Source organism: Stenotrophomonas sp. WED208 (genome assembly GCF_040984485.1).
GTDB lineage: Bacteria > Pseudomonadota > Gammaproteobacteria > Xanthomonadales > Xanthomonadaceae > Stenotrophomonas > Stenotrophomonas riyadhensis.
The window spans coordinates 3,890,077-4,003,360 of sequence record NZ_JAZARB010000001.1 but is presented as its reverse complement, the minus strand read 5'-3'; the positions used below and the strand labels follow the sequence as shown (position 1 = coordinate 4,003,360).

At 67.1% G+C, this 113,284-nt stretch carries 99 protein-coding genes, 1 other RNA gene, 1 pseudogene and 2 riboswitches (2 of these 103 running past the window's edge); of the genes and pseudogenes, 63 read left to right on the top strand and 38 right to left on the bottom strand.

Features of this window, described 5'->3' with window-relative positions; all coding sequences use genetic code 11:
* The 7 genes from VPH47_RS18305 to VPH47_RS18275 form a co-directional block, all read left to right on the top strand.
* A protein-coding gene (locus tag VPH47_RS18305) for a molecular chaperone (RefSeq protein WP_153856271.1) crosses the window boundary here: on the top strand, positions 1-604 show its 3' portion. Its footprint begins 125 nt before the window's first position; 604 of the gene's 729 nt are visible here — the last part of the coding sequence; its start codon lies off the left edge, out of view; the stop codon is at positions 602-604.
* 92 nt (positions 605-696) lie between these two features.
* Positions 697-3,261, top strand: a complete 2,565-nt coding sequence (locus VPH47_RS18300) for a fimbria/pilus outer membrane usher protein (RefSeq protein ID WP_164162128.1) — start codon at positions 697-699, stop codon at positions 3,259-3,261.
* Positions 3,252-4,289, top strand: a complete 1,038-nt coding sequence (locus VPH47_RS18295) for a fimbrial protein (protein WP_110711019.1) — start codon at positions 3,252-3,254, stop codon at positions 4,287-4,289. The genes VPH47_RS18300 and VPH47_RS18295 overlap by 10 nt, the downstream gene beginning before the upstream one ends.
* 266 nt (positions 4,290-4,555) lie before the next feature.
* Positions 4,556-5,740: a non-hydrolyzing UDP-N-acetylglucosamine 2-epimerase gene (gene wecB / locus VPH47_RS18290; RefSeq protein WP_368851425.1), complete on the top strand. Its 1,185-nt coding sequence runs from the start codon at positions 4,556-4,558 to the stop codon at positions 5,738-5,740.
* Positions 5,737-7,938, top strand: a complete 2,202-nt coding sequence (locus tag VPH47_RS18285; protein WP_368851424.1) for a hypothetical protein — start codon at positions 5,737-5,739, stop codon at positions 7,936-7,938. The genes wecB and VPH47_RS18285 overlap by 4 nt, the downstream gene beginning before the upstream one ends.
* Before the next feature lie 6 nt (positions 7,939-7,944).
* Positions 7,945-10,092 carry a glycosyl transferase family protein gene (locus VPH47_RS18280; protein ID WP_368851423.1) on the top strand — a complete coding sequence of 716 codons (2,148 nt, stop codon included), beginning with the start codon at positions 7,945-7,947 and terminating at the stop codon, positions 10,090-10,092.
* A complete protein-coding gene (locus tag VPH47_RS18275) occupies positions 10,089-12,923 on the top strand; it encodes a hypothetical protein (protein WP_368851422.1) in 2,835 nt (944 codons plus the stop codon). Before VPH47_RS18280 ends, VPH47_RS18275 begins: the two co-directional genes overlap by 4 nt.
* Here the strand turns inward: VPH47_RS18275 and VPH47_RS18270 are convergent.
* The 3 genes from VPH47_RS18270 to ettA all read right to left on the bottom strand — a co-directional run bounded on the left by VPH47_RS18270 (position 12,917) and on the right by ettA (position 17,085).
* The gene (locus tag VPH47_RS18270) at positions 12,917-13,921 is read right to left on the bottom strand and encodes a DUF4434 domain-containing protein (protein ID WP_368851421.1); all 1,005 of its coding nucleotides are present in this window, start codon (positions 13,919-13,921) and stop codon (positions 12,917-12,919) included. The two genes, VPH47_RS18275 and VPH47_RS18270, sit on opposite strands and share 7 nt — an antisense overlap.
* An 82-nt stretch (positions 13,922-14,003) precedes the next feature.
* Positions 14,004-15,320, bottom strand: a complete 1,317-nt coding sequence (locus tag VPH47_RS18265; protein WP_005408048.1) for an NCS2 family permease — start codon at positions 15,318-15,320, stop codon at positions 14,004-14,006.
* Between the two features lie 100 nt (positions 15,321-15,420).
* Entirely contained in the window at positions 15,421-17,085 is a 1,665-nt protein-coding gene (gene ettA / locus VPH47_RS18260; protein WP_014035954.1) for an energy-dependent translational throttle protein EttA, read from the bottom strand.
* 253 nt (positions 17,086-17,338) lie between these two features.
* Here ettA and VPH47_RS18255 point away from each other — a divergent pair, with 253 nt between their 5' ends.
* The 6 genes from VPH47_RS18255 to ribD all read left to right on the top strand — a co-directional run bounded on the left by VPH47_RS18255 (position 17,339) and on the right by ribD (position 22,163).
* Positions 17,339-17,812 (top strand): RcnB family protein, encoded by a 474-nt coding sequence (locus VPH47_RS18255; RefSeq protein WP_110711025.1) that lies wholly within the window; start codon positions 17,339-17,341, stop codon positions 17,810-17,812.
* A gap of 188 nt (positions 17,813-18,000) precedes the next feature.
* A complete protein-coding gene (gene glyA / locus VPH47_RS18250; RefSeq protein ID WP_010481990.1) occupies positions 18,001-19,254 on the top strand; it encodes a serine hydroxymethyltransferase in 1,254 nt (417 codons plus the stop codon).
* Between the two features lie 124 nt (positions 19,255-19,378).
* A complete protein-coding gene (locus VPH47_RS18245; RefSeq protein WP_153856276.1) occupies positions 19,379-19,798 on the top strand; it encodes a hypothetical protein in 420 nt (139 codons plus the stop codon).
* Positions 19,799-19,825: 27 nt separating this feature from the next.
* Positions 19,826-20,275: a hypothetical protein gene (locus VPH47_RS18240; RefSeq protein ID WP_180855250.1), complete on the top strand. Its 450-nt coding sequence runs from the start codon at positions 19,826-19,828 to the stop codon at positions 20,273-20,275.
* A 149-nt stretch (positions 20,276-20,424) separates the two neighbouring features.
* A complete protein-coding gene (gene nrdR, locus VPH47_RS18235; protein ID WP_004143350.1) occupies positions 20,425-20,946 on the top strand; it encodes a transcriptional regulator NrdR in 522 nt (173 codons plus the stop codon).
* 131 nt (positions 20,947-21,077) lie between these two features.
* Positions 21,078-22,163: a bifunctional diaminohydroxyphosphoribosylaminopyrimidine deaminase/5-amino-6-(5-phosphoribosylamino)uracil reductase RibD gene (ribD, locus tag VPH47_RS18230; protein WP_368851420.1), complete on the top strand. Its 1,086-nt coding sequence runs from the start codon at positions 21,078-21,080 to the stop codon at positions 22,161-22,163.
* Between the two features lie 35 nt (positions 22,164-22,198).
* Here the strand turns inward: ribD and VPH47_RS18225 are convergent, their stop codons facing one another.
* The 9 genes from VPH47_RS18225 to VPH47_RS18185 all read right to left on the bottom strand — a co-directional run bounded on the left by VPH47_RS18225 (position 22,199) and on the right by VPH47_RS18185 (position 28,479).
* On the bottom strand, positions 22,199-22,633 hold the full coding sequence (locus tag VPH47_RS18225; RefSeq protein ID WP_248859177.1) for a hypothetical protein: 435 nt from the start codon (positions 22,631-22,633) through the stop codon (positions 22,199-22,201).
* Between the two features lie 55 nt (positions 22,634-22,688).
* Entirely contained in the window at positions 22,689-23,600 is a 912-nt protein-coding gene (locus tag VPH47_RS18220) for a hypothetical protein (protein ID WP_368851419.1), read from the bottom strand.
* Positions 23,601-23,728: 128 nt separating this feature from the next.
* Complete coding sequence (locus VPH47_RS18215; protein ID WP_110711029.1) at positions 23,729-24,613, bottom strand: hypothetical protein; 885 nt, start codon at positions 24,611-24,613, stop codon at positions 23,729-23,731.
* 149 nt (positions 24,614-24,762) lie between these two features.
* A complete protein-coding gene (locus VPH47_RS18210) occupies positions 24,763-25,524 on the bottom strand; it encodes an Imm52 family immunity protein (protein WP_368851418.1) in 762 nt (253 codons plus the stop codon).
* Positions 25,521-26,276 carry a Tox-REase-5 domain-containing protein gene (locus VPH47_RS18205; RefSeq protein ID WP_368851417.1) on the bottom strand — a complete coding sequence of 252 codons (756 nt, stop codon included), beginning with the start codon at positions 26,274-26,276 and terminating at the stop codon, positions 25,521-25,523. The genes VPH47_RS18210 and VPH47_RS18205 overlap by 4 nt, the downstream gene beginning before the upstream one ends.
* A 12-nt stretch (positions 26,277-26,288) precedes the next feature.
* On the bottom strand, positions 26,289-26,606 hold the full coding sequence (locus VPH47_RS18200; protein ID WP_239506176.1) for a hypothetical protein: 318 nt from the start codon (positions 26,604-26,606) through the stop codon (positions 26,289-26,291).
* Positions 26,607-26,616: 10 nt separating this feature from the next.
* Positions 26,617-27,123 (bottom strand): DUF4123 domain-containing protein, encoded by a 507-nt coding sequence (locus VPH47_RS18195; RefSeq protein WP_368851416.1) that lies wholly within the window; start codon positions 27,121-27,123, stop codon positions 26,617-26,619.
* On the bottom strand, positions 27,120-27,512 hold the full coding sequence (locus VPH47_RS18190) for a PAAR domain-containing protein (protein WP_368851415.1): 393 nt from the start codon (positions 27,510-27,512) through the stop codon (positions 27,120-27,122). The genes VPH47_RS18195 and VPH47_RS18190 overlap by 4 nt, the downstream gene beginning before the upstream one ends.
* A gap of 346 nt (positions 27,513-27,858) precedes the next feature.
* A complete protein-coding gene (locus tag VPH47_RS18185) occupies positions 27,859-28,479 on the bottom strand; it encodes a hypothetical protein (RefSeq protein ID WP_368851414.1) in 621 nt (206 codons plus the stop codon).
* Between the two features lie 307 nt (positions 28,480-28,786).
* A riboswitch (FMN riboswitch) is annotated at positions 28,787-28,932 on the top strand.
* Between the two features lie 74 nt (positions 28,933-29,006).
* On the opposite strand from VPH47_RS18185, the gene VPH47_RS18180 reads away from it, so the two are divergent.
* The 5 genes from VPH47_RS18180 (at position 29,007) to thiL (ending at position 32,917) form a co-directional block, all read left to right on the top strand.
* Positions 29,007-29,609, top strand: coding sequence for a riboflavin synthase (locus VPH47_RS18180; protein ID WP_180855239.1), 603 nt, complete (start codon positions 29,007-29,009; stop codon positions 29,607-29,609).
* Positions 29,606-30,706: a 3,4-dihydroxy-2-butanone-4-phosphate synthase gene (gene ribB, locus VPH47_RS18175; RefSeq protein ID WP_368851413.1), complete on the top strand. Its 1,101-nt coding sequence runs from the start codon at positions 29,606-29,608 to the stop codon at positions 30,704-30,706. Before VPH47_RS18180 ends, ribB begins: the two co-directional genes overlap by 4 nt.
* 184 nt (positions 30,707-30,890) lie before the next feature.
* Positions 30,891-31,358: a 6,7-dimethyl-8-ribityllumazine synthase gene (gene ribH, locus VPH47_RS18170; RefSeq protein WP_005408061.1), complete on the top strand. Its 468-nt coding sequence runs from the start codon at positions 30,891-30,893 to the stop codon at positions 31,356-31,358.
* Positions 31,355-31,834, top strand: coding sequence for a transcription antitermination factor NusB (gene nusB / locus VPH47_RS18165; protein ID WP_005408062.1), 480 nt, complete (start codon positions 31,355-31,357; stop codon positions 31,832-31,834). The genes ribH and nusB overlap by 4 nt, the downstream gene beginning before the upstream one ends.
* A 120-nt stretch (positions 31,835-31,954) precedes the next feature.
* A complete protein-coding gene (gene thiL / locus VPH47_RS18160) occupies positions 31,955-32,917 on the top strand; it encodes a thiamine-phosphate kinase (protein WP_153856284.1) in 963 nt (320 codons plus the stop codon).
* Between the two features lie 575 nt (positions 32,918-33,492).
* Here the strand turns inward: thiL and VPH47_RS18155 are convergent.
* A complete protein-coding gene (locus VPH47_RS18155; RefSeq protein WP_164162121.1) occupies positions 33,493-33,903 on the bottom strand; it encodes a hypothetical protein in 411 nt (136 codons plus the stop codon).
* A gap of 779 nt (positions 33,904-34,682) precedes the next feature.
* Here VPH47_RS18155 and VPH47_RS18150 point away from each other — a divergent pair.
* The 3 genes from VPH47_RS18150 to VPH47_RS18140 all read left to right on the top strand — a co-directional run bounded on the left by VPH47_RS18150 (position 34,683) and on the right by VPH47_RS18140 (position 38,459).
* A complete protein-coding gene (locus tag VPH47_RS18150) occupies positions 34,683-35,483 on the top strand; it encodes a Tox-REase-5 domain-containing protein (RefSeq protein ID WP_164162122.1) in 801 nt (266 codons plus the stop codon).
* On the top strand, positions 35,480-36,229 hold the full coding sequence (locus VPH47_RS18145) for an Imm52 family immunity protein (protein WP_164162123.1): 750 nt from the start codon (positions 35,480-35,482) through the stop codon (positions 36,227-36,229). The genes VPH47_RS18150 and VPH47_RS18145 overlap by 4 nt, the downstream gene beginning before the upstream one ends.
* 262 nt (positions 36,230-36,491) lie before the next feature.
* Positions 36,492-38,459 (top strand): acyltransferase family protein, encoded by a 1,968-nt coding sequence (locus VPH47_RS18140; RefSeq protein WP_368851411.1) that lies wholly within the window; start codon positions 36,492-36,494, stop codon positions 38,457-38,459.
* A gap of 100 nt (positions 38,460-38,559) precedes the next feature.
* On the opposite strand, the gene VPH47_RS18135 is transcribed toward VPH47_RS18140, so the two are convergent.
* The 4 genes from VPH47_RS18135 to VPH47_RS18120 all read right to left on the bottom strand — a co-directional run bounded on the left by VPH47_RS18135 (position 38,560) and on the right by VPH47_RS18120 (position 42,776).
* A complete protein-coding gene (locus VPH47_RS18135) occupies positions 38,560-39,945 on the bottom strand; it encodes an FAD-binding oxidoreductase (RefSeq protein ID WP_368851410.1) in 1,386 nt (461 codons plus the stop codon).
* Positions 39,942-40,586 (bottom strand): metal-dependent hydrolase, encoded by a 645-nt coding sequence (locus VPH47_RS18130; protein WP_368851409.1) that lies wholly within the window; start codon positions 40,584-40,586, stop codon positions 39,942-39,944. The genes VPH47_RS18135 and VPH47_RS18130 overlap by 4 nt, the downstream gene beginning before the upstream one ends.
* A gap of 110 nt (positions 40,587-40,696) precedes the next feature.
* A complete protein-coding gene (locus tag VPH47_RS18125) occupies positions 40,697-41,065 on the bottom strand; it encodes a YraN family protein (RefSeq protein WP_324187340.1) in 369 nt (122 codons plus the stop codon).
* The gene (locus VPH47_RS18120) at positions 41,055-42,776 is read right to left on the bottom strand and encodes a penicillin-binding protein activator (protein WP_368851408.1); all 1,722 of its coding nucleotides are present in this window, start codon (positions 42,774-42,776) and stop codon (positions 41,055-41,057) included. Before VPH47_RS18120 ends, VPH47_RS18125 begins: the two co-directional genes overlap by 11 nt.
* An 81-nt stretch (positions 42,777-42,857) precedes the next feature.
* Between VPH47_RS18120 and rsmI the strand changes: the two genes are divergently transcribed.
* Complete coding sequence (gene rsmI / locus VPH47_RS18115; RefSeq protein WP_005408070.1) at positions 42,858-43,676, top strand: 16S rRNA (cytidine(1402)-2'-O)-methyltransferase; 819 nt, start codon at positions 42,858-42,860, stop codon at positions 43,674-43,676.
* Positions 43,677-43,831: 155 nt separating this feature from the next.
* Positions 43,832-44,183, top strand: an RNA gene (gene rnpB, locus VPH47_RS18110) — RNase P RNA component class A.
* Between the two features lie 114 nt (positions 44,184-44,297).
* On the opposite strand, the gene VPH47_RS18105 is transcribed toward rnpB, so the two are convergent.
* Positions 44,298-44,777 carry a DM13 domain-containing protein gene (locus tag VPH47_RS18105; protein WP_110711043.1) on the bottom strand — a complete coding sequence of 160 codons (480 nt, stop codon included), beginning with the start codon at positions 44,775-44,777 and terminating at the stop codon, positions 44,298-44,300.
* 360 nt (positions 44,778-45,137) lie between these two features.
* Positions 45,138-45,926: an NRDE family protein gene (locus VPH47_RS18100; RefSeq protein WP_180847579.1), complete on the bottom strand. Its 789-nt coding sequence runs from the start codon at positions 45,924-45,926 to the stop codon at positions 45,138-45,140.
* 323 nt (positions 45,927-46,249) lie between these two features.
* Between VPH47_RS18100 and mraZ the strand changes: the two genes are divergently transcribed.
* The 15 genes and pseudogenes from mraZ (at position 46,250) to lpxC (ending at position 63,095) form a co-directional block, all read left to right on the top strand.
* Positions 46,250-46,696: a division/cell wall cluster transcriptional repressor MraZ gene (gene mraZ / locus VPH47_RS18095; protein ID WP_004143635.1), complete on the top strand. Its 447-nt coding sequence runs from the start codon at positions 46,250-46,252 to the stop codon at positions 46,694-46,696.
* Between the two features lie 14 nt (positions 46,697-46,710).
* Positions 46,711-47,679, top strand: a complete 969-nt coding sequence (gene rsmH, locus VPH47_RS18090; RefSeq protein ID WP_049425020.1) for a 16S rRNA (cytosine(1402)-N(4))-methyltransferase RsmH — start codon at positions 46,711-46,713, stop codon at positions 47,677-47,679.
* Complete coding sequence (gene ftsL / locus VPH47_RS18085) at positions 47,676-47,939, top strand: cell division protein FtsL (RefSeq protein WP_005412242.1); 264 nt, start codon at positions 47,676-47,678, stop codon at positions 47,937-47,939. The genes rsmH and ftsL overlap by 4 nt, the downstream gene beginning before the upstream one ends.
* A complete protein-coding gene (locus VPH47_RS18080) occupies positions 47,936-49,780 on the top strand; it encodes a penicillin-binding protein 2 (RefSeq protein WP_110711046.1) in 1,845 nt (614 codons plus the stop codon). The genes ftsL and VPH47_RS18080 overlap by 4 nt, the downstream gene beginning before the upstream one ends.
* Positions 49,777-51,285, top strand: a complete 1,509-nt coding sequence (locus VPH47_RS18075; protein WP_053510459.1) for a UDP-N-acetylmuramoyl-L-alanyl-D-glutamate--2,6-diaminopimelate ligase — start codon at positions 49,777-49,779, stop codon at positions 51,283-51,285. Before VPH47_RS18080 ends, VPH47_RS18075 begins: the two co-directional genes overlap by 4 nt.
* Entirely contained in the window at positions 51,282-52,676 is a 1,395-nt protein-coding gene (gene murF, locus VPH47_RS18070; protein ID WP_368851407.1) for a UDP-N-acetylmuramoyl-tripeptide--D-alanyl-D-alanine ligase, read from the top strand. Before VPH47_RS18075 ends, murF begins: the two co-directional genes overlap by 4 nt.
* Positions 52,666-53,751: a phospho-N-acetylmuramoyl-pentapeptide-transferase gene (gene mraY / locus VPH47_RS18065; RefSeq protein WP_010481929.1), complete on the top strand. Its 1,086-nt coding sequence runs from the start codon at positions 52,666-52,668 to the stop codon at positions 53,749-53,751. Before murF ends, mraY begins: the two co-directional genes overlap by 11 nt.
* A gap of 1 nt (position 53,752) precedes the next feature.
* Complete coding sequence (gene ftsW / locus VPH47_RS18060) at positions 53,753-55,072, top strand: putative lipid II flippase FtsW (protein ID WP_110711049.1); 1,320 nt, start codon at positions 53,753-53,755, stop codon at positions 55,070-55,072.
* The gene (murG, locus tag VPH47_RS18055) at positions 55,069-56,157 is read left to right on the top strand and encodes an undecaprenyldiphospho-muramoylpentapeptide beta-N-acetylglucosaminyltransferase (protein ID WP_368851406.1); all 1,089 of its coding nucleotides are present in this window, start codon (positions 55,069-55,071) and stop codon (positions 56,155-56,157) included. The genes ftsW and murG overlap by 4 nt, the downstream gene beginning before the upstream one ends.
* 40 nt (positions 56,158-56,197) lie before the next feature.
* Positions 56,198-57,634, top strand: coding sequence for a UDP-N-acetylmuramate--L-alanine ligase (gene murC, locus VPH47_RS18050; protein ID WP_012510048.1), 1,437 nt, complete (start codon positions 56,198-56,200; stop codon positions 57,632-57,634).
* Complete coding sequence (locus VPH47_RS18045; RefSeq protein ID WP_368851405.1) at positions 57,631-58,593, top strand: D-alanine--D-alanine ligase; 963 nt, start codon at positions 57,631-57,633, stop codon at positions 58,591-58,593. Before murC ends, VPH47_RS18045 begins: the two co-directional genes overlap by 4 nt.
* Positions 58,590-59,264, top strand: a pseudogene (locus VPH47_RS18040) (cell division protein FtsQ/DivIB); the annotation flags it as partial. The gene VPH47_RS18045 and the pseudogene VPH47_RS18040, both read left to right, overlap by 4 nt.
* Positions 59,265-59,335: 71 nt before the next feature.
* On the top strand, positions 59,336-60,571 hold the full coding sequence (gene ftsA / locus VPH47_RS18035; protein WP_005408083.1) for a cell division protein FtsA: 1,236 nt from the start codon (positions 59,336-59,338) through the stop codon (positions 60,569-60,571).
* A 170-nt stretch (positions 60,572-60,741) separates the two neighbouring features.
* On the top strand, positions 60,742-61,977 hold the full coding sequence (gene ftsZ, locus VPH47_RS18030; protein ID WP_164161599.1) for a cell division protein FtsZ: 1,236 nt from the start codon (positions 60,742-60,744) through the stop codon (positions 61,975-61,977).
* Positions 61,978-62,183: 206 nt separating this feature from the next.
* Positions 62,184-63,095, top strand: coding sequence for a UDP-3-O-acyl-N-acetylglucosamine deacetylase (lpxC, locus tag VPH47_RS18025; protein ID WP_004143722.1), 912 nt, complete (start codon positions 62,184-62,186; stop codon positions 63,093-63,095).
* A 282-nt stretch (positions 63,096-63,377) separates the two neighbouring features.
* Here the strand turns inward: lpxC and VPH47_RS18020 are convergent, their stop codons facing one another.
* Positions 63,378-63,827 carry a DUF721 domain-containing protein gene (locus VPH47_RS18020; protein WP_005408086.1) on the bottom strand — a complete coding sequence of 150 codons (450 nt, stop codon included), beginning with the start codon at positions 63,825-63,827 and terminating at the stop codon, positions 63,378-63,380.
* Positions 63,828-63,839: 12 nt separating this feature from the next.
* On the opposite strand from VPH47_RS18020, the gene VPH47_RS18015 reads away from it, so the two are divergent.
* The 3 genes from VPH47_RS18015 to VPH47_RS18005 all read left to right on the top strand — a co-directional run bounded on the left by VPH47_RS18015 (position 63,840) and on the right by VPH47_RS18005 (position 68,862).
* Positions 63,840-64,796: a M23 family metallopeptidase gene (locus VPH47_RS18015; protein WP_033834438.1), complete on the top strand. Its 957-nt coding sequence runs from the start codon at positions 63,840-63,842 to the stop codon at positions 64,794-64,796.
* Between the two features lie 275 nt (positions 64,797-65,071).
* Positions 65,072-67,804 (top strand): preprotein translocase subunit SecA, encoded by a 2,733-nt coding sequence (secA, locus tag VPH47_RS18010; RefSeq protein WP_110711053.1) that lies wholly within the window; start codon positions 65,072-65,074, stop codon positions 67,802-67,804.
* Positions 67,805-67,905: 101 nt separating this feature from the next.
* Entirely contained in the window at positions 67,906-68,862 is a 957-nt protein-coding gene (locus VPH47_RS18005) for a Nudix family hydrolase (RefSeq protein ID WP_110711054.1), read from the top strand.
* Positions 68,863-68,962: 100 nt separating this feature from the next.
* Here VPH47_RS18005 and VPH47_RS18000 read toward each other — a convergent pair whose 3' ends face one another.
* Positions 68,963-69,547, bottom strand: a complete 585-nt coding sequence (locus VPH47_RS18000) for a DUF4124 domain-containing protein (RefSeq protein ID WP_368851404.1) — start codon at positions 69,545-69,547, stop codon at positions 68,963-68,965.
* A gap of 40 nt (positions 69,548-69,587) precedes the next feature.
* A complete protein-coding gene (metF, locus tag VPH47_RS17995; protein ID WP_049399801.1) occupies positions 69,588-70,415 on the bottom strand; it encodes a methylenetetrahydrofolate reductase [NAD(P)H] in 828 nt (275 codons plus the stop codon).
* 203 nt (positions 70,416-70,618) lie between these two features.
* On the opposite strand from metF, the gene VPH47_RS17990 reads away from it, so the two are divergent.
* Genes VPH47_RS17990 through VPH47_RS17980 form a run of 3 tightly spaced genes read left to right on the top strand, consistent with a single transcriptional unit; the run spans position 70,619 to position 73,365 of the window.
* The gene (locus tag VPH47_RS17990; RefSeq protein WP_368851403.1) at positions 70,619-71,551 is read left to right on the top strand and encodes an alpha/beta fold hydrolase; all 933 of its coding nucleotides are present in this window, start codon (positions 70,619-70,621) and stop codon (positions 71,549-71,551) included.
* 36 nt (positions 71,552-71,587) lie between these two features.
* Positions 71,588-72,637 (top strand): sensor histidine kinase, encoded by a 1,050-nt coding sequence (locus VPH47_RS17985; RefSeq protein WP_153856300.1) that lies wholly within the window; start codon positions 71,588-71,590, stop codon positions 72,635-72,637.
* On the top strand, positions 72,634-73,365 hold the full coding sequence (locus tag VPH47_RS17980; RefSeq protein WP_153856301.1) for a LytTR family DNA-binding domain-containing protein: 732 nt from the start codon (positions 72,634-72,636) through the stop codon (positions 73,363-73,365). Before VPH47_RS17985 ends, VPH47_RS17980 begins: the two co-directional genes overlap by 4 nt.
* A 6-nt stretch (positions 73,366-73,371) precedes the next feature.
* Here the strand turns inward: VPH47_RS17980 and VPH47_RS17975 are convergent, their stop codons facing one another.
* Positions 73,372-74,889 carry an amidohydrolase family protein gene (locus tag VPH47_RS17975; protein ID WP_368851401.1) on the bottom strand — a complete coding sequence of 506 codons (1,518 nt, stop codon included), beginning with the start codon at positions 74,887-74,889 and terminating at the stop codon, positions 73,372-73,374.
* A 136-nt stretch (positions 74,890-75,025) separates the two neighbouring features.
* Between VPH47_RS17975 and VPH47_RS17970 the strand changes: the two genes are divergently transcribed.
* Positions 75,026-75,583, top strand: a complete 558-nt coding sequence (locus VPH47_RS17970; protein ID WP_049425078.1) for a DUF3228 family protein — start codon at positions 75,026-75,028, stop codon at positions 75,581-75,583.
* A gap of 107 nt (positions 75,584-75,690) precedes the next feature.
* Complete coding sequence (locus VPH47_RS17965; RefSeq protein WP_180847586.1) at positions 75,691-76,326, top strand: energy transducer TonB; 636 nt, start codon at positions 75,691-75,693, stop codon at positions 76,324-76,326.
* Positions 76,327-76,354: 28 nt separating this feature from the next.
* Here VPH47_RS17965 and VPH47_RS17960 read toward each other — a convergent pair whose 3' ends face one another.
* The 3 genes from VPH47_RS17960 to ahcY form a co-directional block, all read right to left on the bottom strand.
* Positions 76,355-76,840: a hypothetical protein gene (locus VPH47_RS17960; protein WP_180854801.1), complete on the bottom strand. Its 486-nt coding sequence runs from the start codon at positions 76,838-76,840 to the stop codon at positions 76,355-76,357.
* Positions 76,840-77,313, bottom strand: coding sequence for a Cys-tRNA(Pro) deacylase (gene ybaK, locus VPH47_RS17955; RefSeq protein WP_110714254.1), 474 nt, complete (start codon positions 77,311-77,313; stop codon positions 76,840-76,842). The genes VPH47_RS17960 and ybaK overlap by 1 nt, the downstream gene beginning before the upstream one ends.
* A 164-nt stretch (positions 77,314-77,477) precedes the next feature.
* Positions 77,478-78,923, bottom strand: a complete 1,446-nt coding sequence (gene ahcY, locus VPH47_RS17950) for an adenosylhomocysteinase (RefSeq protein WP_004154241.1) — start codon at positions 78,921-78,923, stop codon at positions 77,478-77,480.
* A gap of 36 nt (positions 78,924-78,959) precedes the next feature.
* Positions 78,960-79,043: riboswitch (S-adenosyl-L-homocysteine riboswitch) on the bottom strand.
* Positions 79,044-79,163: 120 nt separating this feature from the next.
* On the opposite strand from ahcY, the gene VPH47_RS17945 reads away from it, so the two are divergent.
* The 3 genes from VPH47_RS17945 to VPH47_RS17935 all read left to right on the top strand — a co-directional run bounded on the left by VPH47_RS17945 (position 79,164) and on the right by VPH47_RS17935 (position 85,144).
* On the top strand, positions 79,164-81,680 hold the full coding sequence (locus VPH47_RS17945; RefSeq protein ID WP_368851400.1) for a prolyl oligopeptidase family serine peptidase: 2,517 nt from the start codon (positions 79,164-79,166) through the stop codon (positions 81,678-81,680).
* A 172-nt stretch (positions 81,681-81,852) separates the two neighbouring features.
* A complete protein-coding gene (gene ppc, locus VPH47_RS17940) occupies positions 81,853-84,564 on the top strand; it encodes a phosphoenolpyruvate carboxylase (protein ID WP_368851399.1) in 2,712 nt (903 codons plus the stop codon).
* Between the two features lie 118 nt (positions 84,565-84,682).
* Entirely contained in the window at positions 84,683-85,144 is a 462-nt protein-coding gene (locus VPH47_RS17935; RefSeq protein ID WP_368851398.1) for a hypothetical protein, read from the top strand.
* A 25-nt stretch (positions 85,145-85,169) separates the two neighbouring features.
* On the opposite strand, the gene VPH47_RS17930 is transcribed toward VPH47_RS17935, so the two are convergent.
* On the bottom strand, positions 85,170-85,676 hold the full coding sequence (locus VPH47_RS17930) for an acyl-CoA thioesterase (RefSeq protein ID WP_121504888.1): 507 nt from the start codon (positions 85,674-85,676) through the stop codon (positions 85,170-85,172).
* A gap of 139 nt (positions 85,677-85,815) precedes the next feature.
* On the bottom strand, positions 85,816-87,027 hold the full coding sequence (gene metK, locus VPH47_RS17925; protein ID WP_010481882.1) for a methionine adenosyltransferase: 1,212 nt from the start codon (positions 87,025-87,027) through the stop codon (positions 85,816-85,818).
* Between the two features lie 335 nt (positions 87,028-87,362).
* Between metK and VPH47_RS17920 the strand changes: the two genes are divergently transcribed.
* The 3 genes from VPH47_RS17920 (at position 87,363) to VPH47_RS17910 (ending at position 91,062) form a co-directional block, all read left to right on the top strand.
* A complete protein-coding gene (locus tag VPH47_RS17920; RefSeq protein WP_110711064.1) occupies positions 87,363-89,078 on the top strand; it encodes a lysophospholipid acyltransferase family protein in 1,716 nt (571 codons plus the stop codon).
* Positions 89,075-89,875: a UDP-2,3-diacylglucosamine diphosphatase gene (locus VPH47_RS17915; RefSeq protein WP_368851397.1), complete on the top strand. Its 801-nt coding sequence runs from the start codon at positions 89,075-89,077 to the stop codon at positions 89,873-89,875. The genes VPH47_RS17920 and VPH47_RS17915 overlap by 4 nt, the downstream gene beginning before the upstream one ends.
* A 119-nt stretch (positions 89,876-89,994) precedes the next feature.
* Positions 89,995-91,062: a metal-dependent hydrolase gene (locus tag VPH47_RS17910; RefSeq protein WP_153856312.1), complete on the top strand. Its 1,068-nt coding sequence runs from the start codon at positions 89,995-89,997 to the stop codon at positions 91,060-91,062.
* Between the two features lie 75 nt (positions 91,063-91,137).
* Here VPH47_RS17910 and VPH47_RS17905 read toward each other — a convergent pair whose 3' ends face one another.
* From VPH47_RS17905 to VPH47_RS17890, 4 genes are all read right to left on the bottom strand, one after another.
* The gene (locus tag VPH47_RS17905; RefSeq protein WP_368851396.1) at positions 91,138-91,965 is read right to left on the bottom strand and encodes a class I SAM-dependent methyltransferase; all 828 of its coding nucleotides are present in this window, start codon (positions 91,963-91,965) and stop codon (positions 91,138-91,140) included.
* A 112-nt stretch (positions 91,966-92,077) separates the two neighbouring features.
* Positions 92,078-93,073 (bottom strand): tRNA dihydrouridine synthase DusB, encoded by a 996-nt coding sequence (dusB, locus tag VPH47_RS17900; RefSeq protein ID WP_368851395.1) that lies wholly within the window; start codon positions 93,071-93,073, stop codon positions 92,078-92,080.
* Between the two features lie 147 nt (positions 93,074-93,220).
* Entirely contained in the window at positions 93,221-93,652 is a 432-nt protein-coding gene (locus VPH47_RS17895) for a hypothetical protein (RefSeq protein WP_164161613.1), read from the bottom strand.
* 81 nt (positions 93,653-93,733) lie between these two features.
* On the bottom strand, positions 93,734-94,651 hold the full coding sequence (locus VPH47_RS17890) for a LysR family transcriptional regulator (protein ID WP_368851394.1): 918 nt from the start codon (positions 94,649-94,651) through the stop codon (positions 93,734-93,736).
* A gap of 93 nt (positions 94,652-94,744) precedes the next feature.
* Between VPH47_RS17890 and VPH47_RS17885 the strand changes: the two genes are divergently transcribed.
* Complete coding sequence (locus VPH47_RS17885; RefSeq protein ID WP_110711069.1) at positions 94,745-95,926, top strand: MFS transporter; 1,182 nt, start codon at positions 94,745-94,747, stop codon at positions 95,924-95,926.
* Between the two features lie 81 nt (positions 95,927-96,007).
* Here the strand turns inward: VPH47_RS17885 and VPH47_RS17880 are convergent, their stop codons facing one another.
* Both VPH47_RS17880 and VPH47_RS17875 read right to left on the bottom strand, forming a co-directional pair.
* Entirely contained in the window at positions 96,008-96,973 is a 966-nt protein-coding gene (locus VPH47_RS17880; RefSeq protein WP_180854791.1) for a ribokinase, read from the bottom strand.
* A 25-nt stretch (positions 96,974-96,998) separates the two neighbouring features.
* Complete coding sequence (locus tag VPH47_RS17875; protein WP_049399786.1) at positions 96,999-98,297, bottom strand: NupC/NupG family nucleoside CNT transporter; 1,299 nt, start codon at positions 98,295-98,297, stop codon at positions 96,999-97,001.
* A gap of 193 nt (positions 98,298-98,490) precedes the next feature.
* Between VPH47_RS17875 and VPH47_RS17870 the strand changes: the two genes are divergently transcribed.
* The 5 genes from VPH47_RS17870 to VPH47_RS17850 all read left to right on the top strand — a co-directional run bounded on the left by VPH47_RS17870 (position 98,491) and on the right by VPH47_RS17850 (position 103,957).
* On the top strand, positions 98,491-99,462 hold the full coding sequence (locus VPH47_RS17870; RefSeq protein ID WP_197611186.1) for an aldo/keto reductase: 972 nt from the start codon (positions 98,491-98,493) through the stop codon (positions 99,460-99,462).
* Between the two features lie 299 nt (positions 99,463-99,761).
* A complete protein-coding gene (gene hemP / locus VPH47_RS17865) occupies positions 99,762-99,956 on the top strand; it encodes a hemin uptake protein HemP (protein ID WP_005412278.1) in 195 nt (64 codons plus the stop codon).
* Between the two features lie 153 nt (positions 99,957-100,109).
* On the top strand, positions 100,110-102,353 hold the full coding sequence (locus VPH47_RS17860; RefSeq protein WP_368851393.1) for a TonB-dependent hemoglobin/transferrin/lactoferrin family receptor: 2,244 nt from the start codon (positions 100,110-100,112) through the stop codon (positions 102,351-102,353).
* A 4-nt stretch (positions 102,354-102,357) separates the two neighbouring features.
* The gene (locus VPH47_RS17855; RefSeq protein ID WP_049399785.1) at positions 102,358-102,957 is read left to right on the top strand and encodes a hypothetical protein; all 600 of its coding nucleotides are present in this window, start codon (positions 102,358-102,360) and stop codon (positions 102,955-102,957) included.
* A 73-nt stretch (positions 102,958-103,030) separates the two neighbouring features.
* Complete coding sequence (locus tag VPH47_RS17850) at positions 103,031-103,957, top strand: DUF6607 family protein (protein ID WP_368851392.1); 927 nt, start codon at positions 103,031-103,033, stop codon at positions 103,955-103,957.
* A gap of 238 nt (positions 103,958-104,195) precedes the next feature.
* Here VPH47_RS17850 and VPH47_RS17845 read toward each other — a convergent pair whose 3' ends face one another.
* The 3 genes from VPH47_RS17845 to VPH47_RS17835 all read right to left on the bottom strand — a co-directional run bounded on the left by VPH47_RS17845 (position 104,196) and on the right by VPH47_RS17835 (position 107,949).
* Positions 104,196-104,681 (bottom strand): hypothetical protein, encoded by a 486-nt coding sequence (locus VPH47_RS17845; protein WP_368851391.1) that lies wholly within the window; start codon positions 104,679-104,681, stop codon positions 104,196-104,198.
* Between the two features lie 107 nt (positions 104,682-104,788).
* Positions 104,789-107,305, bottom strand: coding sequence for an ABC transporter permease (locus VPH47_RS17840; protein ID WP_368851390.1), 2,517 nt, complete (start codon positions 107,303-107,305; stop codon positions 104,789-104,791).
* Entirely contained in the window at positions 107,302-107,949 is a 648-nt protein-coding gene (locus VPH47_RS17835; RefSeq protein ID WP_110711076.1) for an ABC transporter ATP-binding protein, read from the bottom strand. Before VPH47_RS17835 ends, VPH47_RS17840 begins: the two co-directional genes overlap by 4 nt.
* A gap of 75 nt (positions 107,950-108,024) precedes the next feature.
* Between VPH47_RS17835 and VPH47_RS17830 the strand changes: the two genes are divergently transcribed.
* The 3 genes from VPH47_RS17830 (at position 108,025) to VPH47_RS17820 (ending at position 110,898) form a co-directional block, all read left to right on the top strand.
* On the top strand, positions 108,025-108,669 hold the full coding sequence (locus tag VPH47_RS17830) for an arylesterase (protein WP_368851389.1): 645 nt from the start codon (positions 108,025-108,027) through the stop codon (positions 108,667-108,669).
* A gap of 87 nt (positions 108,670-108,756) precedes the next feature.
* A complete protein-coding gene (locus tag VPH47_RS17825) occupies positions 108,757-109,470 on the top strand; it encodes a response regulator transcription factor (RefSeq protein WP_002811889.1) in 714 nt (237 codons plus the stop codon).
* Positions 109,471-109,626: 156 nt separating this feature from the next.
* Positions 109,627-110,898, top strand: a complete 1,272-nt coding sequence (locus VPH47_RS17820; protein WP_110711077.1) for a HAMP domain-containing sensor histidine kinase — start codon at positions 109,627-109,629, stop codon at positions 110,896-110,898.
* Between the two features lie 295 nt (positions 110,899-111,193).
* Here the strand turns inward: VPH47_RS17820 and VPH47_RS17815 are convergent, their stop codons facing one another.
* Positions 111,194-111,895 carry an SGNH/GDSL hydrolase family protein gene (locus VPH47_RS17815; RefSeq protein ID WP_368851388.1) on the bottom strand — a complete coding sequence of 234 codons (702 nt, stop codon included), beginning with the start codon at positions 111,893-111,895 and terminating at the stop codon, positions 111,194-111,196.
* 213 nt (positions 111,896-112,108) lie between these two features.
* Between VPH47_RS17815 and VPH47_RS17810 the strand changes: the two genes are divergently transcribed.
* Both VPH47_RS17810 and VPH47_RS17805 read left to right on the top strand, forming a co-directional pair.
* Positions 112,109-112,504 carry a diacylglycerol kinase gene (locus tag VPH47_RS17810; protein WP_094000391.1) on the top strand — a complete coding sequence of 132 codons (396 nt, stop codon included), beginning with the start codon at positions 112,109-112,111 and terminating at the stop codon, positions 112,502-112,504.
* Between the two features lie 33 nt (positions 112,505-112,537).
* Positions 112,538-113,284: the 5' portion of a TerC family protein gene (locus tag VPH47_RS17805; protein WP_005408127.1), read on the top strand. 3 nt of this gene lie beyond the right edge of the window; the window shows 747 of its 750 coding nt (coding positions 1-747); the start codon lies at positions 112,538-112,540; the stop codon falls past the right edge of the window.

Genomic DNA, 113,284 nt, shown 5'->3' with positions numbered 1-113,284 from the left:
CACCGTGCAGGTCGACAACGTGGGCGAATCGCCGGCGCTGGTGCAGGCCTGGATCGACAGCGGCGACGCCAACCAGACCGCTGATACCAGCGATGCCCCGTTCGTACTGACGCCGCCCATCGCGCGCGTCGAGCCGGGCCGCAGCCAGGCGTTGCGCCTGATCTTCTCCGGCGCGCAGCTGCCGACCGACCGCGAGTCGGTGTTCTGGCTGAACGTGCTGGACGTGCCGCCGTCGCCCGACAACGCCGACAGCGGTGACCAGAATTACCTGCAGGTCGCGTTCCGTTCGCGGCTGAAGCTTTTCTACCGGCCGCAGGGCCTGAAGGGCGTCGCCAACGACGCGCCGGCAGCGCTGCGCTGGACCCGCACTGGCGACCGCCTGCGGGTGGAAAACCCGAGCCCCTTCCACGTGACACTGGCTGAAGTGCATGCCGTGACCGGCAGCAGCGAGAAGACCGTCGAAGACAAGGGCGCGATGGTCGCGCCGAAGCAGAGCCTGGAGTTCACCGCACCGGCGGGCTCCGACCAGGTGCGCTTCATCACCATCAACGATTACGGCGGTCGGGTGGAACACAAGGTCCGCCTCGGCAGCACCGGGGGCTGAACGCGCCGCGCGGGACTTGAGCCTGCGCATCCCGCCACCGCCGCCGTGCGGCGAATTGAAGGAATGTCAGTGTGATCGGAAACAGATTGACATTGTCGATCCATCAGGCGATCTGCCTGCTGGTTGCTGGCGTGGCCTGCCCAGGATGGGCGCTGGCTGCCCCGGCCAATCTCGGCGAACAGGCGCTGATGGCGCAGAGCGGTGCGGCCAATGCGCGTGCACCCGAGTCGGCCCAGTTCAACTCCAGCTTCCTGTCCGGCCAGGCCAAGCAGGTCGATCTGGCGTCCTTCACCAATGGCAACCCGATGGTGGCCGGCACCTACCGCGTCGACGTCTACGTCAACGGTGGCTGGCAGGGCCGCCGCGACCTGCAGTTCAAGGCCGATGAGCAGGGCCGTGTCGACGCCTGCCTGCCGTTGCCGATGCTGGAAGAAATGGGCGTGGACAGCGAGGCCGTGCTGCTGCAGCAGGATCCGTCCGTGCCGACCGACAAGACCAGCTGCGTGCCGGTGCAGCGGCGCATGGCCAATGCCTACGGCATCTATGACAGCGGCAACCTGCGTTACGACCTCAGCATCCCGCAGGTGTTCCTGCGTCGTGAAGCGCGTGGCTACGTCAATCCTTCGCTGTGGGACCGCGGCATCAATGCCGGCTTCGTCGGCTACAGCTTCAACGCCATCGACAGCGACAGCCGCGTCGAGGGTGGCCAGCGCAACCGCAGTGCCTACCTCGGCCTCAACGCCGGCCTGAACCTGGGGGGCTGGCAGTTCCGCCACGATTCCAACCTGACCTGGTCCGAAGGCAACGGCCGCCACTGGCAGAGCATCGCCACTTACGCACAGCGCGGCATCCCGCAGGTGCGCGGCATGCTCACCATCGGTGAGGCCTACACCACCGGCGAACTGTTCGATTCGATCGGTTACCGCGGCGCCAGCCTGGCCAGCGATGACCGCATGCTGCCCGATTCGCTGCGCGGCTACGCGCCGGTCGTGCGCGGCATTGCCGAAACCAACGCACGCGTTGAAGTGCGCCAGAACCAGCAGCTGATCTATTCCTCCACCGTGTCGCCGGGCAGCTTCGTCATCGACGACCTGTACCCGACCGGCTACGGCGGCGACCTGGAAGTGAGCGTGATCGAGGCCGATGGCCGCCGCCGCGAATTCAAGGTGCCGTTCGGTTCGGTGCCGCAGATGCTGCGCGAAGGCGTGTCGCGCTACGCGCTGACCGCCGGCCAGGTGCGCAACAAGCTGCTGGCCGATGAGCCTTGGCTGGTGCAGGGCACCTACCAGCGCGGTATCGGCAACCAGCTGACCCTGTACGGCGGCACGGCGCTGAGCGATGGCTACCTGTCGCTGCTGTACGGTGTCGGCCTGTCCACGCCGGTCGGCGCCTTTGCCGCCGACGTCACTCATGCACGCACCTCGTTCGACCACTATGGCGACCACACCGGTGCCAGCGTGCGCTTGAGCTACAGCAACATGATCGGCGAGACCGGGACCAACCTGACCCTGGCCGCCTACCGTTATTCGACCGAGGGCTTCTACAGCCTGCAGGACGCGCTGTATGGCCGTGATTCGGACAAGCGCGGCATCGATCCGACCACCCGTGGCCGTCAGCGCAGCCAGTTCCAGGTAACGCTGAACCAGCCGCTGGGCCGTCGCGGCGGCGCGCTGTACGTGACCGGCTCGGTGCGTGACTTCTACGACCGTTCCGGCACCTCCAAGCAGTACCAGGTCGGCTACAACAATGCCTGGCGTTCGGTGAACTACGGCTTCTCGGCGCTGCGCACCGAAGAGGGCGTGCTTGGCCGCTCCGACACCCAGTACCTGCTGTCGATGAGCGTGCCGCTGGGCCGTGGCACCCACCCGGTGTCGTTCAGCGCCGATCTCGGCGTGCGCGACCGCGGTGGCTACGACAACAGCCGCGTCGGCATCACCGGTTCGACCGGCGTCGACAACAACTTCAGCTACGGCGTGGCCCTGTCCGATTCCCGCGAAGGTGGCACCACCGCGGTCGGCAATGCCGAGTACCGCAGCCGCTACTCCGCGTTGAACGCCACCTACAGCCACTCGCGTGATTTCCGCCAGGCCTCGGTCGGCGCCAACGGCAGCGTGGTCGTGCATCCGGGCGGCTTTACCTTCACCCCGCAGCGTGGCGACACCATGGTGCTGGTCGAAGCGCCGGGCGCACGCGATGCGATCGTCAGCAACGCCCCGGGCCTGCGCGTCGATGGCCGTGGCTACGCCGTGGTGCCGTATGTGTCGCCGTACCGGCTCAACACCGTCACCCTCGACCCGCAGGGCATGGCCCACGACGTCGAACTGGAAAGCACCAGCCAGTCGGTCGCGCCGTTCGCCGGTGCGATCAGCTACCTGCGCTTCGATACCCGCAAGGGCAACGCGCTGCTGATCCAGGTCCGCAACCCCGATGGCCGCACCATGCCGTTCGGTGCACAGGTCAAGGACGAGCAGGGCCAGCCGGTGGGCATGGTCAGCCAGGGTGGCCGCCTGTACGTGCGCAGTGACAAGAACCAGGGCAGCCTGCTGGTGGAGTGGGGCGCCGGCGCCGACCAGCGCTGCACCGTCGATTACCAGGTACCGGCAGGCGCCGATGCGTCCAAGACCGGCTTCATCCCGCTGGAGGCAGCATGCCGATGATTTCTTCCCGTGGCCGCAAGGCACTCGCCGGCCTCGCATTGTTGGGCGGTGTGTTGCTGGCACAGCAGGCCAGTGCGGCCTGCCGCATCCAGATCAACGGTTTCGTTGCGCAGGACGTCACCATGGACATGGGACAGATCGTGATCCTGCCCAGCACGCCGGTCGGTGGCGTGATCAAGGAAATCAGCGAATCGATCAACCAGCGTGACCGGGTTGCCAGCTGTGACTACTGGTCCGGAGGCCGTTCGATCGGTGAGTACGTCAACGCTGCGCAGAAGCGCCCGGTGCCGGGCTTCTCGGATACGTATGAAACCGATGTTCCTGGCGTGGGCATCAAACTGTTCCGTGATTCGGGTTCGATCCAGGTCTATTACCCGCATCAGCTCACTTTCGGCGGCAATTCGACGGTTACGTTGATCGGCGGTCGCTTCCGCATTCAGCTGATCAAGACTGCCGCTCAGACCGGTTCCGGCGTGATCGCGCCGAATGGCCGCTTCACCACGTATTACTTCGACGGTGATGGCCCCGGGCGTCCCGTGCTGACCTCGACCTTCAAGGGCTCGGGCACCACCGTGGTCAGCCCGACCTGCGAAGTGCAGGCCGGCAGCCGCAACATTGCCGTCGATTTCGGCAGCGTGGCCAACACCACCTTCACCGGTGTCGGCTCCAAGGCTGTCGATCGTGACTTCGAGATCCGCCTGAACTGCCAGGGCAGCAATGTCGCGGCCTACCAGAGCAAGATCGGCATCCGCCTCGATGCCGACCAGGACAGCTCGAACATGCCGGGCGTACTGAAGCTCAGTGCGGCCAGCAACAGCGCCACCCGCATCGGCATCCAGATGGTCCAGCGCGATGGCAGCACCGAGCGCGAAGTGCGCTTCGGCCAGACCATCAACGTCGGCACCACCGCGCCGGGTACCAGCGTGATGGCGCTGCCGCTGCGTGCACGCTATGTGCAGACCCAGGCCGGCACCGTCGGCGCCGGTGTCGCGAACGGCCAGGCCACGTTCACCATCCAGTACGAGTAAGGCGGCCGCAGGCCGCGCCACTGCTGCGTTCCACCGCAACGTCGTCCGTTCCACGGGCGGCGTTGACTGCGTCTTGATCCTGCAACGATGAAGATCGATGCCACGACGCGCATACAGTCGACTTAATGTGATGTATGTCGCGAATTTGGAGTTTCCTCATGAGATGACCGTCTCCTGCCTGCGGGTATTGGACGGGATCATCGAAAGGATCCAGACGTGGCTACAGCTGCCTGCCCCTCGCCACGCCGGTCTTCCGGAGCGCTGCCATGAAGGTCCTGTCGGTGTTCGGCACGCGGCCGGAAGCGATCAAGATGGGGCCGCTGGTACGGGCCCTGGCGGGGGCTGCGGACATCGAATCGGTGGTCTGCATCACCGGCCAGCACCGGGCGATGCTGGACCAGGTGATGTCGCTGTTCGAGATCAGCGCCGACCATGACCTGGATGTCATGGTGCCCAACCAGACCCTCAATGGGCTGTGCGCGAAGCTGTTCGAGCGGCTTGACGCGCTCTACACGCAGGTGCGCCCGGACCGGGTGCTGGTGCATGGCGATACCACCACGGCGATGACTGCGGCGCTGGCCGCGTTCCATCACCGCATCCCGATCGGCCACGTCGAGGCCGGCCTGCGCACCGGCGACATCAACCGGCCCTGGCCGGAGGAAATGAACCGGCGGGTGATCGATGTGGTCGGCCACCAGCTGTATGCGCCCACCCCCAGCTCGCGCGCCAACCTGGCCCGGGAGCATCTGGGCGGGCAGATCCTGGTCACCGGCAACACCGTCATCGATGCCCTGCAGCAGACCGTAGAGCGCTTGGATGCCGATCCGGCACTGCGAGCCCATGCCGATCAGCCCTTCCACATGCTTGACCCCGGCCGTCGGCTGCTGCTGGTCACCGGCCATCGCCGCGAGAGTTTCGGCCAGGGCTTCGAGGACATCTGCCGCGCGCTGGCCGAACTGGCGCGGCGGCCGGACCTGCAGGTGCTGTACCCGGTGCACCTCAACCCGAACGTGCAGGGCCCGGTCAACGCCCACCTCGGCCATCTCGACAACGTGCACCTGGTGCCACCGCTGGATTACCTGCGCTTCGTGCGCCTGATGCAGCGTGCGGACGTCATCCTCACCGACTCCGGGGGCGTGCAGGAAGAAGCGCCCGCGCTGGCCAGACCCGTTCTGGTGATGCGCGACGTCACCGAGCGCCCGGAGGCGGTCGAGGCCGGTGTGGTGACGCTGGTCGGTACCACGCCCTCGCGCATCGTCGAGGGGGTCAATGCGGCACTGGCCCAGCCACCGCAGCCGACTCGCTTCGATCCTGATGCCAGTCCCTACGGGGACGGCCGCGCCAGCGCCCGCATCGTCGCTGCCCTGCGCGGCACGCCTCTTCCCGAATTCTCGCCCGGTCTCCGCAGCGGCGGTGCCGCCCACCCCCATCCGCATGAAGTGACGCCATGACCCAGACCGGCCGCTCTCCCCTGTTTGTTTCCGCCGCCGCGTTCGTCCTGTCGGGCGTGGTCGGCACTGCCCATGCCGCCGACAACGTCGCCGGCCAGTTCGCCGAATGGAGCGGCGACAGCACGGTGAACCGGCAGATGACCCTGCGCGAACTTGGTTTCCGCCAACCGCTGGTGCTGAGCGGGCAGGAGAGCCAGCGCGAGGTCTACCTGCCGGTACCGGCCGGCGTCGCCACCCGCGATGCGCAGCTGCAGCTGGACGGGCGCTATGTGCGCGGCCACGCCGGGCGCACCTCGGGCCTGTGGTCGGTCGATGGCGATCCAATCGCCGCGCGCTCGATCACCGACGCGCAGGGCGACGCCAGCCAGCTGCTGGCCATCGATGGCGAACCCCGGCAGAACGGTTTCGTGCGGGTCGGCGTCGGCTGGTGGTCGATCGTGTCCGACTACCAGTGTGCCGACCAGAGCGCACCGGCCAACGTGCTGCGGCTGTCGCCGGACTCGCGCTTCAGCTACCGCTTCGATGGGCGTGCCGTGGATACCGTGGCCAAGGCCTGGGGCGCGCTGCCACCGCAGGTGCGGCTGCTGGTGGATGGCAAGGCGCTGCAGGCGCCGGCCTACGACGCCGCCTGGCGCATCGGTACCGCGTTGCAGGCCGGCGGCAAGCAGGTGCAGGTGGTGGCGCTGCCCAAGGTCGGTGACAGCGTCGACCTGACCGGCATCAGCATCCCGGCCAGCCTGCAGGGCGTGCCGGCCTATGCCGCGCTGGCTGCCGGCGAGCGTACGCATGCGATCAAGGACCTGGCCGAAGTGGGGGCGCTGCTGTCGTTGCGTGACAGTGGGCCCTTGGCCGCTGACGTGATGATCGGCAGCGAAGCGTTGCGGACCGGCGTACGCGCGGCACTGGACGCGCTGGCCGTACAGGTTGCCGCTACGGGTGCCGATGCGGGCACTGCCTTCGCCGCGTGGCGCGGTACCGATATGGGCGGCCTGGAAAAGCCCGCGGCCAACGCCTCGGTCAGCGTGGTCGCTGTTGCTGGCCGTCCGACGCTGGTGGTTGATCCGGCGGCGGCGGGCAAGGTCGCCGGGTTGTTCGCCGAACAGTGGCGCAGCTATGCGCTGGGCCGCAGCCTGCAGGTCAGCGCGGCGGGAACACCGAAGCTGGACGGAGACCAGGTGCTGCTGAGCCGGCTCGGCAACATCGCCGGTACGATGGATGTGGTCACCCGCGCCGACCGCAGCGCGAGTTTCGACCTCGGCGCGCTGTCGGCCGATGGGCGCCTGCCCGAGGAAGTGGTGATCGATGTCTCGGCGGCACCCAACGCGGCCGGACAGGGTGCGGTGGCTACGATCTACTTCAACGATTACCTGCTGGGTGGCAAGGTGCTGTCGGCCAACGGCCAGCCGCAACGGCTGGTGGCCAAGGTGCCGGCCTACGCCCTGTCGGCGCGCAACGAGATCCGCGTCAGCTTCCTGCGCCAACCGGCACGCCCCTATTGCCACGATCCGGCCACCGGCTACCCCGTCTCGATCCTGCCCAGCAGCCACCTGACCCTGGCCAAGCGTTCGCTGGGCAGTGACTTCGTCGGTGCCAGCAGCCGGCTGTCGCGCGGCAACCAGGTGTTCGTGCCCGGCACCTGGCTGCAGGACGCGCCGACCTCACTGGGCAAGGTCATCGCCGTGGCCAGTGCAGTGAGCGCGTCGCCGGAGGCATCGGAACTGAAGGTGGTCGATGCCGGTGCGGCGGTCAGCCCGGGTGCGCCGTGGCTGGCGTTCGGCGTGGCGCCGTCCGGTGTCGATGTGGCCGGCCTGAAGGACGGTCATCTGCAGATCGGTGGCACGCCGCAGCCACTGCTGGATGTCAGCGGGCTGGATCGTGCTGCCGTGGTGCAGGTGGGGTCGTCCGGCGGCCAGCTGGGCGTTCTCTACAGCGACCTCGGTGCGCAGGCACCGTCGTTCGGCGCGCCGTTCCGGCTGCTGCGCGGCGATCTCGCCGTGCTGGACGGCAGTGATGCCGTGCGCGAATTCGACCGCCAGGATCCCTATGGCACTCGTATCGCGCAGGACGGCAATCCGCAATCGAAGTGGGAACGGCACATGGTCTGGTTGCTGCTGCTGGTCGGCGTGATCGTGTTCGCGCTGCTGGCCGCCCGCGTCACCCAGGTGCGCCGCCGCAAGTCCGCCAACACAGGGCACTGATCCGCCGTGGACGGTCTGTTCTGGAACATCCAGCTGGCCAACTACTACGCCGCCCTGGAAACCACGGCGGCGGCGGTGGCCGTGCTGATCCTGATCTCCAGCCTCGATGACCTGTTCATCGATGTCTGGTACTGGGTGCGTGAGAGCTGGCGCGCACTCACGATCAAGCGCCGCGAGGCCTACCGGCCACTGACCCAGGACGACCTGCTGCAGCGGCCGGAACAGCCGCTGGCGATCATGGTGCCGGCGTGGATGGAGTACGACGTCATCGCGCAGATGGTGGAGAACATGATCAACGTGCTCGACTACCGTGAGTACGTGGTGTTCGTCGGCACCTATCCCAACGACCAGCAGACCATCGACGAAGTGGAGCGCATGCGCCGCCGCTACAAGCGCCTGCGCCGCGTGGAAGTGCCGCATGATGGGCCTACCAGCAAGGCCGACTGCCTGAACTGGCTGATCCTGGCCATCTTCGATTACGAGAAGCGCCACGACATCGAGTTCGCCGGGGTGATCCTGCACGACAGCGAAGACGTGCTGCACCCGATGGAACTGCGCTTCTACAACTACCTGCTGCCGCGCAAGGACATGATCCAGCTGCCGGTCACCTCGCTGGACCGCGAGTGGTACGAGCTGGTGGCCGGCGTCTACATGGACGAGTTCGCCGAATGGCACGCCAAGGATCTGGTGGTGCGTGAAAGTGTTTCCGGCATGGTGCCGTCGGCGGGCGTCGGTACCTGCTTCTCGCGGCGCGCGCTGCTGGCGCTGAGCGCGCAGACCGACAACCAGCCCTTCAACACCGACAGCCTCACCGAGGATTACGACGTTGGTGCGCGGCTTGCGGCGATGGGCATGCAGTCGATCTTCGCGCGCTTCCCGGTGCAGTTCCGCGTGCGTCGCCCGTCATGGTTCGGCTGGGGCCCGGTACGCGAGCGCACCCAGCAGATGGCGCTGTGCGTGCGCGAGTACTTCCCCGACAACTTCCGCGCGTCGTACCGGCAGAAGGCGCGCTGGGTGCTGGGCATCGGCCTGCAGAGCTGGGAGTCGCTGGGCTGGCGTGGCTCGCTGGCCACCAAGTACCTGCTGGCGCGTGACCGCAAGGGCATCATCACCTCGTTCGTCAGCATCATCGCCTACCTCATCTTCCTGCAGCTGCTGCTGTTCTGGCTGCTGAAGATGACCGGGCTGTGGACGATGCAGTTCCCCAGCGTGTTCCAGGCCGGTACCTGGCAGATGAACGTCGCGCTGCTGACCACGGCGGCGCTGGCGACCCGGGTCGTGCAGCGCTTCTACTTCGTCAACCGGCTGTATGGCTGGGAGCATGCGCTGATGTCGATCCCGCGCATGGTGGTTGGCAACATGATCAATTTCATGGCCACCGCACGCGCATGGAAGGTGTTCCTGGCCTACCTGCTGTTCGGCAAGCGCATGGTCTGGGACAAGACCATGCACGACTTCCCGGATGCCGCGCAGCTGGTGCAGACCCGCAAGCAGCTCGGTGAGCTGTTGACCACCTGGCAGGCAGTGGAGCCCGAGCGGCTCCAGCAGGCGCTGGACCAGCAGCATGCCGGCCGGCAGCAGCCACTGGGCCGCATCCTGCTCACCCAGGGCTGGCTGGATGATGAAACGCTGGCCGAGGCGATTGCCTTCCAGGGCGACCTGCAACGCGCGGTAATCGATGTGGACTACCTGCGCGCGTGCCAGTTCCCGGTCAGTGCCGATGCCTGCGTGCAATGGCGCATGTTGCCGCTGCCACCGCGCGAGCAAGGCACCCTGCGGCTGGCGGTGGCCAGCCCATTGCCCGAAGAAGCGTTGGCACTGCTGAAGCAGGAAACCCGCAGCGAGCACATCGAACAGAGCATTGCCCGCGAAAGCGAGATCAACGCGGGTCTGCGTCTGATCGGTGGCGACCGGCAGTGGCACCTGGACAACGTGCCCTTGCTGGGTGACCTGCTGGTGGAGATGCGCCTGATCGACCACGCGCGGTTCGAGATCGCACTGGACGACTACATGCCGCAGCGCGACGGCCGCATCGGCGACTACCTGGTGAAGCAGGGCATCACCACCGGAGAGGCTGTGGCCCAGGCCATGCAGGAGCAGCGCCGGCGTGCGGCCGCGCTGCAGTCACCGCCTCCCGGAGCCTTGCCGGCATGAAGACCACGCTGCTGTCCACCGTCATTGCCGTCGCGTTGGCCACGGCCAGCGTATCGGTACAGGCCCAGGCCGATGCGCAGCTGCCATTGTCTGGAGCTGCCTACCGTATCGCCGAACAGGCGTTTGCCGCCTATGAACGTGGCGACTACTCCGCGGCCTACCAGCAGTCCACTGAAGCGATCCGGCTGCGCCCGGACGTGGTGCGGCTGCGCCTGCTGCAGATCTATGCGCTGCAGAAGCTCGGGCGTGGTGCAGAAGCGCAGCAGCAGGCGCGTCGTGCACTGGATGCGGGGTTGAAGGATCCGGCGTTGCCGGCGCTGGCGGCTGCCACCGCTGCACGTGGCGCGGCGACTGGCGGCAAAGGTGCGCGCATGACATCCCCGTCGCGTCCGGTCGGCAGTGCCGCAGACCGCAGCAGGCGGCAGGCCTACGCGCTGGCCACCGAGGCATACGCGGCCTATGACGCCGGGCGGATGGGAGAGGCGGCCGGCAAGGCCGAACAGGCCTTCCGGCAGCAGCCGACGCAGGGTGCCTGGGCGTTGCTGTGGGTGGCGGCGCTGGAGGCACAACAGCAGCCCGAACAGGCCGACGCCGCCATCAGCACCGCGCTGCGGTTGGGCGCACCGAATGTTGAGGCGCTACGCGCGCGGCGCGTGGCACTGGACCGCCAACGCGCCCTGCGGCAGGCCCAGCAGGCCTATCAATCGCTGTCCGCAGGTGAGGATGCCACCGCCATTGAGCAGGCGCACGCTGCCGTGGAACTGGCCCCCGACGTGGCTTCATACCGGTTGCTGCTGATTACCGCACAGCTGCAGGGCGATCAGCTGGCCGACGCTGAGCACAGTGCTGATCAGGCATTGCAGGTGGATGCCAACGACCTCAATGCACGGGTCATGCGCGGTTACCTGCACCAGCGCCAGGGCAATACCGCGCTCGCCAATGAGGACTTCGACACCGCACTCGCTGCGTCGGGGTCAACAACGCAGCAACGCAACGTGCGCCTGCTGGCGGTGGATGCGGCGCTGGCCAGTGCCGACCGCACGCGCGCCGCGGCGCTGCTGGCACCCTTGCAGTCGGCATTGCCGACGGATGCGGGCGATGCACGCGCGCAGCAGCTGCTGCAGCAGGGCATCGAGCAACGCGCCCGGGCGATCCGTTCCAGTCGCGCGCTTCCCCGCATCAGCGCCCAGACCTACCCGGCACCGTTCCAGCACTGCCAGTCTGGCGACACAGGCAATGTCTGCGAGCTGATGCCGGGCGACCTGCAGGGGGATGGCGGTGCCGCACAGCGCGCCTACGCTGCCTATGCGCGGCGGGACTACGCTGACGCCATCGATGAGGCACGGCAGGCCGTGCAGCACGCACCGGACGACGCGAACCTGCAAGGCCTGCTGACCACCACGCTGGCAGCGGGCAACCGTGCCCAGCAGGACGAAGCGCGGCGGCGGCTGGATACGGCGCTGGCAAAGCACCCTGATGACGCAGGAGCACTGATGCAGCGCGGCTACCTCAACCAGAAGGCAAGGGACCCGGCACAGGCACTGGCCGACTTCCGTGCCGCCGAGGCCACCGGCAAGGCGCCGAAGAGCGTGGTGCTGGACCAGGCGTACGCGAGTGCGGCCAACGGCGATCATCCACAGGCGGTGACGCTGCTGCGTAGCGCCATTGATCGCGCCGATGCCGGTGAGCTGGCACTGGATGGGCACCAGCGCTACAACGTGCGCAATGCCATCGCCAATTACTCGCGCGAGTGGGGCGTGATCGCCTCGGCGGGTTTCCGTGGCGCGCGCCAGGCCGCAACCAATGTCGGCGGTGCGGCGATCAGCACGCCGGGCGATTCGGTGTTCAGCACGCTGGAGGCGTTCTGGCGGCCACCAGCGTTCAATGACCAGCATGGCACGCTGGAGCTCTACGCACGCCTGCTCAATACGCTGTACGACGAAGGCGGCACCTACGAATCGATCCGTGCGGTGGATCCGTGCACCGGCGAATCAACGCCGGATGCGCGTGCACGCGCCGAGCGCCTCAGTCATTCGCGCTCCACCACCGGCTGGCCATCCACCATCGCCTCGTTCGGCCTGCGCTACGCGTTTGGCCAGACCGGTCTGAGCGCCGGCATCGAGCGCCGCCAGTTCCTGGGCAGCGCAACCCGCCAGGGTGAGGTCTACCCCGCATCGGCGGCCGTGCAGTGCCGCCTGCAGCTGGCACTGAACCGGCCACTGGAAGCCAGCACGCTGGCGCGCTACCGCTTGGCCAGCGGTTCCGGCGGCTGGATGTCCTACCTGACCTACGGCTATTACCACGGCACCGATCTGCGCACCGATGTGAACCAGTGGTGGATGGTCAGTGGCTATGCGCAGGGGGGATATACCTGGGACGACAACGGTGCCACCTTCACCCTCGACGCGCTCGATGCCAACGGCACGCCGGTGCGGCGGATCGGCGATGCCAACGGGCGCCTGCATCGCGAACAGTGGTTCGCTGCCGGTGAACTGCGTGCCGGGCGAAGCTTCCGCTTCGGTGCAGGGCAGACCCACTGGGTGGTCACGCCGTATGTGGTGGTGGGGGCGGACTGGCTCGACCAGCGCTCGCGCGTGCGCGATATCCGTTACCCGCTGTTCCCGGCACAGTCGTTCGCGCTCAACGATACGCAGCGCAGCTGGTCACTTGGCGCAGGACCGGGCGTGGGCGTGCGCTACTGGTTCCGCGAGGACCACTACAACACGCCGCGCTCCTACCTGGACCTGACCGTGCAGTACCGCATCGCCATCGGCGGCGGTGATACGCAGCGCGCCAAGGGCCTGTTCGCCACCGCCATCCTCTACTACTGAGGCAGGCCCCAACGTCGTCGCAGCGCCGCGGCCTGCGGCGTGTCCTGGGTCAGCCACGGCTCCAGCGCATAGATCAGCACGTGCTGCGCACCGCTGTCGCGTGCCCACGCCAGCTGCCGCTGGATGCGCGCGGCATCGGCGGTTTCGCCCTTGAACGCGCTGCCGTCGGCGGCGCTGCCGGGCAGCTCGCGGAACAGTTCGACGATCGCATCGAAGCCGATGCCGTGTGCATGGAAATGATCGAGCAGCGGTTGCAGCTGCTGCACGTTGCCAGCGCCGGCCACCCCCACGCCGTCCTGCACCATGGGCCGCACGGCCGCGTGCGCGAGTACCGCCTGCCACAGCGTGACCAGGTTGCCATCGGTCTGCAAGCGGCTGAAGTAGCAGGACATCGCGCAGTCGCCACCGCGTGCGCTGGCGGCCTGCACCAGCCCGTGCAGCCACTGCGCCAGCCATTGTTGGCGAGCCGGATCGGCCCAGTGGTACTGCTCCAGTTCGTAGGGCAGGTACCAGCCCCCGAAGGCCGGCTGCTGCGCCCAGGGCACCTGTGCCAACCAGCGGCGTGCATGCGCCAGGCTGTCGGTCAGGAACGCCTGCAGCGTGGCATCATCGGCGCCGATGGCCTGCCACCAGCGTTGCTGGAAGGGCAGGCCGACACGGATGCGGATATCGTTCTCGCTGGCGGCGGTGAACAGTTGCTGCAGGCTGCCGTCGGGCAGTGACCAGTCGCCGTCGCTGCCACCGACGATGCCGGTCCATTGCAGCACCAGCTGCCGGCAGCCCAGCGTATGGGCAAGCTTCAAGGATCGCTGCCAGTCGGCCAGGCCCCACTGCAGGTGGCTGCGCCATGGTTGCAGGAAGGTGCCATCCACCTGCACCGGCAACGAACAGCCGGGCAGGGTGGCGAGCGTACCGGCCAACGGCGCCAGAACCGCCGCGCGCAGCAGGCGGCGGCGCAACGGCGAGGACGGATCAGAAGGAAGGACTGGCGGTGGCATGCCCGCATCATCCCAAAGCACCGTGCGCGGCAGGTGAACCACCGCCCGGTAGTGCCGGCCGCTGGCCGGCATCACCTACCGCTTATTCCAGCGCGTAGCGCAGGGTGAACAGCACCGCCACCAGCCACACCGCCGGATGCACTTCGCGCCAGCGGCCGGTACCAGCCTTCAGCGCGGCGTAGGCGATGAAGCCAAACGCCAGGCCATTGGCGATGGAGTAGGTGAACGGCATCGCCAGCGCGCACAGTGCCGCCGGCACCGATTCGGTCAGGTCGCTCCAGTCCACTTCCACCAGTTCGCGCAGCATCAGGCCAGCCACGAACAGCAAGGCGGGTGCGGTGGCATAGCTGGGCACCATCGCCGCCAATGGCGAGAACAGCAGCGCGGCCAGGAACAGCGCCGACACCACCAGCGCGGTCAGGCCGGTACGGCCGCCCACCTGCACGCCCGAGGCGCTTTCAGCGAAGGCCGTGGTGCTGCTGGTGCCCAGCATCGAACCCGCCACGATGGCGGTGCTGTCGGCCAGCAGGGCGCGGCCGAAACGCTTCTGCGCGCCCGGCAGCTTCAGCAGGCCGGCGCGACCGACCACGCCGTACAGGGTGCCGGTGGCATCGAACACTTCCACCAGCACGAACACCAGCACCACCTGCAGCAGCACCGCGATCGGCGCACCGCCGTCGTGGTGCAGCAGGCCCGGCAGGTCCAGCTGCAGGAAGGTCGGTGCCAGGCTCGGCGGCAGCGAGACCAGGCCCTGGTACTGCACGTCGCCCAGTGCCCAGCCGGCGCCGGTTACCGCCAGGATGCCGATCAGGATCGCACCGCGGATGCGGCGCGCTTCCAGCACCGCGATCAGCAGGAAACCCGCCAGCGCCAGCAGCGGCGGCGCGGTGTTCAACGGGCCCAGCGCCACCAGCGTGTCTTCATTGCCGACGATCACGCCGGACTTCTGCAGCGCGATGATCGCCAGGAACAGGCCGATGCCGGCCACGATGGCCGAGCGCAGCGACGAAGGAATGCCCGACACCAGCCATGCACGCACGCCAGTCAGCGACAGCACCAGGAACACCAGGCCAGAGATGAACACCGCGCCCAGTGCCTGCTGCCACGGCAGGCCGGCAGCGCCGACCACGGTGAAGGCGAAGAACGCGTTCAGGCCCATGCCAGGCGCCATGCCGACCGGGAAGTTGGCGGCCAGCGCCATCACCGCCGAACCCAGTGCAGCAGCCAGGCAGGTGGCCACGAACACCGCGCCCGCATCCATGCCGGTGGTGCCGAGAATCTCGGGATTGACGAAGACGATGTAGGACATCGTCAGGAAGGTGGTGACACCGGCCAGCAGCTCGGTGCGCACGGTGGTGCCGTGCTGCTGCAGCTGGAACAGGCGCTCGAACAGGGACATGGGGTCGCTCATGGGTAGATGCCGGCCGCCGGCCGGCATGCATGGTCGGTACACATTGCAAAAGGAGAAAGGCCGCGCGAGCGCGGCCTTTCCTGTTGCCTTACTTCAGCGCCTTGAAGCGCAGGCGCTTCGGCGCAGCGTCATCGCCCATGCGGCGGCGCTTGTCTTCTTCGTACTCGCGGTAGTTGCCCTGGAAGAACTCCACGTGCGAGTCGCCTTCGAACGCCAGGATGTGGGTCGCGATGCGATCCAGGAACCAGCGGTCATGCGAAATGACGAAGGTGTTGCCCGGGAACTCCAGCAGCGCATCTTCCAGCGCACGCAGGGTTTCGATGTCCAGGTCGTTGGACGGTTCGTCGAGCAGCAGCACGTTGCCACCCTGCAGCAGGGTCTTGGCCATGTGCAGGCGGCCACGCTCACCACCGGACAGCGAACCGACCATCTTCTGCTGGTCCTGGCCCTTGAAGTTGAAGCGGCCGATGTAGGCGCGCGACTGGATCTCGATGCCGTTGATGTTGAGGATGTCCAGGCCGCCAGCGATTTCCTGGAAGACGTTGTGGTTGCCTTCCAGCGCGTCGCGGCTCTGGTCCACGTAGGACAGCTTCACGGTCGGGCCGACCACGATCTCGCCGGTGTCCGGCTTTTCCTGGCCGGTGATCATCTTGAACAGGGTCGACTTACCGGCACCGTTCGGGCCGATGATGCCGACGATGGCGCCGGCCGGCACCAGGAAGTTCAGGTTGTCGAACAGCAGGCGGTCGCCGAACTTCTTGGAGACGTTCTTGAACTCCATCACCGCGTTGCCCAGGCGCTCGCCCGGCGGGATGAAGATTTCATTGGTCTCGTTGCGCTTCTGGTAATCGACCGACTGCAGCTCTTCCAGGCGGGCCAGACGGGCCTTGCCCTTGGTGCGGCCGCCCTTGGCGTTCTGGCGCGACCACTCCAGTTCCTTCTGGATCGCCTTCTGGCGAGCCTTTTCCTGGTTGTCTTCCTGCTTCAGGCGCTCATCCTTCTGGGTCAGCCAGTCGGTGTAGTTGCCCTTCCACGGAATGCCGCGGCCGCGGTCCAGTTCCAGGATCCACTCGGCGGCGTTGTCCAGGAAGTAGCGATCATGGGTGACCGCCACCACGGTGCCGGTGTAGCGCGCCAGGAACTGTTCCAGCCATTCCACCGACTCGGCGTCGAGGTGGTTGGTCGGTTCGTCGAGCAGCAGCATGTCCGGCTTCTGCAGCAGCAGGCGGCACAGCGCCACGCGGCGCTTCTCACCACCGGACAGCTTGCCGACGATGGCATCCCACGGCGGCAGGCGCAGCGCATCGGCGGCCACGTCCAGCTGGTTTTCCAGGGTGTGCGCGTCGCCAGCGGCCAGGATCGCCTCCAGGCGTTCCTGCTCCTTGGCCAGCGCATCGAAGTCGGCGCCTTCCTCGGCGTAGGCCAGGTACACCGCGTCCAGCGCGGCCTGGGCCTGCAGCACTTCGCCCACGCCTTCCTCGACCGCTTCACGCACGGTCTTGGTCGGGTCCAGCTCCGGTTCCTGCGCCAGGTAGCCGACCTTGATGCCCGGCTGCGGGCGGGCTTCGCCCTCGAAATCGGTGTCCACGCCGGCCATGATCTTCAGCACGGTGGACTTGCCGGCGCCGTTCAGGCCCAGCAGGCCGATCTTCGCGCCCGGGAAGAAGGACAGCGAGATGTCCTTGATGATCTGCCGCTTGGGCGGGACCACCTTGGACACGCGGTTCATGGTGTAGATGTATTGCGAGGACATGCGGTCTCCGTAGGCGCGGCCCTGCACCCGACCCGTCACGGGAACATCCCGTTGCGGCAGCGGGCACAGACTGAAATGGAATACCGCCAATTATAGCCGGAACCGGTTCCGGGCCGCGCCTGGAAGGGGCTGCCGGGCTGGCCGCGGCCTGAATACCTCGTCACAGTCCTGCAGCGGGAAGCGTTTCCAGCCGGAAACGGTTCAGATCGGGTGCGCAATATGGGTTCACCACCCACCCATGCAGAGGTCTGACATGCGCATCAATCGAGTAATGGCCGGCGCCGTGGCCTCTGTGCTGGCGCTCGGCGCCGTGGCCCCGGCCTTCGCCGACAACGACCATCGCCGCGACCATGACCGCCGCGAGTGGCGCGAGGACCGCCGCGAGTGGCGCCAGGATCGCCGTGACTGGGAGCGCGACCGCCGCGAGGCCCGGCGCGACTACCGCCAGGATCGCCGCGAGTGGCACCGCGACCATGACCGCTATTACCGCCCGGCACCGCCGCGTGTGGTGTACCGCCCGGCCTATGGCCCGGGCTACGGCTGGAAGGTCGGCCATCGCTACCGCGACTACTACCGTGGCCCGGTCTACGTGGTGAACGACTACCCGCGCTACCACCTGCGCCGCCCGCCCTATGGCCACCAGTGGATCCGCGATGACCGCGGCAACATGCTGCTGGTGGCCATCGCCACCGGTGTGATCGCCCAGTACGTGCTCAGCAGCCGCTGAGGATCGCAGTCGGGGTCGGATCCCTTTGCAGCGCAAAGGGCTCTGCCCCCGCAACGCCACTCGAAACCATACGGGGCCGGATTCCTTCGGGGATGCCGGCCCCGTCCGTTTCGGCCCCGGCAGGCCCGGTGCGGGGCTACAATCGGGGGCTGAGCCGTACCCCTTTTCCCTGCCTGCTGGAGTACCCGATGTTCCCGCGTGACGTCCGCATCGAATCCTACGATCCCGAACTGGCCAAGGCCATCGCCGCTGAAACCCAGCGCCAGGAAGACCACGTCGAGCTGATCGCCAGCGAGAACTACACCAGCCCGGCGGTGATGGAAGCCCAGGGCAGCCAGCTGACCAACAAGTACGCCGAAGGCTACCCGGGCAAGCGCTACTACGGTGGCTGCGAATACGTGGACATCGCCGAGCAGCTGGCGATCGACCGCCTCAAGCAGCTGTTCGGCGCCGACTACGCCAACGTGCAGCCGCACAGCGGCTCGCAGGCCAACCAGGCCGTGTACTTCGCCCTGCTGCAGCCGGGTGACACCATCCTCGGCATGAGCCTGGCCCACGGCGGCCACCTCACCCACGGTGCCAAGGTCAATGCCTCGGGCAAGCTGTTCAACGCCGTGCAGTACGGTGTGAACGACCAGGGCCTGATCGATTACGACGAAGTCGAGCGCCTGGCCCTGGAGCACAAGCCGAAGATGGTCGTGGCCGGCTTCTCGGCCTACTCGCAGGTGATCGACTGGGCGCGCTTCCGCGCCATCGCCGACAAGGTCGGTGCCTACCTGTTCGTCGACATGGCCCACGTCGCCGGCCTGGTCGCCGCTGGCGTCTACCCGAGCCCGCTGGAACACGCGCACGTGGTCACCTCGACCACCCACAAGACCCTGCGCGGTCCGCGCGGCGGCATCATCGTCGCCAAGGGCGCCGACGAAGACCTGGTCAAGAAGCTGCAGTCGATCGTGTTCCCGGGCATCCAGGGCGGCCCGCTGATGCACGTCATCGCCGGCAAGGCCGTGGCCTTCAAGGAAGCGCTGGAACCGGGCTTCAAGGCCTACCAGCAGCAGGTGGTGAAGAACGCCCAGGCGATGGCCAACACGCTGATCGCGCGCGGCTACAAGATCGTCTCCGGTGGCACCCAGAACCACCTGATGCTGGTCGACATGATCGGCAAGGACGTGTCCGGCAAGGACGCGGAAGCCGCGCTGGGCAAGGCCCACATCACCGTCAACAAGAACTCGGTGCCGAACGATCCGCGTTCGCCGTTCGTGACCTCGGGCCTGCGCCTGGGCACCCCGGCGGTGACCACCCGCGGTTACGTCGAACAGGATTGCGTGGACCTGGCCAACTGGATCGCCGACGTGCTCGACGCACCGAACGATGACGCCGTCATCGCCCGCGTGCGTGATGCCGTCAGCGCGCAGTGCCGCAAGTACCCGGTCTACGGCTGATCGCAGCAGGGGTCAGAGCCCTTTCCTGACGGATAGGGATCCGACCCCGAAGCCCGGATCGAAGCAGGGGTCGGATCCCTTCCCGCAGGGAAGGGCTCTGACCCCGGTATCGGAGCAACCGCGCATGGATGAGCGCCACCTCAAGTACCTGTACACCGCGCTGGCGGTGCTGTTCGGCCTGCCCAGCCTGGCGATGGGCGGCGCGGCGGCGACGATGCTGCTGCTGATGGGGCTGGGCCAGTTCGGCCATGGCACCCTGGCCTCGGTGACGGTGATGCCGCTGTGGGGCCTGGCCGGCATTGCCGGCTGCCTGGCCTGGTTGTGGCTCAGCGCGGGTTTTCTGCTGCAGGGGCGTGCCGGGCTGCACGTGCACCGCCTCTGGTGGTGGATGCTGCTGGCGGGCGGTCTCGCCGCCTTGCCGCCGCTGGGGCTGGCGCTGTGGTGGGGCATCGCTGTGCACGGCGAAGGCATCGGCTTGTTGCTGTTGGGCCCGTCGATGCTGGTGCCGGCTGCGATGCTGGTGTGGATCAAACGCCGCGCATGATGCGGCCCAGGGAAGGAAACCGAACGCATGGATGAGCGTCTGCACAAACGCTGGATGGCCATTGCCGGCCTGTTGGTGGGCCTGCCCACGGTGGCCGCCGGAGGCACGGGTGCCGTGCTGGGTCTGATGGTCGTATGGGATGGCAAGTACCTGACGGGCGACGAGCACAGGATCCTGCTGTTGTGGTCGTCGGCCGGGATCATCGGCCTGCTGTCGTGGTTGTGGCTGAGCGGCCTGTTCCTGTGGCGCGGTGTTACCGGCCTGCGTCAATCGCCGGTTGTCGCCTGGATAGGCCTGGCGCTGGGAGGCCTGGCCGCGCTGGGCGTGGTCGCCGCCACGCTGTACTTCACCTTCAAGCGCGGGGAGATCTCGACCCTGGCCTTCCTCGGGTTCGGCCCGCCGCTGCTGGTGATGGCAGGGCATCTGGCGTGGCTGCGTTGGGCGCGCGCGGCCTCGGCGCCGCCGGCACCCGGTTGAACGCGCAGCGCTGACCGCGCTGGAGGCTCTGTTCGGCCGAAATGCAGGCACTTCCGCGCAGACAGCATTTGCTGCGGGGCCCTTTCTCAGGTACCTTTGCGACGCTGCCATGACCGTGGCAATAGGTACTTTCCTGAGCCAGGCGTTCCATGCACTGCCCCTTCTGCCAACATGCCGATACCCGGGTCATCGACTCGCGCGTCTCCGAAGACGGCGCGACGATCCGTCGTCGGCGTGAATGCGAAGCCTGTGGCGAGCGCTTCAGCACCATGGAAACGGTGGAGTTGAAACTGCCCGCCATCGTCAAGAGCGATGGCACACGTGAAGCATTCGACCAGCGCAAGGTCCGCGCTGGCTTCGACCGCGCGCTGCAGAAGCGTGCGGTGGCCGAAGACAAGATCGAAGCGGCGGTACGCGCCGTGGTCCATCAGCTGCGCATCAGCGGTGAGCGCGAAGTACCCTCGATCAAGGTCGGCGAGTTCGTCATGAACGAACTGCGCAAGCTCGACCATGTGGGCTACGTGCGCTTCGCGTCGGTCTACCGCAGCTTCGAGGACGTGGCCGATTTCCGCGAGGAGATCGAGAAGCTTGAACGCGATCTGCCGTCCAGTACCGAACAGCTGCAGCTGCTGGGCGACGTGATCGCCCTGACCAAGAAGAAGAAGGGCTGAAGCTCTGGTAGGTGCCAATCTTGGTTGGCACAGATATCTGCTCCGGTGGGTGCCCACCTTGGTTGGCACAGTGGCGCCCATCCACGCATGGCGTGGATCTACACCGCCACCAACGGCGCTACCATGGCCGCATGACCACCCCGTTCTCCGTTCTCGACCACCTGCACATGGCCAACGCACTGCGTCTGGCCGAGCGTGCCGCCTACACCACCCGCCCCAACCCGATGGTCGGCTGCGTGATCGCCCACGGCGAACGCGTGGTCGGGCAGGGCTGGCACCAGCGTGCCGGTGGACCGCACGCCGAAGTGTTCGCGCTGCGCGAGGCCGGAAGCGAGGCGCGCGGTGCCACCGCCTACGTCACCCTGGAGCCTTGTGCGCACTACGGGCGCACACCGCCGTGTGCGCTGGCCTTGATCGAAGCGGGTGTGTCGCGCGTCGTTGCCGCGATGCGCGATCCGTTCCCGAAGGTCGATGGTGGTGGCTTCGATCTGCTGCGCAATGCCGGCATCGAGGTTGCCGAAGGACTGATGGCGACGCAGGCACGTGAGCTCAACAAGGGCTTCCTGTCGCGTGTGGAGCGCAACCGGCCGTGGCTGCGGGTGAAGCTGGCGGCCAGCCTCGACGGTCGCACCGCGATGGCCGATGGTAGCTCCAAGTGGATCACCGGCCCGGCCGCGCGCGAAGACGTGCAGCACTGGCGCGCGTGCGCAGGTGCGATCCTGACCGGTGCCGATACCGTGCTGGCCGACGACCCGATGCTGACCGTGCGCCTGGCCGATACCGAGGTGATGCCGCCACTGCGCGTAGTGCTGGATTCGCGCCTGCGCTCACTGGAGTGCAGCCGTGTGCGCGAGGGTGGGGCACCGACGCTGTACCTGCACGAAGCTGCAGTGAGTGCACCGGATGCGGCCGACGCAGAATTTGCCAGCGTGCCCAGTGTTGACGGCCGTCTCGATCTTGGCGCGGTGCTGGCACTGCTGGCCGAGCGCGGCATCAACGAAGTGCATACCGAAGCCGGCGCGACGCTGGCCGGTGCCTTGCTGCGCGGCGGCTGGGTGGACGAACTGCTGCTGTATCAGGCGCCCACGCTGCTGGGCGACAACGGCCGCCCGCTGCTGGCCGGCCTCGGCATCGATGCCATGGACCAGCAGCATCGCCTGCGTGTGGTGGACCAGCGCCAGGTTGGTGAGGACATCAGGCTGCTGCTGCGCCCGTGAGGCAATGACGCGAAGCAGGGGCGACGCCCTTGTCGTCAGGCATCTTCGTCGTCTTCTTCACCGACCGGGCACTGGCCCTTCCACTGCTGCTTCCACAGGGCATGCAGGTTGCGGCAGTACGCGCCCAGTGCCTCGCCCGGCAGTTTCTTCGCCTTCAATCGCAGCTGGTGACGGGTAAAGCCGTCGTCGTACTCATGGGGCAACACCAACACGGCACACTGATCGTGATACATCAGGAACGCGTGGCAGTCGTCGTCTTCGCTCATCCACGCATCCAGCTGCCTGTCGCTCAGCAGGGTTGACTCGAAGGCAACCGCTGGGATGACCGAGAAGGTCGTAATCCTGGACTTGGGTACTTTGGCTTGCCCGCACGCCGTCAGCGCCAGCAGCGCCATCAGCATGACCGTGGTCGACGTCGTGCGGTGTTTCATGCGGTTGCCCCGATGGAAGAGGGCAACAGCATTGACCATGCGGGCCGCACAGGGCCATGCAACGGTTCTGAAAGTGCGTGCAGGTGGCCGCAGCCTACCGGCACTCAGGGGTCCAAAGTGCCTGCATTCTTGGGCGGAAGGCCACGCATTGCTGCAGCAGCTCCGCCTCGGGAATCTGCTGTCGTTGCTTGCTCAGGGTACTGGCCAGTTCACTCACCCCCTTGAGTTCCTGCGGCGCAATGCGCGCCATGCAGCGACGATGCCGCTGCACAAGATCGTCGCACTCCATGATGCCGGTCATCTGCGCAAGGGCATCATAGGTGCCGGTGCGATACAGGCCCCGCGGATGCGCGATGAGCGCTTCGATCAGGGCTTCATAGACGTCAGTTTCGACGCGGGCGTGTGAGAAATCATCGTTCGGATGTTTCGATTCTTCGCTGTGCCAATCGGGCTCCTGAGTGGTCGATACCACGCGCGTGGTGCCACCGATCTCGTGGAAGGGGCCGTCGCGCAACGTCGCGATGTAGGCTCCCCAGAAGCGCCGCTCGCTTTGCTCACCGCCATCGAAGACCGTGGCCTCGGACAGATACCGAAGACGCTCGACATCGCCCACGCGGCAGGTAAAGTGCACGTCGGCAACCTGCATGCCTCCGGTCAGGCTGTACCATTCCTCGCTTCGGTGCGGCTGGCACCGGGTGTTGGCCAGAACCTGCAGCGCCCAGGCAAGATGCGGTAAATCCACGCCATCGATCGGATCGACATGACGCTCGATGTTTCTCGTCCAGGTCGCCAGCAACACCGCCATTGGCGGAGCATCGACGGGCACATCGGTTGCACCCGTTTGGCCGGCCATGCGCTGCTGGACAAGCATCCGCAGTGCGAGGTCGTTGCGTTCCTGTATTGCCTGAAGATGGTGGGAAACGACGTCTTCCGGTGTCCTGGCGCGGGCAGTTACCGAAGGCAGGTGCATACCCAAGGCCAGCAGGTAGAAAAGAAGACGGTGCATGGTGATTCCATCCAGACGGGGCGGAGAGAATGCTCCCCGCCCCGTGGCCTGTCCATGCAACTAGTCCGAACGTGCGGTCTGGGTTCCGCCGGACATCGCTGATTCCGTAGCGTTCAGTTCCTACGTTCTCACGCGCACTCGTCGGTCCACATCATCTCCGCGATCGGGCGCAGTGCCTTGCACTCCTGCGTCATCTCATCGGCCGACTGCACCTGGGCTTTGGCCTTCAGTTCCTCGGCCATGGCGTCCACGCCGCTGATCTGGTCCGGTGCGATCTTCGCCACGCAGGCGCGATGCTGCTGCAGCAGCAGGTCGCAGCCCGGTACGCCGGTCACCTTCGGCGCGTTGGCCGCCTGCGCGTCCTGCATCCAGTCTTCGAACGGTGCCAGCGCGCCGGCCACGGTGCCCACCAGGTCATCGAAGTTGCCGCTGTACCAGTAGCCGTTGTCCTTGGCCGGGTACAGGGTGAAGGTGCCGCTGACCGGCGCGCGCGCGCCACTCTGCAGTGCCTGGGTATAGGCATCGGTGAACTGCTTGCGCGAGGCCGGGCTGGCATCGGCGGCCAGGCTGGCGGCGAACAGCGGGCGAACCTTGCCGAGGTCGGGCACCTGGCAGCTGAAGCTGATGCGCGCCAGCTTCTGGTCTTCAACGTATTCGTTGTCTTCGATCACGCTCTTGGTCGCGCGGCACTTCGAATCACGCAGCGCCTTGGCATACAGCGCTTCGGTGGTCGCAGCGTCGACCTTGGCGCCGGTGCTGGCCAGCACGGTCTGCCAGGGTTCGGCCAATGCCTTGGCCAGCGCACCCGGGTTCGGGGTCACAGCGTCCTGGCCTTCGAATGCCGGCTTCAGTGCGTCGTTGAGCGTGCGCGTGGCGGCCGCGTCGTCTTCCAGCAGCACGCGTGCGTACAGATCGAAGGCCTGCTCGGGCGTCAGTTGGGCTGGTGCAGCGCTGGTGAACAGCGGTGCGCACAGCAGGGCACTGCCCAGAAGGGTACGGAGGGGGGTCTTCATGACGTGGGTTCCTGGTCCAGAGGCGGGCAAGCCTAGCGCACTTTGCGTGCAGTCAGTACGCATCCATCCTGGCTTGGCAGAAGCGAATGGAGTCCGCTCATTCTTAAGGGGGATCGCCGGAAATGCCAGGCACCCCTACTGCCGCCGTCTCACTCAAGCAGCGACGTGTCGGTGACATCCAGCAGCCCCGCATTGGCCATGCGCAGTTCCACCTGATGCGCGCGCTTGATGTGGTCGGGATTGTGCAGGTCGAACGGTTCGTCCACGGCCACGATGATCGTACCTCTGCCGTTCACCACTTCCATCTTGGCCGCCTCCGGAATGAACCTGTGCGGCACCAGCACAGGGACGAAGCCCATCCAGCCCAGCCAGCGTCGGTGGGGGAAGAGCCTGTGGTTGAGGTAGTAGGTTTCATATCTCTTGCCGGTGGCCGCCGGGCAGACCACATCAGTGGCCATGAACGTGGTATCGATCGTTTCCGCGATGGCTGCTACACATCTGCAGATGGTCGGTGCCGCCTCTTCGGAACCGAACGCCTCAACGGGCCTGAGAACAGTCAAGGTCAGCTTGCCGCACCAAGGTGTGTAGTCGATCGACGTTCTGCCTGGCGTTTTCCATTCCCTGTTCGTCAGTGCGGTTGTAAGGCTGGTGCCCGCTCCGCTGGGTGCGGGACTACCTGGATACTCCTGCTGATCCTGTTCTGCATTGAAGGCAAGCATCTCAATGAAGCGCTCCTTATCCGCATAAGGAACCGGGCCGCTACCTCTGGAGTGCTCAACCCAGTCGCGAAGTCTCGGCTGAATCTCCTGTAGCCGTGCAATCAATGGTTGGATGCGTTGATAGGCGGCCATGGCATCAAGTGTCTCAGTTGGAATCTCGGCCTCTACTACGGCTCTGAACATTCGTGTCATGGCGAGTACCTGCAAATGGATGCGTTGGGTCTGAAGAGTTGGACTGCGGCCTCAAAGCACTCACGCTCAAGGAAATGCCATTCCAGCTTGGCGGGTGGACCCAGCCGCTCTACAAGAGCGTGTTGAGTTGTGAATTGCCTCAACCAGCTCTGCAGTATGTTTGGTCTGTTGCCCAGGTTTGCCCAGAGTTTCAGCTCCCCCTCCTCGTCGAAAAACTGCTTGTAGTGCCCCTTCGCTTCCACCACCGTGCATCGGCTCCGCCAGAAGCCATCAAAGCGGATGCCGCCGTGGTTCCACTCGGTAACGGTGATCTCGGTTTTGCCCTTGCCGGCCGTCAGTCTCAGGCGAGCGCGGTCCAGTCCGGTGCCGCCATAGGTGTAGGCGAACACTTCCGGGCCCGCCAGGTGATTGGCGATGCGCAGCTGGTAGTCGAAGTTGCGGTACTGTTTGAACGGAATCGTGTAGTTGGCGGGCACCAGGAAGCCCCGCGCCAGCTTGCAGGCATTGCAGTCGTTCTGGTTACTGGTCTGCGCGCAGTCTGTTTCGCTGGCTTCCACGCGCGGTTCAACCTTGGAATCGGCGCCGACGCCTGCGGCTTCCTTGATGCCGCGCCAGATCTGGCCAAGCGTAGGGCCACCGGCCGTGTCTCCCGGGATTCCGCCAGGCGCGTGCCCGGGAACATCCTGTGTAGGGTCCCAGCCACCCGGAATCGTCACCGGTGGCAGCGGTAGAGGTAGTGGAATGGCACCCATGGTCAGCTCCTTTCAGTCGGACAGAAAGCGCGAGGCGAGCAGTGCCAGCAGATCGGCGGCCGTTGCGTTGGCGTGGGTGGTCCGCCGGAACCACGCCACGGTCAGCGCGTGATCGCGCAGTCCAGGTGCCCAGGCCACGTCGGCCTTCACCCAGCGCACTATCGTGGGCAGATGGGTGATGTGCAGTGAGGTCACTGCATGGCGGTAGCTTGTACGCACTGCCTGCAGGAGCGCTGCATCGTTCAGATGCGCGGTTTCGCCGGGAAATCCGCTACGTGTCTCGTCAGCGAGCGGGCTGCAGAATGTAGCCGCGTCGGGCAGACGGAGCATCGCGTACTGCTCAGTGCTCAATGTCAGCATCGTTTACCTCCTGCTGCTCCAGTTCGCTGCGGGTCAGCCCCCATGTCTGACCGCCCACGGTGATCTGCCACAAGTTGATCGGCCCGAAGAGCTGCCGCAGTTGTTGCATCGTCAGTACGTCGCGGTAGCGCAGCCATGCGCGTGGATCGTAGTAGCGCATCAGCGCGAGTGATCCATCGGGAAGGGCGATGTCGAGCTGTGCATGCAGATGGAGGAACACCTCCTCGAACGGTACGTCCGAGAGCAGACAGGTGGTTCCCGCAGGCTGGTGGCCGAGCTGCCGCAACCAATGATGCATGGGCTGTTCAATGGCACCCCGCGGCAGTTCGAGCAGATACGGTGACGCGTGCAGGAGGTTTCCTTCGGGTTGTCCTGCGAACAGTGAGCGATGCATCAGTGCGCTGTGCGTCGCATGGTGATGCAGCGCTGCTTCGCGATCTTCATCCGGCGCACAGTCCAGCAGCGCATAGGCGTAGTGGCCGATCATGCGCGCGCCAGCAGTGGGGCGGCACTGGCGGCCGCAGCCCGCAAGCATTCCAGGCAGACCGGGGGTCTGGAAGCAGATGCCTGGGCAGGCTCCCTCTGGGGATGTTCATCATCGGCAGTGGCATCGGTGACAAACACCAATCGCTGCTGGGTCGAGATCAGCTGGCAGCCACAGGCGAGGTGGTGCCCGTGCAGTGCAACGGGATGTCCGTCGATGAGCAGGGTAGGTTCACCCTGCACGATCGGAAAGATGCCCTGGTGCAGTGGGCAGGTCGCCCGGTCGCCTTCGCGTGCGACCGCTTTGCCCTCGATATCGGTATACGGCGATCCTGTGATGACGCGCCCGTTGCTGTGGGTTGTGTCGCCTACGACGATCCAATGTCTTTTCATGACGCGATACGGGTTACCTTGCGCTGGCATCGAACATGACGCGCTGCAGGGTCATCAAACAAGGCCACGAAATCGCGATGCCGGCGCGTACGTCCTCAACTGGCTGCGGTAAATGATGCGGTAGCAGCGCCAACGTACCGGAATCATTGAATTTCCCCGCAATCGTTTGTCGCGGTGGAAGGGAATGCCTTTCGTACTGTTCCTAGGGACGCTGAGCGCAGTGACCGTGCAAGGCTGCGGATAGCGACACGCACTGCGTCCCGGGCCAAGGCGTTGTGGTTGAGAAGAAAAAAAACGGGCCCCTCGCGGGGCCCGTTCGATCGCACGACGAGGAGCGATCGTTGGATCAGAAGCTGGCGCGGACGCCGGCCGAGTATTGGGTGACGTCACGGTAGCCGGAGATCTCGCCTACCAGGCCCCAGGTCCGGGTGAAGTTGATCTGGCCGCCGACGGTGCCCACCCAGGTGCCCTTGAAGTGGTTGCCGCCATCCATGTAGCCGGCCTTGGCCCAGGCTTCGGTCATGGCCGACGGCTTGCCGCGGATGCCCATGGTGACGCGGCCCAGATTGGTGTGATCCTTCTGGCTGAAACGCAGGCCGTCGTAACGGACGGTGGCTTCGGCGTTCTGGCGCACCCACGCGGCATCGGCGGTGAAGTCCAGGCGGTCGGTCCACGGCATGTGGTAGCCGATGCCGAGCTCCGGCTGGTTCAGTTCCAGCTTCAGCGAATCATTGCCGTAGTGATTGGTCTTGCTGGTGCGCGACCAGCCACCGAACACATAGACCTGTTCGGCGATGGCCACCGAGCCACGCAGGTAGCCGCCGTCGACCTTGGGGTCGTCCAGTGCGTTGTCGTCAACCTTGACCTGCGTCCAGCCGCCTTCAACGTAGGTGTAGCTCAGGGCTTCAGCCGAAGCCGTGAACGGGGCGGCGGCCAGCAGGGCGGCCACGATCAGGATCTTGCGCATGGGAATTCCTGTGAATTTCAGTCCTTTGGCGGGCCTGCCCAGCGGGCTGCCCGTGGCGACCTCATGTCGTCCAGCGCAGGATTTTAATGAAAGTTTTACAAATTACGAGCGACGGCCGTCACAGGTTGGGGCAGGCCGGGGTTGGGGGTCGGATCCGTTTCCCATCGGGAAACGGCTCTGACCCCTGCGCTGCTGTGCCACCGGTCCATGGGGTCAGAGCCCTTTCCTGCGGAAAGGGATCCGACCCCGGTCACCCACCCCGTTCAGCCCGGGCTGGTACACTAACCACGCCGGTTCGCCGGTACACAAACGTCTTCAGGGCGGGGTGCAATTCCCCACCGGCGGTAGGTGCGCAAGCACGAGCCCGCGAGCGCCCCGGCCCATGGCCGGGGGTCAGCAGATCCGGTCCAATGCCGGAGCCGACGGTCATAGTCCGGATGAAAGAAGACGGTGCCACAGGGCTCATGCCCTGCGTGCGCCTGTTTGCCTTGCGGCGTTTTTCGCTCACTTTTCGCGGAGAACGTTACTTGTTTACTGGAATCATCGAAGGCGTCGGCCGTCTGGCCGCACGCGAATCCATCGGCGGCGATGTCCGCTTCACCTTTAATGTCGGGAATCTGCCGTTCGACAACGTGCAGATGGGCGAGAGCATTGCCATCAACGGCGTCTGCCTCACCGTCATCGCATTCGACGCCAGCAGCTTCCAGGCCGATGCCTCCACCGAGACCCTGGGCCTGACCACGCTGGGGCAGCTGGGCGAAGGTGCGGTCATCAACCTGGAGCGCGCCATGCGCCCGACCGACCGCCTTGGCGGCCATCTGGTCAGCGGCCACGTCGACGGCCTGGGCCAGGTGCTGTCCATCCACGAAGATGCGCGTGCCCAGCGCTGGCGATTCGCCGCGCCGGCCTCGCTGCGCCGCTACATCGCCAAGAAGGGCTCGATCTGCGTGGACGGCGTCAGCCTCACCGTCAACGAAGTGGACGGCGAAGGCTTTGAAGTCGCCCTGATCCCGCACACCGTGGCCAACACCGCCTTCTCCGCCTCGGGCGTGGGCAGTGCGGTCAATCTTGAAATCGACCTGGTCGCCCGTTATGTCGAACGCCTGCTGGGCGAAGGAGCACGCGCATGAATTTCGCCCCCATTCCGGAGATCCTGGAAGACATCCGCCTGGGTCGCATGGTCGTTATCGTCGATGACGAGGACCGCGAGAACGAAGGCGACCTGATCATGGCCGCCGAGCTGGTCAAGGCCAGCGACATCAACTTCATGGTCACCCATGGCCGTGGCCTGGTGTGCCTGCCGCTGAACCGCACCCGCGCCGCCGATCTCGGCCTGGCGCCGATGGTGCAGGCCAATACCGCGCAGTTCCAGACCAATTTCACGGTCAGCATCGAAGCAGCGGAAGGCGTCACCACCGGCATCTCGGCGCACGACCGCGCCCACACCATCCGCACCGCAGTGAAGCCCAATGCCAAGCCGTCGGACCTGCACCAGCCGGGCCACATCTTCCCGCTGATCGCCCAGCCGGGCGGTGTGCTGACCCGCGCCGGCCACACCGAGGCGGCCGTGGACCTGGCCATGCTGGCCGGGCTGGAACCGGCCGGCGTGCTGGTGGAGATCCTGAACCCGGATGGCAGCATGGCGCGCCGCCCGGAGCTGGAAGTGTTCGCCCGCGAGCACGGCCTGAAGATGGGCTCCATCGCCGACCTGATCGCCTACCGCCTGGCCACCGAAAAGACCGTCGAGCGCGTGGACGAGCGCGAGATCGACACCGAATTCGGCCCGTTCAAGCTGGTCACTTACCGCGATCGCATCGCCCACGACCTGCACTTCGCGCTGGTGCGTGGCACCCCGGACGCGGAAACGCCGACCCTGGTCCGCGTGCAGGTGGAAAACCCGCTGGCCGACCTGCTGCACTGGCGCCGTGACGACTTCGGCGTGGCCGCCACCGATGCCCTGCGTGCCATCGATGCCGAAGGCGCGGGCGTAATGGTGGTGCTGTCGGCCCCGCGCGATGGCGAAGCCCTGCTGGCCCGCCTGCGCCAGCAGCCGGCGCCGGTGGTGCCGGGCAAGGACAAGGACGTGGGCCAGTGGCGCCGCAACGGTGCCGGTGCGCAGATCCTGTCCGACCTGGGCCTGGGCAAGCTGCGCGTGCTGGGCACCCCGCGCCGCCAGATCGGCCTGGCCGGGTACGGCCTGGAAGTGGTGGAGACGGTGACCCTGTAATGGGTAGTGCCGGCCGCTGGCCGGCAACCGCATCCCCGGGATTGCCGGCCAGCGGCCGGCACTACCACATCTCCGCCAACGGTGGGTGCCGACCATGGGTCGGCACGCCCCCGGGGCCCCATCAGCCACGGCCGGGGCCCATCCACGCTAGAATTACCCCCTTATCGAGTCCCCCAAGCCGCATATGAGCCACTTCGAAGGCGATCTTCGCACTCCCGAATCGGCGCGCTTCGCCATCCTGGCCAGCCGCTGGAACGCCCGCATCACCGACACGCTGGTCGCTGGCGCCCGCCAGAGCCTGGCCGGCAACGGCATCACCGAAGCCAACATCGACGTGATCCGCGTGCCGGGTGCCTGGGAACTGCCGCTGGTGGCCGCGCGCCTGGCCGCCGCCCATGAACACGCCGCCATCCTCACCCTGGGCTGCGTGATCCGTGGCGATACCCGTCACTACGAACACGTGGCCGACCGCTGCGCCGAAGGCCTGATGCGCGTGCAGCTGGACTTCGGCGTGCCGGTGCTGAACGGCGTGCTGGCGGTGGAACGCGTTGAAGACGCCGAGGCCCGCGCAGGCGGGAGCCACGGCAACAAGGGCGAGGAAGTCGCACTCGCCGCATTGGAAATGGTCAATCTTCTGGAGCAGCTGCCATGAACAAGAACACCCAGGGCAAGCCCTCCGGTAAACCCGTCCGCCGCGATGGCGTCGATCCGGTGCTGCGCTCGCGCGCACGCCGTCGTGCCGTGCAGGCCATCTACGCCTGGCAGATCTCCGGCGGCAACGCCCAGTCGCTGATCGCCCAGTTCGCCCACGAGCAGGCCCGCGAAATCGCCGACCTGGCGTACTTCGAAGCACTGCTGCACGGCGTGCTCGACAACCGCCGCGACATCGATGAAGCGCTCGGCCCGTACCTGGACCGTGGCATCGAAGAAGTGGACGCGATCGAACGCGCGGTGCTGCGCCTGGCCGCCTACGAGCTGCGCTACCGCCTGGACGTGCCGTACCGTGTGGTGATCAACGAAGCCATCGAATCGGCCAAGCGCTTCGGCTCCGAGCACGGCCACACCTACGTCAACGGCGTGCTGGATCGTGCCGCCGTGGAATGGCGCAAGGTCGAATCGGGTCACTGACCCACCTGTGGTAGTGCCGGCCGCTGGCCGGCAGCTGCAGGGATCCTGAGGTTGCCGGCCAGCGGCCGGCACTACCGCCCACCGCGCCCTGCGCGGCACGTACAACAGCGGGAGCGCCCCATGTCCCTGGCCGAATTCGCCCTCATTGACCGCATCCGCGCCCGCACCCTCGAGCGCGACGACATCCTGCTCGGCATCGGCGACGACGCTGCGCTGCTGCAGCCGCGTGCCAATGAGCAACTGGTGGTCACCGCCGACACGCTCAACAGCGGCGTGCACTTCCCGGTGGAAACCCCGGCCTTCGACATCGGCTGGAAGACCCTGGCGGTCAACCTGTCGGACCTGGCTGCGATGGGCGCGCGCCCGGCGTGGTGCACGCTGGCGTTGTCGCTGCCGGAAGCCACTGAAGACTGGATCGATGCCTTCGCCGATGGCTTCTTCGCCCTGGCCGACCAGCACGACATCGCGCTGATCGGTGGCGACACCACGCGTGGCCCGCTGTCGCTGTCGGTCACAGCGATGGGCCAGGTTGGGCGTGGGCAGGCCCTGCGTCGCGACCGCGCGCAGGTGGGCGATGATATCTGGGTGAGCGGCACGCTCGGCGATGCCGCCGGTGCGCTGCGCCTGTGGCAACAAGCTGCGTTGAGCATCGCCACCGCCACGCTGCTGGCCGACTACGAAAGCCTGCGCCTGCGTCTGCTGCGGCCGACGCCGCGTGTGACCCTGGGCCTGCGCCTGCGTGCGTTCGCGCACGCGGCAGTGGATGTATCCGATGGCCTGCTGGCCGATCTGGGTCACATCGCCACGCGCAGCAACGTGGCCGCGCATGTGGATGCCGATTCGCTTCCGATCTCGCACGCGCTGCGTGAACTGCTCGGCCGCGATGGCGCGCGCGACTGCGCACTGCGCGGTGGTGACGACTACGAGCTGTGCTTCACCGCCGCCGCCGACCAGCGCGATGCGCTGCACTACCTGGCCGAATCGCTGGACGTGCCGCTCACCCGAATCGGCCGCATCGCCGAAGGGCGGGGCGTACACGTGGATGGCGAAGCCGCCGACGGCGGTTACCAGCACTTCGCGTAGCCGCAGCGGTACTGCCCTGGTGGGTGCCAACCTTCGGGGTGGGGTCAGATTGATGTTGCTCTGGTAGGTGCCAACCTTGGTTGGCGCGAATGTTTCAGCGGCCGGTGGCAACTCCGTGTCGACCAAGGTCGACACCTACCGAAGCAGGGGCGCATCGGCATTGCCCTGGTGGGTGCCAACCTTGGTTGGTGCGAATGTGTCGACCAAGGTCGACACCTACCAAAGCGGGGGCGCATCGGTATTGCCCTGGCAGGTGCCAACCTTGGTTGGCATGAATGTGTCGACCAAGGTCGACATCTACCGAAGCGGGGGCGCATCGGCATTGCCCTGGCAGGTGCCAACCTTGGTTGGTACGAATGTGTCGACCAAGGTCGACACCTACCAAAGCGGGGGCGCATCGGCATTGCCCTGGTGGGTGCCAACCTTGGTTGGCACGAGTGTGTCGACCAAGGTCGACACCTACCGAAGCAGGGGTGCATCGGTATTGCTCTGGTGGGTGCCAACCTTGGTTGGCGCGAATGTGTCGACCAAGGTCGACACCTACCCAGGTGGAGGTGCACCGGCATCGCCCGGCGCTACGCCGCGTGCAACTGCACATCCACATACTCGGCCAGGCCACGACAGGCCAGCAGCAATCCCTCGCGCACGTCGTCACCCACCTGCTGGTCATCATCGCCATCTACGCGCACGCGTTCGGTCGCGTGCAGGAGTTCCAGCAGCACGGTCAGCCCGGCATTGGCGCGGTTGGCACGCGCCATGGCCATGCGGTGTCCCGATGTACGGTCCTTCTCTGGCCAGGGCTGGCCGTCGGCGGCCTCGACCTGGCGGATGCGCTGCAGGCATGCCAACAGTGCGGTGCTGGAGGGCGCGCCGCTGCCGTGCGCAGCGCTGAGTGTGGTTTCCAGTGCGCGGGCGATGGCTTCGGGCAGATCGTTGGCAGCCTCGCCGAGGGTGGCGAACAGGTACGGGTAGTGTGTGGCAGTCATGGCGGCTTCCTTGTGCTGGCGACGAAGAAGCCACCCCGCTTAACAGCGAGGGTGGCGGACGGTGCGTGGTTGCAATACCGGTGGAATATCTGCAAGACGCCGGCGGGCACGAGGCCCCCACGTACCGCCCGCCATAGGTGCGCGGGCAGAATGCCTGCCGGCGCCACCCACAGGGGATGAGCGACGCCGGCAGACAAGCGTAACCAACAGATACTCCAAACGGGATTGCAAGCCCGTGCCACCCGTTGTCGGTGGCGCTACATGATTTGCATGAAGCGCCAATGCTGCCAATGAGAATTGTTGGAAAGCTGGAAAGTGTTGCAGACGCGTGGCGCGCGCCTCAGCGTGGCAATCGCGACATTCTTGTAGAGCCGAGCCCACGCTCGGCTACGCTTCGCGCGCAACTGCATGCCCCGCCAAGGCCCAGTAGGCAATCCCCTATCGCCCCTATCGGGCCAGGAAAGCGCCAGCGCTCGCAGCCGTCTGTCAGCGCGCGATCTGTCGCAATCTGCTTAGGTGGGTAATAGCGGTCGGCGTACCCTGGCCACACGTCGTGAAGAGGCCACGGCTTGCGCCACCTGCGCATGCGCGTGTCGCTGCAGAGCCAGGCGCACAGTGCATGCTGCATGAGAGTGCACGCGGCAGGGGGCGTTGATACGTTCGGCCATACCCGTCGCTTGCCGCCCAGACGCGATGTACCTGGTACGCCGAATGAAAGAACTCCAAGCGGCCAGCGGCGGATTTGCTTTTGAATCTGGCAGAACAGCAAGGAGCTGCACATGGGCACAAGAATCATCGGACCCCGGCCCTGGCTTGGGCCCGGCGTTGGAGGTGGCGCCGGTGGCGTGGATGAAGATGGCCATCCGGTGGATCCATACGGTGGGCCGACCACCGCTGACGTGATGGATGGCATTCGCGATGTGGTGGACGGCATCCATCAACGGGTGCGCGGCGAAGCCAAACCCGAGGCGCGTACCGAGCCGCAGAGCAAGGCTCGGGAAGTGGATTGTTCGGAAATGCCCGACGAGACCGCATGCAACGAGTGCCTGCTGAAGCAGGGCTTCATGGGTCCCCCCCTCACGCCGCGCTATGTCACCCAACGCAATCTGGTCAACTACGAGTACCAGCTCTATATCGCCAATCTGCGCTCGGCACCGCTGCGTTTTGGCTTCCTGGTTGCTGACAAGACGGATCCCGCGCGGCGGTTGTTCTCGGTGGATACCCTATTCGACTATCTCAACCGTGATGGGTTCTCACGCACCGTGCAGGAATGGCATTTCAACGCCTGCGAGTTTGATGGGTTCTGGTTGCGGGAATGCACGGTAGTGGAGGCGAAGGGGAGATATGACCATTTCATTGATGAAGATGGCGACGAAAAGTATGGGTTCGTCCGGCATGGTGTGTTTGGTGCATGGAGTGAACAGATGGCTAGGCAGCGCGCCGCGATTGCGATTGGTGGTGCGCCAGCCAAACTCCTATGGTGCTTCATGCAACCGCGGGCAATGGCCGCAGCGATAGCGATGAATTACCTCGACCCTCTTATCTGCAGATACGAGCCATTTCCTGGAGCAAATGCATGATCCTTGGCGCTCAAACCAATCTATGGACAAGGCCTGTTTCCCGCACGCCTGAAGAGGTGTTGAGCAAGGCAGTGGGGCTCACCCAAAGCTTGGCGCGGATGCACCCGTTGATGAAGCGTTGGTATGCGCTGCCCAGGGGGCCCAAGGACAGGTACGTATCGCTGGAAGATGCGGGTGCTTTGCTTGCCTCAATGAAGTTAGGCATTGAAAGGAGTCGAGAACGGTACGGCGACTATGAAGAACTTGGAGCTTCCCTGATGCTGGCCAACGTTGACAATGATCGGGATTGGCGCAGGCCGGGGGTGGTCGTGCTCGACTTGAACCCAACAACGGGGCGCAATAGCCTGAGCGTGAAAGGGATCGCCCCGTTTGGCGAGACAATTTCCCCGGTCATGCTCAACGCGATGATCGAGTCGGTGAAGGCAATCCAGCCCGACTTTGCCTGTACAGATGTCAAAGCTAGAACGCCTGGAAGTGAGTTGATTTATTACCAGATCAACCGGCGCCTATACCAACACCGGCAGTTCTTTGGCTGGATGGGCTTCGTCCCCGTGCAGATAACGCACCCGCAGTTGCGCGATGCGCACGCTGTGCACCCGGTCGATGGCTTGGGTACGGTGATCGTTTCGGTGCCGGGTGTTTTCGATCCTTGCGACGACGCGCAGGTAGACAAGGTTCACCGCGTTGAGATGGATCTGGCCAGTTATGACCTGTTGCCGGTGACGGACCCGAATCTCATGGGGTGAGGGATCAATTGCAGGCTCGGGAGAGCTCGAGCGAACCTGGAATCAGGCCCCAGACAACAGAGCACGGCCTGAAACGCGCGGAGCGCCGAGCCCACGCTCGGCTCATCGCGATCTGCACGAAGAGCAGCCGAGCATGGCTCGGCTCTACTCTGGCTCACAGGCTGGATCGAACCTAAACACATACCTGCTCTGTCGCGATCGTCCATTGAATGACTGCGGGGTGGCTGGTGATGCTGCCGGATCGCTCACTTCCGCATCCCACATGTCCGCGCCCGAACGTTCCCACAACGCCGCCATCGATGGCCTGCGTGCATTGGCGGTGCTGGCCGTCGTCGTCTTCCACACCAACGCAACGTGGCTGCCCGGTGGCTTCACCGGCGTTGACTTGTTCTTCGTGGTGTCCGGCTTCGTGATCAGCCAGTCGCTGGCCTCGCGCACCCATGCGTCGCTGGGCGCGATGCTGCTCGACTTCTACCGCCGCCGCGTGCTGCGCCTGTTGCCGGCATTGCTGGTGATGCTGATGGCCACCTTCGTGCTGTCGGCGTTGTTCATTCCCCGCGCGTGGCGCAACGAGCAGTTCGACCAGACCGGCTGGGCCGCGCTGGTCGGCTTCAGCAACATCGTGCTGGCTGGCCAGCAGGACGACTACTTCTCGCCCGGCGCGGAACTCAACCCGTTCCTGCACACGTGGACGCTGGGCGTGGAGGAGCAGTTCTATCTGCTCTTCCCGCTGCTGTTCTTCGTGTGGCTGCGTGGGCGTGAGCGCTGGCCGTGGTCGCGTTGGCTGTTGCCGGTGCTCACCGTGCTGTCGCTGGTGTGGGCCGGCTGGCAGGCGCAGGCAGCACCGGCGGCAGCGTTCTATCTGCTGCCGGCGCGGTTCTGGGAGCTGGCCGCGGGCGCGCTGCTCTACCAGTGGATGCGTACGCGTACGCCGCGCCAGAAAGGGGATGCGGTTGCCGTGGCCGGTCTGGCGCTGCTGGCCACGGGTGTGGTGATTGCCCCCCAGCTGGCGATGCCAGTTCCAGGCGTACTGGCCACCGTGGCCGGCACGTTGATGCTGCTGGCGAGTGTGTCGGTGCCGGGGACATCGCGCATCGGCCACGCATTGGGATGCGCGCCGCTGGCGTATCTGGGCCGGCTGTCCTATTCGCTGTACCTGTGGCACTGGCCGTTGCTGGTGCTGCTGCGCTGGACCTACGGCCTGCACGGCGCCGCGCTGTGGCTGTATCCGGTGCTGCTGCTGGCGATATCCGCCGGGTCTTATCACTTCATCGAGCGCCCGCTACGCAGTGCGGCGCCGCTGCTGCGCCTGGCGCCGGCCAAGGTGCTGGCGATGGCGTTGCCGCTGGTGGCGCTGTGCGGCGCAGGAGCGTGGGCTACGGTGGAATACCACGAGCAGATCTCGCTCAGCGTTACCCGCGATGGCTACGCATGGCAGGCGCGTCGCTATCCCGCATGGCGGCCGCTGGAGCCGGTGAGTGCACCGGCATTGGAGGGGCGGCGCCTGTTCGTGGTGGGCGATTCGCACGCGGCGGCCTACCGCACGATGACCAGCATGGTCGCGCGGCAGACCGGCATGGAGGTGCACCAGCAGGATCGCGGCGGCTGCAGCTTCGTCAACCTGCTGCGGGCCAGCCCGGCCGATTGCCGGGGCTTCATCGAAGACGCACTGTCGACCATCGAGAACGAGGCGCGCCCGGGTGACATCGTGCTGCTGGCGGCATTGCGCATGCCGGAGCTGCGTGGGTTCGATTGGCAGCAGCAGGACGCACAGCAGATCTATCAACAACTACTGGCCGAGCGCACGCCGGCCCATGCGCAGGCGGCGCGTGATGAGGCTGATCGTGTTCTTGGGCGTTTGCAGAAGCTGGGCGTGCACGTGGTTGTGGATGCACCGCTGCCGTTGTTCAAGGCCGGGGCCTATCGCTGCTCGGATTGGTTCAACCGCCGCAATCCTGCCTGTGCCGGTGGCCTGAGCGTGCCGCGTGCCGATCTGGAAAGGCTGCGTGCGCCGCAGATGGCGTTGCTGGCTGAGCTGGCGGCGCGCTATCCATCGCTCACGGTGTGGGATCCGCTGCCGTTGCTGTGCGGGCCAGACACCTGTTCGGCAGTGGAAGACGGTGAACCGCTGTTCTTCGACAATGATCATCTGAGCGGGCATGGCAACCGCGTGCTGCTGCCCAGCTTCCGTCAGACCCTGATCGATATCGCGAGCGACAGGCCGGTGTAGAGCCGAGCCCACGCTCGGCTGGTCTGCGTTCCGCAAGCGGGAAGTCCGCGCTTTGCGCGGTGAGCCGAGCATGGCTCGGCTCTACAGGCAGGTGCGCGGTCTATGCCGGCGGCAGCACCTTGCCCGGGTTGAGGATGCCATCCGGATCCAGCGCGGCTTTGATCGCACGCATCGTCGCCAAGGTAGCTGGAGTAAACGCCTGCGCCATGAAATCGCGCTTGGCCAGGCCAATCCCGTGTTCGCCGGACAGCGTGCCACCCAGCGCCAGCGTCAGCTCGAAGATCTTCGGCAGCGCGGCATGCGCGCGTGCGTTCTCGTCGGCATCGTCCGGGTGATAGAGGATGTTGACGTGCAGGTTGCCGTTGCCGGCATGGCCGAAGGTGACGATGGTCAGCGTGTAGTCACGCGCCAATGCCTGCACGCCGGCCACCAGTTCCGGAATGCGCGACACCGGTACCACCACATCCTCATTGATCTTGCCCGGTGCAACGCTGCGCAGCGCGGGCGACAGCGCCTTGCGTGCGGCCCACAGCTGGTCGCGTGCACGGCCTTCCATCGCCACGTCCAGTTCGATCATGCCGTCGCCTTCGGCAGCGCTGGCCAGTGCCTGCAGCAGGTAGGGCAGGGTGTCGTGGTCACCATCGGCTTCGACCAGCAGCATCGCGCCGGCCTCCGGCACGTCGGCACCATTCAGCCGCAGCAGCTCCAGGCTGCGCGCGTCCATGAACTCCAGGCGGGTCGGTACCACCGGTTGCGACATCAATCGCGATACGGCGGCCGCGGCGGCATCGGCATCGCGATACAGCACGCGCAGGCCGGCCTGGCTGACCGGCAACGGGGTCAGTTTGAGCGTGGCTTCCACGATCAATGCCAGCGTACCTTCGCTGCCCACCAGCAGATGCGTGAGGTCATAGCCGGTGGCGTCCTTGGTGTAGGCGCCACCACAGCGGATCACGTCACCGGTGCCGGTCACCGCCACCAGGCCCAGCACGTTGTCGCGGCTGGTGCCGTACTTCACTGCGCGCGGGCCACCGGCATTGCAGGCAAGATTGCCGCCGATGCTGCAGATCTCGGCGCTGGATGGATCCGGCGCCCAGAACAGGCCATGCGGGGCCAGTGCCTGCTGCAGGGTGCCGTTGAGCACGCCCGGCTGCACCACCGCGCAACGGTCACCGGCGCGGATCTCGACGATGCGATCCATGCGGGTGAACGACAGCACGATGCTGCCCGGCTGTGGGACGGCGGCACCCGTGGTGCCGGTGCCGGCACCGCGCGCGACCAGTGCCACGCCATGCGCGCGGCAGGCACGCACCAGCGCCTGCACCTGTTCGATGTCGGCTGGCAGCGCCACCGCCGCCGGTCGCTGGTGGCGCCATGAGTTGTCCTGGGCGTTCGCCTCCAGCGTGTTGTCATCCATGCGCCAGCCCTCCGCGCCCAGCAGGGCAGACAGTTCGGCAACCAGGGTGGCGGGCAGGGCAGTACTCATGACAGGTCTCGTGGGGCAGCAGGAGCGGGTTGGATCAGTTTCCAGGCAACAACGACGGTAGCCAGCGGCAGCCACACCCAGCGCAGTTCAGAGAGCAGGGTGGACACGCCGCGCGCGCTGAAGAACTGCGGCGCGAAGGGTGAAACGCGGATGGGTCGCCAGGGTGCGAAGAAGCGCTGCTCACTCCATGGCCAGGCCAAGGCGACACCGAGGCCGCCGGACGTCATCGCATCCAGCAACGGATGGCTGGCGGCGCAGACGAAGACGAACACCGCCGCTTGTAGGGTCGATGCCACCGTTGACCCTGCCTTGGTAGGTGCCAACCTTGGTTGGCACAGAACCGCCGACCAAGGTCGGCGACTACCGGAACTGCGGTGTGCCGACCAAGGTCGGCCGCTACCAAAGAACGCCAACACCGCGGCCACCGCCGCCAGCACGCAGGCAAACAGCAACGAATGACTGGCGCCGCGATGGCCGAACGCATCGGCGTAGGGGATTTGCAGCGCGAAGGCCAGCACGTCGGCATCGGGCAGCATCGCAGCGATCACACCGGCAGCAAGCAGGCGTGGTGGGATGCGGCCACGATCAGCGGCGCACCAGAGCGCCAACGGCACAGCGGCATGGGTGATGATCGACGGCATCAGTCACGCACCGTGGTCGTGCCGGCCAGGCTGCGCTCTGGTAGGTGCCAACCTTGGTTGGCACAGAAGCGCCGACCAAGGTCGGCCTCTACCAGAGCGGACGGTAACCATCAGCAGTCATCCAGCCGGAACGCATCACGCAGCCACCGCAGCTGCGGCGGCTCGCCCGTGGCCTCCACCACATCAAAACGGCAGGGTGCATTGGCCAGCGCCGGGTTGTCCTGCAGGAACAGCTGCGCGGCATGCGCCAGGCGCCGGCACTTGCGCGCATCCACCGAGGCGGCGCCGCCACCGAAATCGGAGCGCGCGCGATAGCGCACTTCCACGAACACCACGGTGCCGGCATCGTCCATCACCAGGTCCAGTTCACCGCCGCGGTAACGCACGTTGCGCGCATGCGGCTGCAGTCCGGCCTGTTGCAGGTGCTGCTCGGCGGCGGCTTCCACCGCCGAGCCACGTTGGCTGCGCTCAGCGACCACCGACGATCGGCATCGGCCGGCCGCCATTGAAGGTGGACCACGCCGGCTGGCGCAGGATGTTGCCGTTGCTGTCCAGGAACAGGGTGCCGGTGGCACCGTCCAGGCCGCCTTCGTTGGACAGCTTGTCCAGGTAGGCGGTGATCTTCCAGGCATCGGCGCCGAAGGCGAACAGGCGGCCGGCCGCACCGCGAGCGCTGGGCAGGGTGCTGGCCACCTGGCTGGCCGACGGCAGGCCGGACACGCTGCGCACGTTCCAGGCTTCGTTCGGGTAGACGATGCCGTCCAGGGCCACGTCCTCTTCCACCTTGCCGCTGCCGACGGTCAGCTGCGAGGTACCGACGCGGGTGGCACCACCGGCACCGGCCAGCGCCAGCTGCGGCGCCAGCAGTCGCGCCTGCGGGGCGCGCACGGCGAGGAACACGGCATCGACCTGGCCGGCATTGCGCACCTGCGCGCTGACATCGCCCACGGCATCGCTGACGTTGAAGGTGGCCGCGACCTGGCCGCCGCGCTGCGCGAAGCGCTGGGCGAAGGCGGCAGCGGAACGGCGGCCGGTGTCGTCATTGCTGCTGATCACCAGTGCGCGGTTGCGTTCGCGTCCACGCAGGTACTCGGCGGCGACGATGCCGTCGTCTTCCGGTGCCAGCGAGAAACCGGCGCTGCCGGCCGGCGGTGCATCCTTGCCGCGGTTCAGCGCCAGCACCGGTACCTGCAGCTGCTGGCGGCCGTACACGGCGTCCACTTCGTCGCGGCCCAGCGGGCCGACCACGAAGTCGGCACCGGAGGCGACGGCCTTGTCGTAGGCGGCGAGGGCACCGGCCGGGGTGCCGGCGGTGTCGATGAAGTTGATCTCCGGGCGACGGCGGGTCTCGCCGTAGTACGCGGCCAGCAGGCCGTCACGGACCGGCTGCGCGGCGGTGGCCAGGCGGCCGCTGAGTGGCAGCAGCACGGCCAGCTTGGCCGGCGGTCGGTAGCCGTCGCTCATCGCCGGCGGTCGCTTGCTGGTGTCGAACTGGGCTGCGCCATCGCGGTCGAACGGGCGCGGCAGCGGCAGGCCGCGGGCGATCAGCGCACGGCCGGCGAAGTTGTACAGCGGATCGTTGGCCGGCAATGCGGCGGCACGGCTGCGCAGGCTGGCATCGTCAAGGGTGCCGAGCAGGCCGGAGATTGCAGCCTGGTTTTCACTGCGCGCGCTGCCGGTCAGGCCGGCATGGGCGCGGGCCCGCTCGTTGGCGGCGCCGAAGGCATCGCCAGTGGCCTGCAGGGCCTGGGCGCGGGCCAGCAGCCAGCGTGTGCGCAGGCTGGCGGCAACACTGTCGGCATGGTCCTTCAGCAGTGCCAGTGCCTGCGCCGGCTGCTTGTCGGCCAGCGCCAGCTCGGCGCCGGTCAGCTGGTAGCGCTGCAGGCTGGCACCGGACAGCTGGCGGGCGGTGAGCTGGCCCAGCAGGCTGCGTGCGCGCGCACTGTCACCGGCCAGGTGCCAGGCCCAGGCGGCATCGGCCAGCGCATTGCTGCGGGCACCGCCGCGCAGGGTGGCGGCCAGGCCTTCCAGCTGCAGTGCGGCGTCGCGCGGCTTGCCCTGTTCGATCAGCGCCAGCGCCTGGCTCTGGGCCGGCGAATCGGGCGTGCTGGTCAGGCTGGTGGTGGCACAGCCGGCCAGCAGCATCAGCGACAACGACAGGGCGGAGATCCGTGCGGCGGGCTTGTTCATGATCGGGTCCATGCGATGAGGGCAGCGGCCTTGGCCGGGTACACGCTACGATTCTACCCTTGCCCCGTGAGTACCGCTGAAATGAGTGTGCCAACCCTGTACGTCGTCGCCACCCCGATCGGCAACCTGGCCGATCTGAGCCCGCGCGCGCAGGAGGTGCTGCGTTCGGTGGCGGCCATCTGTGCCGAAGACACCCGCCGCAGTGGCCAGCTGCTGTCCCATTTCGGCATCCAGCAGCCGCTGGTGGCCCTGCACGAACACAATGAGGAGGCGCTGTCACAGCGCCTGGTCTCGCGCCTGCAGGCTGGCGAATCGCTGGCGCTGGTCAGCGATGCCGGCACCCCGCTGGTCAGCGATCCTGGTTTCCGGCTGGTGCGTGCCGCGCGCGCGGCCGGCATCAAGGTCAGCCCGATTCCCGGTGCCTGTGCCGCCATCGCCGCGCTGAGCGTGGCCGGCCTGCCCAGCGACCGCTTCAGCTTCGAGGGCTTCCTGCCGGCCAAGGCCAGCGGCCGCCGCGACCGCTTGCAGGCGTTGGCCGGCGAAGTGCGCACGATGGTGTTCTATGAATCCTCGCACCGCATCGCCGAGTCGCTGGCCGACATGGCGGCAATCTTCGGCGGCGAACGACCGGCGGTGCTGGCCCGCGAGCTGACCAAGCTGTTCGAGACCGTGCTTGATGGTGACCTGGCCGGTCTGCTGGCGAAGGTGGAAGCCGACGAGAACCAGCGCAAGGGCGAGTTCGTGGTGATGGTGCAGGGCGCGGGTGATGACGAAGAAGCGCAACTGGCGCATGGCCGCCGCGTCTACGCCAAGCTGAGCGAGCATCTGCCGCCGTCGACTGCCGCCAAGCTGGCTGCCGAGCTGACTGGCGCACCGCGCAAGGCGTTGTACGGCAGTTGATGGATCGTGCGGACCGAGGTCCGCACCCACCAAAGCGGAATCCGCACCCACCAGGGCAGCGGAATCGGTAGATCCACGCCATGCGTGGATGGATGAACCCGACGCCGCGATCAGCACGGCAGGAAGGGCGTGCGTAGGCTAGAATATGCGCTGGCGGAGCCGGCCAGACAGTCGCGTCATCCCTTCGGGGGTGCCGAGGAAAGTCCGGGCTCCATAGGGCAAGGTGCCAGGTAACGCCTGGGCGGCGCAAGCCGACGGAAAGTGCAACAGAAAGATACCGCCTACGTCTTCTTCGGAAGGCCGGTAAGGGTGAAATGGTGCGGTAAGAGCGCACCGCGAGTCTGGCAACAGACCGGCACGGCAAACCCCACCTGGAGCAAGACCAAATAGGGATCCTTTGGCGCGGCCCGCGTTGGATCCGGGTAGGTTGCTTGAGCGTTGCGGTGACGTAACGCCTAGAGGAATGACTGTCCACGACAGAACCCGGCTTATCGGCCGGCTCCGCCTCCTTCTTCTATATGCGTGAACCGCGCATCGGTAGTGCCGGCCGCTGGCCGGCAGCTTCGTGATTGCGGGGTCGGATCCCTTTCCGGAGGAAAGGGATCCGACCCCATGCCTCGGTCAGCCCGGCGTACGGTACTGCCCTGCGGAAATGAACTGCGAGAAGCGCTCGCACCACACCACCACCGTGGTGTAGTCGTCGACGTCCACGGTGTCGGGCACATCCACCAGGAAACGGTTGAAGGTCTTTACTTCACCAATGCGCTGCGCCTGTGCCTTGATCTTCAGGAAATCGGCTTTGTTGTCGACGAAGTCGCGGACCAGATAGACCTTGTAGTCGGGGCCCGGGCCCATCTTGCCGTCGAAGGCGACCTGGCGCGGGCTGACGCTGACCTTGCCTTCGGCCCAGTGCACCGCATCGCTGCCCTTGAGGTCGCGACGGAAGGTGGTGCGGTAGGTGGCATCAGTCATGGCGGCCTGCACCTGCGCGACCGGCGGGTCATCGGGGGCGATCAGGATCGGCAGCAGATAGACGCCCAGGCCGAAGCCAAGGCCGAGGGTGAGCAGATGGGTGGCAAGCAGGATGAGGATGCGGCGCATGGGGCCTCCTTGTGGGTGTGGATCGCGCGGCATGGCGCCGGGCAAGACCACCCTGGAAGGTTGCGGGCGACATTTATAGACACAGTGCCAAGCGCAAAAAGGGCACAGTGGGGTGGCTGCGGCAACGCAGGCCCTGTGGCGCGGGTGGAAAGGCGCTGCGTCGGGAAGCTGAATGACGTTGGCAGCCTTGGATCGCAGTGACGGGTAGTGCCGGCCGCTGGCCGGCAGCGGCGTGGCCTGCCCGAAGATCCGGAGGTTGCCGGCCAGCGGCCGGCACTACCCTGCTGGAAAGAGGTTCTGGCCAACGGTAGGCACGACCCCGCTGGCAAGAGAATCCGGCCAGCGGCCGGCACGACCGGGTCAGAAAATGACGTGGCTCTGTCCGCTGGGTACACCCTGCGGGCCGAAGCGGCGCTCGTGGATCTCGCCGTGGCCATCGGCGTCGATCAGCAGCACGGTGCTGGCACGGGTGCCGTAGTCGTCGCCGCGGATGAAGGCCGGGCTCAGCCAGCGTTCGCGCTCCAGGCCGATGCCGGTGTCGGGCAGGTCGCTGTCGGCGGGACGGTGTTCGTCGGCCAGGGCGGCCCAGAGCGGGGTCAGGTCTGGGGTCAGATCCCTTTCGCCTTGCGAAAGGGATCTGACCCCGTCTTCCTGCAGCCAGTCTTCAAGGGCGGCCATCAACCTGCGGGTCTTTGGCCAGGGTGCGTCCAGTGCGCCGTTGGACATGCCATGTACCCCGGGTCCCAGGCTCTGGCGCTCGGCGGGATGGTTGCCCAGGTACTCAAGACTGTCGCTATCGGCCAGCAGGAGGTTGAACGGAGCGTAGGCGGCGGCCACGGTCGCCAACCGGTCGATATGCACGGCGGCGGGGTCGCGGCCACGCAGGAAGTCAGCCACCAGCGCGCCCCGTGAAGGGCCGGTCTGCGCGGCCAGCGGATCACGCACATTGGTGACCACCGCCATCCGGCCCGTGGCACCGACGCCGGCCCAGCCACCGCCGGAGCGCAGGTCGCGCCCCCCGATGACGGAGGTCTCATCTTGCCAGGGGGCCAGCGCCGCCGTCGGGCGGGCGTGGAACTCATCACGGTTGCCGGTCATCACCAGCCGCCAGCGCGGGTGGTGCATCCAGCCAAGAGCGAGCAGGCACATGGCCTCATTGTGCACGGTTTGCGCAGTCCGGCGCCGTTTCCGGCGCGTTCCGGATGAATGCGCGGCCGATGTTTCACACCCTCTCCACGCCCCTGAACTTCCGTTCAATCTCAAAAATTGAGACGGATCAGCAACTTGTGGATAAGCCTTGAACAATTCTCTAAAGGTTGTTGCAAGCCATTGATGCGGCTGGCGATTTCCCTGCGGAAAAGTTGTTGACAACCCTCGGGCCGCTGCTAAGGTGGGCATCAGAGGGAAATCCGGGTGTTTTGTGGGTTTTCGTGGTTCAATGTTTCACCGGGCGAAGGATAGGTGCACGCGTCGTGTTCCAGGGCGAGACGGCCATCACAGTTGACGATAAAGGGCGCATGGCGGTTCCCACCGCTTACCGCGACCTCGTCGCGCGCGCCAGCAACAACCGTCTCGTGCTGACCTACAACCCGTTCGAAGCCGGCTGCCTGTGGCTGTATGCAGAGTCGGAATGGGAGCGGGTCCGCGACGACGTGATGTCCAAGCCCAACACCCAGCGCGTCGTGCGCCTGTTGCAGCAGAAGCTGGTCGGCTCGGCCGCCCATCTGGAGCTGGACGGCAACGGTCGCATCAGCATCCCCGCCAGCCACCGCGGTGCGGTGGGCATTGAGAAGAAGGCGGTATTGCTCGGTATGGGCGACAAGTTCGAATTGTGGAGCGAGCAGGCGCATCGGGCCCTGATCCAGCAGACGTTGTCTGACGAGGATCTGGGTGATGGGTTGCTCGACCTGAAGTTGTGAGCCGGGGTGCCCGGATGCGCCCAGAAGCGCAGGCCGGTCACCTTCCGGTGTCGCAGTCGCCGGCGGTGCACCTGCCGGTCCTGTACACCCAGGTCCTTGAAGGCCTGAGGGTGATCGAAAACGGACGTTATCTGGATGGCACGTTCGGTCGTGGCGGTCATGCACGTGGCGTGCTCACCCAGCTCGGTCCCGAGGGGCGCCTGCTGGTCATGGACAAGGATCCGGAAGCCATCGCCGTAGCCGAGCGCGATTTCGCGCCGGACCCGCGCGTGTCCATCTTCCGTGGCAGTTTCGCCCAGCTGCTGCAGTGGGATGCGACGGCTGAAGGCCTGGACGGCGTCCTGTTCGACCTGGGCGTGTCGTCGCCGCAGCTGGACGTGGCCGAACGAGGCTTCAGCTTCGGCAAGGACGGCCCGCTGGACATGCGCATGGATCCGGACAACGGTGAAAGCGCCGCACAGTGGATCAACCGCGTTGAAGAGCGCGAAATTGCCGATGTGCTGTGGACCTATGGCGAAGAGCGCCAGAGCCGCCGTATCGCGCGCGCCATCGTGGCCCGCCGCGAGAAGCAGCCGTTCTCCCGTACCGCCGAGCTGGCCGAGCTGATCGCCTCGGTGATGCCGCGCGGCAAGGACAAGATCCATCCGGCCACGCGCAGCTTCCAGGCCATCCGCATCCACATCAACCGCGAGCTGGCCGATCTGGAAGCCGGCCTCGATGCGGCCGTGGAACGGCTCAAGCCCGGTGGCCGCCTGGCGATCATCAGCTTCCACTCGCTGGAAGACCGCATCGTCAAGCAGTACATGAACCGCCTGGCCAAGGCCCCGCCGGCCAACCGCCGCCTGCCCGAGGCGGAGGTGTTCGTGCCGACCCTGGATCTGATCGGCGGCGCCATCAAGGCCACCGACGAGGAACTGGCGGCCAACCCGCGTGCCCGCAGCGCCGTGCTGCGCGTGGCCCAGAAGCGGGAGGCCGATGCATGAGCCGGCTGCTGCTGATCATTCTGTTGGCCTCGACCGTGGCCTCGGCGATCGGCGTCGTGTTCGTGCGTCACCGTCACCGGCAGACGTTCATCGAGCTGTCGCGCGCTGAGCGCAAGCGCGATGACATCAATCTGGAATTCGGCCGCCTGCAGCTGGAACAGGCAACGCTGGCCGAAGCCAACCGTGTCGATCGCATCGCCCGCGAGAAGCTCGGCATGAAGTTCCCCGAGGCCGCCGACATCGTGGTGGTGCGCCCATGAGCAAGGCCGGCCGCAACCGCCCGCGCAACGCCTTCAACCTGCGCCAGCGCCTGCGCTGGGTGGCGTTGGCGCTCGGCCTGTGTTCGGTGTCGCTGGTCGGCCGCGCGGCCTACGTGCAGATCATCAACAGCGACTTCTACCAGCGCCAGGGCGAGGCCCGCTACCTGCGCGAGCTGCCGATCAAGACCTCGCGCGGCATGATCACCGACCGCAACGGCGAGCCACTGGCGGTGTCGACCCCGGTCGCCTCGATCTGGGTCAACCCGCAGGACCTGCTGCGTTCGCCCGAGCGGATTCCCGAGCTGGCCCAGGCGGTCGGCATGTCGGTGGATGAGCTGAGCAGCCGCCTGTCGCAGAAGTCGGACAAGGAATTCATGTACCTGCGCCGCCGGATCAATCCGGACGAGGCAGAGAAGGTGGTCGCGCTGAAGATTCCGGGCGTGGCCGCGCAGCGCGAGTTCCGCCGCTTCTATCCGCAGGGTGAAGCGATGGCGCACGTGCTGGGCTTCACCAACATCGATGACCGCGGCCAGGAAGGCCTGGAGCTGGCGTTCGACGAATGGCTGCGCGGCAAGGCCGGTGCGAAGCGGGTGATCCGCAACCGCAAGGGCGAGACCGTCGAGAGCGATCTGCTGCGCGCCGCCGAGCCGGGCAAGGACCTGACCCTCAGCATCGACCGCCGCATCCAGTACCTGGCGTTCAAGGAACTGCGCAACGCGCTGGTGGCCAACAAGGCGGCCGGCGGTTCGATGGTGATCATGGACGTGACCACCGGCGAGATCCTGGCCATGGTCAACCTGCCGACCTACAACCCGAATTCGCTGACCGGCGCGTTGCCCGATGCGCGCCGCAACCGTGCAGTGACCGACCTGGTCGAGCCGGGTTCGACGATGAAGCCGTTGACCATTGCCACCGCGCTGCAGGCCGGTGCGGTGACCAAGGACACCGTCATCGATACCAATCCGGGTTACATGACCCTGGGCCGCTTCACCATCCGCGACGTGCCGCGCAACAACGGCGTGCTGAACGTGACCGGCGTGATCACCCGCAGTTCGAACGTGGGCGCGGCCAAGGTCGCGGCGAAGATGCCGGACCAGGTGTTCTACGACGGCGTGCGCCGCTTCGGCTACGGCTCGGTGCCGCACAGCGGCTTCCCGGGTGAATCCGGCGGCGTCGTGCTGCGCCCGGCACGCTGGTCAGGCACCACCAAGACCACCATGTCCTACGGCTACGGCCTGAACGTCACTCCTCTGCAGATCGCTACTGCCTATTCGGCGTTGGCCAATGGCGGCAAGTTGATCGCGCCGACCTTCGTCAAGGGCCAGCGCAACGAAGGCCAGCAGATCATCGATGAGAACGTCGCCAAACAGGTGGTGGCGATGATGGAAACCGTGGTCACCCAGGGCGGCGCCAAGCAGGCGGCGGTGCTGGGTTACCGCGTGGCCGGCAAGACCGGTACCGCGCGCAAGGCCGGCCCGGGTGGTTACGAGCGTGGCCATTACAACGCGCTGTTCGCCGGCGTGGTGCCGGCCACCAATCCGCGCTTCGCCACCGTCATCGTCATCAACGACCCGCAGGCCGGCAAGTTCTACGGCGGCCTGGTGTCGGCGCCGGTCTACCACAACGTGATGGAAGGCACCCTGCGCCTGATGGACGTGCCGCTGGACGACCTGCAGTCGTGGCTGGCCGCACAGCAGTCCGGCAAGGTCGGCCATTCGGCCTCGATCCTGCCCGCGCCGCCGGCCGAAGCCGCGCTGCCGGTGGATGCCGCCGCTGAATTCGATGCTGCGCTGCCCAGCGCGCAAGCCCAGACGCCGCCCGCTACGGGAGGCACGCAATGAGTCCTTCGATGTTGCTTTCGCAGTTGCTTCCGGATGTGGCCCTGGCGGGCCACGATCCCGTTCTGACCGGCCTGGTGCTGGACAGCCGCGCCGTGCGCCCCGGCAATGCCTTCGTCGCCATCGCCGGTTTCGGCGCGCATGGCCTGGGCTTTGTCGAGCAGGCCCGCGCGGCCGGTGCCAGCGCCATCCTGTTCGAACCGCCGGCGCCTGCCGAGCTGCCGGCCCCGGCCGATGCGATCGCCGTGCCGGGCCTGCGCGCGCGCATGGGTGCGATGGCCGACCAGTTCCATGGCGCGCCGTCGCGGGCGATGGCGATGGTCGGCGTGACCGGCACCAACGGCAAGACCTCCACCGTGCAGCTGCTGGCCCAGGCCTGGCACCTGCTCGGAACGCCCAGTGGCAGTATCGGCACGTTGGGCGCCGGACTTTACGGTGCAGTTGAGCCGACCGGTTTCACTACGCCGCTGGTGCTGCAGATGCATGCGTTGCTGGCACAGCTGCGCGACGCCGGTGCGCGCGCGGTGGCGATGGAAGTCAGCTCGCATGCGCTGGACCAGGGCCGCGTGGATGCCGTGCACTATGACGTGGCGGTGTTCACCAATCTCACCCGTGACCATCTGGACTACCACGGCGACATGGCCAGCTACGGCGCGGCCAAGGCGCGACTGTTCCATCGCCCGGGCCTGAAGGCCGCAGTGGTCAACCTGGACGATGCGTTCGGTCGCCAGCTGTTTGCCGGCCTGCCGGCGGGCGTGCAGCCGATCGGCCTGAGCTCGCGCGGTGCCACCGACGCCAGCGTGCGCGCCGAAGCGCTGCAGCTGGACGGCCGTGGCATCGCCTTCGAACTGGTCATCGACGGCCAGCGTGCCGCCGTGCAGTCGCCGCTGCTGGGCCGCTTCAACGTGGACAACCTGCTGGCCGTGGCCGGCACCCTGCACGCGCAGGGCCAGCCGCTGCCGCGCATTGCCGAGGTGCTGTCGGCGCTGCAGCCGATCCGTGGCCGCATGAACCGCCTGGGCGGCGAAGACGGCCTGCCGACCGTGGTGGTCGACTACGCGCATACCCCGGATGCGCTGGAACAGGCGCTGGACAGCCTGCATGGCCACCTGCACGGTGCGCTGTTCTGCGTGTTCGGCTGCGGTGGCGAGCGCGATACCGGCAAGCGCCCGCAGATGGCGGCGATTGCCGAGCGCCTGGCCAACCAGGTCATCGTCACCGACGACAACCCGCGTGGCGAGGACGGCGACGTGATCGTGGCCGACATCCTGGCCGGCTTCCAGAATGCCGATGCCGTGACCGTGCAGCGCAGCCGCGCGCGTGCGATCGGCCTGGCGGTGAAGCGTGCCGGTGCCGGCGACATCATCCTGATCGCCGGCAAGGGCCACGAGCCGTACCAGGAGGTCAATGGCGTTCGCCATGACTTCGACGACACCGAAGTGGCTGCTGCTGCGTTGGCTGCCAAGGCTGGCGTGTTGGCCGCGCAGGCCGGGGAGGGCATCGCATGAAGCGCACCCTGCTTTCGCTGATCGCACACTGGGCCGGCGGCGAGATCCACGGCGACGACGTGGCCATCGATGCGGTCAGCAACGACACCCGCAGCCTCGGCCCGGGCAGCCTGTATGTGGCGCTGCGCGGCGAGCGTTTCGATGGCCATGACTTTGCCGCCGACGCGCAGGCGCGCGGTGCCAGCGCGCTGCTGGTCGAGCGCCTGCTGCCGATCGAACTGCCGCAGGTGCTGGTGGCCGACAGCGAACTGGCGCTGGCGAAGATCGCCACCGGCATGCAGCGCGACCGCGATACCGAGGTGTTCGCGATCACCGGCAGCAATGGCAAGACCAGCGTGAAGAGCCTGCTGCTGTCGATCCTGCAGCAGGTGGCCCAGCACGCGCACAAGGTGGTCTACGCCAACCCGGGCAACCGCAACAACGAGATCGGCCTGCCGCTGGCAGTGATCGATGCTCCCGAAGATGCCGACTACGCCGTCTACGAGATGGGCGCGGGCAAGCCGGGCGACATCGCCTACCTGACCGACATCGCCCGCCCGCGCTATGCGCTGGTCAACAACATCGCCCCGGCGCACCTGGAACGCATGGGCAGCCTGCTCGGCGTGGCAGTGACCAAGGGCGCGATCTATGCCGCGCTGCCGGCCGATGGCGTGGCGGTGATCAATGCCGACGATGCCTACGGCCGCTGGTTCGAACAGCATTTCGTCGGCACGCCGGCGCGCTGCCGTGTGCTGCGCTATGGCCTGGAACACTCGGCGGACGTGACCGCACGCGACATCCGCGCCGGCGCGCAGGGCAGCCAGTTCACTCTGGTCGCACCGACCGGCGAAGCCCGCGTGGTGCTGGGCCTGCCGGGTCGCCACAACGTCAGCAATGCGCTGGCCGCTGCCAGCCTGGCGCTGGCCGCCGGTGTCGATCTGGCGCTGATTGCCGCCGGCCTGGCCGAAGCGCAGCCGGTGCCGGGTCGCCAGATCGCCCATCAGCTGCGCAATGGCGCGGTGCTGGTGGATGACAGCTACAACGCCAACCCGGGTTCGCTGGCTGCGGCCATCGATGCCCTGGCCGCCGCGCCGGAAGAGGGCTGGCTGGTGCTGGGTGACATGCGCGAGCTGGGCCCGGACGCCGAAGCGCTGCATGCGCAGGCCGGCATCCGTGCACGCGCCGCCGGCCTGAAGCGCCTGTATGCGCTGGGTCCGCTCAGTGCCGCCGCTGCTGCCGCCTTCGGCGACGGCGGTCGTCATTTCGCCACCCATGACGCGCTGTCGCAGGCGCTGAAGGACGAGCTGCACGCTGGCGTGCGCTGCCTGGTCAAGGGTTCCCGTGGCAGCGCCATGGACACGATTGTCAAAGCGCTGCTGGCGCAAGGAGAGGAATCCCCGCATGTTGTATGAACTGGCTCGATGGTTGCAGCAGTTGGAGAGCCTGTTCGGGCTGTTCAACTACCAGACGTTCCGCGCCATCCTTGCCGCGCTGACGGCCCTGTTCCTGTCGCTGTGGCTCGGCCCGGCGATGATCCGCAAGCTTGCCCAGTTCAAGGGCGGCCAGCCGATCCGCAAGGACGGTCCGCAGACCCATTTCTCCAAGGCCGGTACGCCGACCATGGGCGGTTCGCTGATCCTGCTCACCATCACCCTGTCGGTGTTGATGTGGGCCGACCTGCGCAACCGCTACGTGTGGCTGGTGCTGGCAGTGATGCTGTGCTTCGGCGCCATCGGCTGGTATGACGACTGGATCAAGATCGTCCGCCGCGACCCGAATGGCCTGAAGTCGCGCTGGAAGTACCTGCTGCAGTCGATCTTCGGCCTGGCCGCGGGCCTGTTCCTGTTCTACACGGCCGACGTGCCGGCAGCGCTGACCTTCTACATCCCGATGTTCAAGTCGATCGCGCTGCCGCTGGCCGGCATCGGTTTCGTGGCCATCGCCTACTTCTGGATCGTCGGCTTCTCCAACGCGGTGAACCTCACCGACGGCCTGGACGGCCTGGCGATCATGCCGACCGTGCTGGTGGCCTGCGCACTGGGCGTGTTCGCCTATGCCTCGGGCAACGTGGTGTTCGCCAATTACCTGCAGATCCCGCAGATCCCGGGCGCCGGCGAGCTGGTCATCATCTGCGCGGCCATCGCCGGTGCGGGTCTCGGCTTCCTGTGGTTCAACACCTATCCGGCCATGGTGTTCATGGGCGACATCGGCGCGCTGGCGCTGGGCGCGGTGCTGGGCACGATCGCGGTGATCACCCGCCAGGAGCTGGTGCTGGTGATCATGGGCGGCGTGTTCGTCATCGAAACGCTGTCGGTGATGATCCAGGTCGCCTCGTTCAAGCTGACCGGCAAGCGCGTGTTCCGCATGGCGCCGATCCACCACCATTTCGAACTGAAGGGCTGGCCCGAGCCGCGCGTGATCGTGCGCTTCTGGATCATCTCCGTCGTGCTCGTGCTGATCGGCCTGGCCACGTTGAAGGTGCGCTGAGATGAACGACCTGTCCCGCCAGGCAACACGCCTTGAAGCCATCGAAGGCAGCTACGACAAGTGGCTGCTGGGCGCGATCATCGCGCTCACCGGTGTCGGCGTGGTGATGGTGGCGTCCAGCTCGATCGCACTGATGAGCAGCCCGTTCTACTACCTCAACCGCCACCTGATCTTCCTGGCGGTCGGTATCGTGCTGGCGGTCATCGCCGCCCGCACCGAGCTGAAGTCCATCGAGCAGTACAACCAGATGCTGCTGCTGGGCTGCTTCGTGCTGCTGCTGGCGGTGTTCACGCCGGGCCTGGGCAGCACCGTCAACGGCGCGCGCCGCTGGATCAACCTGGGCATCTCCAAGTTCCAGACGGTCGAAGCGGTGAAGGTGCTGTACATCGTGTGGCTGTCCAGCTACCTGGTGCGCTTCCGCGACGAGGTCAATGCGACCTGGCCGGCGATGCTCAAGCCGCTGGGCGTGGCCGGTGCGCTGGTGGTGCTGCTGCTGCTGCAGCCGGACTTCGGTTCCTCGACCCTGCTGCTGGCGATCACCGCCGGCATGCTGGTGCTGGGCGGGGTGAACATGCCGCGCATGTCGATGCCGGTGATCATCGGCCTGGTCGGGATGAGCGCGCTGGCGATCATCGAGCCGTACCGCATGCGCCGCATCACCTCCTTCCTGGACCCGTGGGCCGACCAGCAGGGCGACGGCTACCAGCTGTCCAACGCGCTGATGGCCGTGGGCCGTGGCGAGTGGACCGGCGTCGGCCTGGGCAACTCGGTGCAGAAGCTGTACTACCTGCCGGAAGCGCATACCGACTTCATCTTCTCGGTCACTGCCGAGGAATTCGGCTTCCTGGGTACCTGCGTGATCGTGGCGCTGTACGCGCTGCTGGTCGGCCGCACGTTCTGGCTGGGCATGCGCTGCGTGGAAATGAAGCGCCACTTCTCCGGCTACATCGCCTTCGGCATCGGCCTGTGGATCAGCATGCAGACCTTCGTCTCGATCGGCGTGAACCTGGGCATCCTGCCGACCAAGGGCCTGACCCTGCCGCTGATCTCCTCCGGCGGTTCGTCGGTGCTGATGACCTGCGTGGCGATGGGCCTGCTGCTGCGCGTGTCGTATGAACTCAAGCGCGCCGAGCGCCGCCAGGCCGTGCGCATCGGTGGCGCCGAAGACGCCGCTGCCGAGCCGATGGACGAGCCCGCCGCACCGGTGGCCGCCAGCGTGCCGATGAGTGCCGAGCCGACGGCTACCGCTGCGCCGAACGCTGCACGCGGCACCAGCCGCCTGCAGTCGCGCGTCGAACCGACCTTCGGGAGGCTGTCATGAACGCAGCCACCCACTCCGCTCGTCCAGTGATGATCCTCGCCGGTGGCACCGGCGGACACATCTTCCCCGGCCTCGCCGTGGCCCGCGTGCTGCGCGAGCGCGGCGTGCCGGTCACCTGGATGGGCGCCGACGGTGCGATGGAAACCCGCCTGGTGCCGCAGCACGACATTCCGATCGACACGCTGGCCATCACCGGCCTGCGCGGCAAGGGCAAGCTGGCTCTGCTGGGCGCGCCGTGGCGGCTGATGCGCGCGCTGCGCGCGGCCGGCATGATCATCCGCAAGCGCCAGCCGCGTGCGGTGGTGGCCTTCGGTGGATTCGCCTCCGGTCCCGGCGGCATGGCCACGCGCCTGCATGGCCTGCCGCTGATCGTGCATGAGCAGAACCGCGCACCGGGCCTGACCAATCGCATCCTGTCGCGCTATGCACGCCGTCTGCTGACCGGCTTCCCGGGCACCTTCGCCAAGGGCGAGGAGTTTGTCGGCAACCCGGTGCGTGCGGAGATCGCCGCCATCGCACCGCCGGAACAGCGCTTCGCCGACCGCCAGGGTCCGCTGCGCGTGCTGGTGGTGGGCGGCAGCCAGGGGGCACGCGCGCTCAATACCGGCGTGCCGCAGGCCATCGCTGCGCTGGGCGCTACAGTGCCGGTGCAGGTGCGCCACCAGAGCGGCGAGAAGATGCATGCCGAAGCGGTCGAGGCCTATGCCAAGGCCGGCGTGCAGGCAGAAATCACGCCGTTCATCGCCGACATGGCCGAGGCCTTTGCCTGGGCGGACCTGGTGGTGTGTCGCGCGGGCGCCTCGACATTGGCCGAGCTGTGTGCGGTGGGTGTCGGCAGCGTGCTGGTGCCTTTCCCCGCTGCCGTCGACGATCACCAGACCCGCAATGCGGAGTACCTGGTCGAGCGCGGCGCGGCGGTTTTGCTGAAGCAGGACGGAACGCTGGCCGACGGCATTGCCGCACTGCTGCGCGATCTGTCCGAAAATCCCGCCCGCCGCATGCAGATGGCGCAAGCCGCGCGTGCCCTGGCCAAGGTCGATGCCGCCGAGCGCATCGCCGATATCATTCTCGAGGAAGCTGTATGAAGAAGGCATGCCACCGCGCCTGCCCTGCGCGAGGCTGCGCATGATCCGTCGCCTGCACGACACCAACGACCTGGTGCGCGCGTTCCCGCGCGTGCATTTCGTCGGCATCGGCGGCACCGGCATGAGCGGCATCGCCGAAGTGATGCTGACGCTGGGCTATGAAGTGTCCGGCTCGGACAACGCCGACAACGTGGCGACCCGTCGCCTGGCCAGCCTGGGTGCGCGCATCATGCGCGGCCACTCCGCGGCCAACGTGCTGGGCACCGATTGCGTGGTGGTCTCCAGTGCCATCCGCGAAGACAACCCGGAACTGATGGAAGCGCGCAGCCAGCGCATTCCGATCATGCCGCGTGCGGCGATGCTGGCCGAGCTGATGCGCTTCCGCCGTGGCATCGCGGTGGCGGGTACCCATGGCAAGACCACCACCACCAGCCTCACCGCCGCGGTGCTGAGCGAAGGCGGCCTGGACCCGACCTTCGTGATCGGTGGCCAGCTGCTGGCTGCCGGTGCCAACGCCAAACTGGGTGGTGGGCAGTGGCTGGTGGCCGAGGCCGACGAAAGCGATGGCAGCTTCCTGCGCCTGAATCCGCTGATGTCGATCATCACCAACATCGATGCAGACCACCTGGAGAACTACGGCAACGACTTCGCCCGCGTGCAGGCGGCGTTCGCCGAGTTCCTGCAGCGCCTGCCGTTCTACGGCCTGGCGGTGCTGTGCATCGACGATCCGGAAGTGGCGGCTCTGGCTGCCAAGACCCCGCGCCACGTGATGAGCTACGGCATGAGCCCGCAGGCCGACGTGCGCGCCGAGAACGTGGTGCAGGAAGGCTCGCGCATGCGCTTCACCCTGCGCCTGCCGCAGGGCACCAGCCAGGAAGTGGTGCTGGCGCTGCCGGGCAAGCACAACGTGCTGAATGCACTGGCCGCCGCCGCAGTGGGCTGGCAGCTGGGCGTGGCCCCGGATGCGATCGCGCGCGCACTGGAAGGCTTTGCCGGTGTCGGTCGTCGCTTCAACGATCTGGGCGAAGTGACCACCGCCAGCGGCGCCAAGGTGCGCATCATCGACGACTACGGCCATCACCCGAGCGAGCTGGAGGCGGTGTTCGCCGCGGCCCGCGGCGGCTGGGCCGACAAGCGCCTGGTGGTGGCCTTCCAGCCGCACCGCTACAGCCGTACCCGCGACCAGTTCGACAAGTTCGCCGCGGTGCTGTCCAGCGTCGATGCACTGGTGCTGAGCGAGGTCTACCCGGCCGGCGAGGAACCCATTGCCGGTGCCGATTCGCATGCGCTGGCCCGCGCCATCCGCGCGCGCGGCCGCAGCGAACCGGTGGTGGTGGGCAAGGCCGCCGAGCTGGCCAGCGTGCTGCCGGACGTGCTGCAGGACGGTGACCTGCTGCTGATGATGGGCGCCGGCGACATCGGTGCCGTGGCCACCCATATCGCGGTGGAAGGCTTCAAGGGGGAGGGCGAGGCGTGAGCGCGCTGACCTTCCCGCCGCTGCGCGTGACCGACCCGGCCGTGTTCGGTCGCGTCGCCGTGCTGCTCGGCGGCAGTTCCAGCGAACGCGAGGTGTCGCTGGATTCCGGTCGCAACGTGCTCGAAGCCCTGCAGTCGCGTGGCGTCGATGCGTTCGCCGTGGACGGCATCCCGGCGCTGGCCAAGGCGCTCGCCGCCGGCGGCATCGACCGTGTGTTCAACATCCTGCACGGCCACAACGGTGGCGGTGAGGACGGCATCGTACAGGGCTTGATGGATGCCTTCGGCGTGCCGTACACCGGCTCGAACGTGCTGGGTTCGGCGCTGAGCATGGACAAGATCCGCACCAAGCAGGTGTGGCTGACGCTGGGCCTGCCGACGCCGCAGTACCGCAAGGTCACTGCCGAGGACGTGCACGCCAATGCCGCCGAACTCGGCCTGCCGGTGGTGGTGAAGCCGGCCAACGAAGGCTCCAGCGTGGGCATCAGCCGGGTCACCGATGACGCCGGCCTGGACGAGGCGGTGGCCCTGGCTGCGCGCTACGACGGCCAGCTGCTGATGGAGCAGATGGTGGTCGGCGACGAACTGACGGTGGCCATCCTCGGCGACGTTGCGCTGCCGTCGATCCGCATCGTGCCCAAGGGCCAGTGGTACGACTACAACGCCAAGTACATTGCCGAAGACACCCAGTACCTGTGCCCGGGCCTGGACGGTGACGCCGAAGAGGAAATCCGTCGCATCGCGCTGGCCGCATTCCGTGCCGCTGGCTGCCGTGGCTGGGGCCGCGTGGACGTGATGCGTGATCGCGACAGCGGCCGTTTCTTCCTGCTGGAAGTGAACACCGCGCCGGGCATGACCAGCCACTCGCTGGTGCCCAAGGCGGCCCGCCAGGCCGGCATCGGTTTCGAGGAGCTGGTGTGGCGTGTGCTGGAACAGACCCTGGAGGCCTCGCACGCATGAACGCGGTGCTGCGCATCTTCGTCTGGCTGTTGGCGCTGTCGGTGGTTGCACTGCCGGTGGTGGCCGTAGTCAATGGCTGGGTCGGCGCCGAGCGCTGGCCGCTGGCGAAGCTGCGCGTGCATGGTGAGTTCAAGCGGGTGCCGGCCGAGCAGCTGCAGCAGGTGCTGCTGCCGTACGCGCATGCGGGCTTCTTCGCGGTCAAGCTGCAGGACGCGCAGGACGCACTGGAACAGCTGCCCTGGGTGGAAAGCGCGCAGGTGCGCAAGCAGTGGCCGGACGTGCTGGAAGTGACCCTGGTCGAGCACAAGCCGTTCGCGCGCTGGGGCAATGACCGCCTGGTCTCCGAGCAGGGCAAGTTGTTCCCCACGCCGAAGAAGCTGGCCGATCTGGCGCTGCCCGAACTGGACGGCCCGGACAGCCAGACCGAAGAAGTGATGAAGCTGTACAGCGACTCGCGTGCATTGTTCGCACCGGCCGGCGTGGACGTGCGCCGGGTGACGATGGACGCGCGCGGCAGCTGGTCGCTGGTGCTGAGCAACGGCACCGAAGTGGTGGTCGGCCGTGACGACGCGCGCTCGCGCATGCAGCGCTTCGTCAAGGTGCTGCCGCAGCTCAACCGCCAGGACGCGCCGATCGAGCGCGCCGACCTTCGTTACACCAATGGTTTCACGCTGAGCTGGGGTACCCCGGCCACGCCGGCGAAAACGCCGGCGACCCCGGCCAGCAGGACGCAGGAAAGGACATGAATCGCAAGGGTGACAAATCGCTGATCGTTGGCCTGGACATCGGCACCTCCAAGGTGGTGGCGCTGGTGGGCGAGTACTCGCCGGGCAATCCGATCGAAGTGATCGGCATCGGCTCGCACGAGTCGCGCGGGCTCAAGCGTGGCGTGGTGGTGGACATCGAATCGACCGTGCAGTCGATCCAGCGCGCGGTGGAAGAAGCCGAGCTGATGGCCGGCTGCGAGATCCGCTCGGTGTATGCCTCGATTTCCGGTAACCACGTGCAGTGCAAGAACTCGCCGGGCATCGTGCCGATCCGCGACGGGGAGGTGACCTGGGGCGACCTGGATCGCGTGCTTGATGCGGCCAAGGCGGTGGCGATCCCGGCCGACCAGAAGATCCTGCATGCGATCCCGCGCGAGTATGTGCTGGACGATTCGCAGGAAGGCATCCGCAACCCGGTCGGCATGACCGGCGTGCGCCTGGAGGTGCACGCGCACCTGGTGGTGTGCGCGCAGTCCGCTGCGGCCAACATCAGCAAGTGCGTGCAGCGCTGTGGCCTGCAGGTGGACGACCTGGTGCTGTCCTCGCTGGCCTCCAGCGTGGCCGTGCTGACTGCCGACGAGCGCGAGCTGGGCGTGGTGCTGGTCGATATGGGCGCCGGTACCACCGATATCGCGGTGTTCGTGCAGGGCGCGATCTGCCACACGGCCTCGCTGCCGATCGCCGGCGACCACGTCACCAACGACATCGCGCACATGCTGCGCACGCCGACCCCGGAAGCCGAGCAGATCAAGGTGCGCTACGCCTGCGCCCTGGCCCAGCTGGCCACCGCCGAGGAGAGCATCCAGGTGCCGTCGGTGGGCGACCGCCCGCCGCGCCGCATGCCGCGCCATTCGCTGGCGCAGGCGGTGCAGGGCCGCTACGAGGAAATCTTCGAGATGGTGCAGGCCGAACTGCGCCGCTCCGGCTTCGAGGAACTGGTGCGCGCCGGCATGGTGCTGACCGGTGGCGCGTCGAAGATGGAAGGCGTGGTCGAACTGGCCGAGGAAATGCTGCAGATGCCGGTGCGCGTGGGCATCCCGCAGCACGTCACCGGCCTCGGCGAAGTGGTGGGCAACCCGGTGCACGCCACCGGCGTGGGCCTGCTGTTGATGGGCAGCCAGATCGAGCACCCGCGGCGGCCGTCGCTGCCGACCGGGCGCGCTGGAAGCATGTTCAAGAAACTCAAGACCTGGTTCCGCGGCGAGTTCTGACGCGGAACCCGAAACCCCCGGCATCGCCAGGGCGCAACACCCGCAGTACCCGCATCACAACGCAACACCGGCAACACACAACCCACACAGCCGCAACGTCGGCATGCAGCAGGACGGCAGGACGCCCGAATGCCCATGCCCGCCAAAGCGGATACAACGAGGACACGGACATGGCGCATTTTGAACTGATCGAAAAGATGGCACCCAATGCGGTGATCAAGGTGGTTGGCGTGGGCGGCGGCGGCGGCAATGCCGTGGCGCACATGGTCAACTCGGCGGTGGACGGCGTGGAATTCATCACTGCCAACACCGACTCGCAGGCCATCAAGAATTGTGGCGCCAAGCTGCAGCTGCAGCTGGGCACCAACGTGACCAAGGGCCTGGGCGCAGGCGCGAACCCGGAAGTCGGCCGCCAGGCCGCGCTGGAAGACCGTGAGCGCATCATGGACGCGCTGCAGGGTGCGGACATGGTGTTCATCACCGCCGGCATGGGCGGTGGCACCGGCACCGGCGCTGCGCCGGTGGTGGCACAGCTGGCCAAGGAAATGGGCATCCTGACCGTGGCCGTGGTCACCAAGCCGTTCCCGTTCGAAGGCCGTCGCCGCATGCAGGTGGCGCTGAAGGGCATCGAGGAACTGAGCCAGCACTGCGACTCGCTGATCACCATCCCGAACGAGAAGCTGATCACCGTGCTGGGTCGCAACGCGACCATGATCCAGGCCTTCCGTGCCGCCAACGACGTGCTGCAGGGCGCCGTGCAGGGCATCGCCGACCTGATCGTGCGTCCGGGCCTGATCAACGTCGACTTCGCCGACGTGCGCACCGTCATGTCCGAAATGGGCCTGGCGATGATGGGTACCGGCACCGCCCGTGGCGATGACCGCGCCCAGGCCGCTGCCGAGTCGGCGATCCAGAACCCGCTGCTGGACGACGTGAACCTGGCCGGTGCCAACGGCATCCTGGTCAACATCACCGCCGGCGCCGACTTCACCATGGCCGAGTTCGACGAGATCGGCCGCACCATCGATGGCTTCGCTTCCGAAGATGCCACCGTGGTGGTCGGTACGGTGCTGGATCCGGACATGCAGGACGAAGTGCGCGTGACCGTGGTCGCCACCGGCCTGAACCGCGTCTCGGCCAGCAAGACCCAGCGTCCGGGCGAGCGTGCGCCGATCAAGCTGGTCCGCAATGCCACCACCGGCCAGCCGGAGTTCGGCGAGTTCGACAATGGTGGCGACGCCGTGTCCAAGGCTGTCGGCGGCATGGGCCTGGGCCTGCGTCGTGCCAGCAGCGACACCGCGGCAGCGTCCACTGCGTCGGCCCCGGCGGCGTCGGCCCCGGCTGCAGCGGAACTGCCGAACGATTACCTGGACATCCCGGCCTTCCTGCGCCGCCAGGCGGACTGAGCGGGGCTGCCCGGGGCTTGTCCTCCCCGGGTTGCGCCACCATGTCCTGAAAACGCGGGCGCCGGGCCAGGATGGGCCCGGCCGCCCTGCTTCACGCGCGTCCCCGCGGCGTGCCGGTGCGTCCTGCCGGCGGCTTTCACTGGCGTTTCAGCCAGGGTAGGGGAGGGCGCGTGTTAATCTAATGTGTCACTTCCGGTCCATCCCCCATGATCCAGCAACGCACCCTCAAGAACACGATCCGCGCCACCGGCGTTGGCCTGCACAGCGGTGACAAGGTCTACATGACCCTGCGCCCGGCACCGGTCAACCATGGCATCGTGTTCCGCCGCGTGGACCTGGACCCGGTGGTGGAAGTGCCGGCCAAGGCCGAGCTGGTCACCGAAGTGACCCTGTGCACCGGCCTGACCTGCAACGACGCCAAGATCCAGACCGTCGAACACCTGATGTCGGCGCTGGCCGGCCTGGGTGTGGACAACATCATCGTTGAACTGTCCTCGGCCGAGCTGCCGATCATGGACGGTTCGGCTGGCCCGTTCGTGTTCCTGCTGCAGTCGGCGGGCATCGTGGAACAGGATGCGCCCAAGCGCTTCATCCGCGTGCTGAAGACCGTGGAAGTGACCGAGGGCGACAAGGTGGCCCGCTTCACCCCGTACGAGGGCTACAAGCTGGGCTTCACCATCCAGTTCGACCACCCGATGATCCCGGCCAAGCAGTCGCGCCAGGAAATCGAGTTCTCGACGCTGGCCTACACCAAGGAAATCTCCCGCGCGCGCACCTTCGGTTTCATGCGCGACCTGGAATACATGCGCGAGCGCAACCTGGGCCTGGGCGGTTCGATGGACAACGCCATCGTGCTGGACGAGTTCCGCGTGCTCAACGAAGACGGCCTGCGCTACGCCGACGAATTCGTGCGCCACAAGATCCTCGACGCGATCGGCGACCTCTATCTGGCCGGTGGCCAGGTGCTGGGCGCCTACGAAGGCTTCAAGTCCGGCCACGCGCTCAACAACAAGCTGGTGCGGGCGCTGATGGCCGACGCGACCGCCTGGGAATGGGTCAGCTTCGACTCGCCGGCCACCCCGGATCCGGTCGAATACGCTACCCCGGCCTACGCCTGATCATTCCAGGTCATTGAAACGAAAGACAAAAACGCCGCCTGAAAGGGCGGCGTTGTCGTTTCCGGCGCCGACGGCGCATTCAGCGTACTTTGAAAGTCTCAAGGCCGGTTCGAGGTCACGGTTTTGTGAACCTGTTGGATCGGAAGCCTGAATTTAACGTAGTTTTAACAACAATCTAACGACAGGCCCCCGGTTGGCAGCTAGGATGCGACCCGGCCCCCGAAATGTTTCACGCCGTGGTGACACGCGCGACGGGGAGCGGAGCTGGATGCTCCGTTGTCGTCAGGACCGCTTCTTCGGCTTCGAAGGAACGTCCTGCAGGCAAGCCAAGGCGTCGCGTAGCCCTTTGTGCGTGGCGGCTGAAACTGCGTGGGGTCCATTCCGGTTGTCGAGCGCTGGGGAGCGCGTGGGAGTGGGAGACGCAGTCTTGATGGTCACCCTGGTGGCCTTCAGCCCGATGGAACGGGCCGCGTCGAGCAACTGGGCTTCGGCAAGCCGCAACTTGGCATGCCAGACCGGGGACTCGACGAGAAAAACGAGGTGTTCCCCGTCCACATTGGCCAGCCGGCAACGGCTGCGCAGAGGTGGCGGCAACTGGGGGCGCAACTGACGGTCCAGCGCGTCGAGCCACAAGGCACGCCGCAGCGGGTTCCCGCTTTTGTCCGCCATCACCGCATCCAGCGCCGGCTTCGGCACTGACGCGGGGCGAACGCTGGATTTCGGCTCAGACATGAAAACTCACTGATGGCATTCAAAAAGATCGTAATCAAAACGCGTGAAGGACAGGCCAAGTCGTCGCCGATCGCGCGTTTGCGGTTCTATTTCGAGGACCGCCCCCGCGCCCTGCTGGGCAGCGTGCTCGGGGTAGGCTGCATTATCGGCCTTGCCGGCGGCATTGGCGCCAGCGCGCTGAATGATTCCCGGCTGCAGGCCAAGGTCGAGCGCCAGGATGCGGAGCTGGCCAAGGTCAAGCGCGATGCGCAGACCCAGGTCAACGCGCTGGCGGCCCGCCTCGGCGAGCTGCAGGCCCAGGCCACCCGCCTCAACGCCCTTGGCGAACGGCTGACCCAGATGGGCAAGCTGGAAGACGGCGAGTTCGACTTCAACGAGACCCCCGGTCTCGGTGACGGCGACGCCGGCGGCCCGACCAGCGACATCCCGGTCAAGGACGTCAACGCCGACTTACAGGTGCTGGAGCAGCGCTTCGCTGCTTCAGGCCGCCAGTTGTCGGTGATGGAATCGCTGATGTTCGACCACCAGCTGCAGCAGAACGCCGTGCCGTCGCGCATGCCGATCCGCAACAGCTACGTGACCTCCGGTTTCGGCACCCGTGCCGACCCGTTCGGCCGCGGTGCCGCCACCCACAAGGGCATGGACTTCCACGCCAAGGTCGGTGACCCGGTGATGGCCGTCGCCGAAGGCGTGGTCAGCTTTGCCGGCGTGAAGGGCGGCTACGGCAACGTGGTCGATGTCGACCACGGTAACGGCTACGTCACCCGCTACGCCCACAATTCGCGCCTGGTGGTGAAGGCCGGTGACCTGGTCCGTGCCGGCCAGGAAGTGGCCAAGGCCGGTTCCACCGGGCGTTCGACCGGTGCCCACGTGCACTTCGAAGTGTGGGAAAACGGCAACGTGGTCAACCCGCGCAAGTTCCTCGGCGACGGCGGCAACACGCCGGTCGGCCGCGTCAGCCGCGGCTGATGCCCGGGTCGGATCCCTTCCGCGCCGCGGGAGGGTTCTGACCCGATGCGGGTGATCTGGTAGTGCCGGCCGCTGGCCGGCAATTCCTTTGAGGGGGCCGAACGAGGTTGCCGGCCAGCGGCCGGCACTACCCCACGGGGTTGAAACCCCTTGCGGCCGTCCCAAGCTACAATGGGTGTTGCCATCGACAGGGCGCCAGGCGCCCTGTTTCGTTTGCGGCGGACGGATCCCAAGGGGGAGGCCGGGCGTCGTGTCCATCCAACCCGGTTCCTTCAATGATCAACAGCCTGCTTACCCGCGTATTTGGCAGTCGTAACGAACGACAGCTGCGCCAGCTCAACCGCATCGTCGCCAAGATCAATGCGCTGGAGCCGGAGATCGAGAAGCTTTCCGACGAGCAGCTTCAGGCCAAGACGCCGGAGTTCAAGCAGCGCATCGCCGACGGTGAAGCCCTGGACAAGGTGCTGCCGGAAGCGTTCGCGGTCTGCCGCGAAGCCGGTCGCCGCGTGCTGGGCATGCGCCACTACGACGTGCAGCTGATCGGTGGCATGGTGCTTCACCTGGGCAAGATCGCAGAAATGCGCACCGGTGAAGGCAAGACCCTGGTGGCGACCCTGCCGGTGTACCTCAACGCGCTGGAAGGCAAGGGCGTGCATGTGGTCACCGTGAACGACTACCTGGCCCGCCGCGACGCCGCGCAGATGGGCAAGCTGTACAACTGGCTGGGCCTGAGCGTGGGCGTGGTGTACCCGGGCATGCCGCACAGCGACAAGCGCGAAGCCTACGCCTCGGACATCACCTACGGCACCAACAACGAATTCGGCTTCGACTACCTGCGCGACAACATGGCGCTGTCCAAGGCCGATCGCTACCAGCGCGGCCTGCACTACGCCATCGTCGACGAAGTCGACTCCATCCTGATCGACGAAGCGCGTACCCCGCTGATCATCTCCGGCCCGGCCGACGACTCCCCGGAGCTGTACATCCGCGTCAACCGTGTCGTGCCGAACCTGGTCAAGCAGGAAGCGGAAGACGGCGAAGGCGACTTCTGGGTCGACGAGAAGGGCAAGCAGGTGCACCTGTCCGAAGCGGGCATGGAGCACGCCGAGCAGCTGCTGGTCGAGGCCGGCATCCTCGACGGCGAGACCGAAGGCCTGTACGCGCCGCAGAACCTGACCGTGGTCCACCACCTCAACGCCGCACTGCGCGCGCACGCGATCTACCAGCGTGACGTGGACTACATCGTGCGCGATGGCGAAGTGGTCATCGTCGATGAGTTCACCGGCCGCACCCTGTCCGGCCGCCGCTGGTCCGATGGCCTGCACCAGGCGGTGGAAGCGAAGGAAGGCGTGCCGGTCCAGCGCGAGAACCAGACGCTGGCCAGCATCACCTTCCAGAACCTGTTCCGCATGTACAAGAAGCTGTCCGGCATGACCGGTACGGCCGATACCGAAGCCTTCGAGTTCCAGAGCATCTATGGCCTGGAAGTGGTGGTGATCCCGACCAACCGCCCGACCATCCGCAAGGACAGCCCGGACCAGGTGTTCCTGAACCGCAAGGGCAAGTTCAATGCGGTGCTGGCCGACATCGAGGAGTGCGCCAAGCGCGGCCAGCCGGTGCTGGTGGGTACCACCTCGATCGAAACCTCGGAAATGCTGTCCGAGCACCTGCGCAAGGCCGGCGTGAAGCACGAAGTGCTCAACGCCAAGCAGCATGACCGCGAAGCGACCATCGTCGCCAATGCCGGCCGTCCGGCGGCCGTGACCATCGCCACCAACATGGCCGGCCGCGGTACCGACATCGTGCTGGGCGGTTCGCTGGAAGCGGAGATCCACGAGCTGGGCGAGGGCGCGACCGATGAGCAGAAGGCTGCGGTCAAGGCCGAATGGCAGAAGCGCCACGAGGCGGTGAAGGCTGCGGGCGGCCTGCACATCGTCGGTACCGAGCGCCATGAATCGCGTCGTATCGATAACCAGCTGCGTGGCCGTTCCGGCCGCCAGGGTGACCCGGGTTCGTCCCGCTTCTACCTGTCGCTGGAAGACAACCTGATGCGCATCTTCGCCTCCGACTGGGTGCAGAAGGCCATGCGCATGATGGGCATGAAGGAAGACGACGTCATCGAAGACCGCCTGGTCAGCCGCCAGATCGAGAAGGCGCAGCGCAAGGTCGAGGCCCACAACTTCGACATCCGCAAGAACCTGCTGGACTTCGACGACGTCAACAACGACCAGCGCAAGGTGATCTACGCCCAGCGCGATGAACTGCTGGACGCCGAGTCGGTGAAGGACAATGTCGACGGCATCCGCGACGACGTGATCTTCGACGTGGTGGCCCGCTTCGTGCCGCCGAACTCGATCGACGAGCAGTGGGACCTGCGTGGCCTGGAAGCGACCCTGGAGTCGGACTTCGGCCTGCAGATGTCGCTGACCGACCTGGTCAAGGAACACGAGGAACTGGACGCCGAGGCGATTGCCGCCAAGGTGCAGGAGCGCGTCAACCAGCACTTCGCCGAGAAGGAAGCCGGCGTGGGCGAAGAGACCATGCGCGCGCTGGAGAAGCACGTGATGCTGACCGTGCTGGACCAGAGCTGGAAGGAGCACCTGGCCCGCATGGATTACCTGCGCCAGGGCATCTACCTGCGTGGTTACGCGCAGAAGCAGCCGAAGCAGGAATACAAGAAGGAAGCCTTCGAGCTGTTCTCGGACATGCTGGAAAACGTCAAGCGCGAAGTGGTGACCCTGCTGTCGCGTGTGCGCATCCGCAGCGACGAGGAAGTGCAGGCGCTGGAAGCCGCCGAGCGCCAGCAGGCCGAAGCACGCCTGAGCCAGTCGCAGTTCCAGCACCAGGACGTGGGCGGCTACAGCGCCGACGAGGAAGCCGCGCAGGTGCAGGCTGCCCAGCAGGGCGTGGCGCAGATGCAGCGCGACGAGCCGAAGATCGGCCGCAACGATCCGTGCCCGTGCGGCAGTGGCAAGAAGTACAAGCACTGCCACGGCCAGCTGAGCTGATCCCGAAGAGCCCCGCGAAAGCGGGGCTTTTCGTTTGTGGCGGGGCAACCGCACCGGATCCGTGATTGCGCCGGTCGCCCTGTTCTGGGCATGCTTCCCCCATGGCTTCCCCCACCCGATCGATCCACGTTGTAGCGGCCGTCATCACCGATGCCCGTGGCCGCGTGCTGCTCAACCGCCGTACCGAGAACCGCGACATGGCCGGCCTGTGGGAATTCCCCGGCGGCAAGCGCGAATCCGGCGAGACCTCCGAACAGGCGCTGGTGCGCGAGCTGCGCGAGGAGCTGGGCATCGAGGCCGATGTCGGCGAGTGGCTGATGGACGTGCCGCAGCGCTATCCGGACAAGCACCTGACCCTGGAGGTGCGCCACGTGCGCAGCTGGAAGGGCACCCCACGCGGACGTGAGGGGCAGGCGATCACCTGGGTGGCGCCGGACAAGCTGGGCCGCTATTCGATGCCACCGGCCGACCTGCCGGTGGTGGCCGCCCTGCGCCAGCCCGACAGCTACCTGATCACCCCGGCGCCGGCCGATGACGCCGACGGCGTGCAGCATTGGCATGAGCAGCTTCAGCGTGTGGTGGCGGCGGGCCAGCAGCGCATCCAGCTGCGGTTGCCGATGGCGCATCCGCAGCGCCAGGCGATGGTCGAACAGGTCGTGCGCGCGCATCGTCGCAGCGGGGTGCAGTGGTTGCTCAACCGCGATATCGAGCTGGCACGCGCATTGGGCGTGGGGGTGCACCTGGGCAGCGAACAGCTGCTGGAGCTGTCGCAGCGTCCACTGCCCGAAGGCCAGCTGGTGGCCGCGTCCTGCCATGACCTGCAGCAGCTGCAGGCCGCACAGCGGCTGGGCTGCGACTTCGCCGTGCTGGGTCCTGTGCAGGCCACGGCCAGCCATCCCGATGCCGTGCCGCTGGGCTGGGATGCCTTCGCCGAGCTGCGTGCGCAGGTGTCACTACCGATCTACGCGCTGGGTGGCATGGGCAGTGGCCATGTCTCCGAGGCGCGCCGCCATGGCGGGCAGGGCATCGCCGCCATCCGCGCGCTGTGGCCTGCGTGATGCAAACAGGGTCGGATCCCCACAACGCGGGGCTCTGACCCCATCGCTGGAATCGGGGGTCAGAGCCCTTTCCGCAGGAAAGGGATCCGACCCCTGGCGATCACAGTGTGATCCAGAAGCACCCGTATTGCCGTCGCAACCCCAGCACCGTCGAAGCGCGCGACGCGCTGCCGGGCAGGGTCTGCTCCAGGCGTAGGCCGACCGGATGGCGCACGGCCGGGGGCTCAGGGTCGGATCCCTGCGCCGCAGGGCTCTGACCCTCATCCTGCGATTGCGGCAGCGCCTGCGAGGGATACACCGGCACCACGTCCACCAGCGGCCGCCGCGCCAACGATTCCAGCTGGCCGAGGATGCGCTGCGCGCCCGCATCGGAAACGGCGCCCCACAGGTACAGCGAGGACAGCCGGTTCACGTCGTTGCTGAGGATGCCAGTACGCAGTGCATCCACCAGTTCGCTCAGCCGCCGCGGGCAGCGTGCCCCGAGGGTGTCGCGCTGCAGGGTGTTGCCGGCGGGCGCAGGCGGTGGCAGCCGCGACTGCGCACCCAGGCTGTCGCAGGGACGGTCGGTATACACGCTTTGGCCCTGGGCATCGGTGCAGCGGTTCAGGCGCGTGGCCTGCGCGTGGACATCGTTCGATAGCACGCACAGCGGCAGCAGCAACAGCAGGAAGGAAAGCCGGATCATCCTCGCAGGGTAGCGCCGATCACGCTTGCGCGCCGTGCTTTCAGCCCTGCAGCAGCTTCAGTACCGAGGTGGTCGGCTTGGCCAGGTTCAAGGTGTAGAAGTGCAGGCCGGGGGCGCCGCCCTCGATCAGGCGCTGGCACAGCTTGGCCACCACTTCAGTGCCGAATGCACGCACCGACTCCGCATCATCGCCATAGGCCTGCATCTTGCGGCTGATCCAGCGCGGGATCTCCGCACCGCACTGTTCGGAGAAGCGGCGCAGCTGGCTGAAGTTGGCGATCGGCATGATGCCGGGCGTGATCGGCACCTGCACACCCAGCCGCCGCACTTCGTCGACGAAATGGAAGTACGCGTCCGGGTTGAAGAAGTACTGGGTGATCGCCGCATCGGCACCGGCGTCGATCTTGGCCTTGAAGTGCTTCAGGTCGGCCAGTGCGTCGGAAGCCTGCGGGTGCGTTTCGGGGTACGCGCCCACTTCGATATGGAACGCATCCCCATGCTCGGCGCGGATGAAGTCGATCAGTTCGGCGGCATAGCGCATGTCACCGGGGAAGCCCATGCCCGACGGCAGATCGCCGCGCAGCGCGACCAGGCGGCGGCAGCCGATGGCGCGGTACAGCTTGAGCAGCTCGCGGATTTCCTGACGGGTGCCACCGACGCAGGACAGGTGCGGTGCGGCATCGAAGCCATGGTGCTGGTTGAGGTGGCGCACGGTCTCGGAGGTGTAGCTCAGGGTCGAGCCACCGGCACCGAAGGTGCACGACACGTACTCGGGGCCGTAGTCCTTCAACCTGGCCGCGGCGCGGTCCAGCTGGCTGCGCTGTTCGTCGGTCTTGGGCGGATAGAACTCGAAGCTGATGGCGGTCATGGCACGGGCGGCAGCGGCGGGTGCGGATCAGTATATCGCTTCATCAAGATGGATGTTGTCAATTTGTGCGGGTGCGCACCGTCCGTCGCCTGCGACCGTTCGCCCCGGCGATCGGCCGCTGCTCCGAAATCGCAACCCGGGTGCCGTGGCCGGCGGCACGCTGTTCCCATCCCGGCAACACCCACCCGACGAAGGAGCAGACGATGAAGATCTTCCTGGCACTCTGGTATGCAATGAAGGCCCTGGCCCGGCTGGCGATGATCGGCATGGCGATGGCCGTGCTCGGTTCCGGCTCGGCGCACGCCGCCAGCGCCAGCGCCCCGGCGGCGGGCAAGGTGCAGGTCGAGGTGGTCGGCAAGGGCCGCCCGCTGCTCATGATCCCCGGTCTCAACAGCAGTGCTGAGGTCTGGCGCGAGACCTGCCTGGCCCTGAAGGATGTGCAGTGCCATCTGGTGCAGCTGCCGGGCTTTGCCGGCGCCGCAGCCGCTGATCCGCGCCCGGCCGAGTTCCTGCCGGCGATGCGCGGGCAACTGCTGGCCTACCTGCATGACCAGCACCTGGGGCCGGTGGTGGTGGTTGGCCACAGCCTCGGTGGCCTGCTGGGCCTGCAGATGGCGCAGGCCGAGCCGAAGGCGGTCAGCGCGCTGGTGGTGGTTGACGCCCTGCCATTCCTGCCGGCCGCGCGTGACCCGAAGGCCACCGCTGACAGCGTGCGGCCGATGGCCGACCAGCTGCGCAAGGGCATGCTGGCCGCCGACGCCGCGCAATGGCAGGCGCAGTTGAGGGCGGGCCTGCCGGGGATGACCCGCGATCCGCAGCGCCAGGCCGAACTGGGCCGCTGGGGCGAAGACAGCGACCGCCAGACCACGGCCGATGCCATGCATGCGGTGATGACCACCGACCTGCGTGACAGCATCGCTTCGATCGCCGCACCGACGCTGGTGCTGGGCAGCTGGGCCGGCTACCAGCCGATGGGTGGCACCGAGGACGGCACCCGGGCGGTATTCCAGTCGCAGTACGCGAAACTGCGGGGCGTGCAGATCGCGATGAGCGCGCAGGGTTTCCACTTCCTGATGTGGGATGATCCGCGCTGGTTGCAGGAACAGGTGCAGCGTTTCCTCGCCGCGCATCCCTGACCGTTGTCCGCCCTCCTGCCATCGCCGAGAGCCCGCATGGACGCCACCACGTCATCCCGCCGCTTCTGGACGCTCAACGCACTGGCATGGGCTGGCTATGCGATGTACGGGCTGTGGGTCGGCACGCGGATCGGCGGCGGTGCGGTGTTCAGTGGCATCGTGTTGATCACCGTCAGCGTGGCGGTCTCACTCTGGTTGTGCAGCGGCGCACTGCGTTCGATTGCACTGCGCCAGCGCTGGTGGGATGCGAGCCTGGCCAGCCTGGTACTGAAGCTGGCCGCCGGTGTGGTGCTCGGGGCCAGCGTCGCTCAGGCGGTAACGGCGGCGCTGCTGCTGCCGGCACTGGCGCTGGGCTGGGTGCAACTGCCTGGCGGCCATGCGGATTACCAGTGGTCTTCGCTGCTGGTGTACTGGATGAACACCGCGTTGTTCCTGCTGATGTGGACCGGCTTGTGGGCGGGCCTGCACGGCCTGCGGCGGGCACGCCACAGTGAGCTGGCCCGCCTGCGCGCCGAGGCCGAACGCAGCGCCCTGGAGCGCGATGCGCTGCGTGCGCGGCTCAACCCGCACTTCATGTTCAATGCGCTGAACAACCTGCGTGCGCTGATCCTGGAAGACCCGGAACGGGCCCGCGACATGGTCACCCGCTTGTCGCGCACGCTGCGCCAGGCGCTGGCGCACAACCGCAGCGAGCAGGTCACGCTGGCCGAGGAACTGGCGGTGGTCGACGACTACCTGGCCATCGAGGCGGTCCATTTTGAACAGCGCCTGCAGGTGCGGCAGCAGATCGATGCCGATGCCATGCAGGCGCAGCTGCCGGCGATGGCGTTGCAGCTGCTGGTGGAGAACGCGATCAAGCACGGCATCGCCAGCCGCCCGGGCGGCGGCGAGGTGCAGATCCATGCCACGCTGGACAATGACGTGCTGCGCCTGCAGGTGGACAATCCGCTGGCCAGCGTCAGCGAGCCCACCCACGGACATGGCGTCGGCCTGGCCTACCTGCGTGCGCAGCTCGGTACGCAAGGTCGTTTCACCCTGCAGCCGGTCGGCGACCGCATGCAGGCCCTGCTGGAGATTCCGCAATGAATGGCGTGCTGCGCGTGTTGATCGTTGATGATGCGCGGCTGGCGCGGCAGGAGCTGCGCACGCTGTTGTCGGCGCTGCCGTGGGTGCAGTGCGTGGGCGAGGCCGACGATGTGCCGGCCGCGCGCGAGGCGATCGCCACGCTGGCCCCGGACCTGGTGCTGCTGGATGTGCAGATGCCCTCCGGCAGCGGCTTCGACGTGCTGGACGGCCTGGAGGTGGTGCCGGCCGTGGTCTTCGTTACTGCCTACGACACCTACGCGGTGCGTGCGTTCCAGGCCAATGCGCTGGATTATCTGGTGAAGCCGGTGGAGGCGCCGCGCTTGCTGGAGGCGCTGGAGCGGGCGCGCCAGCGCGAAGTGGTGGCGGCCGAAACGCCGGAGTCGCGCGGCACGCTGGGTGCGCAGGACCAGGTGTTCGTGCGCGAGGGCGAACGCTGCTGGTTCGTGGCGGTCTCCGAGATCCGCCGGCTGGTGGTGGATGGCAACTACACGCGGCTGTGGTTCCGCGACCAGAACGCCCTGCTGACCCGCAGCCTGAGCGCGCTGGAAGCACGCCTGCCGCCGGATCTGTTCTTCCGTGCCAACCGCAATACGCTGGTCAACCTGCGCCGCATCCGTGGCGTGACGCCCAGCATCGCTGATGGTTATGACCTGGCGCTGGATGACGGCAGCGAGGTGGAGGTGTCGCGCCGGCAGGCGCGTGAACTGCGCGAGCGGATGGCGTTGTAGCTGCCGCTACAGCTCGGCACTGACGGGGCTGGTGAGGAAGCCCCACAACAACCGCGCCATCACGGCGGGCGAACGTGCCTGCTTGCGCGCATAGGCCAGCAGCGCATCCAGCCGCGGGCGGTCGTAGAGATGGCCGGCCAGCAGCACCGCATGCACGCGGCGGGTATTGGCGGTGTCGTGCAGCGGATTGCCATCGAGCAGCACCAGATCGGCCACCTTGCCGACCTCGACGCTGCCATGCGATGCCTGCAGGTCCAGATGGCGCGCGGCCTGCAGCGTGGCTGCGCGCAGCACGTCGGCCTGGCTCAGGCCGGCCTGCCGCAGCCATTGCAGTTCATCGTGGTAGCGGAAGCCGCCCAGCCCGGTATCGGTGCCGACCAGCACGGTGACGCCCGCATGATGCGCGGCGCCGGTCAGCGCCAGCCCGTGCTCGAAGTAGGCCTTCAGTGCGTCTTCGCCGCGCAGGCCGGGGTGGCGCGCCACGGTGGCCTGCAGGTCATCACGCCACGCCCAGCGTGAAAGCGGATCGAGATAGGCCAGGCGCGGATCGTTGATGAAGGCGGGGTCGCGCGCACGCGCATCCTCTTCGCGGGTGACATGGGTGGGTACGAATGCGGCACCGCTGGCCTGCATCACACCGAACGCCTCGTTGCAGAGCGCGGGCTGGTAGCCGCCGACCATGCGTTCGGCCAGCGCGGTTGGATCCTCGCTGTCGAGCGTGCCACCGCGCCACGCCGCCGCGTTGTCGAAGCAGTGGCGTACGAACAGATGGGCATGCTCGAAGCTGCGCTGGCCTGCCTGCAGTGCGCCCTCCAGCGGCACCGCTTTGGGCAGGTGGCCGACCAGCGGGCGACGCAGCTGCTGCGCCTCGGTGGCCAGCCGCTGGTAGGTATCCGCACGCAGCCGGTTGTAGACCTTCAACGCGTTGACGCCGCGCGCGCTGTACGTGCGTGCACGCTCGGCGGCGGCCTCCGGCGCAAGTGACGGATCTTCAAAGTAGAAGCTTGCGACCTGCACGAAGCGCGGCGCAACCTGCTGCCCGGCCATGGCCTGTGCGGTCCAGCGGCGCTTGTCGGCCACGCAGGCGATCAACGGATCGGTAGCCTGGGGGCAGTCCATCATGTCGCGGGTGCCGGTGATGCCGTTGGCCAGCATCAGCGGGAACTGCAGCTGCGGCGACAGCTGCAGCGCATGGGTATGCATGTCCCAGAAACCGGGCAGCAGCCACCGGCCACCGGCATCGAACACCGGCAGCGTGGCGTCCCGTGGAGCTTCACCGATGGCGGCGATCGTGCCGTTGCGCACTGTCACTGTGGTGGGTTCACTGACCTGGCCCCGCGCGACGTCCACCACCCGCGCATTGACGATCACGCGGCTGTTGCCCGGCTCGGGCAACGGCGGTGCCGACAGCGGCCAGAGCAGGGCGGCGGTGAACAGCACTGGCGGCGCCAGCAGGAGAATGGCCAGTACGATCGGCCATCGCCGACGGCGGGCGGAACGGGGCAACGCGCGTGCTGCATCCATGAGCCGGCGATCCTTGCGATGGGTCGCCCGCAGGGTGCGGCAAGATGGACGCGGATGCCAGTGACCATCGGCATCCCGCACGCCGTACCGCCGGGGCGGTTACCCTGTGCAGCGGATTCCCAGATTGCGCCGCGCCATGTCCATCGTCCTCACCGATTTCGCCCGTCCCCGCCTGTTCCCGCGTGTGCCGCGCGGCAACACCATCCAGGACTGCACTGCCGAGCAGTTCGAGGCACACCTCAATGCGCACGCGCCGCTGAAGGTGCTCGACGGCTACGCCCCGTTCTGCAAGTTGTTCGTCTACGAGAACTGGACCAGCACGCGCTGCCTGACGGTGCCGGTCACCGAGGCCAACCGCCACCAGCTGCGCAGCGGCTACGAAGCGCGCAACCGCGAGGAACTGCCGGTACTGGTGCGCTGGTTCGAGGGGGTGGAGTCGCCGCGCGCGAACTATCTGGTGGTGATCCTGTACAGCGCCGGGCAGCTGGCGAAGGAGGGTTCACCGATCGAGGCCGACTGGGGCATCGTCGGCTGTATCTACACCGCCGAACCCGAAGAGGTACCGATGGCGCCGATCACCATGATGCGCAATGCACTGGGCGTGGAGGAGGGCGGTTCCGGTGTGCCGCTGGATCGCGAGGCTTACCAGCGCTCCGTCGCGTTCTGGGAGAACAACGCCAACTGGCGGCCGTGAGCCGGCCCGGGTCGGATCCCCGCAGCGCGGGGCTCTGACCCGATCGTTTGAACCAGGCCCCGGGCGCCCACTATGCTCGGACCAGGCCAACCCAGCAGGGACGGGGCATGGATATCTGGGCAAGGATGATTCCGGTGTTGCTGGTTGGCGTGTTGCCTTGCGCCACGGCGCTGGCGGCCAAGCCCGCTGCTGACATCGCGTGCGCGCCATTGGCGGCCCTGCCTGGGCTGCGCGATGCCGGGCTGACCGCGCTGTCGATGCAGTCCAGTGACGGTCGTTGCATGGTTGAGGTGACGGCGGCCAACGGCAAGGCGTTGCTTCGGCAGCAGCAGATGCTGGAGGTGCTCGCGCAACACGCCTGCGCGGCGCCCGCGGAGGTGACCATCGACGACGCGCGGCTATCCCTGCAATTGCGCCTGCCGAAGCACTGCGCGGCGCGCAGCAGCCGGGATCTGTTCGCGGGCGGCGGTGTTTCGTGGGCACCGGCGCGCGGCGTGTCGCCGCGCTATCCACCGGAGGCCATGCAACAGGGACTTTCCGGGCGCAGCCTGCTCAAGGCATTGATTGACGCGCAGGGGACGATTGCAGCCGTGATCGTGGAGACGTCCAGTGGCCACGCGTTGCTGGATGAGGCAGCGGTGGAAGAACTGCGCCGCTGGCCTTTCATCCGCACCGATGCGGCGGGCTCGGCACCGGAGCTGACCATCGTGCGTGTACCCATGCGGTACGAGTGGGTGGAGTGACCGCCATCCACGCGTGGCGGAGGACGCGTCAGGCAGGGTTCCACTCCCACCATGGGTAGTGGTACTCGCGGTCGATGGCCTGCCAATGCTGGCCGCACTGGGTGCAGGCAACGGTGTGGCAGTCGCCCCAGCTGCCCTCGGCCTCTTCCACCGCGAGCAGCTGCATCTGTCCTTGTTCGATCAGGCGACGGGGATCGAAGAACGGGTAGCCGGGATTGAGCGCGCACAGGCAACCCTCGCGTGCACGCCAGTAACGCAGCCGACGCAGGGCGGCCTTCAGATGCGCCTGGTTGCTGATCAGCATGCCGCCGAGCGCGACGCCCTGACAGCGCTGTTCGATCAGGTCCGCGTGCGCGGCCAATGCATCCAGCGAGGACGCGCTGAACAGCCGTGCGACCGTGCGTGCAGCATCGGTGATGCGCGCTGCGTCGCGCGACAGCAGGTCCTGCAGCAGCACATCGGCCTGTGCATCGTCGAGCCGGGGTATCGGCGCTGCAGACCAGGGCCAGCGCATCAGCGGGCCTTGCCGATGGCGGCGTAGTGGCCGGCCGTCAATCGCAGCAGGTCGGTCGGCGCCAGTTCCACCTCGAGGCCGCGGCGCCCGGCGCTGACATGCAGTGCGGGCAATGCCTGCGCGCTGGCGTCCAGGAACGTGCGCAGGCGCTTCTTCTGCCCCAGTGGGCTGATGCCGCCGACCAGGTAACCGGTCGCGCGCTGTGCAGCGTCAGCGGCGGCCATCTCGCACTTCTTGCAGCCGGCCGCTTCGGCCAGGGCCTTCAGGTCCAGCTGGCCGGCCACCGGCACGATCGCGACCAGCAGTTCGTGGGTCTCGGTGCTGGCCAGCAGGGTCTTGAACACCTGGGCCGGGTCGAGGCCGAGCTTGTCGACGGCTTCGCCGCCATAGGATTCGGCGTGAGCATCGTGCACGTAGCTGCGCACGGTATGGGCGATCTTCTCGCGCTTGAGCAGGTTGATGGCCGGAGTCATGTAGGCATCGTAGCGCGGCCCGGCGGCGTTGCCTTGACCGAGGCTACTGCGGGCGGATGCGCGGTGCATGGCCACGCGCAAACGCAGAACGGGCGCCCGAAGGCGCCCGTTCCGTGTGTCGCATGCACCGGTAGTGCCGGCCGCTGGCCGGCACCCTGCAGGCATCAGTAGCGGTAGTGGTCCGGCTTGAACGGGCCTTCCACCGGCACGCCGATGTAGTCGGCCTGTTCCTGGCTCAGGGTGGTCAGCTTCACGCCGATCTTTTCCAGGTGCAGGCGGGCCACTTCTTCGTCCAGCTTCTTCGGCAGCAGGTAGACCTTCTTCTCGTAGCTGTCCTTGTTCGCCCACAGGTCGATCTGTGCCAGGGTCTGGTTGGCGAAGCTGTTGGACATCACGAAGCTCGGATGGCCGGTGGCGCAGCCCAGGTTCACCAGGCGGCCTTCGGCCAGCAGGAAGATCGCGTTGCCGTTCGGGAAGATGTACTTGTCCACCTGCGGCTTGATGTTGACGTGCTTGATGCCGGCGAACGACACCAGCGCATCGACCTGGATCTCGTTGTCGAAGTGGCCGATGTTGCAGACGATGGCCTGGTCCTTCATCGCGCTGAGGTGCTCGATGCGGATGATGTCCTTGTTGCCGGTGGTGGTGACGTACAGGTCGGCACGGCCCAGGGTCGATTCGATGGTGTTGACTTCATAGCCTTCCATCGCCGCCTGCAGGGCGCAGATCGGGTCGATCTCGGTGACGATCACGCGCGCGCCGTAGGCACGCAGCGAGGCGGCGCAGCCCTTGCCGACGTCGCCGTAGCCGCAGACCACGGCCACCTTGCCGGCCAGCATCACGTCCATCGCACGCTTCAGGCCATCGGCCAGCGACTCGCGGCAGCCGTACAGGTTGTCGAACTTGCTCTTGGTGACCGAGTCGTTGACGTTGATCGCCGGGATCAGCAGGGTGCCGGCCTGGGCCAGCTGGTACAGGCGGTGCACGCCGGTGGTGGTCTCTTCGGAGACGCCCTTCCAGTCCTTGACCACGCGGCCCCAGTAACCCGGGCGCTCCTTGGCGACGCGCTTGAGAAGGTTCTTGATGACCTGTTCTTCGTGCGAGGAGGAGGCGGTGTTGACCCAGTCGCTGCCGTTTTCCAGCTCGTAGCCCTTGTGGATCAGCAGGGTCACGTCACCGCCGTCGTCGACCACCAGCTCCGGGCCGGTCAGGGTGCCGTCGGCCAGGGTGAAGGTCAGCGCGTCCAGGGTGCAGTCCCAGTACTCTTCCAGGGTTTCGCCCTTCCAGGCGAACACCGGGGTGCCGGTGGCGGCGATGGCGGCAGCGGCGTGGTCCTGGGTCGAGAAGATGTTGCACGAGGCCCAGCGCACGTCGGCGCCGATGTCCTTCAGGGTCTCGATCAGCACGGCGGTCTGGATGGTCATGTGCAGCGAGCCGGTGACGCGCACGCCCTTCAGCGGCAGCTCGGCCTGGTACTTGCGGCGGATCGACATCAGGCCCGGCATTTCGTGCTCGGCGATGTCCAGTTCCTTGCGGCCCCAGTCGGCCAGCGTGATGTCGCGGATCTTGTAATCACCTTCGGTGGAGAAGGTCTTGGCAACAGCGTTCATTCGTGTGCTCCGGTTGTGGGCGAGCGGGTGCTCGCATCTAGCCGGGCGCCGTTGTTACAAAGCCACCTTACCGAGCCTGGCCGGGCCTCGTGGGATCCGGTCGCAGCGCCCCTCGGCAGGGGAGAACCCCCATTATATCGCGGCCCCGGCATGACATCCGGATGACCCAACCATCGGCAGATGGGGCGGCGTGCACGGCCTGTTAAGGTCGGTGTTTTCACGCATCACACAGGTGGAACGATGAGCATGCACGCGCGCCGCACACGGCGCTGGACCGGCCTGGTCCTGTCGATGGGACTGCTGGCGGTGGCCCCGCTGGCCTGGGCCGCGGCCCCGCAGCCCGCCCAGGTACAGGCCCAGGGCGTCAATGGCTACGAACTGCCTTCGGCGGCGCTGCAGGCGGTGGTGGACGCGCCGCGCGCGCCCTTGCTGTACCTGTCGCCGCGCCGCGATGTCGCCGCGATGATGCAGATGCCGTCGCTGCCGTCGATCCAGGTGGTGGCGCAGCCGGAACTGAAGCTGGCCGGACTGCGCATCAACCCGCGCACCTTCTCCGACAGCCGCTTCAGCTTCGGCGAGAAGCTGTGGCTGATGAACGTGGCCGACGGCAAGGAACGGCAGATCAGCGGCCTGCCGGCCAAGCTGTCGATCGCCAGCGTGATGTGGTCGCCGGACCAGAAGTGGCTGGCCTTCAACCAGGTCGACGCCGCCAGCGGCGCCAATGAGCTGTGGCTGGTGGATGTCGCCAGCGGCAGCGCCCGTCGTCTGGTCGCCGGCCTGAACACGGTGATCGGCAGTGGCTACCAGTGGTTGCCGGACAGCCGCGGCCTGGTGGTGTTCACGCGCCCGGCCAACCTTGGTGCGGCCCCGGCCGCCGATGGCATTCCGACCGGCCCGGCCGTGCAGCAGACCAGCCAGGGCGGCGGCGTGGTGTCGATCCGTACCTACCAGGACCTGCTGAAGAACGAGGCCGACGCGCGCCAGTTCGATTACTACGCCACCACCCAGCCGATGGAAGTCAGCCTGGATGGCAACACCCGCGCGATCGGCGCGGCCGGCATCTTCATGGGCTTCTCGGTGTCGCCGGATGGCCGCTTCGTGCTGCGCCAGCCGGTGCAGCGGCCGTATTCCTACGTGGTGCCGGTGAGCAGTTTCCCGCGCCGTATCGAAGTGATCGACCGGGCCAGCGGCAAGCTGGTGCACACCGTGGCTGTGCGTCCGCTGGTGGAAGGTCTGCCGACCGGCAACGACGCTGAAGTGACCGGCGTGCGCGATATCAGCTGGCGTGGTGATGCCGACGCCACGCTGGTCTGGGCCGAAGCCCAGGACGGCGGCGACCCGAACAGGGACGCCAAGGTGCGCGATGCGGTGCTGATGCAGGCTGCGCCGTTCGACAAGCCGCCGGTGACGTTGGCCCAGCTCGGCAGCCGCCTGGTGGGCATCAACTGGGGCCGTGGCGACCTGGCCCTGCTGACCGAGTCGTGGTGGAAGACCCGTAAGACCAAGACCTGGCTGATCGCCCCGGACAATGCCAGCGCCGGGCCGCGCCTGCTATGGGATCGAGACGGGCAGGACCGCTATTCCGATCCGGGCCGGCCGCTGTTGTCCAGCGACGACCGCGGGCGCTCGCTGCTGCAGACCAGCGCCGATGGCAGCAGCCTGTATCTGGCCGGTGCCGGTGCATCGCCGGAAGGCGATCGTCCGTTCGTGGACCGCTTCGATGTCGCCACGGGCAAGGCCACCCGCCTGTTCCACTCGCAGGCACCGAGCTATGCGCTGCCGGTGGCGTTGCTGGACGATCAGGCCAGCTCGCTGCTGCTGAGCCGCGAGAGCCCCGACGAGCCGGCCAACTTCTACGTGCAGTCGCTGGCCGATGCCGGTGCTGCGCCGCATGCGCTGACCCACTTCGCGCATCCGCTGCCGCAGTTGAAGGGCGTGCAGAAGGAGCAGATCCGCTACAAGCGCAAGGATGGCGTCGACCTGACCGCGACCCTGCTGCTGCCGCCGGGCTACGATCCGAAGCGCGACGGCCCGCGGCCGCTGCTGATGTGGGCCTACCCGGGCGAGTTCAAGAGCGCGGCTGCGGCCAGCCAGGTGACCGATTCGCCGTACCGCTTCAATGCGGTCAGCTACTGGGGCCCGCAGGCGTTCCTGGCCAAGGGCTATGTGGTGCTGGCCAGCCCGTCGATGCCGATCATCGGCGAGGGTGACAAGGAGCCGAACGACACCTACATCGAACAGCTGGTGGCCAACGCGCAGGCAGCCGTGGATGAAGTGGTGCGCCGTGGCGTGACCGATCGCGATCACATCGCCATTGGTGGCCATTCCTATGGTGCGTTCATGACCGCCAACCTGCTGGCGCATACGCGCCTGTTCAAGGCGGGTATCGCGCGCAGCGGCGCCTACAACCGCACGCTCACCCCGTTCGGCTTCCAGGCCGAGGAGCGCAACTACTGGCAGGCGCAAGACGTCTACCAGAAGATGGCGCCGTTCAACTACGCCGACAGGATCAAGGACCCGATCCTCTTCATCCACGGCGTGGACGACAACAACTCCGGCACCTTCCCGATCCAGAGCGAGCGCATGTTCGCCGCAGTGAAGGGCCTGGGTGGCACTGCGCGTCTGGTGATGCTGCCGAACGAATCGCATGCCTACCGTGCACGCGAATCGATCATGACCATGCTGGCCGAGAGCGAGCGCTGGCTGGAGCAGACCATCGGCCCGGCCGAGCAGGGCAAGGCGAAGAAGAAGCGCTGACGTGACCCGGTAGTGCCGGCCGCTGGCCGGCAACCTCATGGACCCACGCGACCTGAGGTTGCTGGCCAGCGGCCGGCACTACCAGATGAAACCATTTTTGCATCGCAGCACGATGCCCGTTCTGGTTTAGGCTTGGGGTCTGGATCCGTTGACCGAGGCCTGTGCGTCGCCGATGAACGAGTACCGCAGCAGCATCGAGTTTGCTTCCCCCGATCTTCCGCTTCGCGATGACGTGCGCCGGCTCGGCGCGCTGGTCGGCGACCTGCTGGTTGAACAGGTCTCTGCCGCCTTCCTCGACGATGTCGAAGACGTGCGCACCCGCGCCATCGCCCGCCGCGAGAACCAGGCGCCGCTGTCGGAGCTGGCCGATGGCCTGGCCGGGCGCACGCCGCAACAGGCCGAGACCATGGTGCGGGCCTTCAGCACCTACTTCCAGGTGGTCAACATCGCCGAGCGCGTGCATCGCATCCGCCGCCGCCGTGACTACCAGCGCGCCGGTACCGCAGGGGCGCAGCCCGATGGCCTGCAGGATGCACTGCAGCACCTGAAGGCGCAGGGCGTGGGCCTGGACGAGCTGGCGCAGTGGCTGCCCCGCATCGACATCGAACCGGTGTTCACCGCACATCCGACCGAAGCAGTGCGCCGCGCGCTGCTGGAGAAGGAGCAGCTGATGGTGGCCAGCCTGGTCGACAATCTCGACGGCCAGCGCACGCCGGGTGAAGCCGCCGCCGATGCCGCGCGCTTCCGCATGGCGCTGACCGCCTCATGGCAGACCACCGATTCCTCGCCGGTGCGGCCCACCGTCGATGACGAGCGCGAGCACGTCGGCTTCTACCTGGTGCAGGTGCTGTACCGGGTGATTCCGGTGCTGTACGAATCGCTGCAGCAGGCGCTGTGCGATACCTACGGCGAAGAGCTGCCGCTGCCACGCCTGCTGCGCTTCGGTACCTGGGTGGGTGGTGATATGGACGGCAACCCGAACGTGGACGCGCACACCATCCGCAATACGCTGGATGCGCAGCGGCAGGCAGTGCTCGGGCGCTACCAGAAGGAACTGCTGCAGCTGGCCAGCCTGCTCAGCCAGTCCACCGAGCGGGTGGGCGTAAGCGATGCGCTGCAGGCGCGCGTGGCGCACTACCAGCAGCTGCTGCCGCAGGTGCAGTCGCGCCCACGCCATGCCGACATGCCCTACCGCCTGCTCAATGACCGCATGCGTGCACGCCTGCAGGCCACGCTGGATGACGGCGAAGGCGCTTACGCCGGCCCCGATGAACTGATCGACGACCTGCAGCTGATCCTCGACAGCCTGCGCGCCAACCGCGGGGAGCATGCCGGTGGCTTTGCCGTACAGCGCCTGCTGTGGCGGGTGAAGACCTTCGGCTTCCACCTGGCGCGGTTGGACGTGCGCCAGGAATCGAGCGTGCATGCGCGCGCGCTGGCCACCGTGCTGGGCGGCGACGCAGCGTGGGACCGTCTCGATGCCGTGGGGCGTGCGCGTCTGCTGGCGCCGCATGCCAGTGGGGACGCGCCGTTGCCGAAGGGCGACGACGAAGGCAACCAGCGACTGGACGCCGTGTTCGCGGCGTTGGCCGATGCGCGTGCGCGCCATGGTGGCGATGCGCTGGGCAGCTACATCATCTCGATGGCACACGACCGCAGTGACGTGCTGGCCGTGCTGGCGCTGGCACGCCGTGGCGGCCTGGTGGAAGAGGGCGGTTCGGTGCCGCTGGATATTGCGCCATTGTTCGAAACCGTGGACGACCTCAAGCGTGGCACCGCCACCCTGCGTGACCTGCTGGCCGACCCGATCTATCGCGCGCACCTGCACGCACGCGACGACGTGCAGATGGTGATGCTGGGCTATTCGGACAGCAGCAAGGACGGTGGCATCGCCGCTTCGCGCTGGGGCCTGCAGCGTGCGCAGGTGGAACTGCTGGAGGTGGCGGCCGAGGCCGGCATCCGCCTGACCTTCTTCCATGGCCGTGGTGGTTCGATCAGCCGTGGTGGCGGCAAGACCACGCACGCGGTGGATGCTTCGCCACGCGGCAGCATTGATGGCCGCCTGCGGGTGACCGAGCAGGGCGAAGTGATCCATCGCAAATACGGCATCCGTGCGCTGGCGCTGCGCTCGCTGGAACAGGCCACCGGCGCGGTACTGCGCGCCAGCCTGCGCCCGCGGGCTGCCGAACCCCGCGAGGATGAGTGGCGACCGGTGATGGATGTGGTCGCTGGCTCCAGCAGCGAGGTCTACCGCGCCTTCGTCGGCCAGGCAGGCTTCATGGACTACTTCCGCACCGCCACGCCGATCGATGTGATCGAGCGGATGACGCTGGGCTCGCGTCCGTCGCGCCGGCTCGGCCAGGACGCAGCACTGGGCAACCTGCGCGCGATTCCGTGGGTATTCGCCTGGAGCCAGGCACGCGCGGTGATTCCCGGCTGGTATGGCGTGGGCAGTGGCCTGCAGGCGGCGATTGATGCCGGCCACGAACAGACCCTGCGCGACATGGCGCGAGACTGGCCGTTTTTCCGTACGTTCCTGGACGACATCGCCATGGTGCTGTCCAAGGGCGATATCACCATTGCCGAGCAGTTCTCGAAGCTGTCCGGCGAGCTGCACGGGCGCTTCTTCCCACAGGTGCAGCGCGAACTGGAACTCACCCGGCACTGGCTGCTGGCGCTGATGGACCAGCGGACGCTGCTGGACCACGATGCGCGGCTTGCGCTGTCGATCCGCCTGCGCAATCCCTACGTCGATCCGATCAGCGTGCTGCAGGTGGATCTGCTGCAGCGCTGGCGGACCAGCGGGCGCGAGGATGAGGACCTGCTGCGCGCGCTGGTGGCCTGCGTGAACGGTGTTTCGCAGGGCGTGCAGAACACCGGGTGAAATGCATCCGCCGGGCGTTGCCCGGCGAATTCGAAATGGTAGTGCCGGCCGCTGGCCGGCACTACCACGATGTCGGATGCACGGCTGCCTCCGGCACCTTCCGGTATCCTCCCGCCCCATGAAGCATTCCTGGCGTATCAGCAAATACTGGCAGCGGACGCCTGAGGGGTACCTATGGTCACCGCCCGAGGAGTGGACTGACTTCAGCGATGTCGGCAAGCGCGTGAGCATCGAGGATTACCTCGTTGTCGAGGATGCCTATCTGGACGTGATAAGGCGTTTCTGCGTCGGCATCGGTGTCGAGTTCCTTCGCATCCAGTCGCTTTCTTCGCACGGCCCGTGTCAGTACCACGAGGGCCAGCAACTCGGCCTGCACGAGATTGAGCGGGTGGCGCGCGGCGTGCTGCGCAACGCCTTCTGGTGCAAGCTGGTCTGTCAGAACGCCGAAGTGCACTTCGGCTACGACTACTACATGTATGCGGTGTCGTCGGTGGACGCCTCGGCCGCATTGGCAGACGCCAACCCGTTATTGAACATCGAGCGGTTCCGCTCTCCCTATCTGCCCGAACGGGAAGAGTAGTGCCGGCCGCTGGCCGGCAAAGCCCTCATTCTTCCGGCGATGGCGGGTTCGACGCCAGCAGTTCCAGATGGCGCTGTTCCATTTCCTGGCGCAGCTGGCGGCGGATCAATGCGGCGGCCTGGCGGCGCTTCTCGTCGGAGGTGGCCGGCTGCAACGGCGGCACCGGCGTCGGCCGGCCTTCCTCATCCACGGCCACCATGGTGAAGAAGCAGCTGTTGGCGTGGCGCACGCTGCGCTTGAGGATGTCCTCGGCCACCACCTTGATGCCGATCTCCATCGACGAGGTGCCGGTATGGTTCACCGAGGCCAGGAAGGTGACCAGCTCGCCCACCGCAATCGGCTGGCGGAACATCACCTGGTCCACCGACAGGGTGACCACGTAGCTGCCGGCGTAACGGCTGGCGCAGGCGTAGGCGACCTGGTCGAGCAGGCGCAGGATGGCGCCACCGTGGACCTTGCCGGAGAAATTGGCCATCTCCGGCGACATCAGCACGGTCATGGACAGCTGGTGGGTTTTGAGTTCGGTCGACATGCGGCGATTGTATCGGCAACCGGTAGTGCCGGCCGCTGGCCGGCAACCACGCGACTGTTTCCGGAGGCCATGAAAAAGCCGGCCAGCGGCCGGCTCTACCAGAAAAGAGAAGGGCCGCTTGCGCGGCCCTTCGTGTTTCTTACTTCAGCTTCGCATCGGCGCGCAGGGCGGCGGCGCGGTCGGTCTTCTCCCACGAGAAGGCCGTGGCGTTGACGGTCTCGCCTTCGCCGTTGAGGTAGCTGAACTCCTTCGGCTTGCGGCCGAAGTGGCCGTAGGCCGCAGTCTGCTGGTACATCGGGTGCACCAGGTCCAGCATCTTGATGATGCCGTACGGGCGCAGGTCGAAGTGCTTGCGGATCAGCTTCTCGATCTTGTCGTCGCTGATCTTGCCGGTGCCGAAGGTGGTGACCGAGATCGAGGTCGGCTCAGCCACGCCGATGGCGTAGGAGACCTGCACTTCGCAACGGTCGGCCAGGCCGGCGGCAACCACGTTCTTGGCGACGTAACGGGCCGCGTAGGCCGCCGAACGATCGACCTTGGACGGGTCCTTGCCGGAGAAGGCGCCACCACCGTGACGGGCCCAGCCGCCGTAGGTGTCGACGATGATCTTGCGGCCGGTCAGGCCGCAGTCGCCCACCGGGCCGCCGATCTCGAACTTGCCGGTCGGGTTGATGTGGAACTTGGTGCCCTTGTGCAGCCACTTGGCCGGCAGCACCGGCTTGATGATCTCTTCGCGGACGGCCTCGATGAGGTCCTTCTGCTTGATGCCCGGGGCGTGCTGGGTCGACAGGACCACGGCGTCGATGGCCGAGACCACGCCGTTTTCATAGCGCAGGGTGACCTGGCTCTTGGCGTCCGGGCGCAGCCACGACAGCGGCGAGTTCTTCTTCTTGCGGATCTTGGCCTGCTGCTCGACCAGGCGGTGCGACAGGTGGATCGCGGCCGGCATGTAGCTGTCGGTCTCGTTGGTGGCATAGCCGAACATCAGGCCCTGGTCGCCAGCGCCCATTTCTTCCGGTTTCTTGCGATCCACGCCCTGGGCGATGTGCGGCGACTGCTTGCCGATCAGGTTCAGCACGCCGCAGGTGGCGCCGTCGAAGCCGACGTCGGAGCTGTCGTAGCCGATGTCCGTGATGACCTTGCGGGTCAGCGCTTCCAGGTCGATCCAGGCGCTGGTGGTGATCTCACCGGCCACGATGGCAACACCGGTCTTGACCATGGTCTCGCAGGCCACGCGGGCGCGCTGGTCCTGGGTCAGGATCGCGTCCAGCACCGCATCGGAGATCTGGTCGGCAACCTTGTCCGGATGGCCTTCGGAGACCGACTCGGAGGTGAAGAGATAGCTGGACATCAGGCGTAATATCCCTTGATTCGGATGGAAAGATGGGCGCGAATGATACACGGGGTGCGCCGCCTGTGCATTGTGAACCTGTACCGGTTGCCGGTGGTTAAGCCCGCGTAGCCCCGGCAGGGGCCGTCCGGCCGGGATTGGGGTCCAGCCTCGAGGCCTAGTGTTCCACCAGCGTGACAACACGCCGGGCTGCTACCGGCCCCGACTGCGCGGGCCGCAACGCCCGGCAGCGGCTGTCCGGCCGTCATCGTTCTGCCCCAAAACCGCCATCTGGCTGCCGCCTGCCGAGCGCAGGCTGTCGGCCAATCCGGCCGCCGGGCATGAGTGGATCTGCCATGCAGGAACTTGAACAGCGTCTCCAGCAACGCTTCCCCGATTGGTTCCACGGCCGCCGGGGCCAATTGGCGCGGCCATTGCTGCGCAGCGTCGGTCGCTGGTCGCGGCTGGACCAGATCGAAGCCTTCCTGCAGCGCAGCTCAGGCCTGCGTGGTTTCGGCTTCGTCGCCGCCGGCCTGGAGTTCATCGACGGCCAGTACCAGGTGGATCCGGCCGCGCTGGCGAAGATCCCGGCCACCGGCCGCCTGCTGATCGTCGCCAACCACCCTTCCGGGGCACTGGACGCCCTCGCACTGCTGGACGCGGTCGGCCGCATCCGCCGTGACGTGCGGATCGTGGCCAACGACCTGCTGGGGGCGATCGCGCCACTGCAGGACCTGCTGCTGCCGGTACGCATCCTCGGTGGCAAGGCCCAGCGTGGCAGCCTGCATGCCGTCGAAGAGGCGCTGGCCGCCGAGCAGTGCGTGATCGTGTTCCCGGCCGGCGAGGTCTCGCGGCTGTCGCTGCGCGGCATCCGTGATGGCCGCTGGCAGCGCGGTTTCGTCCGCTTTGCCCGTGCCGCTGGCGCGCCGGTGCTGCCGGTGCGTGTGGAGGCGCGCAACTCGGCGCTGTTCTACGGCGCCTCGACCCTGTTCAAGCCGGCGGGCACCGCGCTGCTGGCGCGCGAGATGTTCACCCGTCGTGGCCGTCCGCTGCGGCTGAGCATCGGCGAGCCGATGCAGCTGGGCAGGGGCGGCGACCCGGGCGCACAGCTGCTGGCGGTGCGCCGCGCGCTGTATGCGCTGGGCCGTAATGGGGCGGCGGGCGATGCCGCGGCTGTTGCAGGCCCCGAGCCGCTGGCGTCCCCGGTGCCACCTTCGCAGGTCGCCGCCGGCATCGCTGCCGCCACCCAGCTGGGCCAGACCGCCGACGGCAAGCAGATCCTGCTGGCGACCTGTACCGCCGATTCGCCACTGCTGCTGGAGCTGGGCCGCCTGCGCGAGCTGACCTTCCGCCAGGTGGGCGAGGGCACCGGGCGCAGCCGCGACCTGGACGATTACGATCCGCAGTACGAGCACATCGTGATCTGGGACGCCGCCGCGCAGCGCATCGCCGGTGCCTACCGGATCATGCGCGGTGCGCAGGCGTTGGCCCGGCACGGCCTGTCCGGGCTCTACAGCGCGTCGCTGTTCCGCTATTCCGACGACGCCATCACCCACATCGCCGAAGGCCTGGAACTGGGCCGCAGCTTCGTGGTACCCGACTACTGGGGCAGCCGCAGCCTGGATTACCTGTGGCAGGGCATCGGCGCCTACCTGCAGTGCCGGCCGGGCATCCGCTACCTGTTCGGCGCGGTGTCGATCAGCGCAGCGCTGCCACGCGATGCACGCGAGCAGCTGGTGGCGTACTACCAGCGCTACTACAGCGGTACCGCCGGCCTGGTCGAATCGAACCGCCCCTTCCAGTACTTCGCCGCGCCGCCGAGTTTCGGCGAGCTGGATGCAGGTGCCGCGTTCGATGTGCTCAAGGCCAACCTGGCCGCACTGGGTACCGGTGTGCCGACGCTGTACCGCCAGTACACCGATCTGTGCGAACCCGGCGGCGCGCGCTTCCTCGCCTTCGGTGTCGACCCGGATTTCAGCGATTCGATCGACGGCCTGATCGAGGTGGACCTGTGCGCGATCAGGCCGAACAAGCGCAAACGCTACCTGCGCGACGCGGGGACGCCGGCATGAGCACGCTGGCGAACCTGTCGCCGCACCGGCGCGCAGTGTTCGTCTCCGACGTGCACCTGGGTTCACGTCATTGCCATGCCACCGAGCTGGCGCGGTTCCTCTCGCAGCTGCGCTGCGAACGGTTGTACCTGGTGGGCGACATCATCGACCTGTGGTGGATGGCGCATCGCCGCGCCAACTGGCGCCAGTCGCACAGCGAAGTCATCCAGGCCCTGCATGCGCTGCGCCGTGCAGGGACCGAGATCATCTACATCCCCGGCAACCACGACGCCTCGCTGCGCCACGTATGTGGGCTGATGCTGCCGGCCATGCAGGTGCGCCGCCGCGCCATCCACGTGACCGCCGACGGCCGTCGCTTGCTGGTCGCGCATGGGGACGAGTACGACGGGGTAACCCACTTCGGTGGCCTGCAGGAAAAGTTCGGTGACTGGCTGTACTACCGCATCCTGACCGGCAACCAGGCGCTGAACGCGGTGCGGCGGCGGCTGGGCATGCGCTACTGGTCGCTCTCGGAATTCCTGAAGAAGCGCAGTGGTGCGGCCGAACGCTACATCGAGCGCTTCGTGCAGGCCGGGCTGGACGATGTGCGCCGGCGCGGCCTGGATGGCATCGTCTGCGGCCACATCCACCGCGCCGCACTGATCGAGCGCGATGGACTGGTCTACGCCAACGACGGCGACTGGGTGGAGAGCCTGACTGCACTGGCCGAAGACCATGATGGCGCGCTGCGCCTGCTCGATCACAACGGCCAGACCCTGGTGGAACTGCCGGGCGCGCGCTTGTCGCAGGCGGCATAACGCGCGTCTGCCCTCCTGTAGCGCCGAGCCCATGCTCGGCTGACGTGGCGCCGAACGAAGAGCAGCCGAGCATGGGCTCGGCTCTACATACACCGCCCGCAAGCCGCTAGCATCGGCCCATGGATTCCCTGACCCAGATCGTGCTCGGCGGCGCCGTCGCTGCTGCCATCGCTCCGCCCGGCCACCGCCGCGCGGCCCTGCTGGCCGGTGCCGCGCTCGGTACCCTGCCGGACCTCGACGCCCTGTGGCTCGGCTTCACTGCCGCCGATCCGGTGGCGAACATGATCGAGCACCGCAGCTTCAGCCATTCGCTGCTGGTGCTGCCCTGGGTGGCGGCGCTGATCTGGTGGTTGTTCAAGCGCTTCGGCAACGGGCGGGTCGCACAGTCACCGGTGCGCTGGTTCTGGGCGATCCTGCTGGCGTTGGTCACTCATCCCGTGCTCGATGCGTTCACCGTGTATGGCACGCAGCTGTGGTGGCCGTTGCGGCCACACCCGACCATGGGTTCCAGCGTCTTCATCATCGATCCGGCCTACACCGTGTGGCTGCTGCTGGGCTGCGTGCTGGCCTGGTTTGGCCGCGCCCGGCCTTGGGCGGGCAAGGTGCTGGGCGTGGCCCTGCTGCTCAGCAGTGGCTACCTGGGCTGGGGCCTGATCGCCAAGGCCCAGGTCGACCGTGCCGCACAGCAGAGCCTGGCCGCGATGGGCCTGGGCAATGCGCCGCGCTTTTCGGTACCGATGCCGTTCAATACCCTGCTGTGGCGGGTGGTGGCGATGACGCCGAACGGCTACGTAGTGGGCGACCGTTCGCTGGTGGCCGACCACGGGCCGATGCGGTTCGAAGGCCATGCGTCCAACGTGCAGGCGTTGCGTGAAGCAGGGAGCGTCCCGGCGGTGCAGCAGCTGACGTGGTTCAACCGTGGCTTCATGCGTGCACAGGTGGTTGACGGCCGGCTGGTGCTGAGCGACCTGCGCATGGGCCTGGAACCGGATTACACGTTCAACTTCGCGGTGGCCGAGCAGGCTGATGGGCAGTGGCGGGCGATCACGCCCGAGCAGGTGCGGGTGGATTACAGCAGCCCGGCCGCACGCGCCGACGTTGGACGCCGGTTGGCCGCGATGTGGCAGCGGATCTGGCAGGAGCCGGCAGCACAGCCGGGTGCGGTCGACCACAGCGCCGTGCATTGATCGGTAGATCCACGCCATGCGTGGATGGCGGGGTGCATCGGCGAAGGCAGCCACGCATGGCGTGGCTCCACCGAATCAATACACCGTGGCGCGGCCCTGCACGAACGAGTAGAAGAACACCGCGTTCGGGTCGTTCTGCACCAGGCGGAACTCGCGACGCATGCCTTCCACGGTTTCCTCGTCCACCGATCCGGCCTGCAACAGTTGGTCGGCGGCCGACAGCAGCAGCTGTTCCCAGAACGCGATCATCGTCTTGCGACGTGCCGGCTCGCGGTTGTCCAGGTGGATGGTCTTGATCTCGGTGTGCACGTCGCGGAAGCCGCCGGCCAGCAGCAGGTTGCCCAGCTTGGCACCGACGAACGGGTCTCCCCCGTGGTCGTACTGGAAATCGTTGAAGGCCATCCAGTAGCGCCAGATATGCGGCGAATACGGGTCGAGCAGGAACGAGGCATTCATCACCTCGGTGATGTAGACCGGCGAACCCGGGGCCAGCACGCGGCGCACCTCGCTCAGTACGCGTGCTGGTGACGGTACGTGCTCCAGCACCCAGCACAGGAACGCCGCGTCGAAGCTGCGTGCCTCGAACGGAAGTTCGCCAGCGTCGGCCTGCTGCAGGGTGTAGCGGTCGCTGCACCACGGTGTGCGCGCCAGGTTCTCGCGCGCGGTGGCCAGCTGTGTTTCGCTCAGGTCCACGCCGGTCACGTGCAGCTCGGGGAAGCGGCGCAGCAGGATTTCGGTCTGCGCGCCGACGCCGCTGCCGACTTCCAGCAGGCGACGCGCGCCGCTGTAGTCGATCTGGCTGAAGATGCTCGATTCCAGCAGCCGTGCCTGGGTCATCAGGCGCTGCTGCTCGGTGCCGGAAAAGCCGTGCAGGTAGGTCGGGGAGGAGATCGGCGGGGTCATGGGGGCGGGCTCTTGTAGCGTCGAGCGTGATCAATGGAAGGGGCGCGTAGAGTCGAGCAAGCTCGACTCTACGGATCAAGGCAGTCGGGCAGGTTACGAGCGGCTGGCGCGCTCAGGCAGCAGATGACAACGCCGGTTCCCCGGCGATCAGACGGTCGAAGTACTCGGTGGTCAGCGCGATCTGGCTCTGCGGGTCTTCGGCGCGGTTGACCACTGCGCGGAAGGCGGCATTCTCCGGTCGATCCTTGGCGTACCAGCCCAGGTGCTTGCGCGCGATGCGCACGCCCTGCGGCTCGCCATAAAACGCATGCAGCGCATGCAGGTGGCCGAGCAGGATGTCGCGCACTTCATCCAGCGACGGCGGCGGCAGTTCCTCGCCGGTGGCCAGGTAGTGCGCCACCTCGCGGAAGATCCACGGCCGGCCCTGTGCCGAGCGGCCGATCATCACTGCGTCCACGCCGGTTTCCTTCAGGACGAACGCCGCCTTCTGCGGCGAATCGATGTCACCGTTGGCGATCACCGGAATGCGCAGTGCGGCCTTGATCTCGCCGATCGTGGCGTACTCGGCCTGGCCGGTGTAGTGCTGGTCGCGGGTGCGGCCGTGCACAGCCAGTGCGGCGATGCCGCTGTCCTCGGCGATGCGGGCGATCAGAGGGCCGTTGCGGTGGTCGCAGTCCCAACCGGTACGGATCTTCAGGGTGACCGGCACGTCCACCGCGTTGACCACCGCTTCGAGGATGCGCGCCACCAGCTGTTCGTCGCGCATCAGTGCCGAACCGGCCCAGGCGTTGCACACCTTCTTGGCCGGGCAGCCCATGTTGATGTCGATGATCTGCGCGCCGTGGTCCACGTTGTAGCGGGCGGCTTCGGCCAACTGCTGCGGCTCGGTGCCGGCGATCTGCACGCTGATCGGTGCCGGCTCGCCGTCATGGTCCATGCGATGGATCGACTTGCGCGTGGTCCAGAAGCGCGGGTCGCTGATGGTCATTTCCGAGGCGGCCAGTCCCGCGCCCAGCCGTTTGCACAGCAGGCGGAAAGGCTTGTCGGTAACGCCGGCCATGGGCGCCAGCACGACGTTGGGGGCAATGGTGTACGGGCCGATCTGCATGCGCCCATTGTAGGGCGCGGGCGGCGGTACGGCCGTGTCGGGCGCGGTCCGGTTCAGGCCGATCCGCACCCAGCTCATGCCGTACCGGCATCAACAGATGCTTGACGGTTGCTTCCGCCGCCCCCAAGGGCGGGCGATGGTGGGCGGCTAGCCCAGGCTCTGCCAGGCCTGGCGGGTCCCCACGGCGAAGGCCAGCCCCAGGCCCAGGCAGACCAGCGAACTGACCGCCCAGAAGCGCGTGCCGTTGTACCCCGGTCGGAACAGCGCCAGGCCGAAGCCCATCATGGCGCGCAGCAACAGCAGCGCGGCAATGCCTGGCAGGACCAGGCGGCTGGCCGGCAACGGCGCATGCCAGCCGGCAGCAGCCAGCGCGTACAGCGCCCAGGCAACCAGCAGGGCGGTGATGCCGGCGGTCATCAGCGGCGGCCACCAGTGGCCGGCGTGGGCCAACCGGACCATGCGCGGGCCGGCGCCGAAACGCTCGTACCAGGGCGCGCCGAAGGCGATGCAGCCAATGTGCAGCAGGGCCGCGATGGCACTGCCGGCGGCCGCGATCAGCAGCCAGGGGAATCCGTCCATGTCCTGCCCACGCAGAGAAGCTGCGCGGATGGTGGGCGACGACCGGGATGCGGGCAATGCGACAAGCGGTCGCAGCCGGGATCAGCGCGGCGGATCGATCCGCAGTCCTGAACCGAGACGGTCCAACGCCACATCCACGCGTGGCAGCCGTTGCCGGCCCTGTGGCCACAACAGGCGCAGGGGCAGGCCGCGGCAGTCCAGCGCCGGCAGGATCGACACAAGGCTGCCGCGCGCCAGCGCATCATCGACCAGCCAGGAGGCCAGCTGGGCGATGCCAAAGCCGGCCTCGACCGCCGCGACCTGCGCTTCGGCACTGCCGACCACCAGCCGCGCGCGGGCCTGCAGCGGCGTGCTACGCCGTCCAGCATCCGCCACCTGCCACGGTCCGATGCTGCCGTCGGCACGGCCGAACAGTACGCCGTCATGGTCGGTCAGTTCGGCCGCGGACGTCGGCAGGCCATGCTGCTGCAGATAGGCCGGGGACGCGCAGAAGCGCAGGCATTCGTAGCCGAGCAGGCGGCTGCCCAGGGTGGCCGGCAGCGGCTCCGGTCCACCGATGCGCACGGCCAGGTCGATGCCGTCCTCGGTCAGGTCGACGAAGCGGTCGCTGAAGGTCACCTGTGGCCGCAGCTGCGGAAACGTGTCGGCCAGCTGCAGCAGCAACGGCCAGACTTTCAGGCGCCCGAAGGTGGCCGGGGCATCCACCCGCAGCCGGCCCACGGGAGCGTCTGCGTGCGACACCAGTACCGACTCGGCATCGGCCAGCTCACCCAGCACGCGCACGCAGGTGCGGTAGAAGCCCTCACCGGCTTCGGTCAGGCGAAGGCGGCGGGTGCTGCGTTCAAACAACCGCGCTCCCAGCCGCGCCTCCAGCCGAGCAATGGTCTTGCCCACAGCCGAGCTGGTCAGGTGCAGGCGCTCGGCGGCCGCAGTGAAGCTGCCGGCATCGGCGGTGGCGACGAAGGCCTCGATGCCGCGCAGGCGCTCGGTGGGAAGCATGGGGGAAATCCAGTCCGGAATCGATGGAAAACATAGCAGTAATCGGAACCTGGGGAGGAAATAGGCTGACGGCCCCTGTTCTGATGCCCGCTCATGTCCTCCCTCGATTCCGCCGTGGCCACTGTCCACGCAAATGCTCGCGCACGTCTTTCGGTCGTCCTGCTGGCGGTGTCCGCCTTCGTCATCGTCACCACCGAATTCCTGATCGTTGGCCTGTTGCCGGCACTGGCACGCGACCTTGGTATTGGCATTGCGCGCGCCGGACAACTGGTCACCCTGTTCGCGTTCACCGTGATGCTGGCCGGGCCACCCTTGACCGCGCTGCTGTCACACGTCAGCCGGCGCCGCCTGTTCGTGGTCATCCTGCTGTTGTTCGCGGCGTCCAACGCGCTGGCCGCGATGGCCACGCAGCCATGGCTGCTGGCGCTGGCGCGGGTGCTGCCGGCACTGGCGCTGCCGGTGTTCTGGGGCACGGCCAGTGAGACTGCTGCGCAGCTGGCCCCTGCAGGGCAGGGCGGTCGTGCGGTCGCGCGGGTCTACCTGGGCATCACCGCCGCAATGCTGTTCGGTATCCCACTGGGTACGTTGGCCGCCGACGCTCTCGGTTGGCGCGGCAGCTTCTGGCTGTTGGCGGCATTGTCACTGTTGATGGCCGGCGCATTGGCGACATGGATGCCGGACACCGAGGCCGGACCGCGTCGCGCGCTGGGCGAACAGGCACGTATGCTGCGCCAGCCGCCGTTGCTGGGCCATGTGCTGCTGTCGGTGCTGGTATTCACCGCGATGTTTGCGGCCTACACCTATCTGGCCGATGTACTGGAGCGGCTGATGCAGGTACCGGCGGCACAGGTGGGCTGGTGGCTGATGGGCTTCGGGGCCGTCGGGCTGATCGGCAATGCACTGGGCGGGCGCTGGGTCGATCGTGCGCCGCTGGGCGCAACGCTGGTGTTCTGCGCGGTGCTGGCGCTGGGCATTCTGGCCAGTGTCGGGATGGCCGGCCACGGCACGTTCGTGCTCATCGCGCTGGCTTCGTGGGGCGTGGCGCATACCGCGTTGTTCCCGTTGTGCCAGGTGCGGGTGATGCGTGCGGCGCCACGGGCGCAGGCGCTGGCGGGAACCTTGAATGTGTCTGCGGCCAACGCCGGAATCGGCCTGGGCGCGCTGCTCGGCGGCGGTGCGATCGAACGCTGGGGCCTGGACACGCTGGGCGTGGTGGCTGCTGCCGTGGCGTTGCTGGCGATTGCAGCGGGGCTGCTGTTGCGGCGCTGGCAGTAGACCCGCGCCGCGCGCGGACCGCCCATGAAAAAGCCCGGGCATCTGCATGCCCGGGCTCGCTCATCCACGCATGGCGTGGATCTACTTCACTTCCACGTCGGCCGGAGTGAAGCGCGGCATTGCCGCAGCGGCGCCTTCCTTCTCGGTCGAACGACCGGCGAACTGGTTGGCGAAGCGTACGTGGCGGGCGAACGGAGCGTCGGCCACCTGCGCCAGCGACGCGGCCAGCGCACCGTTGAAGGCGTCACCGGCACCGGTGGTGTCGATCGCCTGCACCTGTTCGGCGCCTACGCGGTAGTACGGCTGGGTATCGCCGCGCAGGTTCTCATCGGCATGCGACACGAACACGCCCACCGAACCCAGGGTCACCACCACGGTGCCGTTGCCGACCAGCTTGCGGCACAGCGCGTGCAGGCTGGCACCATCCAGCGCGGCGACGTCATTGGCATCCACGCGCTCACCGACATGGCGGCCGAGCAGGGCTGCGAACTCGGTTTCGTTCGGGGTGATCACATCGGCCAGCTTGAGCAGGCCGATGGTCGAAGGGGCGTCGGCCGGTGCGGTGTTGAGCACGGTGGTGACGCCGGCCTCGCGGGCCGTGGCCAGCGCCGCTTCAATGGTCTGCACCGGCGATTCCAGCTGCACCAGCACCACCTTGGCGCCGGTCAGCAGGCCCTGCTGCTGTTGCAGGAAGTCCGTGCTGAGCGCGGCGTTGGCACCCGGGCCGATCACGATGGTGTTGCGGCCACGGGCATCGACGTAGATGCCGGCGGTGCCGGTCGGCTCGCTGCTGGCCTCGGCGATCAGCGCGAAACCATCCTGCGCGGCCAGCTCGCGGGCGGTGCTGCCACCGGCGTCATCGCCCAGCGCACACACGAAGTGGGTGTCGGCGCCTGCGCGGCACGCTGCCACGGCCTGGTTGAAGCCCTTGCCACCGGGGCCGGTGCTGTAGCGGCCGGCAATGGTCGCACCCGGTGCCGGCAGCGACTCGCACCGCCACACGTGATCGACATTGAAGGAACCGACGACAACGACACTGCTGCTCATAGGGAATCTTTTCTCAACCAAGGGTTCAACTGAAGTGCGTCAGCACGCCGGCGATGGTCGCCGTCATGAAGGTGGCAATGGTACCGCCCAACACCGCGCGCAGGCCGAACTTGGCCAGATCGTGGCGACGTTCCGGGGCCAGGCCGCCGATGCCGCCGATCTGGATCGCGATCGAGCTGAAGTTGGCGAAGCCGCACAGCGCGTAGGTGGCGATCAGGCGGCCCTCCTCGGACAGGCTCACGCCCGCGATCTGGCCGTTCACGATCTGCGACAGCTCGGTGTAGGCCACGAACTCGTTGATCACGACCTTCTGGCCGATCAGCGAACCGACGGTGGTGGCATCGGCCCACGGCGTTCCGATCACCCAGGCGATCGGGGCCAGCACGTAGCCGAAGATGGTCGACAGGTTGGTCGGCTTGCCGATGGCAGCAGCCAGGCCGGTCACATCGCCGATCCAGGTCAGCGGGGCATTCAGCAGCGCGATCAGGGCGATGAAGGCCAGCAGCATCGCACCGATGTTCAGCGCCAGCTTCAGGCCGTCGCCGGCGCCGGCGGCGGCCGCGTCGATGATGTTGCTGGAGGTCTTCTCGACTTCCATCTTCACCGTGCCGCGGGTAAGCGGGGTGCCGGTCTCCGGGATCAGCAGCTTGGCCACGACCAGGGTGGCCGGGGCTGCCATGATGCTGGCCGCCAGCAGGTGCTTGGCATAGAACGCCTGCTGCGCCGGGTCGCCACCGCCGAGCATGCCCACGTAGGCCGCCAGCACGCCGCCGGCGATGTGGGCCATGCCGCCGATCATCATGGTCAGCAGCTCGGACTGGGTCATCCTGGCGATGTACGGGCGCACGGTCAGCGGCGCCTCGGTCTGGCCGATGAAGACGCTGGCGCAGACGCTGGTGGTTTCAGCACCGGACACGCGCATCACCTTGGTGATCGACCAGGCCATCACGCGCACGATGCCCTGCATGACGTTGAGGTGGTACATCACCCCCATCAGCGCAGAGAAGAAGATGATGGTCGGCAACACCTGGAAGGCGAAGATGAAGCCGTAGTTCTTGGTGTCCATCAACGAGCCGAAGATGAAGCCCGAGCCCTCGTTGACGTAGCTGAGGATCTTGACGAAGCCCTTGCCCAGTGCGTCGAACACGTCGCGTCCGCCCGGGACCAGGATCACCAGCGCCGCGAAGGCGATCTGCAGGGTGATACCGGTGGCAACCAGCTTCCAGTCAACCGCGCGCTTGTTATTGGAAAACAACCAGGTGATGCCGATCAGCACCGCCAACCCGAACAGGCCGAAGCCGATCCTGCCCAAACCTTCGACCATGTGAGTGACTCCCCTGGGGCGTCGCGAAAAACGGGAAGCCTAGTGCAGGGCAGGGGCCGGGGCAAGAAAAAGCAGCGTGCGCGCGGCCATCGGTACCGATCAGGCCAGCAACGGCAAGGGCTTGCGCGCGGCGGGGGCAGGTAGAATGGGGTTCGATCCCGGCCCGGATGCGGGCCCGCAGCAGGAGATTTGCATGCAATACCGTCGCCTGGGCTCCACCGGCCTGCCGATTTCCGCCCTGTCCTTCGGCGCCTGGGTGACCTTCGGTGACCAGATCCCGCGCGACGAGGCCCGCAACCTGGTGGCCGCCGCTTGGGATCATGGCGTCAACTTCTTCGACAACGCCGAGGGCTATGCCAATGGCCGCGCCGAACAGGTGATGGGGGACGTGATCACCGACCTGCGCTTGCCGCGCGACGGTTTCTGCGTGTCCAGCAAGGTGTTCTTCGGTAGTGCCAAGGACCCTCGGCCCACCCAGCGCGGGCTGTCGCGCAAGCACGTGACTGATGCCTGCCATGCCGCGCTCAAGCGTCTGCGCGTGGACTACCTGGACCTTTATTATTGCCACCGCCCGGATCCGGACGCGCCGATCGCCGAGACCGTGCATGCCATGGACACCCTGGTGCGGCAGGGCAAGATCCTCTACTGGGGCACCTCGGAGTGGTCGGCGGCGCAGATCCAGCAGGCGCTGGACATCGCCGAGGCGCGCAACCTGCAGGGCCCGTCGATGGAGCAGCCGCAGTACAACCTGCTGCACCGCGAACGGGTGGAGGTGGAGTACGCACCGCTGTATGCCGGCGCTGGCCTGGGCACCACCATCTTCTCGCCGCTCGCCTCGGGCCTGCTCACTGGCAAGTACGACCAGGGCATCCCGGCTGATGCCCGGCTGGGCCGCGAAGGCATGGAGTGGTTGCACGCGCTGGTGCTGGGTGACGACACCGAGGCCCGCCTGGGCCAGGTGCGGCGCTTCAGCGAGGTGGCACGCGCGCTGGGTCATGCCCCGGCTACCCTGGCCATCGCCTGGTGCCTGCGCAACCCGAACGTCTCCAGCGTGATCCTCGGCGCCAGCCGGGTCAGCCAGCTGCTGCAGAACCTGCAGGCATTGGACGTGCTGGAGCAGGTCGACGCGGCCGGCTGGGCCCAGGTCGAAGCCGTCTTCGCCTGAAGGAGGCGGTCCCCTGTAGCGCCGAGCCATGCCCGGCTCCGCGCGAAGCGCGGGCTTCCAGCGCCCGGCTCCCTGTAGCGCCGAGCCATGCTCGGCTCCGCGCGAAGCGCGGGCTTCACCGGGACGCGATCGAAGCGCAGCCGAGCGTGGCTCGGCTCTACAAGTGGCATTCAATTGATGCAGTCTATCAATCCGCTAATTTTGATAATTAATCTCATCAATGAATTTGAGAATGGTTGTTGATTGTCAACTGAGAATCATTATCATTTAACTCGTCCCTCGCACGAGTCCAGATGCTCATGAATGCTCAACCTGTACTGCTGCGCCCCGAAACGCTGACCCTCCGCGATCGCCCGGTCCGCGTCGTTCCGCCGGAAGAGGTCATCGACAGCGAAGCCCTGCTCAAGGGCCGTCGTGAAATCCTGATCCAGCACGGCGACCGCTTCTATCGCCTGCGGCACACCAGCAACGACAAGCTGATCCTGACCAAGTAATCGCGGTCTGGTCGCCCGCCTCCCTCCCTCCTGCCGGCAGCGCCGACAGGGTGGGCGACCCGTCCGCTCCCGCTCTCTCCCCCTCGGTCTACCGCGTGCACCTTCCAGGTGTGCCGGTAACCGGGGGTTCCCCTGCCTGACCGAATGAACCCGATGACCCGCCATACCGCCCTGTGTCTTGCTGTCTGGATGGCTTTGCCGCTGTCCGCCCACGCTGCTGCCGCCGCTGCGCCCGACGCGCGCGAATTCGACCGGGTGCAGGTCACCGCCACCCGCACCGAGCGGGCGGTGAGTGACGTGGCGGCCACCGTGGACGTCATCGACCGCGAGCAGATGGACCGGCACCTGGTGCAGGACATCAAGGATCTGGTGCGCTACGAGCCGGGCCTGTCGGTCACCCGCAGCGCGACCCGCTTCGGCCTCGATGGTTTCCGCATCCGTGGCCTGGACGGCAACCGTGTGCGCATCCAGACCGATGGCATCGTCATGCCGACCCGGTTCGACATCGGTTCGTTCGCCAGTTCCAACCGCAATTTCACCGACCTCGATACGCTCAAGCGCGTGGAGATCGTGCGTGGTCCGGCCAGTTCGCTGTACGGCTCCGATGCACTCGGTGGCGTGGTCGCGTTCGTGACCAAGGAGCCGGCCGACTACCTCAAGGATGGCAAGAACAGCTACTTCGGCCTGAAGTTCGGCTACGACGGTGAGTGGAAGGGCCTGCTCGGCGGTGCCACCGCCGCCTTTGGTGGCGACCACTGGAGCGGCCTGGTCAACGTCAACCACCACCAGGGCCAGGAAACGGACAACAAGGGCACGGTGCGCAGCGACAACGACACCCGCACCGCGTCCAATCCGCAGGATCGTGATGGCCGCAGCCTGCTCAGCAAGCTGGTCTATGCACCGAGCGAAGACCAGCGCTTCCGCCTGACCGTGGAAGGCAACGAAGACACCACCGATACCAATGTGTTGTCGGCGATTGCCAGCGTTGCACCGCGCCCCGGCGCGATGGCTGCGGCCACTGGCATGAAGTCCCACGACACGCAGAAGCGCACCCGCGTGTCCTTTGCCCACGAAATGGATGCGCTGGACCAGCCGTTCGCCGACAGCCTGCATTGGCAGGTGTATGCGCAGAACAGCGAAACCCGGCAGCAGACCGACGAGACCCGCACCGACGGCAGCCGCCGTCACCGCGTGTTCTCCTTCGACCAGCATGCCTATGGCCTGCAGGCGCAGTTCAACAAGGCCTTCAGCACCGGTGCGGTCGAACACGCGCTGACCTACGGCTTCGAAGGCACCCGTACCGAGATCCGCCAGAAGCGCGACGGCTACCAGGTCAGCAAGGCCGGCGTGGTCAGCAACACGGTTGTGCCGGACACCTTCCCGGTGCGTGACTTCCCGATCAGCAAGACCACCGAGCTGGGCCTGTACGCACAGGATGAGATGCGCTTTGCCGATGGCAGGCTGTCGCTGGTGCCGGGCGTGCGCGTGGACCGTTACGAGCTGAAGCCGGAAGTGGACAGCATCTTCGCCGAAGACAACCCGACCACGGCTGTGGCCCAGCTGAAGAAGACCAGCGTGTCGCCGAAGCTGGGCATGGTCTGGCGCTTCACCGACCAGTGGTCGCTGTTCGCCGGCTATGCGCGTGGCTTCCGTTCGCCGCCGTACAACGACGTCAACATCGGCCTGACCAACGTGGCCTTCGGCTACACCGCCATCGCCAACCCGGACCTGAAGCCGGAAACCAGCGACGGCTACGAACTGGGCCTGCGCTTCATCGCGCCGGCGGCGTACGTCAGCGTCAGCGGCTACTACAACGACTACAAGGACTTCATCCAGTCCAACGTCGATACCGGCCGCAACGCACAGGGCTTGACCGTGTTCCAGTCGCAGAACATCGCTGATGCGCGGATCTACGGTGCGGAAATGAAGGCCGGCATCGAATTCGGTGAACTCAGCCCGGCGCTGAAGGGCTGGGCGCTGCGCAGTGCGTTGGCATGGTCGCGTGGTGACAACCGGACCGATGACGAACCGCTGGCCTCGGTCGATCCGCTGCGTGGCACGCTGGGCCTGATGTACGACACCGATAGCTGGGGCGTCGAACTGGCCGGCACCTTCGTGCAGCGCAAGAAGCGCCTGCCGCCGCCTGCCGCGCAGACCAATCCGAACGCACCGGCGCCGTTCGTCTACCAGCCGGCCGGCTACGGCGTGCTGGACCTGATGGCGCACTGGAACTTCGCACCGGGTGCCACCTTCAATGTCGGCGTGTTCAATCTGGCCGACAAGCGCTACATCGAATGGTCGTCGATCACCCCGAGCCTGATCACCAATCGCGCACTGAGCGATCGTTTCAGCAGCCCGGGCCGCACCTTCTCCGCCAGCCTTGCCGTTTCCTGGTGACCTCATGAGCCGAGCACTGTCCGCACGCAGGAATGACTCCATCGCCGCGCCGTACAGCGCGGCCTGGCCGACCCCGGCACAGCTGGCTACGCTCGGCACCGTGTTGTGCCTGTACCACGCCGACGGCAATGAGCTGGGCGGCTGGCGCCAGGCCGTACGCGTGCATGCCTGCCAGGGCGTGGACAGTGAAGGCCTGCGCGAAAGCCTGTGCTTCCTCGATGGCCGTGGGCGCTGCGTGTGGCGCCTGTACCTGCTGCCGGACAGCGACTTCCTGGCCTGGGACCGGCTGGTCGCCGCACTGCCGCCGGGGCCGGAACACGACAGCGATGGCAGTGTCGGCGAACGCCTGTGGCGGCGCCTGGCCGGCCATCTCGGTGGCCAGCGCTGGCGCCTGTGCGCGCTGCGCCTGCATGCCGCCGACGATGGCCGCACGCTGGCCGCCAGTCTGTCGACCCTGTCCTCGCTGGGCGCAGCCACCGCGCGCCGCATCGCACGGCTGGAAGGTGCCGAAGGCGAGCTGGCAATCGACGATTGCTGCTGTGCCGATGCCGCGCGGCGTCCGGCGCCGCGGATTCCCGGCGACCTGCCGCTGATCCGCCTGTGACCCACTCCTGATGGAACGCCTGTCGGCCACGGACGGCCTCTCAACGCATCTGCAACCCCGAAGGAAGACCCCGATGAAGTTCCAGACAGCCAGCGCCCTGCTTGTGCTCGCCGCCAGCGGCGTGGCCAGCGCGCAGCCCTCCGATATCACCCGTGACCACGACAGCATCCTTGCCATGCAGGGTGAGTACACCGTGGACTTCGCCTTCGACGAGACCGTGCTGCTGAAGCCGGGCTACGAGCGTGCGCCGGCGATGCGCAGCGGTGGCAACGAAGTGGTCATCGTGGTCGAAGACACGCCGAAGCGCATCGTGCTGCAGCACCTGCTGCTGGACGAGAAGAGCGGCCACATCACCAAGCACTGGCGCCAGGACTGGGTGTACGAAGCACCGAACCGTTTCGAGTTCAGTGCCGACCAGACCTGGAAGGTGCGCAGCATTCCGGCGGCGGTGAACCAGGGCGCCTGGACCCAGTGCGTATACGAAGTGAGCGACGCACCGCGCTATTGCGGCACCGGCACGTGGACCTACACCAACAACGTGCCGAGCTGGACCAGCGACCTGAGCTGGCGTCCGCTGCCGCGCCGTGAGTACACCAAGCGCAGTGACTACAACGCGCTGGCCGTGATCAACCGCCACACGCTGACCCCGAACGGCTGGACCCACGAGCAGTTCAACACCAAGGTGCAGCGCAACGCCGATGGCAGCCAGGTTGAGATCGCCCGCGAGTTCGGCTTCAACGACTACGTGAAGACCACCGAGGTCGACTTCACCCCGGCGCGCAACTACTGGAAGGCCACCGCCGGTTACTGGGCCAAGGTGCGCCAGCGCTGGGACGGCTTCCTCGGCCAGGCCCCGGGCGTGCACCTGAAGACCAAGATCGACGGCATGGCGATGATCATCCCGATGTTCACCCAGGCCGAAGAGATCCAGGCCGGCAAGAAGGTGAAGGACAAGCAGATCGACGACGTGTTCGCCAAGTACGTGGAAAAGGCCCAGTAAGTCGAGCCATGCTCGACTCATGGCGCGGATCCTCTGGTCAGGTGCCGCGCCGCATATCCGCTCCTGGTAGGTGCCGAGCTTGCTCGGCACGCTCTTCGCCGGCGATTGCACACCGCATCCACGCATGGCGTGGATCTACCGTGCCGCATATCCGCTCTTGGTAGGTGCCGAGCTTGCTCGGCACGCTCTCCATCGGTGATCGCACGCTGCATCCACGCCATGCGTGGATGCGATGCACTCAGGACGCCGGCCCACTCAAGGTGGTCAGGTCCAGCCCAGCGTCCTGGAACGCACGCAGGGTGGCCTGCAGGCTCGCCTCGTCATCGCGGGTGCGGACGCCGAGGATGGCTTCGTGGCAACGCACTCGATCCGTGCTGCAGGCGCTACGGTCCGGCAGCAGCAGCGCGGTCTGTGCGACGAGGATCGCCATGTGCGCCACTTCCTTTCTCGGCTTCGGTTGGCCCCGGTAGAACCGGTCGAACTCAGCACGCAGGTCGGCGACGACGTCGGCATCGCTGCGCGTGCGTGACACGCTGGCCGGAACCAGATAGGTCGGGTGACCCTCGTGGGAGGCTTGCGCCTCGTCGGCCAGCACCGTTTCCAGTACGAAGGCCTGCACCGCGTCAGGAACATGGCCATCCGCCGCGCGGGCGCCTGCGGGCAGCACCGCGGTGAGCAGCGAGGAACTGGCCAGAAGGATGCGCAGGCAGAGGCCGTATTCCATCTTCATTCCTTGAACATCGGGAGCGCGGGAGCGACCTTCCGCGCTTCCGGACGATCTGATCGGGTGGGGCGCGCAGCATAGCGCCCCCCGAGCGTGTCACGATCGCGTCAGGCTTCGCGCAGGGCCAGTGCCGGTGGCGTATGCAGGATGGCGCGCGTACCCCACCAGCCTGCCAGCAGGCTCAAGCCGATGCCGATCACGCCGCCGATCAGCAGGCCCGGCCACGGCGGCAACAACGGCAGCTCGAACACCTTCTGCGAGACCGCCACGCCGATGGCCGCAGCGGCGCCCACCGCCAGCAACGCGGCCAGCGTGCCCAGCGCGCCGAACTCCACCAGCACCGCGCCGCGCAGCTGGCGCCGGGTCGCGCCCAGCGTGCGCAGCACCGCGCTGTCGTAGCGACGCTCGCCGGCGGTGGCCTGCAACGCAGCCAGCAGCACCAGCACGCCGGCCAGCAGGCTGAATACCATCACCAGCTGCACCGCCTGTGCCACCCGTTCCATCACATCGCGCACCTGCGAGATCACCGCATCCACATCCAGCAGCGACAGGTTCGGCTGCGCGCGTACCAGCTCGCCCAGTCCGGCCGCCTTGCCGGCCGGCAGATGGAATGCCGACAGCAGGTTGTGCGGCGTATCGCCCACCGCGTTCGGGTTCAGCAGCACGAAGAAGTTCGGACGGAAGGTGTTCCAGTCCGCCTTGCGCACGCTGGTGACAGTGAACTCGCGTTCCTGCTCGCCCACCGCAATGGTGATGCGGTCGCCGGGATACACACCGTAGCGCTTGGCCCAGCCGATCTCCACCGAGGCTTCGGCGGCGGTGCTGTCTGCCTTCCAGAAGGTGCCGTTGACCAGCGTGTTGGCTGGCGGGAAGCTGCTGCGCCAGCTGAAGTTCAACGGCCGGTTTTCGTCGTCGTCATCGCGCTGACCTTCGCCCTGCGCCGGCTGCCCGTTCTGTTCCGGCGAGCGGTCCACGCGCAGCGGCGGCTTGCCGTTGATCGCGATCAGGCGGCCAGTGGCCATCGGTTCGATGCTGGCGTCGTTGGCGCCCAACCCGCGCAGCGTGGCCAGCACGCTGTCGCGCTGTTCGGGCTGGATGTTGATCAGGAAGTAGTTCGGCGTGTCCGCGGGCAACCGCTCGCGCCATTGCTGCAGCAGGCCGGGACCGGTCACCGCCAGCAGCAACAGCGCGCACAGCGACAGCGACAGCCCGACCAGCTGCATCACCGCCAGCATCCGGCGCCGGGTCAGCGCGGCCAGGCCCAGCCGCCAGTGGCCATGCAGGCGATGCTGCAGGCCGCGCAGCAGCTGCAGCAGCACGAAGCCGACCACGCCGGCGGCCAGCGCCAACGCGGCCAACCCGCCCAGCACCCACAGCGCCAGCTTGAGATCACCGGTGACCTGCACCGCCAGCAGCAGGCTGGCCGCCAACGCCGCCACATAGGCCAGCAGCGAGGCCGGCGGCAGGGCGGCGAAGGAGCGGTTGAGCACGCGCATCGGCGGCACCCCGCGCAGGCGCAGCAGTGGTGGCAGGCCGAAGCCGAACAGCAGCAACAGGCCGATGCCAGCGCCGGTCAGGGCAGGCATCGCTTCCGGCAGCGGCAGGCGCTGCGGCACCAGGCTGCCCAGTACCTGCACCAGGCCTTCCTGCGCCGCCATGCCCAGGCCGATGCCGAGTGCGCAGGCCGGCACCGCCAGCATCAGCAGCTGCAGTGCCAGACCGGACAGGATGTCGCGCTGGCGCGCGCCCAGGCAGCGCAGGATCGCCACCTGGTCGATGCGGCGCAGGGCGAAGCGGTTCGCCGCCAGCGCCGTGGCCACGCCGGCCAGCAGGACTGCCAGCAGCGCGCTGAGGCCGAGGAAGCGTCCGGCCAGGTCGAAGGCCTGGCGCACGCCGCGCTGGGTGTCGTCCACGCTCAACAGGCGCAGGCCCTTCACCTGCGGCAGCAGCCATTGCCGAAGTGCCGCGATCGGTTCTGCTGCTCCGGCGAACATCAGCCGGTAGTTGATGCGGCTGCCGGGGCCGAGCAGTCCGGTGCCTTCCACGTCGGCGCGGTTGACCAGCAGGGTCGGGGAGAGCGTGAGCAGGTCGCCACCGGTGTCCGGTTCGGCCTCGATGATGCCGGCGATGCGCAGCGTACCGGCGCCGAATTCGAGCGCATCGCCGGCCTTCAGGCCCAGCCCCTGGAGCAGTCGTGGGTCGGCATAGGCCTGGCCCTTGGGCGGCATGCCCGCATCAGTGATCAACGCACCGCCGGGCATGGTCCGCACCCGCAGTGTGCCACGCAGCGGATAGCCCGCCTGCACCGCCTTGATGCTGGCCATCTGGCTGGCATCGGCGTTGAACAGCACGCTGCCGAAGCTGGCGATGCGGGTATAGGCCAGTCCGCGCCGCTGCGCTTCTTCGGCGAACGCCTGCGGCGGGTCATCGCGCCCGGCGATGCCGAGGTCACCACCGAGCATTTCCGCTGCGCTGCCGGTCAGTGCCAGGTTGACCCGGTTCACCAGCGTGCCGACCGCGGTCATCACCGCGACGCCCAGCACCAGCGCGGCGAACACGGTCAGCAGGTCACCGGCCAGCGCCTCGCGGCGCAGCGCGCGCCACGCGTGCCGCAGCAGGTTCATGCCTGCGCCCCACGCTCGACCGGCAGCAGGCGGCCGTCGTCGATGCGGTGGATGTACTGGCAGCGCTGGGCCAGTCGCAGATCGTGGGTGACCAGCACCAGCGTGGTACCGCTGCCGGCGTTGAGCTCGAACAGCAGGTCGCTGATGTGCTGGCCGGTGGCGTGGTCCAGCGAGCCGGTCGGTTCGTCGGCGAACAGGATGCGCGGGCGGGTGACGAAGGCACGTGCCAACGCCACGCGCTGCTGCTCGCCACCGGACAGCTGGCGCGGATAGTGGCGGGCGCGATGGGCCAGGCCGACCTGGGCCAGCACTTCATCGACCCGCGCCCGGTCTTCGCGCCCGGCCAGCTCCAGCGGCAAGGCGACGTTCTCGGCGGCGGTCAGCGCCGGCAGCAGGTGGAAGCTCTGGAACACGAAGCCGACCTCGCGTGCGCGCAACTGCGCGCGCGCTTCCTCATCCAGCGCTGACAGGTCCTGGCCGGCGAGCGCGATGCGGCCGCGGCTGGGCAGGTCCAGCCCGGCCAACAGGCCGAGCAGGGTGGTCTTGCCGGAACCGGAGGCGCCGACGATGGCCGCGCTGGTCCCTTCATGGACGGTCAGGGTGATGTTGTCCAGTATGTGGACTTCACCCTCCGGGCCCTGCACGGATTTGCCGACCTGGTCGACGGCGATGGCAACGAACGCGCTGCGGGGGGACAGGCTGTCGATGAGGAGACTCCAATGCGCAAGACGGGATGGAGCCGGCGAGCCGGCGCGATGATGTTGCTGCTGCTAGGGTTCCTGCTGCTGCCCGGGCTGGCCTGTGCCAAAGGTCCGGCGGGCACCGTGCTGGTACTCGGCGACAGCCTCAGTGCTGCCCACAATATCCCCGCCGACGCCGGCTGGGTCAGCCTGCTGCAGCAGCGGGTCAGGCAGCAGTCGAAAACCCCGGCGCGCATCGTCAATGCCAGCATGAGCGGGGAGACCACCGCCGGCGCGCTGACCCGCCTGCCAGGCCTGCTGGCCAAGGAAAAGCCGACCGTGGTGGTGATTGCCCTTGGCGGCAACGACGCACTGCGCGGGCTGACCCCGGCGCAGGTGCAGGGCAACCTCGAAAAGATGGTGCAGGCCAGCCAGAAGGCGGGCGCCAAGGTGCTGCTGCTGGGCATCGATGTGCCGCCCAACTACGGGCCGGCCTACCGCCAGCGCCTGGCGGCGGCCTACAAGGCGCTGGCCACGCAGTACAAGGTGCCGCTGCTGCCCTTCCTGCTGGAGGGTGTGGCCCTGCAACCGGGCATGATGCAGGCCGACGGGCTTCATCCGACCGCGCAGGCGCAGCCGAAGGTGCTGGACAACGTCTGGCCGCTGCTGCGCCCGCTGCTCTGAACGATTTACATCCCTCTTGACGGAACTTCACATCGCGTCCACCGTCGATCCGGCATGTTTCACAAAGCTGAAGTTAGAGGGAATCACATGCGTCAGACGAAGGAGACCTCCGGCTTGGTGCTGGTGGTCGAAGACAACCGCAACATCTCCGAGATGATCGGGGAATACCTGGAAGGTCGCGGCTTCGAAGTCGACTATGCACAGGACGGCCTGGATGGCTACCGCCTTGCGGCGGAAAACAGCTATGACGTCGTGGTGCTCGACCTGATGTTGCCGCGCCTGGATGGCATCGAAGTGTGCCGTCGCCTGCGCAACGATGCGCGCAAGTCCACCCCGGTGCTGATGCTCACGGCACGCGATACGCTGGACGACAAGCTCACCGGCCTCGGTTTCGGCGCTGATGACTACCTGACCAAGCCGTTCGCGATCCAGGAACTGGAAGCCCGCCTGCGCGCGCTGATCCGCCGCGAGCGTCGCCAGGTCGGTTCGGAAGTGCTCAAGGTCGCCGACCTGGTGCTCGATCCGGTCAGCATGCGCGCCACCCGTGCCGGTACCGAGCTGCAGCTGTCGCCGATCGGCCTGCGCCTGCTGACCATCCTGATGCGCGAATCGCCGCGCGTGGTCACCCGCCAGGAGATCGAACGCGAGATCTGGGGCAATGGCCTGCCGGATTCGGACACCCTGCGCAGCCATCTGTACAACCTGCGCAAGATCATCGACAAGCCGTTCGACCGTCCGCTGCTGCACACCGTGCAGAGTGCCGGCTACCGCATTGCCGACATCGCCCAGCCGATGGCCTGAGCAGGGCCCGCGCCGGTGCAGCAGCAGGCCCGGCCGGGATCCGGCCACGCACGAGGGCAGGGGATGACCGGATGGCGTTGCCACCGGTCATTTCCCATGCATCCGCACGGCGCGGCGCGCTGCCTATAATCGCAGCGCTCTGACCGGGACCCCGCAATGCCGCACGGCCTGCCGCGCAAGATCCGTATCGCTTTCATCCTGCAGGCAGTGCTGGCCAGCCTGGGTATCCTGCTGGGTGCCTGGCTGGTCTCGCTGGTGATCAAGCACAGCCTGGTCGGTGCCGCCCTGCGCGAGGAAGCGACGTACTTCTGGACGCTGCACGAGGCCTCGCCGGTGCAGCCGCCACCCAACACCCAGAACATCCGCGGCTACCTGCTGGAAAGCGGGCAGTCGGCCCTGTCGTTGCCTGCCAACCTGCGCAACCTGGAGCCAGGCTTCCACGAACTGCCCAAGGACGATCAGCTGGTGCTGGTGGATGTGCGCCCCGCCGGCCGGCTGTACCTGGTGTTCCTGCGTTCGCGCGCGGAGATGCTGGCGTTCTGGTTCGGCATCGTGCCGGTGCTGCTGACCCTGCTGGCGGTGTACGGCGCCAGTTGGGTGACCTACCGTGCCTCCAAGCGCCTGGTGTCACCGGTGAACTGGCTGGCGCGGCGCGTCTCGCGCTGGGACCCGGGCCACCCGGAGGCGGCCGACCTGGAGCCGAACAAGCTTCCGGCGGACATGCAGGGCGAGACCCGGCAGCTGGCGGCCGCGCTGCATTCGCTGGCCAACCGGGTCAGCGCGCACGTGGCCCGCGAGCGCAACTTCACCCGTGATGCCAGCCACGAGCTGCGCACGCCGTTGACCGTCATCCGCGTCGCCAGCGACATGGCCCTCGGCGATGAAACCCTGCAGCCGCGCCTGCGCCGCAGCCTGCAGCGCATCCAGCGTGCCGGTCGGGACATGGAAGCGGTGATCGATGCGTTCCTGATCCTGGCCCGCGAGGCCGACGTCGAGCCGCAGATCGAGCTGTTCGACGTCAACGACATCGTCCGCTATGAAGTGGACAACGCCAACGAGCTGCTGGGCACGCGCCCGGTATCGGTGCACCTGCACAGCGACGGCCCGGTGCAGCTGCATGCGCCACCGCGGGTGCTGCAGGTGGTGGTCAGCAACCTGGTGCGCAACGCCTGCAGCTACACCGATGAAGGGCGTATCGACGTGCACGTGCTCAATGACCGGGTGGTGGTGCGCGATACCGGTATCGGCATGTCCGCCGAGGCGCTGTCGCGCGCCTTCGAGCCGTTCTACCGCGCCGAACCGAGCCGTCCGCAGGGCACTGGACTGGGCCTGTCGATCGTGCGCCGGCTGTGCGACCGCTTCGGCTGGAAGGTCAGCCTGGCCAGCGAGCCGGGCGAGGGCACCGAAGCCACGGTGATCTTCCGGTAGAGGGCTTTGGCCGGGCTGCGCCCGGCACCCGCCGAGGCAACATCAACATCAAAAGCGGGCATTCCGAGGAGTGGCGGGGCGGTGTGGGTGTGCAGGACACGCCGTAAACCCATCCATGGGGGCTCGATGGCGCCATCCATGGCGCCAACGGTCCTGCACACCCACACCGCCCCGCCTTCGACAGTTCCCCGCGATCCGCAGTGGATCCACGCCATGCGTGGATGAATTCAGTAGATCCACGCCATGCGTGGATAGTGTTGCGGTAGCGCCGGGCCATGCCCGACGCACGCCTGCGTCAATCGCACTTCACCTTCGGCGCCAGCGCCCTGGTCCAGATCGCGTAGCCGGCCGGGGTCATGTGCAGCATGTCCTCGCGGAACAGCGTCGCGTCCGGCTGTCCATCGGCGCCGAGCATCGGCGTGTAGATGTCGGTGAAGCCGGTATTGGGCAGCCTGGCCAGCGCGGCCTTGATCAGCGTGTTGGCTTCGTTGATCGCCGGCAGCAGGTGCGCACGCGACGGGCTCGGCTTGATCGACAGGTACTCCACCTTCGTCTTCGGCAGGTCGCGGTGCACGCGCTGCACGAAGGCGACCACATCGTCGCGCACCTGCACGGCGCTGCGGCCGCTGTTGAGGTCGTTGTCGCCGGCGTAGAAGAACACCTTGCATGGCGCATACGGCACCACGATGCGGTCGGCGTACCAGGTGCTGTCGCGGACTTCCGAGCCGCCGAAGCCGCGGTTGAACACCGGCTGGCCGGGGAAGTCGGTGGCCAGGCTCTCCCAGAAGCGGATCGAGGAGCTGCCGATGAACTCGATGCCACCACGCGGCGGCGGGTTGGTCTGGTCGGCGCTGGCGAAGCGGGCCATGTCGCCGGCCCAGGCCACGTTGGAGACCTGTTCGGGTACCCGGGGCGATGTGGCCGGGCTCAGCGCCTGGGCCAGCGGTGCGGCGGTCAGCAGGCCCAGCATCAACAGGCAGGTATGGCGACGGGACATCAGGCGCTCCAGCAGGGAAGGGGAAGATCATCATAGGAGCACGGCCCAGCCCGGCGTTTGCCCCGGGCAGGCCATTCGCCCGGGCCGCCGGGGGTATGGCTGGCGGCCTTGTGGCAAAATGGCGGCCATCTGCCTATTCCTGTGCACCCATGATTCCCTGCCGTGCGTCTGAGCGGTCGCTGCGCCGCGCCCCTGTTGCTGGATGTTCCACCCGTGGCTGATCAGTTCGGCCATCTGCCCCGCGGCCCGCGCCGCATCTTCCAGGCCGCCCGCTGGTCCTGGCAGGGCCTGCGCGCCGCCTGGCTGCATGAGTCCTCGTTCCGGCTGGAGGTCTACCTGCTGATCCTGCTGACCCCGGTCGCGATCTGGCTGGGCCAGACCCCGGTCGAACGCGCGCTGCTGATCGGCTCGATGCTGCTGGTGCTGGCGATGGAACTGGCCAACTCGGCCATCGAGGCCGTGATCGAGCGCTACGGCAGTGAGATCCACGAGCTGGCCGGCCGCGCCAAGGACATGGGCTCGGCGGCGGTGTTCGTGCTGATGATGAACGTGCTGCTGTGCTGGGCGCTGGTCGTGGTCCCGCACGCGTTGGCCGGCAGCTATAGCTGAAATCCCATTCCCCCACTGCCTTGAAGAGTTTCCATGTCCTTTGAGTTCCTCGCCGACCCCAATGCCTGGGTGACCCTGTTCACGCTCAGCGCGCTGGAAATCGTGCTCGGCATCGACAACCTGGTGTTCATTTCCATCGCGGTCAGCAAGCTGCCGGAAGAGCGCCGCCCGTTCGCGCGCAAGCTCGGCATCGCGGTGGCCTGCATCACCCGCATCGGCCTGCTGGTGTCGCTGGCGTATCTGGCACACATGGCGGCCAACCTGTTCACGGTGGCCGGCATGGGCATCTCCATCCGTGACCTGGTGCTGATCGTCGGTGGCCTGTTCCTGATCATCAAGGGCTGCATGGAGATCAAGGAACTGATCAGCGGTGGCGAGGATGAAGACCCCAGCACCACCAAGGCCTCGGCCGTGTTCGGCTATGTGATCGCACAGATCGCGGTGATCGACATCGTGTTCTCGCTGGACTCGGTGATCACCGCCGTCGGCATCGCCGACCACATCCCGGTGATGGTCGCCGCCATCCTGCTGTCGGTGCTGGTGATGCTGCTGGCCGCCAACCCGCTGGGCCGCTTCATCGATGCCAACCCGACCGTGAAGATGCTGGCCCTGGCCTTCATCCTGATGATCGGTGCGGTACTGATCCTGGATGGCCTGGACGTGCACGTGCCCAAGCCCTACATCTACGCCGCGATGGGCTTCTCGGTGCTGGTGGAGTGGCTGAACCTGCTGATGCGCCGCCGCGCCCGCGAACACAACGTGCCGGGCGCCGGCAACTGG

Excerpts from the sequence above, each read along its gene's own strand:
- VPH47_RS18295 (WP_110711019.1), top strand. The coding sequence starts at position 3,252 with ATGCCGATGATTTCTTCCCGTGGCCGCAAGGCACTCGCCGGCCTCGCA.
- wecB (WP_368851425.1), top strand. The coding sequence starts at position 4,556 with ATGAAGGTCCTGTCGGTGTTCGGCACGCGGCCGGAAGCGATCAAGATG.
- VPH47_RS18285 (WP_368851424.1), top strand. The coding sequence starts at position 5,737 with ATGACCCAGACCGGCCGCTCTCCCCTGTTTGTTTCCGCCGCCGCGTTC.
- VPH47_RS18275 (WP_368851422.1), top strand. The coding sequence starts at position 10,089 with ATGAAGACCACGCTGCTGTCCACCGTCATTGCCGTCGCGTTGGCCACG.
- VPH47_RS18270 (WP_368851421.1), bottom strand. The coding sequence starts at position 13,921 with ATGCCACCGCCAGTCCTTCCTTCTGATCCGTCCTCGCCGTTGCGCCGC.
- VPH47_RS18265 (WP_005408048.1), bottom strand. The coding sequence starts at position 15,320 with ATGTCCCTGTTCGAGCGCCTGTTCCAGCTGCAGCAGCACGGCACCACC.
- ettA (WP_014035954.1), bottom strand. The coding sequence starts at position 17,085 with ATGTCCTCGCAATACATCTACACCATGAACCGCGTGTCCAAGGTGGTC.
- VPH47_RS18255 (WP_110711025.1), top strand. The coding sequence starts at position 17,339 with ATGCGCATCAATCGAGTAATGGCCGGCGCCGTGGCCTCTGTGCTGGCG.
- glyA (WP_010481990.1), top strand. The coding sequence starts at position 18,001 with ATGTTCCCGCGTGACGTCCGCATCGAATCCTACGATCCCGAACTGGCC.
- VPH47_RS18245 (WP_153856276.1), top strand. The coding sequence starts at position 19,379 with ATGGATGAGCGCCACCTCAAGTACCTGTACACCGCGCTGGCGGTGCTG.
- VPH47_RS18240 (WP_180855250.1), top strand. The coding sequence starts at position 19,826 with ATGGATGAGCGTCTGCACAAACGCTGGATGGCCATTGCCGGCCTGTTG.
- nrdR (WP_004143350.1), top strand. The coding sequence starts at position 20,425 with ATGCACTGCCCCTTCTGCCAACATGCCGATACCCGGGTCATCGACTCG.
- ribD (WP_368851420.1), top strand. The coding sequence starts at position 21,078 with ATGACCACCCCGTTCTCCGTTCTCGACCACCTGCACATGGCCAACGCA.
- VPH47_RS18225 (WP_248859177.1), bottom strand. The coding sequence starts at position 22,633 with ATGGTCAATGCTGTTGCCCTCTTCCATCGGGGCAACCGCATGAAACAC.
- VPH47_RS18220 (WP_368851419.1), bottom strand. The coding sequence starts at position 23,600 with ATGCACCGTCTTCTTTTCTACCTGCTGGCCTTGGGTATGCACCTGCCT.
- VPH47_RS18215 (WP_110711029.1), bottom strand. The coding sequence starts at position 24,613 with ATGAAGACCCCCCTCCGTACCCTTCTGGGCAGTGCCCTGCTGTGCGCA.
- VPH47_RS18210 (WP_368851418.1), bottom strand. The coding sequence starts at position 25,524 with ATGACACGAATGTTCAGAGCCGTAGTAGAGGCCGAGATTCCAACTGAG.
- VPH47_RS18205 (WP_368851417.1), bottom strand. The coding sequence starts at position 26,276 with ATGGGTGCCATTCCACTACCTCTACCGCTGCCACCGGTGACGATTCCG.
- VPH47_RS18200 (WP_239506176.1), bottom strand. The coding sequence starts at position 26,606 with ATGCTCCGTCTGCCCGACGCGGCTACATTCTGCAGCCCGCTCGCTGAC.
- VPH47_RS18195 (WP_368851416.1), bottom strand. The coding sequence starts at position 27,123 with ATGATCGGCCACTACGCCTATGCGCTGCTGGACTGTGCGCCGGATGAA.
- VPH47_RS18190 (WP_368851415.1), bottom strand. The coding sequence starts at position 27,512 with ATGAAAAGACATTGGATCGTCGTAGGCGACACAACCCACAGCAACGGG.
- VPH47_RS18185 (WP_368851414.1), bottom strand. The coding sequence starts at position 28,479 with ATGCGCAAGATCCTGATCGTGGCCGCCCTGCTGGCCGCCGCCCCGTTC.
- ribB (WP_368851413.1), top strand. The coding sequence starts at position 29,606 with ATGAATTTCGCCCCCATTCCGGAGATCCTGGAAGACATCCGCCTGGGT.
- ribH (WP_005408061.1), top strand. The coding sequence starts at position 30,891 with ATGAGCCACTTCGAAGGCGATCTTCGCACTCCCGAATCGGCGCGCTTC.
- nusB (WP_005408062.1), top strand. The coding sequence starts at position 31,355 with ATGAACAAGAACACCCAGGGCAAGCCCTCCGGTAAACCCGTCCGCCGC.
- thiL (WP_153856284.1), top strand. The coding sequence starts at position 31,955 with ATGTCCCTGGCCGAATTCGCCCTCATTGACCGCATCCGCGCCCGCACC.
- VPH47_RS18155 (WP_164162121.1), bottom strand. The coding sequence starts at position 33,903 with ATGACTGCCACACACTACCCGTACCTGTTCGCCACCCTCGGCGAGGCT.
- VPH47_RS18150 (WP_164162122.1), top strand. The coding sequence starts at position 34,683 with ATGGGCACAAGAATCATCGGACCCCGGCCCTGGCTTGGGCCCGGCGTT.
- VPH47_RS18145 (WP_164162123.1), top strand. The coding sequence starts at position 35,480 with ATGATCCTTGGCGCTCAAACCAATCTATGGACAAGGCCTGTTTCCCGC.
- VPH47_RS18140 (WP_368851411.1), top strand. The coding sequence starts at position 36,492 with ATGTCCGCGCCCGAACGTTCCCACAACGCCGCCATCGATGGCCTGCGT.
- VPH47_RS18135 (WP_368851410.1), bottom strand. The coding sequence starts at position 39,945 with ATGAGTACTGCCCTGCCCGCCACCCTGGTTGCCGAACTGTCTGCCCTG.
- VPH47_RS18130 (WP_368851409.1), bottom strand. The coding sequence starts at position 40,586 with ATGCCGTCGATCATCACCCATGCCGCTGTGCCGTTGGCGCTCTGGTGC.
- VPH47_RS18120 (WP_368851408.1), bottom strand. The coding sequence starts at position 42,776 with ATGAACAAGCCCGCCGCACGGATCTCCGCCCTGTCGTTGTCGCTGATG.
- rsmI (WP_005408070.1), top strand. The coding sequence starts at position 42,858 with ATGAGTGTGCCAACCCTGTACGTCGTCGCCACCCCGATCGGCAACCTG.
- VPH47_RS18105 (WP_110711043.1), bottom strand. The coding sequence starts at position 44,777 with ATGCGCCGCATCCTCATCCTGCTTGCCACCCATCTGCTCACCCTCGGC.
- VPH47_RS18100 (WP_180847579.1), bottom strand. The coding sequence starts at position 45,926 with ATGTGCCTGCTCGCTCTTGGCTGGATGCACCACCCGCGCTGGCGGCTG.
- rsmH (WP_049425020.1), top strand. The coding sequence starts at position 46,711 with ATGCGCCCAGAAGCGCAGGCCGGTCACCTTCCGGTGTCGCAGTCGCCG.
- ftsL (WP_005412242.1), top strand. The coding sequence starts at position 47,676 with ATGAGCCGGCTGCTGCTGATCATTCTGTTGGCCTCGACCGTGGCCTCG.
- VPH47_RS18080 (WP_110711046.1), top strand. The coding sequence starts at position 47,936 with ATGAGCAAGGCCGGCCGCAACCGCCCGCGCAACGCCTTCAACCTGCGC.
- VPH47_RS18075 (WP_053510459.1), top strand. The coding sequence starts at position 49,777 with ATGAGTCCTTCGATGTTGCTTTCGCAGTTGCTTCCGGATGTGGCCCTG.
- murF (WP_368851407.1), top strand. The coding sequence starts at position 51,282 with ATGAAGCGCACCCTGCTTTCGCTGATCGCACACTGGGCCGGCGGCGAG.
- mraY (WP_010481929.1), top strand. The coding sequence starts at position 52,666 with ATGTTGTATGAACTGGCTCGATGGTTGCAGCAGTTGGAGAGCCTGTTC.
- ftsW (WP_110711049.1), top strand. The coding sequence starts at position 53,753 with ATGAACGACCTGTCCCGCCAGGCAACACGCCTTGAAGCCATCGAAGGC.
- murG (WP_368851406.1), top strand. The coding sequence starts at position 55,069 with ATGAACGCAGCCACCCACTCCGCTCGTCCAGTGATGATCCTCGCCGGT.
- murC (WP_012510048.1), top strand. The coding sequence starts at position 56,198 with ATGATCCGTCGCCTGCACGACACCAACGACCTGGTGCGCGCGTTCCCG.
- ftsA (WP_005408083.1), top strand. The coding sequence starts at position 59,336 with ATGAATCGCAAGGGTGACAAATCGCTGATCGTTGGCCTGGACATCGGC.
- ftsZ (WP_164161599.1), top strand. The coding sequence starts at position 60,742 with ATGGCGCATTTTGAACTGATCGAAAAGATGGCACCCAATGCGGTGATC.
- lpxC (WP_004143722.1), top strand. The coding sequence starts at position 62,184 with ATGATCCAGCAACGCACCCTCAAGAACACGATCCGCGCCACCGGCGTT.
- VPH47_RS18020 (WP_005408086.1), bottom strand. The coding sequence starts at position 63,827 with ATGTCTGAGCCGAAATCCAGCGTTCGCCCCGCGTCAGTGCCGAAGCCG.
- VPH47_RS18015 (WP_033834438.1), top strand. The coding sequence starts at position 63,840 with ATGGCATTCAAAAAGATCGTAATCAAAACGCGTGAAGGACAGGCCAAG.
- secA (WP_110711053.1), top strand. The coding sequence starts at position 65,072 with ATGATCAACAGCCTGCTTACCCGCGTATTTGGCAGTCGTAACGAACGA.
- VPH47_RS18005 (WP_110711054.1), top strand. The coding sequence starts at position 67,906 with ATGGCTTCCCCCACCCGATCGATCCACGTTGTAGCGGCCGTCATCACC.
- VPH47_RS18000 (WP_368851404.1), bottom strand. The coding sequence starts at position 69,547 with ATGATCCGGCTTTCCTTCCTGCTGTTGCTGCTGCCGCTGTGCGTGCTA.
- metF (WP_049399801.1), bottom strand. The coding sequence starts at position 70,415 with ATGACCGCCATCAGCTTCGAGTTCTATCCGCCCAAGACCGACGAACAG.
- VPH47_RS17990 (WP_368851403.1), top strand. The coding sequence starts at position 70,619 with ATGAAGATCTTCCTGGCACTCTGGTATGCAATGAAGGCCCTGGCCCGG.
- VPH47_RS17985 (WP_153856300.1), top strand. The coding sequence starts at position 71,588 with ATGGACGCCACCACGTCATCCCGCCGCTTCTGGACGCTCAACGCACTG.
- VPH47_RS17980 (WP_153856301.1), top strand. The coding sequence starts at position 72,634 with ATGAATGGCGTGCTGCGCGTGTTGATCGTTGATGATGCGCGGCTGGCG.
- VPH47_RS17975 (WP_368851401.1), bottom strand. The coding sequence starts at position 74,889 with ATGGATGCAGCACGCGCGTTGCCCCGTTCCGCCCGCCGTCGGCGATGG.
- VPH47_RS17970 (WP_049425078.1), top strand. The coding sequence starts at position 75,026 with ATGTCCATCGTCCTCACCGATTTCGCCCGTCCCCGCCTGTTCCCGCGT.
- VPH47_RS17965 (WP_180847586.1), top strand. The coding sequence starts at position 75,691 with ATGGATATCTGGGCAAGGATGATTCCGGTGTTGCTGGTTGGCGTGTTG.
- VPH47_RS17960 (WP_180854801.1), bottom strand. The coding sequence starts at position 76,840 with ATGCGCTGGCCCTGGTCTGCAGCGCCGATACCCCGGCTCGACGATGCA.
- ybaK (WP_110714254.1), bottom strand. The coding sequence starts at position 77,313 with ATGACTCCGGCCATCAACCTGCTCAAGCGCGAGAAGATCGCCCATACC.
- ahcY (WP_004154241.1), bottom strand. The coding sequence starts at position 78,923 with ATGAACGCTGTTGCCAAGACCTTCTCCACCGAAGGTGATTACAAGATC.
- VPH47_RS17945 (WP_368851400.1), top strand. The coding sequence starts at position 79,164 with ATGAGCATGCACGCGCGCCGCACACGGCGCTGGACCGGCCTGGTCCTG.
- ppc (WP_368851399.1), top strand. The coding sequence starts at position 81,853 with ATGAACGAGTACCGCAGCAGCATCGAGTTTGCTTCCCCCGATCTTCCG.
- VPH47_RS17935 (WP_368851398.1), top strand. The coding sequence starts at position 84,683 with ATGAAGCATTCCTGGCGTATCAGCAAATACTGGCAGCGGACGCCTGAG.
- VPH47_RS17930 (WP_121504888.1), bottom strand. The coding sequence starts at position 85,676 with ATGTCGACCGAACTCAAAACCCACCAGCTGTCCATGACCGTGCTGATG.
- metK (WP_010481882.1), bottom strand. The coding sequence starts at position 87,027 with ATGTCCAGCTATCTCTTCACCTCCGAGTCGGTCTCCGAAGGCCATCCG.
- VPH47_RS17920 (WP_110711064.1), top strand. The coding sequence starts at position 87,363 with ATGCAGGAACTTGAACAGCGTCTCCAGCAACGCTTCCCCGATTGGTTC.
- VPH47_RS17915 (WP_368851397.1), top strand. The coding sequence starts at position 89,075 with ATGAGCACGCTGGCGAACCTGTCGCCGCACCGGCGCGCAGTGTTCGTC.
- VPH47_RS17910 (WP_153856312.1), top strand. The coding sequence starts at position 89,995 with ATGGATTCCCTGACCCAGATCGTGCTCGGCGGCGCCGTCGCTGCTGCC.
- VPH47_RS17905 (WP_368851396.1), bottom strand. The coding sequence starts at position 91,965 with ATGACCCCGCCGATCTCCTCCCCGACCTACCTGCACGGCTTTTCCGGC.
- dusB (WP_368851395.1), bottom strand. The coding sequence starts at position 93,073 with ATGCAGATCGGCCCGTACACCATTGCCCCCAACGTCGTGCTGGCGCCC.
- VPH47_RS17895 (WP_164161613.1), bottom strand. The coding sequence starts at position 93,652 with ATGGACGGATTCCCCTGGCTGCTGATCGCGGCCGCCGGCAGTGCCATC.
- VPH47_RS17890 (WP_368851394.1), bottom strand. The coding sequence starts at position 94,651 with ATGCTTCCCACCGAGCGCCTGCGCGGCATCGAGGCCTTCGTCGCCACC.
- VPH47_RS17885 (WP_110711069.1), top strand. The coding sequence starts at position 94,745 with ATGTCCTCCCTCGATTCCGCCGTGGCCACTGTCCACGCAAATGCTCGC.
- VPH47_RS17880 (WP_180854791.1), bottom strand. The coding sequence starts at position 96,973 with ATGAGCAGCAGTGTCGTTGTCGTCGGTTCCTTCAATGTCGATCACGTG.
- VPH47_RS17875 (WP_049399786.1), bottom strand. The coding sequence starts at position 98,297 with ATGGTCGAAGGTTTGGGCAGGATCGGCTTCGGCCTGTTCGGGTTGGCG.
- VPH47_RS17870 (WP_197611186.1), top strand. The coding sequence starts at position 98,491 with ATGCAATACCGTCGCCTGGGCTCCACCGGCCTGCCGATTTCCGCCCTG.
- hemP (WP_005412278.1), top strand. The coding sequence starts at position 99,762 with ATGAATGCTCAACCTGTACTGCTGCGCCCCGAAACGCTGACCCTCCGC.
- VPH47_RS17860 (WP_368851393.1), top strand. The coding sequence starts at position 100,110 with ATGACCCGCCATACCGCCCTGTGTCTTGCTGTCTGGATGGCTTTGCCG.
- VPH47_RS17855 (WP_049399785.1), top strand. The coding sequence starts at position 102,358 with ATGAGCCGAGCACTGTCCGCACGCAGGAATGACTCCATCGCCGCGCCG.
- VPH47_RS17850 (WP_368851392.1), top strand. The coding sequence starts at position 103,031 with ATGAAGTTCCAGACAGCCAGCGCCCTGCTTGTGCTCGCCGCCAGCGGC.
- VPH47_RS17845 (WP_368851391.1), bottom strand. The coding sequence starts at position 104,681 with ATGGAATACGGCCTCTGCCTGCGCATCCTTCTGGCCAGTTCCTCGCTG.
- VPH47_RS17840 (WP_368851390.1), bottom strand. The coding sequence starts at position 107,305 with ATGAACCTGCTGCGGCACGCGTGGCGCGCGCTGCGCCGCGAGGCGCTG.
- VPH47_RS17830 (WP_368851389.1), top strand. The coding sequence starts at position 108,025 with ATGCGCAAGACGGGATGGAGCCGGCGAGCCGGCGCGATGATGTTGCTG.
- VPH47_RS17825 (WP_002811889.1), top strand. The coding sequence starts at position 108,757 with ATGCGTCAGACGAAGGAGACCTCCGGCTTGGTGCTGGTGGTCGAAGAC.
- VPH47_RS17820 (WP_110711077.1), top strand. The coding sequence starts at position 109,627 with ATGCCGCACGGCCTGCCGCGCAAGATCCGTATCGCTTTCATCCTGCAG.
- VPH47_RS17815 (WP_368851388.1), bottom strand. The coding sequence starts at position 111,895 with ATGTCCCGTCGCCATACCTGCCTGTTGATGCTGGGCCTGCTGACCGCC.